General features: G+C 37.3%; 89 protein-coding genes, 1 tRNA gene and 1 pseudogene. 51 read left to right on the top strand and 40 right to left on the bottom strand.

What is annotated here, in order from left to right:
- Positions 1 to 332: 332 nt before the first annotated feature.
- The gene (thrS, locus tag FRZ67_RS05040) at positions 333 to 2,267 is read left to right on the top strand and encodes a threonine--tRNA ligase (RefSeq protein ID WP_147188495.1); all 1,935 of its coding nucleotides are present in this window, start codon (positions 333 to 335) and stop codon (positions 2,265 to 2,267) included.
- Between the two features lie 50 nt (positions 2,268 to 2,317).
- Positions 2,318 to 2,911 carry a translation initiation factor IF-3 gene (infC, locus tag FRZ67_RS05035; protein ID WP_147188494.1) on the top strand — a complete coding sequence of 198 codons (594 nt, stop codon included), beginning with the start codon at positions 2,318 to 2,320 and terminating at the stop codon, positions 2,909 to 2,911.
- Between the two features lie 149 nt (positions 2,912 to 3,060).
- Here infC and FRZ67_RS05030 read toward each other — a convergent pair whose 3' ends face one another.
- The 9 genes from FRZ67_RS05030 to FRZ67_RS04990 all read right to left on the bottom strand — a co-directional run bounded on the left by FRZ67_RS05030 (position 3,061) and on the right by FRZ67_RS04990 (position 11,192).
- On the bottom strand, positions 3,061 to 3,972 hold the full coding sequence (locus FRZ67_RS05030) for a hypothetical protein (protein ID WP_147188493.1): 912 nt from the start codon (positions 3,970 to 3,972) through the stop codon (positions 3,061 to 3,063).
- A gap of 79 nt (positions 3,973 to 4,051) precedes the next feature.
- On the bottom strand, positions 4,052 to 4,606 hold the full coding sequence (locus FRZ67_RS05025; protein WP_147188492.1) for a D-glycero-alpha-D-manno-heptose-1,7-bisphosphate 7-phosphatase: 555 nt from the start codon (positions 4,604 to 4,606) through the stop codon (positions 4,052 to 4,054).
- A 92-nt stretch (positions 4,607 to 4,698) separates the two neighbouring features.
- Positions 4,699 to 5,403: a nucleotidyltransferase family protein gene (locus FRZ67_RS05020; protein ID WP_147188491.1), complete on the bottom strand. Its 705-nt coding sequence runs from the start codon at positions 5,401 to 5,403 to the stop codon at positions 4,699 to 4,701.
- A gap of 7 nt (positions 5,404 to 5,410) precedes the next feature.
- Positions 5,411 to 5,986, bottom strand: a complete 576-nt coding sequence (locus tag FRZ67_RS05015; RefSeq protein ID WP_192903899.1) for a D-sedoheptulose-7-phosphate isomerase — start codon at positions 5,984 to 5,986, stop codon at positions 5,411 to 5,413.
- Positions 5,987 to 6,009: 23 nt separating this feature from the next.
- Positions 6,010 to 7,035: a GHMP family kinase ATP-binding protein gene (locus tag FRZ67_RS05010; RefSeq protein ID WP_147188490.1), complete on the bottom strand. Its 1,026-nt coding sequence runs from the start codon at positions 7,033 to 7,035 to the stop codon at positions 6,010 to 6,012.
- Positions 7,036 to 7,293: 258 nt separating this feature from the next.
- Positions 7,294 to 8,424: a glycosyltransferase gene (locus tag FRZ67_RS05005; RefSeq protein ID WP_147188489.1), complete on the bottom strand. Its 1,131-nt coding sequence runs from the start codon at positions 8,422 to 8,424 to the stop codon at positions 7,294 to 7,296.
- 18 nt (positions 8,425 to 8,442) lie between these two features.
- The gene (locus FRZ67_RS05000) at positions 8,443 to 9,387 is read right to left on the bottom strand and encodes a glycosyltransferase family 2 protein (protein ID WP_147188488.1); all 945 of its coding nucleotides are present in this window, start codon (positions 9,385 to 9,387) and stop codon (positions 8,443 to 8,445) included.
- A gap of 9 nt (positions 9,388 to 9,396) precedes the next feature.
- On the bottom strand, positions 9,397 to 9,921 hold the full coding sequence (locus FRZ67_RS04995) for a DUF4199 domain-containing protein (RefSeq protein WP_147188487.1): 525 nt from the start codon (positions 9,919 to 9,921) through the stop codon (positions 9,397 to 9,399).
- Between the two features lie 11 nt (positions 9,922 to 9,932).
- Complete coding sequence (locus FRZ67_RS04990; protein WP_147188486.1) at positions 9,933 to 11,192, bottom strand: dihydroorotase; 1,260 nt, start codon at positions 11,190 to 11,192, stop codon at positions 9,933 to 9,935.
- Positions 11,193 to 11,315: 123 nt separating this feature from the next.
- Here FRZ67_RS04990 and FRZ67_RS04985 point away from each other — a divergent pair.
- Positions 11,316 to 11,389 (top strand) — tRNA-Pro (locus tag FRZ67_RS04985).
- Positions 11,390 to 11,758: 369 nt separating this feature from the next.
- On the opposite strand, the gene FRZ67_RS04980 is transcribed toward FRZ67_RS04985, so the two are convergent.
- A complete protein-coding gene (locus FRZ67_RS04980) occupies positions 11,759 to 12,796 on the bottom strand; it encodes a Gfo/Idh/MocA family protein (RefSeq protein ID WP_147188485.1) in 1,038 nt (345 codons plus the stop codon).
- A 174-nt stretch (positions 12,797 to 12,970) separates the two neighbouring features.
- A complete protein-coding gene (locus tag FRZ67_RS04975) occupies positions 12,971 to 13,891 on the bottom strand; it encodes a mechanosensitive ion channel family protein (RefSeq protein WP_147188484.1) in 921 nt (306 codons plus the stop codon).
- 117 nt (positions 13,892 to 14,008) lie between these two features.
- On the opposite strand from FRZ67_RS04975, the gene FRZ67_RS04970 reads away from it, so the two are divergent.
- The 3 genes from FRZ67_RS04970 (at position 14,009) to FRZ67_RS04960 (ending at position 18,466) form a co-directional block, all read left to right on the top strand.
- On the top strand, positions 14,009 to 14,416 hold the full coding sequence (locus FRZ67_RS04970) for a cupin domain-containing protein (protein WP_147188483.1): 408 nt from the start codon (positions 14,009 to 14,011) through the stop codon (positions 14,414 to 14,416).
- 742 nt (positions 14,417 to 15,158) lie between these two features.
- Positions 15,159 to 17,450, top strand: a complete 2,292-nt coding sequence (locus FRZ67_RS04965; protein ID WP_147188482.1) for a glycosyltransferase family 4 protein — start codon at positions 15,159 to 15,161, stop codon at positions 17,448 to 17,450.
- Complete coding sequence (locus FRZ67_RS04960; protein WP_147188481.1) at positions 17,447 to 18,466, top strand: glycosyltransferase family 4 protein; 1,020 nt, start codon at positions 17,447 to 17,449, stop codon at positions 18,464 to 18,466. The genes FRZ67_RS04965 and FRZ67_RS04960 overlap by 4 nt, the downstream gene beginning before the upstream one ends.
- An 82-nt stretch (positions 18,467 to 18,548) precedes the next feature.
- On the opposite strand, the gene FRZ67_RS04955 is transcribed toward FRZ67_RS04960, so the two are convergent.
- Together FRZ67_RS04955 and FRZ67_RS04950 are read right to left on the bottom strand one after the other, a co-directional pair.
- Positions 18,549 to 20,018, bottom strand: a complete 1,470-nt coding sequence (locus FRZ67_RS04955) for a glycoside hydrolase family 130 protein (RefSeq protein WP_147188480.1) — start codon at positions 20,016 to 20,018, stop codon at positions 18,549 to 18,551.
- A 45-nt stretch (positions 20,019 to 20,063) separates the two neighbouring features.
- A complete protein-coding gene (locus FRZ67_RS04950) occupies positions 20,064 to 20,285 on the bottom strand; it encodes a hypothetical protein (RefSeq protein WP_147188479.1) in 222 nt (73 codons plus the stop codon).
- 687 nt (positions 20,286 to 20,972) lie between these two features.
- On the opposite strand from FRZ67_RS04950, the gene lnt reads away from it, so the two are divergent.
- Positions 20,973 to 22,532: an apolipoprotein N-acyltransferase gene (gene lnt, locus FRZ67_RS04945; RefSeq protein WP_147188478.1), complete on the top strand. Its 1,560-nt coding sequence runs from the start codon at positions 20,973 to 20,975 to the stop codon at positions 22,530 to 22,532.
- 47 nt (positions 22,533 to 22,579) lie between these two features.
- On the opposite strand, the gene FRZ67_RS04940 is transcribed toward lnt, so the two are convergent.
- Positions 22,580 to 24,541 carry a sialate O-acetylesterase gene (locus FRZ67_RS04940; RefSeq protein WP_147188477.1) on the bottom strand — a complete coding sequence of 654 codons (1,962 nt, stop codon included), beginning with the start codon at positions 24,539 to 24,541 and terminating at the stop codon, positions 22,580 to 22,582.
- A 310-nt stretch (positions 24,542 to 24,851) separates the two neighbouring features.
- On the opposite strand from FRZ67_RS04940, the gene FRZ67_RS04935 reads away from it, so the two are divergent.
- The 15 genes from FRZ67_RS04935 to FRZ67_RS04865 all read left to right on the top strand — a co-directional run bounded on the left by FRZ67_RS04935 (position 24,852) and on the right by FRZ67_RS04865 (position 45,077).
- The gene (locus FRZ67_RS04935; protein WP_147188476.1) at positions 24,852 to 25,592 is read left to right on the top strand and encodes a GntR family transcriptional regulator; all 741 of its coding nucleotides are present in this window, start codon (positions 24,852 to 24,854) and stop codon (positions 25,590 to 25,592) included.
- Between the two features lie 222 nt (positions 25,593 to 25,814).
- On the top strand, positions 25,815 to 28,925 hold the full coding sequence (locus tag FRZ67_RS04930; protein ID WP_147188475.1) for a SusC/RagA family TonB-linked outer membrane protein: 3,111 nt from the start codon (positions 25,815 to 25,817) through the stop codon (positions 28,923 to 28,925).
- A 20-nt stretch (positions 28,926 to 28,945) separates the two neighbouring features.
- The gene (locus tag FRZ67_RS04925) at positions 28,946 to 30,430 is read left to right on the top strand and encodes a RagB/SusD family nutrient uptake outer membrane protein (protein ID WP_147188474.1); all 1,485 of its coding nucleotides are present in this window, start codon (positions 28,946 to 28,948) and stop codon (positions 30,428 to 30,430) included.
- Positions 30,431 to 30,663: 233 nt separating this feature from the next.
- Positions 30,664 to 31,605 carry an ROK family protein gene (locus FRZ67_RS04920; protein WP_147188473.1) on the top strand — a complete coding sequence of 314 codons (942 nt, stop codon included), beginning with the start codon at positions 30,664 to 30,666 and terminating at the stop codon, positions 31,603 to 31,605.
- Between the two features lie 15 nt (positions 31,606 to 31,620).
- Positions 31,621 to 33,396, top strand: coding sequence for a class I mannose-6-phosphate isomerase (locus FRZ67_RS04915; RefSeq protein WP_147188472.1), 1,776 nt, complete (start codon positions 31,621 to 31,623; stop codon positions 33,394 to 33,396).
- Between the two features lie 5 nt (positions 33,397 to 33,401).
- Positions 33,402 to 34,793 (top strand): sugar porter family MFS transporter, encoded by a 1,392-nt coding sequence (locus FRZ67_RS04910; protein WP_147188471.1) that lies wholly within the window; start codon positions 33,402 to 33,404, stop codon positions 34,791 to 34,793.
- Positions 34,794 to 34,922: 129 nt separating this feature from the next.
- On the top strand, positions 34,923 to 35,717 hold the full coding sequence (locus tag FRZ67_RS04905) for a hypothetical protein (protein ID WP_147188470.1): 795 nt from the start codon (positions 34,923 to 34,925) through the stop codon (positions 35,715 to 35,717).
- A gap of 111 nt (positions 35,718 to 35,828) precedes the next feature.
- Positions 35,829 to 37,028 carry a DUF5005 domain-containing protein gene (locus tag FRZ67_RS04900; protein WP_147188469.1) on the top strand — a complete coding sequence of 400 codons (1,200 nt, stop codon included), beginning with the start codon at positions 35,829 to 35,831 and terminating at the stop codon, positions 37,026 to 37,028.
- Positions 37,029 to 37,160: 132 nt separating this feature from the next.
- Positions 37,161 to 38,390 carry a DUF5005 domain-containing protein gene (locus FRZ67_RS04895; RefSeq protein WP_147188468.1) on the top strand — a complete coding sequence of 410 codons (1,230 nt, stop codon included), beginning with the start codon at positions 37,161 to 37,163 and terminating at the stop codon, positions 38,388 to 38,390.
- Positions 38,391 to 39,605, top strand: a complete 1,215-nt coding sequence (locus tag FRZ67_RS04890; protein ID WP_147188467.1) for a DUF5005 domain-containing protein — start codon at positions 38,391 to 38,393, stop codon at positions 39,603 to 39,605.
- 173 nt (positions 39,606 to 39,778) lie between these two features.
- Positions 39,779 to 40,831 carry a hypothetical protein gene (locus tag FRZ67_RS04885; RefSeq protein WP_147188466.1) on the top strand — a complete coding sequence of 351 codons (1,053 nt, stop codon included), beginning with the start codon at positions 39,779 to 39,781 and terminating at the stop codon, positions 40,829 to 40,831.
- Positions 40,821 to 41,576: a glucose 1-dehydrogenase gene (locus FRZ67_RS04880; RefSeq protein ID WP_147188465.1), complete on the top strand. Its 756-nt coding sequence runs from the start codon at positions 40,821 to 40,823 to the stop codon at positions 41,574 to 41,576. Before FRZ67_RS04885 ends, FRZ67_RS04880 begins: the two co-directional genes overlap by 11 nt.
- Positions 41,577 to 41,696: 120 nt before the next feature.
- Positions 41,697 to 42,920: an enolase C-terminal domain-like protein gene (locus tag FRZ67_RS04875; protein ID WP_147188464.1), complete on the top strand. Its 1,224-nt coding sequence runs from the start codon at positions 41,697 to 41,699 to the stop codon at positions 42,918 to 42,920.
- A 121-nt stretch (positions 42,921 to 43,041) separates the two neighbouring features.
- Complete coding sequence (locus tag FRZ67_RS04870; protein WP_147188463.1) at positions 43,042 to 43,902, top strand: SMP-30/gluconolactonase/LRE family protein; 861 nt, start codon at positions 43,042 to 43,044, stop codon at positions 43,900 to 43,902.
- A gap of 41 nt (positions 43,903 to 43,943) precedes the next feature.
- Positions 43,944 to 45,077, top strand: coding sequence for a T9SS type A sorting domain-containing protein (locus FRZ67_RS04865; RefSeq protein WP_158638305.1), 1,134 nt, complete (start codon positions 43,944 to 43,946; stop codon positions 45,075 to 45,077).
- Between the two features lie 177 nt (positions 45,078 to 45,254).
- Here FRZ67_RS04865 and FRZ67_RS04860 read toward each other — a convergent pair whose 3' ends face one another.
- On the bottom strand, positions 45,255 to 46,133 hold the full coding sequence (locus tag FRZ67_RS04860) for an AraC family transcriptional regulator (RefSeq protein WP_147188461.1): 879 nt from the start codon (positions 46,131 to 46,133) through the stop codon (positions 45,255 to 45,257).
- Positions 46,134 to 46,482: 349 nt separating this feature from the next.
- On the opposite strand from FRZ67_RS04860, the gene FRZ67_RS04855 reads away from it, so the two are divergent.
- From FRZ67_RS04855 to FRZ67_RS04825, 7 genes are all read left to right on the top strand, one after another.
- Positions 46,483 to 48,072, top strand: a complete 1,590-nt coding sequence (locus tag FRZ67_RS04855; protein WP_147188460.1) for an aldehyde dehydrogenase (NADP(+)) — start codon at positions 46,483 to 46,485, stop codon at positions 48,070 to 48,072.
- Positions 48,073 to 48,250: 178 nt separating this feature from the next.
- Positions 48,251 to 49,945, top strand: coding sequence for a UxaA family hydrolase (locus FRZ67_RS04850; RefSeq protein ID WP_225975510.1), 1,695 nt, complete (start codon positions 48,251 to 48,253; stop codon positions 49,943 to 49,945).
- Between the two features lie 93 nt (positions 49,946 to 50,038).
- Complete coding sequence (locus tag FRZ67_RS04845; protein WP_147188459.1) at positions 50,039 to 50,884, top strand: fumarylacetoacetate hydrolase family protein; 846 nt, start codon at positions 50,039 to 50,041, stop codon at positions 50,882 to 50,884.
- A 170-nt stretch (positions 50,885 to 51,054) separates the two neighbouring features.
- Positions 51,055 to 52,215, top strand: a complete 1,161-nt coding sequence (locus FRZ67_RS04840) for a glycoside hydrolase family 172 protein (protein ID WP_147188458.1) — start codon at positions 51,055 to 51,057, stop codon at positions 52,213 to 52,215.
- A gap of 4 nt (positions 52,216 to 52,219) precedes the next feature.
- Positions 52,220 to 52,525 (top strand): helix-hairpin-helix domain-containing protein, encoded by a 306-nt coding sequence (locus FRZ67_RS04835; protein ID WP_147188457.1) that lies wholly within the window; start codon positions 52,220 to 52,222, stop codon positions 52,523 to 52,525.
- A gap of 42 nt (positions 52,526 to 52,567) precedes the next feature.
- On the top strand, positions 52,568 to 53,518 hold the full coding sequence (rbsK, locus tag FRZ67_RS04830) for a ribokinase (RefSeq protein WP_147188456.1): 951 nt from the start codon (positions 52,568 to 52,570) through the stop codon (positions 53,516 to 53,518).
- 190 nt (positions 53,519 to 53,708) lie between these two features.
- Positions 53,709 to 55,247: an ADP-ribosylglycohydrolase family protein gene (locus FRZ67_RS04825; protein ID WP_147188455.1), complete on the top strand. Its 1,539-nt coding sequence runs from the start codon at positions 53,709 to 53,711 to the stop codon at positions 55,245 to 55,247.
- 7 nt (positions 55,248 to 55,254) lie between these two features.
- Here the strand turns inward: FRZ67_RS04825 and FRZ67_RS04820 are convergent, their stop codons facing one another.
- Genes FRZ67_RS04820 through FRZ67_RS04810 form a run of 3 tightly spaced genes read right to left on the bottom strand, consistent with a single transcriptional unit; the run spans position 55,255 to position 58,431 of the window.
- The gene (locus FRZ67_RS04820; RefSeq protein ID WP_147188454.1) at positions 55,255 to 55,458 is read right to left on the bottom strand and encodes a hypothetical protein; all 204 of its coding nucleotides are present in this window, start codon (positions 55,456 to 55,458) and stop codon (positions 55,255 to 55,257) included.
- A gap of 5 nt (positions 55,459 to 55,463) precedes the next feature.
- Positions 55,464 to 55,790, bottom strand: coding sequence for an FKBP-type peptidyl-prolyl cis-trans isomerase (locus tag FRZ67_RS04815; protein WP_147188453.1), 327 nt, complete (start codon positions 55,788 to 55,790; stop codon positions 55,464 to 55,466).
- 7 nt (positions 55,791 to 55,797) lie between these two features.
- Positions 55,798 to 58,431 carry a GH116 family glycosyl hydrolase gene (locus FRZ67_RS04810; protein ID WP_147188452.1) on the bottom strand — a complete coding sequence of 878 codons (2,634 nt, stop codon included), beginning with the start codon at positions 58,429 to 58,431 and terminating at the stop codon, positions 55,798 to 55,800.
- Between the two features lie 342 nt (positions 58,432 to 58,773).
- Here FRZ67_RS04810 and FRZ67_RS04805 point away from each other — a divergent pair, with 342 nt between their 5' ends.
- Positions 58,774 to 59,397: a bifunctional 4-hydroxy-2-oxoglutarate aldolase/2-dehydro-3-deoxy-phosphogluconate aldolase gene (locus FRZ67_RS04805; protein ID WP_147188451.1), complete on the top strand. Its 624-nt coding sequence runs from the start codon at positions 58,774 to 58,776 to the stop codon at positions 59,395 to 59,397.
- A 61-nt stretch (positions 59,398 to 59,458) separates the two neighbouring features.
- Complete coding sequence (locus FRZ67_RS04800) at positions 59,459 to 60,505, top strand: SMP-30/gluconolactonase/LRE family protein (protein WP_147188450.1); 1,047 nt, start codon at positions 59,459 to 59,461, stop codon at positions 60,503 to 60,505.
- 127 nt (positions 60,506 to 60,632) lie between these two features.
- On the opposite strand, the gene FRZ67_RS04795 is transcribed toward FRZ67_RS04800, so the two are convergent.
- Positions 60,633 to 61,727 carry a glycoside hydrolase family 130 protein gene (locus FRZ67_RS04795; protein ID WP_147188449.1) on the bottom strand — a complete coding sequence of 365 codons (1,095 nt, stop codon included), beginning with the start codon at positions 61,725 to 61,727 and terminating at the stop codon, positions 60,633 to 60,635.
- 399 nt (positions 61,728 to 62,126) lie between these two features.
- Between FRZ67_RS04795 and FRZ67_RS04790 the strand changes: the two genes are divergently transcribed.
- From FRZ67_RS04790 to FRZ67_RS04770, 5 genes and pseudogenes are all read left to right on the top strand, one after another.
- Positions 62,127 to 63,485 carry a glycoside hydrolase family 140 protein gene (locus FRZ67_RS04790; RefSeq protein ID WP_147188448.1) on the top strand — a complete coding sequence of 453 codons (1,359 nt, stop codon included), beginning with the start codon at positions 62,127 to 62,129 and terminating at the stop codon, positions 63,483 to 63,485.
- Positions 63,486 to 63,677: 192 nt separating this feature from the next.
- A complete protein-coding gene (locus FRZ67_RS04785) occupies positions 63,678 to 65,006 on the top strand; it encodes a sigma-54-dependent transcriptional regulator (protein ID WP_147188447.1) in 1,329 nt (442 codons plus the stop codon).
- Positions 65,007 to 65,118: 112 nt separating this feature from the next.
- Positions 65,119 to 68,943, top strand: a complete 3,825-nt coding sequence (locus FRZ67_RS04780) for a PAS domain S-box protein (RefSeq protein WP_147188446.1) — start codon at positions 65,119 to 65,121, stop codon at positions 68,941 to 68,943.
- 253 nt (positions 68,944 to 69,196) lie between these two features.
- A pseudogene (locus FRZ67_RS04775) lies at positions 69,197 to 69,580 on the top strand (response regulator transcription factor); the annotation flags it as partial.
- Positions 69,581 to 69,613: 33 nt separating this feature from the next.
- Positions 69,614 to 70,813: a sugar transferase gene (locus FRZ67_RS04770; RefSeq protein ID WP_147188444.1), complete on the top strand. Its 1,200-nt coding sequence runs from the start codon at positions 69,614 to 69,616 to the stop codon at positions 70,811 to 70,813.
- Positions 70,814 to 70,911: 98 nt separating this feature from the next.
- On the opposite strand, the gene FRZ67_RS23855 is transcribed toward FRZ67_RS04770, so the two are convergent.
- The gene (locus tag FRZ67_RS23855; protein ID WP_147188443.1) at positions 70,912 to 71,565 is read right to left on the bottom strand and encodes an acyltransferase; all 654 of its coding nucleotides are present in this window, start codon (positions 71,563 to 71,565) and stop codon (positions 70,912 to 70,914) included.
- Positions 71,566 to 71,746: 181 nt separating this feature from the next.
- Here FRZ67_RS23855 and FRZ67_RS04760 point away from each other — a divergent pair, with 181 nt between their 5' ends.
- From FRZ67_RS04760 to FRZ67_RS04735, 7 genes are all read left to right on the top strand, one after another.
- Positions 71,747 to 72,424 carry a TolC family protein gene (locus FRZ67_RS04760; protein ID WP_147188442.1) on the top strand — a complete coding sequence of 226 codons (678 nt, stop codon included), beginning with the start codon at positions 71,747 to 71,749 and terminating at the stop codon, positions 72,422 to 72,424.
- Positions 72,421 to 74,583, top strand: a complete 2,163-nt coding sequence (locus FRZ67_RS04755) for an exopolysaccharide transport family protein (RefSeq protein ID WP_147188441.1) — start codon at positions 72,421 to 72,423, stop codon at positions 74,581 to 74,583. The genes FRZ67_RS04760 and FRZ67_RS04755 overlap by 4 nt, the downstream gene beginning before the upstream one ends.
- 18 nt (positions 74,584 to 74,601) lie before the next feature.
- A complete protein-coding gene (locus tag FRZ67_RS04750; protein ID WP_147188440.1) occupies positions 74,602 to 75,801 on the top strand; it encodes a glycosyltransferase in 1,200 nt (399 codons plus the stop codon).
- Positions 75,802 to 75,967: 166 nt separating this feature from the next.
- Positions 75,968 to 76,108 (top strand): hypothetical protein, encoded by a 141-nt coding sequence (locus FRZ67_RS23360; protein ID WP_158638304.1) that lies wholly within the window; start codon positions 75,968 to 75,970, stop codon positions 76,106 to 76,108.
- Positions 76,109 to 77,617 (top strand): O-antigen ligase family protein, encoded by a 1,509-nt coding sequence (locus tag FRZ67_RS04745; protein ID WP_225975509.1) that lies wholly within the window; start codon positions 76,109 to 76,111, stop codon positions 77,615 to 77,617. It abuts the gene before it with no gap.
- Positions 77,604 to 78,812, top strand: coding sequence for a glycosyltransferase (locus FRZ67_RS04740; protein WP_147188439.1), 1,209 nt, complete (start codon positions 77,604 to 77,606; stop codon positions 78,810 to 78,812). The genes FRZ67_RS04745 and FRZ67_RS04740 overlap by 14 nt, the downstream gene beginning before the upstream one ends.
- 152 nt (positions 78,813 to 78,964) lie before the next feature.
- On the top strand, positions 78,965 to 81,010 hold the full coding sequence (locus FRZ67_RS04735; RefSeq protein ID WP_147188438.1) for an LruC domain-containing protein: 2,046 nt from the start codon (positions 78,965 to 78,967) through the stop codon (positions 81,008 to 81,010).
- Positions 81,011 to 81,182: 172 nt separating this feature from the next.
- On the opposite strand, the gene FRZ67_RS04730 is transcribed toward FRZ67_RS04735, so the two are convergent.
- Positions 81,183 to 82,034 carry a beta-1,6-N-acetylglucosaminyltransferase gene (locus FRZ67_RS04730; RefSeq protein ID WP_147188437.1) on the bottom strand — a complete coding sequence of 284 codons (852 nt, stop codon included), beginning with the start codon at positions 82,032 to 82,034 and terminating at the stop codon, positions 81,183 to 81,185.
- A gap of 142 nt (positions 82,035 to 82,176) precedes the next feature.
- Here FRZ67_RS04730 and FRZ67_RS04725 point away from each other — a divergent pair, with 142 nt between their 5' ends.
- A complete protein-coding gene (locus FRZ67_RS04725; protein ID WP_147188436.1) occupies positions 82,177 to 83,313 on the top strand; it encodes an acyltransferase family protein in 1,137 nt (378 codons plus the stop codon).
- Between the two features lie 311 nt (positions 83,314 to 83,624).
- Here FRZ67_RS04725 and FRZ67_RS04720 read toward each other — a convergent pair whose 3' ends face one another.
- On the bottom strand, positions 83,625 to 84,971 hold the full coding sequence (locus FRZ67_RS04720; RefSeq protein ID WP_147188435.1) for a lipopolysaccharide biosynthesis protein: 1,347 nt from the start codon (positions 84,969 to 84,971) through the stop codon (positions 83,625 to 83,627).
- Between the two features lie 231 nt (positions 84,972 to 85,202).
- Between FRZ67_RS04720 and FRZ67_RS04715 the strand changes: the two genes are divergently transcribed.
- Complete coding sequence (locus FRZ67_RS04715) at positions 85,203 to 85,994, top strand: glycosyltransferase family 2 protein (RefSeq protein WP_147188434.1); 792 nt, start codon at positions 85,203 to 85,205, stop codon at positions 85,992 to 85,994.
- A 21-nt stretch (positions 85,995 to 86,015) separates the two neighbouring features.
- The gene (locus FRZ67_RS04710; RefSeq protein ID WP_147188433.1) at positions 86,016 to 86,786 is read left to right on the top strand and encodes a glycosyltransferase; all 771 of its coding nucleotides are present in this window, start codon (positions 86,016 to 86,018) and stop codon (positions 86,784 to 86,786) included.
- A gap of 168 nt (positions 86,787 to 86,954) precedes the next feature.
- Here the strand turns inward: FRZ67_RS04710 and FRZ67_RS04705 are convergent, their stop codons facing one another.
- From FRZ67_RS04705 to FRZ67_RS04690, 4 genes are read right to left on the bottom strand one after another with little or no spacing between them, the layout of a single operon-like run.
- Entirely contained in the window at positions 86,955 to 87,470 is a 516-nt protein-coding gene (locus tag FRZ67_RS04705) for an ATP-binding protein (RefSeq protein WP_147188432.1), read from the bottom strand.
- 3 nt (positions 87,471 to 87,473) lie between these two features.
- Positions 87,474 to 87,815, bottom strand: a complete 342-nt coding sequence (locus FRZ67_RS04700) for an STAS domain-containing protein (RefSeq protein ID WP_147188431.1) — start codon at positions 87,813 to 87,815, stop codon at positions 87,474 to 87,476.
- The gene (locus tag FRZ67_RS04695) at positions 87,812 to 88,951 is read right to left on the bottom strand and encodes a fused response regulator/phosphatase (protein ID WP_147188430.1); all 1,140 of its coding nucleotides are present in this window, start codon (positions 88,949 to 88,951) and stop codon (positions 87,812 to 87,814) included. Before FRZ67_RS04695 ends, FRZ67_RS04700 begins: the two co-directional genes overlap by 4 nt.
- A complete protein-coding gene (locus FRZ67_RS04690; protein WP_147188429.1) occupies positions 88,944 to 89,480 on the bottom strand; it encodes a hypothetical protein in 537 nt (178 codons plus the stop codon). The genes FRZ67_RS04695 and FRZ67_RS04690 overlap by 8 nt, the downstream gene beginning before the upstream one ends.
- A 243-nt stretch (positions 89,481 to 89,723) precedes the next feature.
- Between FRZ67_RS04690 and FRZ67_RS04685 the strand changes: the two genes are divergently transcribed.
- Positions 89,724 to 90,641, top strand: a complete 918-nt coding sequence (locus tag FRZ67_RS04685; protein ID WP_147188428.1) for a glycosyltransferase family 2 protein — start codon at positions 89,724 to 89,726, stop codon at positions 90,639 to 90,641.
- A gap of 18 nt (positions 90,642 to 90,659) precedes the next feature.
- Here the strand turns inward: FRZ67_RS04685 and FRZ67_RS04680 are convergent, their stop codons facing one another.
- Positions 90,660 to 91,517, bottom strand: a complete 858-nt coding sequence (locus FRZ67_RS04680) for a glycosyltransferase family 2 protein (RefSeq protein WP_147188427.1) — start codon at positions 91,515 to 91,517, stop codon at positions 90,660 to 90,662.
- Positions 91,518 to 91,850: 333 nt separating this feature from the next.
- On the opposite strand from FRZ67_RS04680, the gene FRZ67_RS04675 reads away from it, so the two are divergent.
- The 3 genes from FRZ67_RS04675 (at position 91,851) to FRZ67_RS04665 (ending at position 95,464) form a co-directional block, all read left to right on the top strand.
- Positions 91,851 to 93,017 (top strand): glycosyltransferase family 2 protein, encoded by a 1,167-nt coding sequence (locus tag FRZ67_RS04675; RefSeq protein WP_147188426.1) that lies wholly within the window; start codon positions 91,851 to 91,853, stop codon positions 93,015 to 93,017.
- Positions 93,018 to 93,472: 455 nt separating this feature from the next.
- Positions 93,473 to 95,029: a T9SS type B sorting domain-containing protein gene (locus FRZ67_RS04670; RefSeq protein ID WP_158638303.1), complete on the top strand. Its 1,557-nt coding sequence runs from the start codon at positions 93,473 to 93,475 to the stop codon at positions 95,027 to 95,029.
- 207 nt (positions 95,030 to 95,236) lie between these two features.
- Positions 95,237 to 95,464 carry a DUF4287 domain-containing protein gene (locus FRZ67_RS04665; protein ID WP_147188424.1) on the top strand — a complete coding sequence of 76 codons (228 nt, stop codon included), beginning with the start codon at positions 95,237 to 95,239 and terminating at the stop codon, positions 95,462 to 95,464.
- 81 nt (positions 95,465 to 95,545) lie between these two features.
- Here FRZ67_RS04665 and FRZ67_RS04660 read toward each other — a convergent pair whose 3' ends face one another.
- The 11 genes from FRZ67_RS04660 to FRZ67_RS04610 all read right to left on the bottom strand — a co-directional run bounded on the left by FRZ67_RS04660 (position 95,546) and on the right by FRZ67_RS04610 (position 111,983).
- Positions 95,546 to 96,550 carry a PKD domain-containing protein gene (locus tag FRZ67_RS04660; protein WP_147188423.1) on the bottom strand — a complete coding sequence of 335 codons (1,005 nt, stop codon included), beginning with the start codon at positions 96,548 to 96,550 and terminating at the stop codon, positions 95,546 to 95,548.
- A gap of 254 nt (positions 96,551 to 96,804) precedes the next feature.
- Positions 96,805 to 99,042 carry a xanthine dehydrogenase family protein molybdopterin-binding subunit gene (locus FRZ67_RS04655; RefSeq protein ID WP_147188422.1) on the bottom strand — a complete coding sequence of 746 codons (2,238 nt, stop codon included), beginning with the start codon at positions 99,040 to 99,042 and terminating at the stop codon, positions 96,805 to 96,807.
- A 130-nt stretch (positions 99,043 to 99,172) separates the two neighbouring features.
- A complete protein-coding gene (locus FRZ67_RS04650; RefSeq protein ID WP_147188421.1) occupies positions 99,173 to 99,634 on the bottom strand; it encodes a (2Fe-2S)-binding protein in 462 nt (153 codons plus the stop codon).
- A gap of 247 nt (positions 99,635 to 99,881) precedes the next feature.
- Complete coding sequence (locus FRZ67_RS04645; protein WP_147188420.1) at positions 99,882 to 101,285, bottom strand: tail fiber domain-containing protein; 1,404 nt, start codon at positions 101,283 to 101,285, stop codon at positions 99,882 to 99,884.
- A gap of 49 nt (positions 101,286 to 101,334) precedes the next feature.
- Entirely contained in the window at positions 101,335 to 102,477 is a 1,143-nt protein-coding gene (locus FRZ67_RS04640) for a tail fiber domain-containing protein (protein ID WP_147188419.1), read from the bottom strand.
- 273 nt (positions 102,478 to 102,750) lie between these two features.
- Positions 102,751 to 103,401: a response regulator gene (locus tag FRZ67_RS04635; RefSeq protein WP_147188418.1), complete on the bottom strand. Its 651-nt coding sequence runs from the start codon at positions 103,399 to 103,401 to the stop codon at positions 102,751 to 102,753.
- Between the two features lie 32 nt (positions 103,402 to 103,433).
- Entirely contained in the window at positions 103,434 to 105,410 is a 1,977-nt protein-coding gene (locus FRZ67_RS04630) for an ATP-binding protein (RefSeq protein WP_147188417.1), read from the bottom strand.
- Between the two features lie 279 nt (positions 105,411 to 105,689).
- Positions 105,690 to 107,693 carry an ATP-binding protein gene (locus FRZ67_RS23555; RefSeq protein WP_158638302.1) on the bottom strand — a complete coding sequence of 668 codons (2,004 nt, stop codon included), beginning with the start codon at positions 107,691 to 107,693 and terminating at the stop codon, positions 105,690 to 105,692.
- Between the two features lie 168 nt (positions 107,694 to 107,861).
- Positions 107,862 to 109,457: a PQQ-dependent dehydrogenase, methanol/ethanol family gene (locus tag FRZ67_RS04620; protein ID WP_147188416.1), complete on the bottom strand. Its 1,596-nt coding sequence runs from the start codon at positions 109,455 to 109,457 to the stop codon at positions 107,862 to 107,864.
- Entirely contained in the window at positions 109,454 to 110,275 is an 822-nt protein-coding gene (locus FRZ67_RS04615) for a c-type cytochrome (protein WP_147188415.1), read from the bottom strand. Before FRZ67_RS04615 ends, FRZ67_RS04620 begins: the two co-directional genes overlap by 4 nt.
- A gap of 280 nt (positions 110,276 to 110,555) precedes the next feature.
- Entirely contained in the window at positions 110,556 to 111,983 is a 1,428-nt protein-coding gene (locus FRZ67_RS04610) for a sulfatase-like hydrolase/transferase (protein WP_147188414.1), read from the bottom strand.
- A 458-nt stretch (positions 111,984 to 112,441) separates the two neighbouring features.
- Here FRZ67_RS04610 and FRZ67_RS04605 point away from each other — a divergent pair, with 458 nt between their 5' ends.
- On the top strand, positions 112,442 to 114,034 hold the full coding sequence (locus FRZ67_RS04605; RefSeq protein WP_147188413.1) for an FG-GAP repeat domain-containing protein: 1,593 nt from the start codon (positions 112,442 to 112,444) through the stop codon (positions 114,032 to 114,034).
- A gap of 66 nt (positions 114,035 to 114,100) precedes the next feature.
- Here the strand turns inward: FRZ67_RS04605 and FRZ67_RS04600 are convergent, their stop codons facing one another.
- Positions 114,101 to 114,994 carry a cupin-like domain-containing protein gene (locus tag FRZ67_RS04600; protein WP_147188412.1) on the bottom strand — a complete coding sequence of 298 codons (894 nt, stop codon included), beginning with the start codon at positions 114,992 to 114,994 and terminating at the stop codon, positions 114,101 to 114,103.
- A gap of 75 nt (positions 114,995 to 115,069) precedes the next feature.
- Entirely contained in the window at positions 115,070 to 115,312 is a 243-nt protein-coding gene (locus tag FRZ67_RS04595; RefSeq protein ID WP_147188411.1) for a hypothetical protein, read from the bottom strand.
- Positions 115,313 to 115,343: the final 31 nt, after the last annotated feature.

Below are 115,343 nucleotides of genomic sequence, written 5' to 3'. Positions count from 1 at the left end.
AGCTGATAAAAAACAGTTAAGGTTTACGAAGTTTATCGTGATGAATCCGAAATTTCTTCGAAAGGTTTTTTGTGTGACGGGCAGTAACTTGCTATTAAGCTTTGGTTGTGTCACCTCACTTGTACGTTCTGATCTTTATGCAGCAACGAACACCTGATTTTAAACACATTGCATTTCATAATCATTTGCTACTTTTGCAGCCCGGAAAATAATGGCTTCTTTCTTTCTCCGTTGCTGCTACATGATATACAGATAAAGTGATTGCGACGCAAGGGACGATGCCATAAGATACTAAAGCCGGTATTACAATAATTTCAAGGAATAAAGCAAGCATGATCAATATTACTTTACCAGATGGCGCCGTAAGACAATATGAGCCCGGCGTTTCTGCATTGGATGTAGCAAAATCTATCAGCGAAGGACTGGCCCGCAAAGTGCTGGCCGCAAATGTAAATGGCGAAGTTTGGGATGCAACAAGACCAATCACCAATGATGCTTCTTTAAAATTGCTGATGTGGGATGATACGGATGGTAAATCTACTTTCTGGCATTCCTCTGCACACCTGATGGCAGAAGCTGTGGAAACCATGTTTCCAGGCGTAAAGTTTTGGGTGGGTCCGCCGTTAGATAATGGATTCTATTATGACATGGATCTTGGCGACAGGAAACTAAGCGAAGAAGATCTTGCAGCGTTAGAGAAAAAAATGAATGAACTGGCAAAGCAAAACAATGTTTATTTAAGGAAAGAAATTTCCAAGCCGGATGCCGTTCAATATTTTACAGAGAAAGGTGATGAATACAAACTGGATCTTTTGCAGAATCTTGAAGATGGTAAAATAACTTTCTATACACAGGGTAATTTTACCGATCTCTGTCGCGGTCCTCATATTCCAAACACAGGATTTATAAAAGCGATCAAACTAACCAATATTGCCGGCGCTTACTGGAAAGGCGATGAGAAAAATAAGCAGCTTACACGTGTTTATGGTATAACATTCCCAAGTCAGAAAGAATTAGATGCTTACCTGCAAATGCTGGAAGAAGCAAAGAAGAGAGATCATCGTAAACTTGGTAAAGAGCTTGGTATTTATACAATGGATGATGACGTTGGTCCGGGTTTAATTATGTGGATGCCTAATGGAACGATCATTATTGAGGAACTTGAAAAGCTTGCAAAAGAAACAGAAGAAGATGCGGGTTATAAGCGTGTAGTTACGCCGCATATAGCTAAAGAAAGTATGTACTTAACAAGCGGGCATCTTCCATATTATGCAGACAGCATGTATCCGCCCATGGAATTGGATGGTGAGAAATATTATCTGAAATCGATGAACTGTCCGCATCACCATAAAATATTTGCAGCAGAACCAAAAAGCTACCGCGATTTGCCTTACCGTATTGCGGAATATGGTACCGTATATCGTTATGAGCAAAGCGGTGAGTTGTTTGGTCTGATGCGTGTTCGTTGCCTGCACATGAATGATGCGCATATTTACTGCACCAAAGAGCAGTTTGGAGCTGAGTTTAGGGCAGTAAATGATATGTACCTGAAATATTTCAAAATATTTGGCGTAGATAAATATGTAATGCGTTTGTCTTTGCATTCACCGGAAAAACTTGGGATTAAATATGTGAATGAACCAGAGCTTTGGAAAGAAACAGAAGAAATGGTTCGTAATGTTTTGATCTCTTCGAACATTCCATACGTAGAAGTACAGGATGAGGCAGCTTTCTATGGTCCCAAAATAGATGTTCAGATATACAGTGTTATAGGAAGAGAATTTACCCTGGCAACTAACCAGGTTGATTTTTCGCAGGGGCGCAGTTTTAAACTGGAGTACACTACACAGGATAATAAATCAGAAACACCGTTGATCATTCATCGGGCGCCATTGGGAACACATGAAAGGTTCATCGGCTTTTTGCTGGAACATTATGCAGGAAAGCTACCCGTATGGTTAGCGCCACTGCAGGTAAAAATATTGCCGATCAGTGATAAGTTCATGGATTACGCCAATGACGTAAGAAAGAGACTGAGGTCTGTGGGAATCAGGGTTGAGATAGATGACCGCAGTGAAAAAATAGGAAAGAAGATACGTGAGGCAGAACTGAGCCGCGTGCCTTATATGCTGGTACTGGGTGAAAAAGAAGTGAACGAAAACAAACTGTCTATACGCAGGCAGGGCAAAGGAGATACTGGCACACAAACAGTTGATGAGTTCATTGGAATAATAACAGCAGAGATAAAAAATCGTAGTGCTGAATAAAAGAAACATTTATATCTTTAACTAAAACATTTTTAACTAAACAACAATTAATGGCGTTACCTAACAGAGGAGGAGGTGGGGGCCGTTTCAACCCACGCTTTAACAGGCAACCGGAGCCTGAGCATCGTATCAATGAAAGAATAAGAGTACCGCAGGTACGATTGGTGGGAGATAATGTAACTGTAGGCGTTTATCCCACAGAAGAGGCAAGAAGAATCGCTCGTGACCTTGAACTTGATCTTGTAGAAATTTCGCCAAATGCAGACCCGCCGGTTTGCAAGGCGATCGATTATAAAAAATTTCTTTACGAAAAGAAACGTAAAGAGAAAGACATGAAAGCTAATGCCAAGCAAAGCGAGGTGAAAGAAATTCGTTTTACGCCAGGCACTGATGATCATGATTTTGATTTCAAAGCCAAACATGCTGAAAAATTTTTGAAAGATGGTAATAAAGTAAAGGCATACGTGCAATTTAAAGGTCGTGCCATCATGTTTAAAGAAAGAGGCGAACTGGTGCTATTGAAATTTGCTGAACGTTTGGCAGAGGTTGGTCAGCCGGAAGCATTGCCTAAACTGGAAGGCAAAAGAATGTTGCTGATGCTTACACCAAAAACAAGCAAGAAGAAAAAAGAAACTGCAGAATAAGATTAGTATAATGTTTATTCAACAGATGAAAGGATTGCGACGCAAGGGACGATGCCATGAAAAACCATCGTCGGTATCACAAGTATGGGGATAATTTCATTGATCGATAAAATAAAAAGCTAAGGAAATTTCGCCTTAGCTTTTTTGGTTTAATTAAGTGGATTGCCGTCGTCATCCCGGAAAGGCACCGGTACCGGAGCTTCGCCATCTTTTAATTTTTGTTCGGCAAATATTTTTGATACATGTACCCATTTACCATTACTCCATTTAAAGCCTTCATAGTCACCATCTGGTATAAGGTTGTATTTGCTGTTATCATTTGCTGTTTCGCTTACGAGATGGTCAAATGTTATAATATCTAATTGTTTGTCGTAATTCAATCTTGCTTTGGCATCCTTTTTAAATTCAAGACAAAACCGTGCAACTGGCTGTTCCGGCTTATTATCCTCATTTCTATAAGTAAAGAAATCGCCACCAAAAACAGGCTGCCCGTTTGCATCAAAATATAAAACCTCGATCCATTTGCGGGTGCTGGTAAAATCGTTGTCATCAAGGCCGATCAGCGTGTAATATTTTTTACCGTTGAATTCTTTCATTACAACCTGGTAATAAATAGCGCCGATCCAGTTCCTGTTTGTTCGCACAGAATCTGTTGGGATAGATGCATAATCACTTTGGTCAAACAAAGGAAATAATTTCAAGCTGCCATCAGTAGTGTGCATTTGAATTGCGCCAAATTGCCGGAAATAGCTTTCATCTTTTTGAATCTCCCACGTATATATGCGGAATAAACTATCCGGTGCATATAATTTGGAAACAGTTTTTACAGAATCAAAAGCATATTCAAAAGAACCCGGAACTTTCAACGCCTGCACAAATTTTTTAATAAAGACGCTGTCTGCATAAAAACGCGTTGAAGGGTCCTGTGCCATTACCATCTTTTTGGAATACAGGTTCAATGAATCTTCCATCGTTAGCAATAACTTTTTGTTGACAGGAGTCAACTGTGCGTTGACGGTAAAAGAACAAAAGAATAATATCAGGATAAGTATTTGTTTCATATATGTTGAAAAACTGACGACTTACTTTCTACGCTTTTGAAGATAGATTATTGTTTGCTGTCAAAACATTAGGATATAATTAATGACGCAACCGTTTTGCAACTTCATACAAACTATCCAGCCTTTCATCGATCAGTGGATGTGGGAACGGCGTTTCCGGATTGGTAGAAGGAATGAAAATTGTTTTTGCTTCTATATTACGTCCAAATTCCATGTCACTTAATTTATTTCCTACCATAATGCTCTTATGAAAATCTATTTGTGGAAAATCTTCCTTTGCCTGCAAAGCCATGCCGGGCAGGGGTTTTCGATTGATACCACCATTATGTAAGTCAGGAGCAAAATAAATTTTATCAATTCTGCCGCCAAGTTTTGCAAGTCCTTCCCGCATATAAATATGGATGTCTTCAAGGTCTTCAACAGTCATTAAACCTTTACCCACACCGCGTTGATTGGTAACAATCATGATCAATCCAAAAACATCTGAAAAAAGTTTTATCGCTTCTTCCGCGCCGGGCATAAAAATAAATTCATTTCTGTTGAAAATATAGCTACCCACCTTGTCTTCATTAATTACACCGTCGCGATCAAGAAATAATGTCCACGATTTATCTATCAAACTATAGTCTATCATTTATTGAAATATATTTTTAACCGAACTCTATTATTGCTATTATGCTTTCGTTGCGTCGCACACTTGTACTTATGACTGTGCTTCAGCAATTATTAATTATTAATTATTAATTCCTTCTGAGCCCTTTCATAATCTTCAGGAATGCCAATATCAATAAAATATTCATCCTGCACTACACCATACATTCTTCGTTTTGTATAGAAGGCTTCGAGATAATCTTTTTCAAAAGAAAATTTCAACGGAAGGTATTCGGCTAAAAATTTTTTTGTGTTCAAGACATATAAGCCGCCATTTATCAACCCTTCTTCATATTGTTGCTTTTCTTTAAAACTTGCAATGCTGTAATCTTTATTCAATTCAACAACGCCATAGCGGTCAAAATTTTTCATCGGTTTTAAACTCAATGTACAATCTGCGCCACACATAGCATGAAAGCCATACAATTTTGCTGTATCAATTTTGAAAAGTGTATCTCCGTTTGTTGCAATTACATTGTCTTCAGAAGTTTTTAGACATGCATATCTTATTGCTCCACCTGTGCCTAATGGTTCTTCTTCAATGGAATATTCAACATCAAGTGTTGGATACCGGTTCTTAATAAATGCAGTAATTACTTCATGCTTGTAACCAAGTGAAAGAATAAATTTTTCAACGCCTTGTGATTGTAAATAATCAATAACGTAAACAATGAATGGTTTTCCATTTACAGGAGCCATACATTTGGGAAGATCAGGAACAGCGCTTCTTAAACGTGTACCTAATCCGCCGGCAAGAATAATGGCTTCTTTTATTTTCATTCTCTTATTAACTGAAAAGTTTTGTTTCCACCAACTCGCAAATAATATGGCCGATCATAATATGGCTTTCCTGTATGCGTGGCGTATCTTTCGAGGGAATATTAAATAAATAATCACTTAATTCTTTCATCTTACCACCAGTCTCTCCTGTAAAACCAACTGTGATCATTTGTTTTTCCTTAGCAGCTTCAAATGCTTTTACAATATTGCCGGAATTGCCGGATGTACTTAAGCCAACCAATACATCTCCTGCATTGCCTGTTCCTTCTATTATGCGGGAATAGATCACATCATAACTATAGTCATTAGCCACTGCTGTTAAATAAGATGTATTGCAATGCAAAGCTTCAGAAGGTAATGCTGTTCTGTCTTTATAGAACCTCCCGGAAAATTCTGCAGCCAGATGTTGTGCATCTGCAGCGCTGCCACCATTGCCACAAAACAAAACTTTTTTTCCATTTTTAAATGCATCTGCAATTGCATTTACTGCATCGCAGATTGTTTGCAGCATTTTTTCATCTGCTAAAATCTTTTGCTTCGTTTCAATTGAAGCGCTGATTATTTCTTTAACTCTTTTACTCATAACATTTTCTTTTAAGTCCAAAATCACTGCGCCGTCCATGTTCTCAATCCTTCTTTTGTAAAGCGGTAAGGCTTTACTTCGCCGCCAAAAGTATTCAATGTTTCAATAACCTTATAACGTGTGTTGCCCGGGCAATAAAATATCATAAACCCACCGCCACCTGCACCACTTATTTTCCCGCCTGTTGCACCAGCTTTTTTTACAGCTTCATATAATGTTTCAATAGCGTCGTTAGAAATATTTTTTGCCATATTTCTTTTCTGCTGAAACCCGTAATCAAGAATCTCTCCAACCTCATGTAAACGGCCTTTTAACAAAGCCTCTTTCATCATACGGGCCTGGTCTTTTAACAAATGCATGGCTTCAATGGATTTCTCATTCTTCTCCAGCACATTTTTTTGCTGCTCTTTTATGATTGTTGCAGATTCACGGCTTGTTGAAGTAAAATATAAAACGAGATTGTTTTCCAGTTCATTCAAATATTCCTGTTTGATGCGTAAAGGATTCACAATTACTTTGTCATCACTATAAAACTCCATAAAGTTTACGCCACCAAATGTTGCTGCATATTGATCTTGTTTTCCACCGGCTAATTGCAGATCTTTTCTTTCAATATCATAAGCATAATGCGCAATATCATATTCTCCCAATGGCAACTTCAGCATTTCTGCAAATGCACCAATGATCGCAACAACCAATGTTGATGATGTTCCCAAACCACTGCCTGCAGGTGCGTCTACGAAAGTGCTTAAACAAAAATTTGTCATGGGCAAACCATAATCTTTTTGAATGCGGTTATATACGCCTTTCAACAGATCAAGTTTTCCATCAATTGGCAAATTGTTATTCCATTCAAAACGCTGCTCTTCTTTCCTGTCAAGCGTTTGAATAATGATACCATTTTCTTCAATTGGTTGAATGCTTGCATGTGCATAATGCGAAATCGTTGCATTCAAAATTGCACCGCCAAATTCATCGCTGTACGGACTAACATCTGTACCACCGCCAGCCAAACCAATTCGTAATGGAGCCCTGCTTCTGTAGATCATATTTTCAAGCTTTGAGCTGTCAGCTATGAGCTGCGAGCTTATATTTTTTTGTTACAAACTTTTGTTCTTCGTAGCATCGCCTGTTGTGTCACTCACTTGTACGTTCGGAAAAATTAGAAACAAGCTTTGAGCCTTGAGCTTCGTGCAAAACATAAAAGCTCAAAGCTCGCAGCTATCAGCTCATAGCTGCTTCACCAGTACAAGAGTGCGACGCAACGAAAGCATTATGCATGCACTACAGTTGGGCTTATAAAAAAATTACTTTGCTAATTCTTTGATGGTATTTACCAAAACGTTCCAGCTGTATTTCTTTTTTTCTTCGCGAAGGTGCGGCAAAAAATGGTCTTCTCCTAATTCGTACAACTTAAGAATATGTGAAGCTATATCCTGGGGATTTGGTTCACATACGAGGCCAACTTTACCTGCAGGCACGAGATCGGGCAAACCACCTACATTCGTTACCAGCATTGGCTTTTCGAAGTGGTAGGCGAGGGGCGTAACGCCGCTTTGTGTTGCATTGCAGTAAGGCTGTATTACAAAATCTGCAGCGCTTAAATAATATTTCACCTCGCTGTCAGGAATAAAATCTGTTCTTAAAATAAGTTTATCGCTAATGTTCAGTTGCTGAATAAGATCATCGTATGTTTTGCGGTCTTCATAGAATTCACCGGCAATAAGCAGTTTAATGTTTTGGGTTGTGGGTTTTGAGTTTTTTAAAACGTTCATTGCTTCGAGTAAAATGTCGAGCCCTTTATATTTTCTTATGAAGCCGAAGAAGAGAATGATATTTTCATTCGTGTTGATGCCAAGATGTTCTTTTGCTTTTTGTTTCTCAACCTGCTCTCCAAAATTATCATATAAAGGGTGCACGATTTGCTTTGCTGGTTTATTTGTAAAAGTGCGCAGATCATTCATTACTTTTTCACTCATGGTTATGAATGCATCAACAGGCTTTACTAAATATTGCGTAAACTGTTTATCACCGGGACGTTTTTCATGCGGAATAACATTGTCTGCAATTGTTACAATTTTTGTATGCTTATTCTTTTTTACACGCCGCAAAATTGTTCCGAGACATGGACCCATAAATGGTAACCAATAACGAACAACAATAATATCTGGTCGTAATTTTTTCAGTTCGTTGCCAACACTGATCCAGTTTAATGGATTGACAGAATTGATACAAACTTTTATGTTGATATCTGTTGGTGCAGGCTCAGAAGAATATTGTGTAGTGCCGGGAAAAAGAAAGTTGGGATATTGTAATGAAAAAGTATAGATGGTAACATCATCACCCTGTTGCTGAAATGCACGTGCAAGACGTTCATCGAAAGATGCAAGGCCACCACGCAAAGGATGTGCAGGACCGATGATAACTACTTTCTGCATGCAGCAAATATCTGTGAATTAGTTGATGCCGAGTTTTTCATCTATAAGATAAGTGTTGCGGTCAGCGGCATTTCTCGTTACAAGTTCTGCAACAAAACCAGCAAGAAATAATTGCATACCGATTATCATCACTGCCATGCCGATATAAAATAATGGTTTATTGGTAAGCGCAAAATTTTCATCAACAAATTTTGATATAATAAGATAAACACTGATGCCAAAGCCAATCAAAAAGCAAAGCGTTCCATACAGCCCAAAGAAATGCATAGGCCTCTTGCCAAATTTACCGGTGAAGGTGATGGTCATGAGATCAAGAAAGCCATTCACAAACCTGTTCCAGCCAAATTTTGTTACACCATACTTTCTTGGTCTGTGTTCAACTATTTTTTCCCCGATCTTTCTAAAGCCTGCATTCTTTGCAAGTACAGGAATATAGCGGTGCATCTCGCCATACACTTCCACACTTTTAATAACTTTGTTTTTATAAGCTTTCAAACCACAGTTAAGATCATGGAGTTTTAATCCTGACATCCTTCTTGCCGCAGCATTATAAAATTTAGAAGGTAAATTTTTAGTTAATGTATTATCGTAGCGTTTCTTTTTCCAACCGCTTACAAGGTCGTAGCCATCTTCGATGATCATTTTACGCAGCTCAGGAACTTCGTCAGGAGAATCTTGCATGTCGGCGTCCATTGTGATTACCACATCACCTTTTGCAGCTTTAAATCCCTCATTTAAGGCGGCAGCTTTTCCGTAGTTGCGTTGAAATTTTATGCCTTTAAAATGACAATTTCTTGCGGCAATACTTTGAATAATATCCCAGCTGTTATCTGTGCTGCCGTCATCAACAAAGATCACTTCGTAAGTAAGATTGTTTGCTGTAACCACACGTACAATCCACTCTGATAATTCAGGTAAAGATTCTTCTTCGTTGAGTAAAGGAATTACTATGGATATATCCATTCTGTAAAATTACATTTGAGGTTGTTGCGCAAAAGGATCCTGTGGATTTTTTTTAGCTGTAGCCGCACCTATAAGTGAACCTATAGCACCTACTAAAGCAAAAAAGAAAATGATACCGCCTATTGCAAATGGTACAAAAAATTTCTTGCCCATTTCTATTCCCTGGTCTACCTGGCTTTCGCTCAACTGGCCACCTTTAATCATTTCCTGCCTGGCTGCATCCATTATTTTATCCATCATTTCAGGGAAAATAAATTTAACTGCAAGCAAAGTGTATACAGCCATCAGGGCAGCAACAAAAGCAGTTGTTTTAAATCCATGCGCAAAAATATTCCCGAATGTAACATTGCCATTCATTTGTTTGGCATAAGTATTACAACTCCATATAATGCCTCCAAGCAGAATAACATATTGAATATAAGAAAGACCTTTATTCATATATTGGTTAGTGAAATAAAGCACTAAACCAAATATGATCAAAAGCAGTGAAATGATCAGACCCTTTTGTACCGGGGTAGAAACTTTTTGTTCCATGATATAAGCATTTAATTTAAGAGTAACTGATTTTTATTAAATATACCTAAAACCTCCCCATTTAACTCTCTATCAACAAAAGCAGAATTGTAAGATTTACTTTTTATCTGCTCTTTATTAAATATATTTTTTCCTTCTTTGCTGAATATAGTTAGCTCTGCAATTGACCCTTCATTAATGGTTGCCGGCGGCAGTGAAAATATATTTCTTGCATTAGTAGCAAAAAGCCCTGCAATATTACCAGTACTTAATTCAGGTATGGCAGTTTGTACAGCAGTATAAGCTGTTTGTAAACCGACCATACCATTTTTTGCATATTCAAACTCGCAGGTTTTATTATCCCAATCCTGTGGTATATGATGCGATGCAATACAATCCACTAATCCATTTTTTACAGCTTCTCTTAAATTCATCATATCAGCCCTTGAACGTAGCGGCGGATTTACTTTCAGATTCGTATCATAAGTTGTAAGATCTTCATCACAAAAGAACAAATGATAGGGTGTAACTGAACAGGTGACCTGTAAACCGGCATCTTTGGCTCTCTTTATATACTCGAGTGATTTTGCTGTTGTAACTCCTGTGAAATGAAGTTTTGAATCGGCATAGCGTGCCAACTTAATATCTCTTGCAATCATCAATTCTTCTGCCATGGCAGGAATACCGGGCAACCCAAGTTGTGTTGAAATAATTCCTTCATGCATCAGCCCAAACTGGCCTATACTTTTATCAACAGGAACCTGTATAACAACACCATTAAAAGCCTTTACATATTGCAGCGCTTTTACCATTAATCCTGCTGATTGAACAGGGTTTATACCATCACTAAAAGCGACTGCGCCACTTGAGTACATGTCGTACATTTCAGCAAGATCTTTACCCTCAATATTTTTTGTGACTGCCCCCAAAGGTTGTATATGAATTGCAGTGCCAGCACTTTTCTGAACAATGTATTCTACCTGGGATTTACTGTGTATTACGGGGGCTGTATTAGGTAAGGTGAACACTCTTGTATAACCCCCTGAAACTGCAGCGGCAGCGCCACTTTCAACAGTCTCCCGATATTCAAATCCCGGGTCACAAAAGTGAGTAAATACATCTACCCAGCCGGGAGAAACCGCAGCGTTTTTAAACTGCATTACTTTGTCTGCTTCTGTTATTTCATCTCTGATGTGAGCAATACTTCCGTCAATAATCAGAATGTCTTTTACTAAACCGTTGTAGGTTGAATTTGGATCAGCAATAGTAACCTGCTTCAGTAAAATCTTCATGAGAAGGCTGTAAAATTTGTCGCAAGATAGGCGGATTTTTGTAAAAAGCCGTTACATTTGCAGCCCATCTAAAAATGGGTCCACGGGATGATAGGTATGGTTTACATATTTTATCATGAGGTTCGGGTGGTGGCGCAGCCCGGTAGCGTATCTGCATGGGGTGCAGGGGGTCGCTGGTTCGAATCCAGTCCACCCGACTGATTAAGATCTGATTTTCTTCAAATGCCTGTAAATGTCTGATTTTACAGGCATTTTTATTCTCCTTCCTATCAAATAAAATCGGGAAACATTAAATCCTTGGTGCTTTAAAAGTCGACTCCGTGAAATTTTATCTTGAGGTCAATAAAAATTGATCCGCGATTTTTGAAAACTAAACAAGGCTTTTGCCCTGTTATGTTTTTCGGATCAAAGGGAGGTTACTTTTTGTTTCGTAAATTTCAGGCAATAGAATCATTTGCTCAAGGAGGCGCAAATGGATGGATGTTTAGTTATCAGCAAAGAAAAAAATATTAAAGCAGAATTCTCTCAACAAGAAGAAGGTCACAAACGAATATGAATTTCCGTTGTTAATTGTCTTCTGTTATTTCATTAAGAAATATCACTTTTTTTTGTTTTGCAGATTTGTAAATGGCAGCAATTACATATTGATCTTTTAATCCTTCCTCGCCAGGCGTAGCTAAACTTTTATCATTTAAAATACATTCCGCCATGTGATCCATCACCAATACAAATTGATTTTCCTGTTTAACAACCGGCAGCGGAGAATCTTTTCCATCATTTGTTTTAGATACCTCGATCTTCAGATCGCTGTACGCAAAGGCAGGATCCATCCCAAACCAGGTATTATTGGTAAAGCATCTGTATCGCTGGTAATTCAAACTATAACTGGCTGCGCATGATGCAATAATTCCGTCCTCAAATCCCATCTGAAATAAAATTGTTTCTTCCACTTCTTTAAATCTTTTATCACCTGGTGTGCTGTACATATTTGCAGCAACCCAAACAGGTTCATTGCCGGTTAAAAAACGGATGGTATTGATGCAATAAATTCCCAGATCCATAAGAGCTCCGCCACCCGCAAGCGATTGCTTAAAACGCCATTGAGATGCATCATCAATATATTCGCCGTTAAAACATTCAATCACTTTAACCCTGCCAAATACATCATTGTCTATCCATTCTTTTATAACCCTGTTATGCGGCTCATGCTGAATACGATACGCTATCATTAGTTTTCGATTTGCATTTTTACATGCATCGATCATCATTTTAGCATCTGAAATGTTTGTAGCCATAGGCTTTTCGCACAGCACGTGTTTGCCTGCCTTTGCTGATCTTATCGTAAAATCTTTGTGCATAACATTTGGCAAAACAATATATACAACATCAACAGCTGGATTTTTTCCGATCTCATCAAAATTATCATAGCTATACACGCAGGATTTCCTGAGATTATATTTTTCAGCAAGTTCATTTGCCTTGTAAGTATCATCACTTACCAATGCCACAGGTTCAGCATACCTGCATTTTTCGAATGCCGGCAGTAATTGCGTTTCTGTAAGCTCTCCTAATCCTAGAATTGCAAAACCTATTTTTTTATGCATCTCACCTGTAATTGCTGATTCAGAAAATTCTAATATTTTTTCTTGGTTCAATTTAAGAGCATTATAGTTACGGGATGTTTTATGATGCCGGCAAAAGCAACCATGTCATCTTCGTTGCGTCGCACACTTCTGCGCCTTGTCCACCATTCAACTTAAAACAACATCTATTTTTCATTAGGTACCGGGCAATTTTATTTCAGCTTTTTTCATATCGCAGATAAGCTTTTCCTGCAAGCTATTTCTTAGTTTATGAAAGTCTTTTGAACTGACCCAAACATTTAGTTCAACTCTGTAACCATCAGCCAACACTTCGGCAATGCCCAGATCTGGTTTTGGATTTGATGTTATCCCCGGAAAATTTTTGATCGTGTCATTCACCACATTCTTTATTTTATCAAAATCAATTCCGAAACCAAGCTTTAGAGATATATCAAGCCTTCTGGTGGTTTCACGACTAAGGTTAACAATTACTTCGTTTGATAATTTGCTATTTGGAACTACTACCGTTTTGTTATCATAAGTATTGATCAAAGTGTAAAAGATCTGTATTGATTTAACGATGCCCTCATATCCCTGTGCAACTATGGTATCACCGGACCGATAAGGTTTCAACAACAAAATTAAAACGCCACTGGTGAAATTCTGGAGTGTGCCGGATAAAGCTAAACCTGCTGCTACACTTATACCACCAACGATAGCAGTGAATATTGTTAATCGTAAATTCAGTATTTGCAGAACAACTAGAACGGTAAGAACCTGTAAGATGGCAGCAGTTAAACTTACAAGGAATGGCTTAAGAGAACTGCTAATATTTTTTTTAAAAAGAGCTTTATTCATGCCTCTTTTTAAAATCCTTATTGTCCATTGTGCAACAACAAAAAAGATGATTGCCGCTATCAGCCGCGGACCAAAGGCTAAAATCCAGTTATAGGCTGTACTGTAAAACTTATTTATATCAAAATGCATGTTTGGAGAATTTAATACAGTTGAAATTCTAAAAACATGCCAGCTTATGGTAACATTATATTTATAACGCTGATGAAGTTTTGAAAGCCTTACATATAAAATTTTATTGTTGCTGATAAATACCATCATTTGCTCCCTCGTTTTGTTGGCCAGGGCAAATATGTGTTTCTCCAAAAGTTCTTATGGCAGGGTAATTGCGTTAAGGCAAAAATGACGTTTTGTATTTACCAGAGAAAAAAATGAAATATGAAATATAGTGAAGCAACAAAAAATCGTCCGGAGGGTTCAAGAATACTTGATGCATCTCAATTATATGCTGACGTTAAAGAAAATATTCTGTTGCTGAAGCAGGAGATAACATGGGAAAAGAGTGACAGAAATGCAATAACGATCTTCAAAAATGATAGCGTTACCATTGTTCTTCTTGTTCTAAAAGGAGGTGCTACCTTATTTCCACAGGAAATAGATGCACTTCTAACAGCTCAGATAATTGAAGGTGCGGTAAGTTTTGAATCAACCCAGGGTGTAAAAAATCTCAGCGATGGAAACATAGTTGTGTTGCACAGCAAACAACCTTTTAATGCAACAGCTATTCAGGAATCTGTATTGTTGCTCACTGTTTTTAGTGAAAAAAATAAAATAAAGCAACAGTAGATTTTACCATGTATTATAGTTCACCTGTGTTATTAAATGTGTCAGATACATTCAAGGATAATGCTGATGTGATCATCAGAATGTGGTGAGTGATTTCCGAATAACCTGTATGAAACAGGGAAAGATATTACCTGTTGTATCGGTAGAATTATTTAATAACATAAGCTGTAGTACAACCTTTGTATTTTTTTAATGGTTTGAAGGTTAAACGCGTTGCTATACCTAAGATAAACCTGAGCTGAGCATCTCTTGCGGGATGCTTTTTATCCTTAACCACTTAGAGGTTTTTAAGTTGAAGGGCTAATATCACTCAAAATAAAACCGACCTGACTACTGGTATTGCAACCTGCAAATAAGTCAGGCAAAAGTACCTGCTTCTTCTGTTTATTTTTTTCAGGTGTACAAGTGTGCGACGCAACAGAAGATGCCATGTAAATATCAGCTGGTTTCATAAAAAACAAAGATCACCCAAAAGATACCGTCTTTTTACAACTACTACTAACTAAAAACTTCTATTCTGCGTGGAGGGTATTATAATCTATTTATGTTTGAGGAAAGTTTTCCCCTTTCTTATTATTTATTCTTTTTGTCATTTTTACTTATTTTTTTTCTTCAAATCTTAAGAAGCCTTATAGTTCTGTATTTCATTACCTACATTCTGAAGAGCGGTTTAGTAGTTTTTAAGGCTTTAGTTTATAAGCATAATTTTTGTTGCCTTTAGAGTTGCTACAAAAATTAACTTATGAAATTAACTTTAATAGGAACCTATACACCGCGTAAGTGTGGCATTGCAACGTTTACAAAAAACCTTTCAGATGCAATAGAAATAAATGATGCGGCTGATGTAAATATTATTGCAATGGATGATGAGGGTGCGGACTATGAATATAGTGAAAGAGTTATTTACAGGATAAGGCAAAGTTATCAACAGGATTACATTGATGCTGCAAATTACCTCAATGAATCTGATACTGATATCTGCATTATTCAACATGAATATGGAATATTTGGCGGGGATAATGGTTTATATATTCTAACACTCCTTCATTATATACAAATGCCGGTAATTGTAACTGTGCATACTGTTTTAAAAAAACCATCATACCTGCAAAAAATAATTATGCAGCAGATTGCAAGGTCTGTGCACAAATTGGTTGTAATGAGTAAACTTGCAGTAGATTTTTTAAAAAATATTTACGAAATCCCTGCTGATAAAATAACAATTATAGAACATGGCGTACCTGATACAGAAGGCACTTCATTGATGGTAAAAAGAGAATTGAAAGCATTTGCTGACAGAAAGATTTTATTCACTTTTGGTTTACTAAGCAAGAATAAAGGAATTGAAACGGTAATTAAAGCCTTACCATCTGTAATAGCTAATCATCCCGATGTATTGTATGTTGTACTCGGTAATACACATCCATCCGTATTAAAACATTCCGGTGAAGAATACAGGAACTATCTTATTAGCCTTGCAGAAACACTTGATGTAAGTAATCATGTTCTTTTTATAAACAGGTTTGTAACAGATGAAGAACTCTTCACCTACTTAAAGAACATTGAAATCTATATCACTCCTTATTTGAATGAAGATCAAATAACAAGTGGTACTTTGTCTTATGCAGTGGGTGCAGGCGCAGCCTGTCTATCAACACCATACTGGCATGCCAAAGAATTGCTGGACGGAGGAAGAGGAAAATTATTTCCTTTTAAAAATGCAGCAGTCTTAAGCACTATGTTAAACGATCTTTTGGATGACAACTGTAAATTAAAAGCCATTCAAAAAACTGCACTATTGTATGCAGAGTATATTAAATGGCCGCGGATAGGGTCGCGCTATCTTGAGTTGTCTGCAGATGCTATTAAGAAAAAGAACAATCGCAGGCTAAGAAATTCAAGGCCACATGAAATAAGCAATGTACCTGTGTTTAATATGGCACATATAAAAAGACTTACAGATGATACCGGCATTGTACAGCATGCAAAATATGGCATACCTAATCTAAAGGAAGGCTATTGTCTTGATGATAATTCAAGGGCTTTAATCATGATATTAATGTCATACAATCAACATCATAACAAAGAAGCTACAGAATTATTACCCATCTACCTTAGTTATATTCATTATATGCAAAGAGATGATGGGTGGTTCAGGAATTTCTTACACTTTAACAGAAGTTATCTTGATGAAATAGGTTCAGAAGATTCATTTGGCAGAACCATTTGGGCATTGTGCTATCTTATATGGGATGCACCCAATAATTCTTACCGTGAATTTGCCCATGAACTTTTCAGCAGATCATTCCCGGTTTTTAAAGATTTAAAACATGTGCGTGGAATAGCCAATACTTTAATTGGCATTTGCTATTATATGAAAAGTTACCCTTCTGATGAAGGCATGCTTGCAATACTGAATGACCTGACCAATAAACTGACGGATGCCTTTACCAAACATTCTACAGAAAACTGGTATTGGTTTGAAGATAAAATGACATACGACAATGGTATTTTGCCACTTGCACTTTTACACAGTTATGAGATAACAGGGAATACAAAAGTGAAAAAAACTGCCATACAGGCTATAGAATTTCTGAAGAAAAAAACCCTATTTAAAGATTATCTTATGCCAATTGGCAATGAGGGCTGGTGTGATAAAAAAGATCCAAAAATTGCAGTGTTTGACCAACAGGCGATTGAAGTAATGGCCATGGTATTAATGTTTGAACAGGCTTATAATGTAACAAAAGAAACTAAGTTTCTTGCAGACATGAATACATCTTTTATGTGGTTCCTGGGAAAAAATGAATTACATATTCCTTTGTACGATCCTGAAACACATGGTTGTTCGGACGGTCTTGAGTACAATAGTATTAACAGGAATCAGGGGGCAGAAAGCACGCTTGCTTATTTCATCTCATCACTGGCGGTTACGAAACTGAATGAAAAAGAAAAAATACAACAACAAAAAAATACAAACCTGCCCATGAGAATACAGGATTTTAACAACATAAACGAGCTTATAAAAATATGAAAATAGCTGTGCTTGCTCCCGTTGCCTGGCGAACGCCGCCAAGGCATTATGGTCCGTGGGAGCAGGTTGCTTATAATATAACGGAAGGCTTGGTGAAAAGAGGATTTGATGTGACACTGTTTGCTACAAAAGACTCACTTACCTCAGCAAAATATGATGGTGTAATAGAGCGTGGCTATGAAGAAGATAAAGATAGTGATGCTAAAGTGTCTGAATGTTTGCATATAAGCCATCTTATGGAAACAGCAAATGAATATGATATTATTCATAATCATTTTGATTTTTTGCCGCTTACTTATTCTAACCTTATAAGAACGCCTATTATAACAACTATTCATGGATTTTCTTCTGAAAAAATAATACCTGTTTATAAGAAGTACAATGCCACGAATTATTATATATCTATAAGTGACGCAGATAGAAATAATGAATTACATTATGTTGACACAATTTATCATGGTATTGAAGAGAGCTTATTTTCCTTTAAAGAAATTCCGGCAGATTATTTATTATATTTTGGTCGAATTCATCCGGACAAAGGAACATATGATGCTATACAAATTGCAAAGACTGTAAATAAAAAATTGATCATTGCAGGCATAGTACAAGACAATAAATATTATAAAGAGAAAATAGAGCCGCTTATTGATCATGAACAAATACAATTTATCGGTCATGCCGGACCTGAGAAAAGAAATGAACTTCTGGGTAGTGCTCTTGCGTTGCTTCATCCTATTTACTTTAAAGAGCCTTTTGGATTAAGTGTTGCTGAAGCAATGTTTTGCGGTACGCCCGTTATTGCTTACAATAAAGGTTCAATGGCTGAACTAATAGAAAATAAAATCTCGGGTTATCTTGTAAATAACATGAGCGAAGCAATTGATGCAATAAAAGATTTACCAAATATAAAAAGGAGGGAATGTGCTGATTATGCAAGAGATAAATTTAGCTACAAAAAAATGATCGATAAGTATATCAATGCATATGAATATGCATTAGCACACCCGTTAAAATAAATTGATGATCCTGCGTACTACAGTACAAGAGTGCGACGCAACGATGCTTAACAGACTTACAAAAGCCGGGTTCAATAATGTATTACCCACCTGTGCCTTCGCTGATAATTTTATCCAGCAGATCTTTTAAAGAAACGGTCATAAAACTGGAACCATAGTCAGACAAACCATACGGAACGATCAACTCACCATTGTGTATAAAACTTCCGCATGAATACAAAACATTGGGCACGTAACCTTCACGCTCATTATCATTTGGCATAAGCAAAGGCTCTTTCAGACGGCCTATTTCAATCGTTGGATCTTCAAGATCGAAAAGGCTTGCGCCAAGACAATAGCGGCGCATAGCGCCAACGCCATGTGTTATCAGTAGCCATCCTTTATCTGTCTCAATGGGGCTTCCGCAATTGCCAATTTGTGTAAACTCCCATGGATATTTTGGGGATTGTAATTGTTTAGGATATTCCCACACATTTATCTTATCTGAGAACATAATAAAGTTATTTACACCATCAATTCTCGAGATCATTACATAGTTGCCATTTATTTTCCGAGGGAACAATGCGAGATTTTTATTTTTTGCCCCACTACCGTATAATGGTGTAATATGAAAGTCGTAGAAATTATCGGTCTGTAAAAGTTTAGGCTGAATAGTTATTCCATCATAAGCCGTGTATGTTGCATAATAATGGGCATTGCCCTCATCATCAGTAAATTTTACAAAACGTGCATCTTCAACGCCTTTCTTTTCAAATTCAGAGATTGGAAAAATAACCCTATCGGAAATATCCGTGTCAAGCGAAAAATGTACATAGTGATAAGAGTCTGCAAGCCACAGTATTTTTTCCAACGCGTATTTGGTTTGGTCATCAATATCCTTTGTTTCAAGGGTAGTAATTACTTTCTTTAATTCTTTATAATCAAAACTATCAGGCAAACTTTTTTCGAGTTGATTAATTACATCGTTCTTCACCTGGCTTAACAAAGCAGTAGAGAAAATATCTTTTTTATATACCGTGTTCTTTATAATATCAGCTTCTTCTATTAAAGTACCAGCGGGCATGATAGAAATATTATTATGCGCATCCAGAAAGGCTCTCCGGAATACTATAGATGAAATATGCCCTTCCCCCACTGCACGGAAACTTATGATCACTCTTTTTTCCCCTTCCTGTAAATCTGACTGGTCAGGATCTTCTACAATAGAAGGATTAAAAAAAGCTGCTGATTCTATGGAATACTCGTGTGTAAAATAAGAGCCAATAAGCATTTTGCGGTTAGGATCCATATCGTTGAATGGAATACCCATTTCCTTAAAAAGGTAAGAAAGCCTTTCGCAATTGCGCTCAAATATTCTGCTGATGTTTCTGTGCCGCCTGGCAAACTCCCTGAATATAAAAGTTAATTCTTCTTTTACTTCCTTTTCACTTAAAGACATTACCAGCCCAATAACATCTTTAGCCCTTTCATCCCCATTAAAAAAGAATCTAGCAATAACGCGTTTTATGTCAGGATTTATCTTGATCGGTTTCCTGGTAATATTTATTCGCATATTTTAAATTAAACTGTATTTCATTTTCATTCTAAAACTATACCATTATGCTTGTTTCCCTAAAGCTTGTGGATGCTTACCACCTACAATTGTTTTATAAGGATGATTGCGTAGTTTAAAGTTCCTTTCCCCATCCAACCCAAACTGGCTGCGTTGTGAAAGCGTAACGTCCGGTGGTGCTGTATTCCAGTCGAAATTGCGAATCCTTTCTCCCATTTTACCATTGCCTGAAAAAAAGGCCGGAAAGATTTTATTAACTGCTGCCATAATTTAAAAACAAATTATGTTTACTAAGTAGTTTGGAAGAGTTGTTTCATTACTTGCTGCGTGCCACAATGTAATCACTCACCTCATTGGAAGGTACTGATTTTTATTTAGCAAATAAGTTTCCTGAATTCCAAATATTCGAAGCTCTAATATTTAAATATAGCAAACGAATTACATGCCATTTTGTAAAAAATCCACAGTTTTACCGGCACTTAAAAAAATCGGGTGAAAAACTAAAATTTGTTGATCTGTTATTAAGTGGCAGCATCGCCTGTTGCATAATGAATGAACAGTACAGGAGTGCGACGCAACTAAAAATGAATAGTAGTAATGCAGATCGGCTCAAAAATAAGATCATGATAAAATTATTTATAGACTCTTTCTATGCATAGGTTTAAATGGTAAACAAAAACTTTGTCTTGCAATATGTATAAATGTTAAAAGTATATACCTGGCAAGAACAGAAAGATAAACACGGAAAATCCTGTCATGCAATCATGCATCAGTTGGCTAAACTAAAAGTGAGAGAGTTATTATGAACCAATCAGTGTTGCATATGGCATCGCCTGTTGCGTCGCACACTTGTACTTTGATAACAACAGGCATCTTTTGTAAATCGGTAAATGCGGTAAGAAAAATTAACCAAATAAGCTTTATATATTGCAGTATCAAATATTCTCAGACCTTATGAGTAAATACTTATTTAATTATTTCATAGCTGCTATTGCCTCGGGTATACTTACTTTCTTTTCTGTCATGCACGTAAATTTTATTACTATCTGGTTGTGTTTTGTCCCACTATTTTATTTACTATCAGATTGTAATAAAAAAACTGCATTTCGGGGAGGTGCAATATTTGGTTTGGTTTTAGCATTCCCTACTTTTTACTGGATGATACCAGGCGCACAACGTTTTACCGGAAGCAGTTTAGTATATGGAATAATTGTATTTTCTTTTTCTGCTGTATTCTTTGCTATATACTTCGGTTTGATTAACTATCTTTTTTTTTTATTACATTCCAAAAAAGAAACAAAGTATAGTTTTATTAAGAACGCCTTATTAATGTCAACAATTTGGGTAACAGGCGAGGCGTTGCTGATGAATATTACCACAGGTATGCCCTGGTTTGGTTTTCATTCGGGAATTGGATTACTTGAAAATATATATAGTATTCAGCCAGCTTCTGTTTTTGGAATGCATATACTTTCTTTCATTGTGATACTGGTTAATTATTGCATTGCATCTGCAATTGCAGCAAAACGATGGTTCCATTTGAGCTTGCCTATTGCATTGATTGGTTTATATATGGGCTGGGGTTATTTATTACTAAATAATACTGACAAAGAAAAAAATGATAACAAACCAATAAGCATTGCCATCCTGAATGAGAATATAAAACCAGAAATAAAATGGGATGACAAAAATGGCAATAAACTGGTAGCTTCTTTATTAAGACTGGATAGTATTGCAGCTGCACAACATCCTGATATTATTCTTTGGTCAGAATCTGCTGTGCCGTGGACGTACAGACCAAATGATGATCTTGTAAAAGAATTACTCCGCATATCTGCTTCTTCAAAGCCTACACATTTATTGGGTATAAATACAGATTATGAAAGCAATGTGGTATACAATTCAGTATATGCTCTTGCGCCAAACGGCTCAGTTCAGGGCCGTTATGATAAGCGTTATCTTTTGTCTTTTATAGAATCTTCTTTTGCAGGTCTGTCTTTCCCGTTCCTTTCCAGCATTGGTTTTATGGTGCAACCGGGTGAATCAAATGATCCGTTGCCAACAGCATATGGAAACGCCGGCGTGATGATCTGTAATGAATCTACCTTGCCACAATCAGCATCATCGATGGTGCAGCGTGGTGCGGATTTTTTAGTAAACCTTAGTAATGACGGCTGGTTCAGCGATACCTATTTAACAGACCTTCATTTCTGGAATGTAAAATTACGTGCTGTGGAAACAAGAAGAGATATTGCATTCAACAGTAACAATGGTTATGCTGGCCTGGTAAATGCTTTAGGGAAAGTAGTGTTAAAAGAAAAAAGTGATGAACCCTTTATAAAGTTGGTTTCTATAAATAAGCATGATAATTTTTCGCTCGCTGCAGAATATCCTTTCCTGTTTGTGTATTTGTGTGTTTTGTATATCGGGATTATTTTCATCCTGAATATAGTTAACACAAAAAAAAGCTGCCGCAACATGCCGCACAGCATTACAAAAAGTACAAGTGAGTGACACAACAGGAGCTTAATACTACCACCAATGCTTGGTTACAAAAATCTTTAAGGAATATATTCAAATGTTTTTCCTTCGGTACCTAATTTAAAGTCATCTGTTCTGAAAGGCGCTACAGGTAAACCTTTTGTTGTATAAAGATCAAGTGGACCGGGATTATCTGCCCAGGCATATCTTACTGCTTTGGGCGATTGTACATCATTGCTGAAAACAACAACAGTATTGTTTTTTATATAAGCCTGCGCCCAATGAAAGATATTGTCAGCACCAGCTATAGCAAAGCCACGCAGGTATCCATATTTATCTTTTGAAATAAGTTGGGGATTATCTTTAAAAGAAATAATGACATTGCCATCTTTTATTTCCATGTGGTCATACACAGGGCTTGTGTAAGCAGTATCTACATGATAAATTTTTTTGAGTGCAGCCAATGCAAGTCGTACACCAACATCCTTTTTATTTTTTGGATGAATATCATTTGCGTCACCAATATCTATTGCAGTAGCCATGCCTGTGTTAGGTAATAATAGTGCAGATGCCTGTGCATCTCTTAACTCCGCCCAATCACTATTGGCGGGCTTTTCAGGCTCCGGCATGTAACCGGCAAGCTGCACAAAAAGAAATGGCAAACTATCCTGTTTAAATTGCGTGCGCCAGTCTTTTATAAATGCGGGGAACAATGATCTGTATTCTGCTGCACGATCTGCATTGCTTTCTCCCTGGTACCATATAACGCCTTTGATTGCAAGATTGGTAATCGGTGCAATACAACCATTATACAACAATGCAGGTGTTCCAAAAATATAGTTGTTTACAACGACAGGTTTTTTAAAAGAAGCCGAATCGATCTTTGCACCTGTTTTATATTTCCATTTGCCTGCAAGACGTGGGTCCCAAAACATATTATACATGCCACCTTTATTGCCTGCATCAAAAACTCTAACAACAAGCACATTATTTTTTGGTTGAAGAAATGAATCAGGAACATCATAATTACGCCAGTTGTAATTACCAAAAGTTTCCCCCACTTTATGACCATTCACCCATGCAATATCATAATCGTCAACCTGCCCCAGGCTAATGCGAAAAGTTTTTTCCTTATAATTTTCAGGCAGATCAAAAGTTCTGCGCATCCAAACAGAACCATCGAAATCTTTAAGTTCGTTATTGCTCCAATAGCCCGGTACATCTATGTCCTGCCATGTTGTTATGTCTGTAGAAGGTTTGTACCATTCTTCTGTAAGACCGGGATCATTGGTGAGGTAAATAGCCTTTTCCCATGTAGGTTTCATTTCGGCAAATGACGCATTGAGTTGTTTAAAACTTTTTTTCGGTGCGAGGTATAAGTTGTAATAATCACTGAATTGCGGAAACTGTTTCAACGCATCATTGCTCATCCATGTTTCAACAGAAGTGGCGCCAAGATTATCACTTATCAATCCAATTGGAACATGCAGATTTTCCTGTAAATGCCTGCCAAAATAAAATGCAACGGCAGAAAAATTTTGAATAGAAGTAATGTCACAGGTTTTCCATTCGCCACTGCTCAATGTATCCTGCTGCACATAATCTGTTGCAAGCCCGGCAGTAAATAATCTTATATTGTTATTATTGTCTCTTGCTGCGTCTGTTTCTTTATCCTTAACCTCGCTCACATGAAATTGCATATTACTTTGTCCGCCACAGATCCATATATCACCATACAAAATATTATTCAGTTCAATTGTATTTTTTCCTTTGATTATTATGGTGTAAGGTCCGCCGGCATTATGTTGCGGCAGTGTTATCATCCACTTACCATCTTTTGATGTTTTAGTTTTATAGCTCTTGCCTTCCGTTTCAATTGTTACTGCTTCATTCTTGTCGGCACAGCCCCAGACTCTGCATGGCATACCTCTTTGCAAAACCATATTGCTCTGAAAAATGTTGGGCAATTTTATTGTTGCATGAACAGTACACAAAAAAATATTACATCCAATCAAAAGAAACAGGCAAGTCTTTTTTTTCATAAAACTATTTTTAGGAAAGACATTTTTTGGAACCAACTGTATTACTGCTATGATGCTTTTGTTGTGTCACTCACTGGTACGGCAGTAATACTATTCAACAATATATAGCTTCAAAATTTTTATCACCTTGCAATACATTACTTAAAACTGACTTATTAATTCATTGTCGAAATTCTGCTACAAAAATTATTTACAAAGGAATCAGATCAGCACAAGGCAATTATATTTTATAATTATAAAAAAAATTTGTTCGGAATGTGAAAATAAATCAATTTTACTATGTCTGAACATTTAAACAAATAAAATTTCAATGGCCAAGGAATCTTTTGTAATAGATCACAGCAGTGTATTACCACTTCACTACCAGGTAGAAGATCTTTTGCGAAAGCTGATAGAACAACCGGAATACCAAAACGGAAAACTGTTACCTAACGAAGTAGACATTGCAAAGAAGCTCGGCATATCACGAAATACAGTACGACAGGCAACCAACAAATTGGTATATGAAAAGTTATTGATCAGGAAAAAAGGTGTAGGAACCAAAGTTGCTAATAAGAATATTACTACCAAGCTAAACAAATGGACAAGCTTTACCCATGAAATGGATGAGAAGGGTGTAAAGTTCAGAAACTACAGTTTAAAGATAAGCTGGGAAGTAGCGGATAGTGAACTCAGTAAAGTGTTTAACATAGATAAGAAAACAAAAATTCTGAAGCTGGAAAGAGTGCGTGGCATAGCTTCTGAACCGATTGTTTATTTTATTTCTTATTTCCACCCACGTATTGGATTAACGGGAGATGAAGATTTTTCGAAGCCATTATACGAGATGCTGGAAAATGAACATCATACATCTGCAGCCATTTCAAGGGAAGGCATAAGTGCTATACTTGCCGATGATGAATTATCTGAAGTGTTGAAGGTTGCGGTTGGAGATCCAATATTATTTCGCAAAAGAGTTGTGTTCGATCCGGGTGACAGACCCATAGAATATAATGTAGGCTATTATCGTGCAGACAGGTTTACTTATACTATAGATATAGAAAGAGGTTAGGGATCTTTGTTTCAATAATTAAAATTTGCACATTAATATGTATGAACATTCTTACTTTTTGATTAGTTTGCTGATGCTTGCATCATGCGCAATAATGTTCTATGTGTTGCAGTGTGCGACGCAACGAAAGCCTAATAGCAGTAATAAAGCCGGGCTCAAAAAATAACGAAAAAGCGATTCTGTAAAGTCAGCATATAACTCATTTACTCAACGATTCCTGCAATGAAAAAATTACCATTAACGAGATTGCTTGTATTGCTTTTGCTATCTGCATTTATTTGTCCGGGAAAGCTCGCGGCACAAACTTCTAAAAAGATTACCGGTAAAGTAACCACAGAAACAGGGGAAGTATTAGCTGGTGTTACCGTACAGGTGAAAGGCACATCAACGATTGTTACAACAAATGATAGTGGTTCTTATAGCATTAATGTGTCGGGCAATGAAACTACTCTTGTATTTTCTTATGTTGGTTATGCAAAACAGGAAGTGAATGTAAAAAATAAAACATCTTTTGATGTAGTATTGATAGAAGAGAAGAATGAATTGTCGCAGGTAGTAGTGATCGGTTATGGCACGGTAAAGAAAAGCGATCTTACCGGTTCAGTTGTTTCTGTAAAAGCGGATGAACTAAAAGCTGTGCCTGCAACGAGTTTTGACCAGGCGCTGCAGGGAAGAGCAGCAGGTGTACAGGTTACGCAATTATCTGGAAAACCAGGCGCTGAAACATCTATAAGAATACGAGGTACCACCTCTATTAATGCTGGCAATGAACCATTGTATGTAATAGATGGAATGCTCATAAGCAGTGATGGTAACGATATGAATACAGGCGTTACACTTGGTCCACGTATTGGGCCATTAGCCGCCATCAATCCTAATGATATTGAATCAATAGAAATTTTAAAAGATGCATCGGCAACCGCCATCTATGGATCAAGAGGTGCAAATGGAGTGGTGATCATTACAACTAAAAGAGGAAGAGCGGGTAAAGGTTCCGTAACGCTGGACAGTTATTATGGTCAACAGGAAATAGCTAATAAAATTCATGTATTGGATGCACACCAGTTTGGTGATTTTGTGAACGAAGCAAAGTTGAATGCAAACCAAACGCCTATCTATGTAAACCCTAAGAACCTTACTACAACTGACTGGCAGGATGCAGTGCTTAGAACAGCGCCTATGGCAAACTACCAGTTAACGTTTTCGGGAGGTGATGATAAAACCAAATACTCTATAACAGGTTCTTACTTTGCACAGGATGGTATTATTAAGAATTCAGATTTTAAACGTTATTCCTTCCGTTCCAATCTTGACAGGGATGTAAGTAAAAGACTTACTGTTGGTACAAGTGTTACCTATGCAAGAGTTACATCGAATGGTGTATTGACCAATGCTGGAACAATTGTTCCGGGTGTTGTAACAGATGCCATGTTGTTTAACCCTATACTACCAATTTATGATTCAACAGTTGTAGGTGGCTATACATATGAAAATGACCGGGGCAAATTATTAGGTAATCCTGTTGCAGAAGTTGATAAATACAATTCCTATACGGTATCATCAAGATTCCTTGGAAATATATATGCCAGGTATAAGTTAATGGAAGGGCTTGAGTTTAAAACCAGTTTTGGTTTGGATGCTTTCTCCAATAAAGAAAATTCATATGCGCCGTATTATTTGAAAAGAGCCCAGGCGAGTAAAGGAGAAGCATCACTCGGAACTGTGCAAGGTTTAACATGGCTTAATGAAAACACATTGAATTATTCAAAGCAGTTTAAGAATGAGCATTCCATAAATGCAGTTGCTGGGTTTACGGTACAGCAATTCCAAAATGAAAGCTTATTTGTTTATGCTTTTGATTTTCCTGACGACAGAACAGGTTACCATGATATATCTGCAGCGCTTAACCCACAAAAACCTTTCAATGGTGAATCTAAATGGAGTCTTGTTTCTTTCTTTGGCAGGGTAAACTATACAATCAAGGATAAATACCTATTTACAGTAACAGGTCGCTCTGATGGGTCTTCAAAATTTGCTGAAGGAAACAAATATGGTTTCTTCCCTTCCGGCGCGTTTGCATGGCGCATATCCAAAGAAAATTTCATGAAAGATGTTCATGCTATTTCTGATTTAAAATTTCGTGCAAGCTATGGTGTAGTGGGTAATCAGGCTATACCACCATACCAATCACTTGCATTAGTCGGTCCATACGGTGAAGGTGTATTCAACAGTTCACAAGGCAGTGAAGTATATACGGGCCGCGAACCATTAAGCTATGTAAATAAAGATCTGAAATGGGAAAGCACAAAGCAATTAGACATTGGTGTTGATATTAGTTTGTTTAGTAACCGTATTACATTTACCGGTGATTATTACAATAAGAAAACTTTTGATCTCTTGCTTTCTACGCCGATTCCATCAACTTCCGGTTTTACTTCAACTTTATTGAATGTTGGTAATATCGTAAACAAAGGTTTTGACCTTGATTTAAAAACCATCAATACAACAGGAGCTTTAAAATGGAGCACTTCGCTAAATGTTTCTATCAATAAAAATGAGATGACAAATCTCAATACCAGCACAGATATTCTGCTTCCCGGTGGAATTATTTTAAGACAGGGATTACCGATAGGTACATTTTATGGTTATGAATTTGATGGCATCTTTCAATCAGATGCTGAAGCTGCAAGCAGCCCGGTGTTAATAGGACAAGAGCCCACTTCTCCAAATCCTGCATCTGTTGCAAAAGCCGGTGATAGAAAATATAAAGACATTAATGGAGATGGTGTAATTAATGCAGATGACAGAACATTACTTGGTAATGCACAACCAAAATTTACATGGGGTTTCAACAATACTTTCTCTTTTAAAAATATTGACCTCAGCTTTTTCTTCCAGGGATCAGAGGGCAATAAAATGGCTAACTTAAATAATCTTGATCTCTTAAATTTTACTGGTCAGAATAATGTGTTGGCAGAAGCCGCATTGAACAGGTGGACGCCTGAAAATCCAAATAATAAATATCCAAGAGCCTTATCAAATGGAAGCCTTGATGTGGGTATATTCTCTTCCAACATTGTTGAAGATGCATCATATATAAGATTGAAGAATGTTACACTTGCTTATCGTATGCCTGCAAATATTTTAAAGAAGACAGGTATACAAAGTCTTCGCATCTATGCGGGTGCTACCAATTTATGGACGTTAACTGATTACACCGGCTACGATCCGGAGGCGAACACTTATGGACAAAGCACGACATTGATTGGCATTGACTATGGTGGTTATCCGCAAACAAAAACTTATACAATCGGTATCAACGTAGGATTTTAGTATTCAACAAATAAGCCATTATGAAATCAACATATAATTTTATAAAACCTGCAGCATTCGTTTTATTGTTAACGATGATTACTCCTTCCTGTAAAAAATTCCTTACTGAAGATCCAAAAAATGTAGTCGCTGTTACTAACTTCTATCAAACAGAGCAGGATGCAGTTTTTGCAGTAAATGCAATTTATGCGTGGCTCAATTCAATCAGCTCGGGTTCTTATGCGGGTGTATATCTTAATTCATTTTGGGTAACTGCGGGTCTCGCATCTGATGAGATGAATAACCAGGAAATATTTTCTCCTTACTACGATCAGACTGCAACATTTACTTACAGTTCTCAAAATAATGCATTGCAGGAAATCTGGTACACACATTATAAAACAATAACATTAGCAAATATTGCCATCGAAAGAATTCCATTGATACAAATGGATGCTACACTCAGAACGCGTTTGGTGAATGAAGCGAAGTTTTTACGTGGCATGTTATACTTTGATATGGTGCGCATGTTTGGCAGCATTCCATTAGTATTGAAAGAATCAGAACCATTAACACCATCAATCTCAAGTGTTGATGATATATATGCACAAATAATCAGTGATCTATCTGATGCCGAATCATTACCATTGAATTATCCTCCGGGTGATGGTCGTGGTCGTGCAACAAGCGGTGCAGCAAAAGCTTTGCTGGCAAAGGTTTATCTTACAAGAGGTGATTATACAAACTGCGCTGCAAAATGCAAAGAGGTAATCAATTCCGGCGAATATGCTTTGTGGGATGACTTTGCTGATGTATTTAAACTCTCTAGTCGCGGTGGTAAAGAGGCAATTTTTTCGGTGGGCTTTGGTGATGCCGGCGGTGCAATTATTTTCTGGGAAGTTGGTCAGTTTAATGTGCGTTTATTGCCTACTGCATTGAGTGCCGAAGGTGTAGAGAATGCACAAGGCTGGCAGGTGCCCACGCAAGATCTATACGATAGTTATGATGCAAATGACAGAAGACGCGCTGTAACTTTTGTAACAGAAGTTCATAACCCCGATGGGTCTATTACAAGTATCAAACCTTACATACAAAAATATTGGGATCGTATTGCAGAGCCTAAAGCAAATGGTACTGCAAATGATTATCCTGTGATCCGTTATGCAGATGTGCTGCTCATGCTTGCTGAAGCAAGTAATGAATTAGGTAATACTGCAGACGCATACACATACATAAACATGGTGCGCAAACGTGCACGTTTCGATGGCACTGTTTACCGTGATGCATTGCCTGATTACACTAATTTATCGCAGGAGGAATTTCGTGCAGCAGTGCTGAAAGAAAGACGTTGGGAGTTTGTTGCAGAAGGTCAGCGATGGTTCGATCTTGCACGTACGCATACGCTTGAAACGCTTGTACCCATTGCAAAGCCGGGCGTTACGCCGCAGACAAAACATTATTTGTTTCCATTGCCGCAACGTGAAATTGATCTGAATCCAAATCTCGTTCAGAACACAGGTTATTAGTGAAGAAAGAATTTTTATGTACCAAACGATAGTACATATATCATCGTTCCTTGCGTCGCACACTTGTACTGTAGCATATAAGTCAAAAGTGAAAATGAAAAATTCAAAAAAAGGACTAACACATTTTCACTTTTTACTTTTTGAATTTTGACTTTGCTCATTAATGTTTCGAACGTACAAGTGAGTGACACAACAGGTGATGCCAAAAGATATAAAGCTGAATAAAAAATAAAATGAATAAACCTGCACTGGCAATAGATCTCGGGGGAACCAAAATAAAAATTGGTCTGGTGCAGGCACATGTAGTTGTAGGGACAACATCAATAGATGCATTATCTGCAAATGGATTAAGAGAAAGATTGCCACATGTAAAAAATGCAATTATTAAATTATTAGCAGAACATAAAATTTCATTGAATGATCTGGCAGGATTAGGAATGGCGGTTCCGGGAATAGTTGACAGTAAACAAAAAAGAATTCTTTCGATAGATAAAAAATTTGGAGATGCACCGGAAATAGATTTCGAAAGCTGGTGTAAAGAAGCATTGGGTTTAAAACTTTCCATGGAAAATGATGCACGTGCTGCATTGATAGGCGAATGGAAATTTGGTAAAGCAAAAGATTATGAAAATGTAGTGTTGATGACATTGGGTACTGGTGTTGGAAGTTCAGCAGTTATAGAAGGGAAGTTATTAAGAGGTAAGCATTTTACCGCTGGAATATTAGGTGGACATTTTATTATTAACTACAAAGGATCGCAATGCAACTGTGGCAATAAGGGATGTGTAGAAACAGAAGCTTCAACATGGTGCATCGCCGCCAAAGTAAAAAACGCTGAAGGATTTGCAAACAGCAAGCTGGCAAAAGAGTCAACAATAGATTTCGAATCTATTTTCAGGTGTGCAGAACAGGGAGATGCATTAGCAAATAAAATAAAAGAAGAAAGCCTTCATGTATGGTCTGCGTGCGCAATAAATCTTATTCATGCATACGATCCTGAAATATTATTGTTGACGGGTGGTATCATGGCAAGCAGTGATTATATTATTCCATACATACAGCAACAAACAGACGCACATGCATGGACGCCATGGGGAAAAGTAAAAATTGAAGCAGCATCTTTTCCTGCAACAGCAGCACTTTTAGGCGCGGGTTATTTAGTAACGAATGAATAAAAATTGAGCAGATTGATGAAATCGAATTATGATAAATTTCCGGAAGTAAGTATAAAAGGTCATACCTGTTATTCAGGATGGGATGCGGTTATTGATGAAATTAATAAGGCGGTAAAGATTTCTGGCAAAGAAAAAATTATTGTTGCTGTTGAATGCTATCATGGCGTTTTTGTAAAGGAGATCATCAAACATTTAAAAGAAGAAATGAATTCTGCATTATTAATTAATGCTGCATCCGCAATGAAAGATGAAACGATTATTGCAGAAATCGTTCAGCCATTTGTAACGGATGATCCTGTGTTTGGTTATGTCACTCCACTTGAATTGGAAAGTTATTTTGATGGACAAAAGATTTCTGACTTACAGCAACAAATTGCTGCTGTGGATAAAGGAATTGTAATAGTAATTGGCATAGGTGCCACGTTGGTTTGTAAGGAAGCTGCATTGATTGTATATGCAGATATGCCACGCTGGGAAATTCAATTGCGCTTCCGAAGAGATGCTGTTGGCAATATTGGTCGTAATAATAAAACAGATTCATTCGCTTATAAATACAAGCATGCTTATTTCGTTGACTGGCGGGTGTGTGACAGGCATAAGAAAAAAATATTTGATAAGATCGATTATATACTTGATACAACGATTGAAGAAAATCCAAAACTAATTACTGCCGTTGCATTAAAAGAAGCATTAGAATATGTTGTTACGAGGCCATTTCGTGTTGTTCCATTTTTTGATCCTGGTCCATGGGGTGGTCAATGGTTAAAAGAAGTTTGCGATCTCGACAGAAGCGAACAAAATTTTGCATGGGGTTTTGATTGTGTGCCCGAAGAAAACAGTTTAATGATGCGCTTTCAAAATGAAGTAATAGAAATACCATCCATTAATGTTGTCTTCTTTCAACCCGAAGCATTGCTTGGAAAACCCGTCTACAAAAGCTTTGGTGATGAATTTCCTATAAGGTTTGATTTCCTTGATACAATGGAAGGTGGTAATCTTAGTTTACAGGTTCATCCTTTAAAAAAATATATCAAAGAAAAATTCGGTATGCCTTACACGCAGGATGAAAGCTATTATTTTTTGGATGCCAAAAATGAAGCATTTGTTTATCTCGGTTTAAAAGAAAAGATTGATCCTGCTGCGATGGTTGCAGAACTTGAATCTGCACAAAGTAACGGTCACAATTTTGATGCAGAAAAATTTGTACAAAAATGGCAGGTAAAAAAACATGACCATGTTTCAATACCCGCTGGTACTGTTCACTGCTCCGGCGCCAACACCGTTGTACTTGAAATAAGCGCCACGCCTTACATTTTTACTTTCAAGTTGTGGGATTGGGGAAGAATGGGATTAGATGGCAAACCACGCCCCATTTCCCTCGAACACGGTAAAAATGTTATTCAGTGGAACCGTACAAAAGAATGGACGGAAAAAAATATTCTCAATCTTGTTAAAGAAATTCAAGAAGGAGATGGCTGGTGTGAAGAGCGAACTGGTCTTGATGAAGACTCTTTTATTGAAACAAGAAGACATTGGTTCACCAAAACAGTAACACATAACACGAACGGTGTGGTGAATGTGTTGAATTTAATCGAAGGTAGTGAAGCAATCGTTGAAAGCCCAACCAATGCATTCGAGCCTTTTATCATTCACTATGCAGAAACATTTATTGTTCCTGCTGCGGTAGATGAATACACCGTTACGCCACACGGAGAAAGTGCAGGTAAACAATGTGCAACTATGAAAGCATCAGTACGAACAGAAAAACTGGTTGACATAAGCATAAACTAAAACGTATGCAACAAAAAAGAAACAATTGGTATATCTATAAAGCAACACTTGTCGCAGCAGTAGGTGGATTATTATTCGGTTATGACACTGCTGTTATTGCAGGTGCTATTGGTTTTATGAAACAATACTATTCTTTATCGGATGCAATGACAGGTTGGGTTGCTTCTTGTGCATTGCTGGGTTGTATTGCAGGCGCTATGTATGCTGGTAAACTGAGTGATAATATTGGTCGCAAAAAAGTATTGATGCTTGCTGCATTGTTGTTTGCCATATCCTCAATAGGAACTGCAATGCCACCAAACCTTACATTCTTCGTTGTATTTCGGTTGATTGGTGGAATGGGCATTGGCATTGCATCGATGTTGTCACCAATGTATATTTCAGAAATGGCGCCTGCTGATATACGTGGCAAACTCATCTCTGTATTTCAGTTAGGTGTCGTGTCAGGTATCCTGCTGATCTATTTTGTAAATGCAGGCATTGCCGGCATGTATGACGAAGCATGGAATATCAGCACAGGATGGCGTTACATGTTCGGTTCCGGCCTTATTCCTTCTGTAATATTTATATTGTTATTGCTTACCGTTCCTGAAAGTCCGCGTTGGCTTGCCAAGAAGAAACGTAATGAAGAAGCTTTATATATTCTTACAAAAATAAATGGCACAACAAAAGCACAACAGGAGCTAAACGAGATCAACAATACATTAGCTGATGAAACATCATTACCAATTTCAGAAATGTTGAAACCAGGTTTACGACGTGCATTGCTTATTGGTATTGTACTTGCCATTTTTTCACAGGTTACAGGTATTAATGCTGTTATGTATTATGCCCCGGAAATTTTTAAATCAACAGGTGATGGCTCAGGCTCTGCATTAATGCAAACAGTATTGGTTGGTATCATCAATGTTGCATTCACTTTAGTGGCAATAAAATATGTAGATAAACTTGGCAGAAAGGCTTTATTGCTTATCGGTATTGCAGGTATGACGATCTGCCTGCTTGCTGTTGGTGCCGCATTTTATTTTAATGCACAGCAAGGTTATCTGGTACTCATTGGAATACTTTGTTACATCGCATGTTTTGCTATCTCGCTCGGACCATTAACATTCGTAGTTATTGCAGAAATTTTTCCTACAAAAGCAAGAGGTACAGCTATGTCGGTTGCTGTATTTTCTTTGTGGGTTGCTGTGTTCCTTGTGTCACAATCATTTCCGATTTTGATGGGCTCTATTGGTAATGCATTCACATTCTGGATATATATGTTCATGGCGATTTGTGCGTTCCTCTTTGTATGGAAAATGGTTCCCGAAACAAAAGAAAAGACATTGGAAGAAATTGAAAATTATTGGAAAGCCCGCGATGCTTCCGTTACACTTAAAACAAATAATGTTTAAATAAAAATATTATGAGCCAATCATTATTACTGCTATTAAGCTTTCGTTGCGTCGCACTCTTGTGCAGCAACAATACTATTCGGCAATAAGATAAACTCTAAAATTATATTCAATATTAATTCTAACGAAATGAAACGATCTTTTGTAATCTTAACTGCGCTTGCTATTTCTACTTCAGTTATCTTTTTTGCATGCAAAAAAGATAAGGTAGAAACGGATCTGCCTAAGCTTATACTTGCACCGGACAAAGTAAGCGGTAAATCAGGATTTCCAGTTTCAACAGTTTTATCCGGAACAGTGCAGAATGGCGTAAAGAATTTCTATATATCCAAAACAGTAAATCTGAAAATTGACAGTTCATGGGGTACAAATGGAGTATTAACTATTACAGATGTTTCGGGTCAAACAAATTTTGATTATACATTCAACTACACCTTACAGGATGATGAAGTAGATAAACTTGTTGGTTTCAATTATCGCATTGAAGATGAAAAAGGGAAAGCTGCAGAAAAAGATCTTACTGTAAATACCATTGCATCAGGCGCACAGATCATAGCATCGCATCCCTGGAAAATAACTTCTAAATTTTGGGAAACAGATGATCCGCCTTCTGAAAACCTGCAGGATTGCGAAAAAGACAATTTCTTTACCTATAAACGTGATAGCACTATCCTGCTTAATTATGGAACTGCTGGTTGTTTATTCGATGGATTTAATATTTATGATAAATGGAGTTTGACAGAAGATGAAAAGACTTTTACGCAGACTTATCATTCTGTATTCGATCCATCAAAAGTTACAACTGAAGTATATAATGTTATCTCACTCACAAAAGACAAATGGGTAATGCAGATAACATACGACTTATCTGTGTTTGGACTTTCAGACAAAGAGTTGTTCACGTTTACATTGGAACCTTACTAATATTTTCAAAGCTGCGTGCTGAATATTGAATATATATAAACAGCACAAGGGTGCGACGCAACAAAAGCGTAATATAAATTCCATAGTTGGGCACATAAAATTATTCTCTACATGAAAAGAAATTATTCCTGGATATTATTTGCTTTTTTGACATCTTCTTATTCGTGCAAAACTACAGCGCAAACAGTTAAGAATACAGATATCAATAATTTAAAATTCACTGTTGAAGAAGCACCCGAGTGGACAAAGCTATTGAATCGTCAACATGGTTGGTTTGGTGCAGATGGCATTTTTGTATTGCCATCAAATGGCGTAGATAAAGCTGACAGCAGCGTTGAAAACACAATCCTGTTCAGCGATACAATGCTTGGTGATATTGTGAACGACAGACCAAAGACTGGTTTTATAATGGTGCATAATTCAGTTGCGCTATTAAAAGGTTATGAACCCAAAGAAGACAATATTCAATTCAAATGGAAGGAAACAAAGCCGCGTAACGAAGGTTCTTTTTTTGCGCCCAACACACCAAATGCAAAGCACGATGATTACTATTGGCTTGGTGATGGTTTTGTAAATCATGAGCTTGGTGATAAAACTTATATCTTTTGTTATCGCATAAGAGACACCGCAGATAATGCTTTTTTATTTCAACAGGTTGGCAATGCAATGATCATTTTACCAAAAGGAAGCAAGCCGCCATACACAGATCAAAAACAAGTTGATGCGCCAATTTATGCAGTTGATAACACAGCAAAATATCCCAACAATTATATTTCTTTTGGCTCTGCTGTTTTTCCAAACACGAAGAGTGCAGGTGCGCCAAATCCCGATGGATATGTGTATGTATATGGTGTTGGCGGCGACATAAAAAAGGTGATGGTTGCAAGAGTAAAGCCCGCAGACTTTGAAGATTTTTCTAAATGGCGTTACTACGACGGAACCATATGGCAAACAGATATTTTAAAATCAGCAACTATTGCAGACCGTGCATCGAATGAGTTAAGTGTTACGCCGTTACCTGATGGCCGTTATGCAATGGTGTTCCAGACAGATGGCATAGGAACCGCTGTGGGATTGCGTTTGAGCACTACGCCTTATGGTCCGTTTGGTCCTATTATAAAAATCTGGGAATGCACCGAACAAAAAGAAGGGAAGAATTTTATTGTGTACAATGCAAAGGCGCATCCAAGTTTATCAAAGCCAGGAGAGTTGTTGATCAGTTATAATGTTGGGTCATTCGATTTCTGGAACGATGTAAAAGAACATTCAAATTTTTATCGCCCAAGATTTATAAGAGTAAAGTTGCAATAGCATTTTTATGAGCCATGCATTGGTATTTCATGGCATCGCCTGTTGCGTCGCACTCTTGTACTGGAGATCATTACGCAACATAAAATAAGTCAGACGCTTCTAAAGCGTCAAACCGGCAAAGTATAAACAGTAATGAATAAAAAGTTATCAATAGAAAAGAATTTTATTAATGCTTTAGTGACTTTAGCAACGATAACATTTTGTGCATGCAACAATCAGGCAACAAAGGAAAATCCTATTACTGATAATCTCGACTCATTACATTTCACTGTTGAAACAGCGCCGGAATGGGATGCCTTATTCAAACGTCAGCACGGATGGTTCGGTGGGGATGGTATTTTTTCAATTCCATTAAACGGAAAGGAAAATGTTTATGCAGATGACAGCAGTAAAACATTAATTCTTTTTAGCGACACAGTAATAGGCGATATTATTAATGATTCTTTGCAAAATAATTTTTCATTCGTCCGTAATTCAGTTGCAATACTAAAAGGAAAAGATCCTGTGGATAGCAACATTCATTTTTATTGGGCAGAAGAAAGGCAAAGACCTGCCACCATGTTTGTTCCCAAAATTGCGGGTGTAATGCCGACGGATGCATATTGGAATGGCGATGGTTTTGTAAATACAGCAACAGACAGCAGTATCAATTTTTTTGCATTCCTGATCAGGCAAACAAAGTACGGGCTTGGTTTTGCAGAAGCAGCTAACGCTATGATTAAAATTGACAAAACCAGTAAGCCTCCATATAGTAATTACAAACAAACACAAACACCATTTTTTTTAAAGCCTTCTGTTGACACAGCATATGATTATGGTTCTTATGGGTCGGGCATTTTAGTGAATACAAAAGCTGCAGGCGTTCCAGATCCTGATGGGTATGTTTATGTATATGGTATGCAGGGACAGAAAAAAAATGTATTGGTTGCAAGAGTGCTGCCAGTAGAATTTGATCAGTTTGATAAATGGAAATTTTATGATGGAAAAGAATGGAATGCTGATATAGATAAATCTGCTGCAATTACAGACAGTGCATCGAATGAATTAAGTGTTTCACCTTTACCTGATGGAAGGTATGCAATGATATTCCAGGTAAATGGTATTAGCCCGTATGTTGGGCTGCGTCTTGGAAAAACACCTTACGGTCCTTTTGGAAAAGTTATCAAAATCTGGAATTGTGATGATGTATTAAAGACATCTAAAAACTTTATTACATACAATGCAAAAGCGCATCCATCACTTTCAAAACCTGGAGAATTATTAATCAGCTACAATGTAAACTCAACAGATTTTTTCAACGATATAAGAATTTATCCAAATCTCTATCGTCCGAGATTTATAAGACTAAAACTATTGCCATAGATGAAAAGATTATTACTCATACAATGCATTCTCTTTTCAACTTGCATGCTTGCATGTAATAATAATGAAGCATCAAAAACAAGTGCTGCTGTTGATTCAAAAGATGAATACGCTAATTCAAGAATTACGACCAAAGCCGCACCTGAATGGGCAGAGATGCTGCGGCATGATACAGGCTGGATAGGTGCAGATGGCATTTACTGCACCGCATTAACCGGTATTGATAAACCAGGGCAAATGAATGATCAATCAGAAACCATGTTCTGGTTCAGCGATTGCATTCTTGGCAACATAGATACAAAAGCTGATACACTCAAAGGTGATTGGCAAATGATGAACAATTCTGTTGCCTATTTTCATGGTGCAAATCCAGACCCTAATAAAATAAATTATTACTGGCGCAGAGACAGTGTGGGTAAGCCTTTGTCAATGTTTGAACCGCATACACCAAAGGCTCCTGAGAAAAGTTATTACTGGCTCGGTGATGGATTCATGGATCATGCAAAGGATAGCACGATTTATATTTTTGCTTATCTCATTCACAATGTTCCGGGTGGTATTTACCCTTTTGAGGATCTTGGCGTTTCATTGATTGCTTTACCAAAAGGAAGCCGCCCTCCCTACAAAGATCAAAAACAATTTGATACGCCTTTATTTTTTACTGATGCAAAAGGTAAAACGGTGTTCGGCATCTGTGTGCTCCCAAACACAGTGGGAGCAGGCGCTCCAGAGCCTGATGGTTTTATTTACGTATATGGTGTGCGTGGTATGAATAAAGAATTGGTTGTTGCAAGAGTAAAAGATTCAGCATTTGAAAATTTTAACGAGTGGCGTTTTTGGGATGGACTTTCATGGAACACAGACATGCATACATGTGCAGCGCTTACAGATAATATCTCGAATGAAATGAGTGTAAGTTTTATGGCTGATGGCCGCGTTATTGCAGCGTATCAATTAAAGACTGCAAACACAACTGTTGCAATCGCTGCAGGTGCCACGCCGTGGGGGCCGTTTCAGCCTGCCAAGAAAGTTTGGGAAACGCCTGAAGCATACGATGATCTTGATTTTTACACGTACAATGCAAAGGCGCATCCCAATTTATCAAAGCCCGGCGAGTTGCTTATCAGTTACAATGTAAACTCGTTCGATTTCTTAGATGATATTGTAAAACATCCATATCACTTACGACCGAGGTTTATTTCAGTAAAGTATTAACAGAATTATTATGAACCAAACTGCATTGCTACTATCATCGCTTGTTGCGTCGCACTCTTGTACTTAAGTAATGATTTCGACAATTTGCTGCAATATGTTCAGGTGTACAAGTGAGTGACACAAGGAACGCTGATAGTAGTATTATAGCTAAGTAAAAAAATAGTAAGCATACCATGCTCATCACGGATACCAAAATACAACTACAAAATAAAACTTCTGTTTTAGAAGCTGATTTGCATGGTGGTGCAATAACAGATTTTCATTTAAAAGAAAATCCTGTAAACCCTTTATCCTTCAGGTTTTCAAAAGATCGAATGCCTGCCAACAATAAAGCTGGTGCAGCGTACCAGGGACATTTTATTTGCGCCGGAAGATGGGGTGAGCCATCAACAGGAGAAATAAATACAGGTATTCCAAATCATGGTGAGCCTGCAAATATTGAGTGGCAGTTGAATGAAAATGATGAAACAGGGCTAGCGATGGAAACAACTGCGCATCTTGAAGGATTGCATGTTCAAAGAAAAATGCAAATGAATGAGCATGTTGCACTTTGTCATGTTACGGAAACAATCACCAATATAAATCCTCTGGGAAGATTATACCAAATTGTACAACATCCAACAATTGCTGTACCCTTTTTAGATGGAACGACAGTGATTAATTGCAATGCAACAACCGGGTTCAATTATTTATATGGAGATCAACCGTCAAAGCATATTGTCAATTGGCCGGTAGCAACTGATGACAACAAGAATGCATTTGATTTGCGTAACCCACAAAAGAATTATAATTCGGTATTTTCATTTATAGTTGACCCAAAAGATAATTACGGGTGGTTAACTGCTTACTCACCAGCACATCAATTAGTGCTTGGTTATGTATGGCAAAGAAAAGATTATTCCTGGATTAATCTCTGGCAGCATTTTGAAAATGGAATAATCAAATATCGCGGACTTGAATTTGGTACAACTGGTCTGCATCAGCCTTTTCAAAAGATCATTGAAAACAATAACCTCGAAGTATTTAATGAGCCAACTGTTGCATACATAGATGCAGGTGAGCAGGTAACAAAAGAGTATGCTTGTTTTCTTTTCCCGGGTGGGAATAATTTTAGAGGTATCGAACAAATTGAAATAAACGATGGAGTAATCACCGCAGTTGAAAAAGATTCTGGCAAGCACATAGATATTGGGAACGTAAATTTTACAAACCATCATGAAAAATAAAACTGTCATCATAACAGGTGCATCAAAAGGGATTGGTCTTGCATGTGCTACTTTATTTTATGAGCAAGGAGCAAATGTTGCGTTACTGGATATTTCACCTGATAAAAGTGGCATTAATGATGAAAGATGGTTTTATACTGCGTGTGATGTTTCAAAGAATAACGAAGTACAACATGCCATTCAAAACACTCATCAAAAATTCGGAAGAATAGATTTTTTAATTAATAATGCAGGCATTCAGCGTTACGGAAACGTTACAGACACAGCAGAAGATGAGTGGGATCTTGTAATGAACGTAAATCTGAAAAGTCAATACCTCTGTGCAAAACATGCAATACCTTTTATGCAGCAACAGGGTAGTGGAGTAGTAATTAATGTGAGCAGTGTACAGGCATTTGTAAGTCAGCAAAATGTTGCTGCATACACTACTGCAAAAACTGCTTTGCTTGGTTTGACAAGAAGCATTGCGGTTGATTATGCACCAAACATAAGATGTGTAGCTGTTTGCCCCGGAACCATTGATACACCTATGTTGAGAGATTCAATTGCATTATCTCCCGATCCTGCAGCAGTAATGCAGGAGTGTATAGATATGCATCCCGTACATCGCATTGGCAAGCCGGAAGAAGTTGCTGAACTGATTTATTTTTTATGCAGTGATAAAGCAAGCTTTATAACAGGGCAAGCTTTTAGAATAGACGGAGGTTTAGGAATTACAATCGCTGGAAGTAAAAAAGATAGTTGAGGCTAATATGATTTTTGTTGCCATGAAAAGATACAGATGAAAGGATTGCGACGCAACGAAGATGCCATGAAAAGATTAGCTTGTATTCAAAAAAATAAAAACTCCCTTTAGGGTTGGGGTATGAAAATAACAAACATAAAAGCTACAACAGTCGCCATGCCTTTGGAAGCGCCGATTCGACATTCCAACGGTTGTCATTGGGGACGTTTTGTGCGTACGATCATAGAAGTCGAAACTGATGAAGGTATTACGGGCCTTGGTGAAATGGGCGGTGGGGGCGAATCTGCAGAGAATGCATTTAGTGCATTGAATAAATATTTGATTGGTCACGATCCTATGCAACTGGAACAGTTATACTGGAAAATTTGTAACCCAACTGCTTCTTTATACAACAACAGAACGCAGTTGCATGCGGCTATAGAGTTTGCATGTATTGACATCATCGGAAAAAAATTAGGCATTCGTGCATGCGATCTTTTGGGTGGTGCATTGCGTGAAGAAATACCTTTTGCATCTTATATTTTCTTCCGCTATAAAAATGAGATAACAGGTATCGGCGGTGAAGAAACTGCTGAAGAAATTGTAACACATGCAAAAGACCTTGTAAATAAATATGGTTTCACTTCTCATAAATTAAAGGCCGGTGTTTTTCATCCTGATCATGAGATTGAAGTGTTTAAAGCTTTGTCTGCTGCTTTTCCGGAACATAAAGTGCGCATAGATCCCAATGCAGCATGGAGTGTGGAAGAATCTATAAGCATAGGCAAAGTAATTGAGCATTTACCAAACGATTATTTTGAAGACCCTACATGGGGCATGGAAGGAATGAGGCGTGTAAGAGAGATGATTCGCATACCTACTTCAACCAATACAGTTGTTGTAAATTTTGAACAGCTTGCTGCATGCATCCGCACCAATGCTATCGATGTTATTTTACTCGACACAACATTTTGGGGCGGTTTGCGCCAGGCATGGAAAGCGAGTATCGTTTGCGAGAAATTTCAAATTGGTGTTGCCGTGCATAGCTCCGGCGAGCTTGGCATACAACTCGCTACCATGCTGCATCTTGGCGCTGCTATTCCCAATCTTTCTTTTGCTGCGGATGCGCATTACCACCACATAACAGATGATATTATTAAAGGTGGAAAGATGCAATATGTAAATGGAAAGATCAAAGTGCCACAAGGCAATGGACTTGGTGTTGAGCTTGATCATGATAAACTAAAACAATACGGCGGGTATTATAAAGAAGTTGGCGGTTATCAGTATGATCGTGATCCTGAAAGACCGGAATGGTTTAGTGTGTTACCGGAAAGGAACTGGGCGAAATTGAAGCGTAAGTAATGAAATCTTTTGAACCAGGCTAATTGCCGCTATTAAGCTTTCGTTGCGTCGCACTCTTGTACTTTTAGTAACACGGATCAGCTTGGTGCAACTTTAAATTATTAAACAGGAAAGAAAAAATATGATGCCTATAACCATTGATCAAATATCAATTTTTGCAGATGGCCTTGATCATCCTGAATGTGTAGCGGTGCATCCTGATGGTTCTGTTTGGGCCGGAGGAGAAGCAGGGCAGGTCTATAAAATAACTGAGAATGGAAAAACAATAACAGAAGTAGCAAATACCGGCGGCTTTGTTTTAGGTATTGCATTTTCTGCGGATTGTACATGGCTTGCTATATGCGATCTCAAAAATAAGTGTGTCTGGAAGCTTGATCTTACATCATACAAACTAGAAATGTTTGCAACAAGTGCTGGTGGTGTAAACATGAATATTCCCAATTATGCGGTGTTTGACAAAACAGGTAAATTATATGTGTCAGATAGTGGCGCATTCAGGCAGGTGAATGGAAAGATTTTCTGCTTTGATGAAAATGGTAATGGGAGTATCTGGCATAAAGGCCCGTTCAATTTTGCAAATGGCATGGCACTTTCAAAAGATGAAAAGTATTTGTATGTGGTTTGTACCTGGTTGCCTGGTGTAGAAAGAATAAAGATCAATAATGATGGAACAGCAGGAGAAAGAGAAGTCTTTGTTGTTATTCCTGAAACATGCCCCGATGGAATTGCATTTGACGATGAAGAGAATCTTTATATTTCCTGCTATGCACCCAACAGGATTTATAAAGTAAGTAAGCAAAAGGAAATAAGCATATTGACAGATGATTGGGAAGCACATACACTTTCTAATCCTACCAATATTGCATTTGGAGGAAAAGATTTCAAACAATTACATACCGCCAATCTCGGAAGATGGCATTTAAGCAGGATAGAGATGGATACAAAAGGTTTACCATTAGCATGTCACAAATCAAAACAATAATCATTAACTTTCAAATCAATTCACAACTAAAAACGTACGTCATGAAAAAAACATTACTTATCGTGGTTCTGCTGGTTAGCACGCACCAGCTTTTCGCCTTTTCAACGCAGGGAAAATGGCGGTGGAGGAAAGATGATGGTACAGAAAAAACTGCCACATGGATAGCTGCAGAAAATACTGCCATCACCATCAACAATACAAACGATCTTTTACGTTTAAGGATTAGTTTATATAATGATCCTGCTAACCCGGGTGGCTTTCTTGATGGTGCCCAGCTTCAAGATTCAAGCGACTTGCCAGGAGCAAAATGGGATACAGTTAGAACAACAGCTCGTAATAATCCATTTATGTTTGCAGGTACGAGTCCAAATTTAACCGATCTTGAAAAAACCACGAACCAAATGACAGGCGAAGGTTCAGGACTCACATTTACTCGTGGGCGGGTTCTCGTTTCGACAGAATTTTTTCCCTCATTTACGATAAACGAGGGTGAGCAGACAGAATATGAATTTTGCATAAAAGCGACATCCAATATTCAGGCAGGTACTACTTATTATTTCAGGGTCGCCGCCGCCGAATATCCAGCAGGCCTGGTATTCCCAACTTTATCTACAGCCGAGGTTTTACCGATACATCTTAACAACTTTAAAGTTGAGGCTGATAACAATCATGTGAAGGTCACATGGACCACCACTTCTGAAATTAATAACGATCACTTTGAAGTGGAACGTAGCACAGATGCTATAAACTGGAAAACTGTTGCCACCATTAAAGGGAGTGGCACAAGCAGCATAGCCCATAGCTACAGTGCATTGGATGTAAGCCCTGTTAAAGGAAATAATTATTACCGCATCAAACAATACGATCTTAATGGTAAGTCATTTATTTCTGACGTTAGATCCATTAAGATGTTTGTTGATAATTCATTGCTTACTGTTTATCCCAATCCGGCAAAAGCAGTTATCAACTTTATACTTCGGGATTATACAGGAAATAATATAGTAGCTACTTTAACGAATAATAGCGGCAGAATCATTCACCAGGAAAATATTAAGGCAGTACAGGCAAATGTAAAATACGCGCTGAATATGAAACAGCAGCCTGCACCTGGCATATATATATTGCAATTGAAAGGTGAAGGTTTATCTGAAAGCATAAGAGTAGTAGTGCAATAATTCTTTATTTAGAATATAAGGATAACCCGCTTATGCGGGTTTTCTTTTTGTATTCTTTTACATTTTAAAGATGATGAGAAAGATATTTATTTTAAAATAAACATGCATTACAGCTGCCTGTTATTGACAGAAGAAAAGTTGTTACCAGTAACTACTTTTATTGTAAATATAATGTGGTTATTTTCGTTTATCCTGCAAATATGTCTTACTGTATTGCAGAGGCGACATCCCTACGATATGTTTAAAATGCCTGTTGAAATTGGAGAGGTTATTAAAGCCACAGTCATAACATATTTTTGCAACGCTAAGTTTATTCTCTATTAATAGTTTGCATGCATAACCAATTCGTACTTCTAATAAAAACTGCCAGTAAGTTTTTAATGTTCTTGTTTTAAAATACCTGCAAAATGAATTGGGACTTATGTTTACGGCAGCCGCAATAGTTTTTATACTTACCTGTTGCTGAAAGTTATTAAATGTGTAATTGTATATTTCGTTAATGCGGTCAGTGTTAGAATGGTCATAAGATTTTGAAAAACCATTACTGGAAAGGGTAGTTAGTTCTTTGGAAGCAGCAATAATATATAACATATCCAGCAACAGTATCACACGCTTTGCATTTTTGGCTTTAAGCATAGATTCCATCATTGGAATAAGTATTTTTTTTGTCTTGCCCGTTATTTCGAGGCCACGTTTTGCATCCTGTAATATTTTTTTAACGGCAGACAATTCAGGCATTTCGAGAAAATCTTTCCCCCAGCAATCTTCTTTAAAATGTATGGCCACTGCTTCCACCTGTACATTTGGATCTTCTTTGAAATATAAGGCATCACTTCTCCAGTAATGTGGAAGTTCGGCACCGAGCAATACAAGATCATTATCTTCAAATTGTTCCACACTGTCGCCTACAAGCCTTATGCCTGTTCCTTTACGTATTAATGTAAGCTCTGCTTCCGGGTGATAATGCCAGTGATTATACAAGTATGGAAATATATCTTCTCTCACACTGAAAGAATAATTATAACCCGTGTCGACTTTTCTGAGGATTGGTTTCATATGTAACGTAATTCATACAATTATGGCAGCATTAGAGATATCTTAAAAAATAAACTTACGAAATTGAAATGTATTGCTTCTTTTATTACAGTATAAAAAGCGAATAAATTTTTTGAAACAGTTTTTATAACTTTTTGCGTATAACCCTTATCCTGCCGCAATTTGCTGTAACAGCACAAGAGTGCGACGCAAGAAAAGGTGCAAAAAGACCCGCTGACTGGCCAATAAAATCTTCTTGCTTTCATGATTTAGCAATAGCTTTATACACTGCCAATAAACTACCATTATTGGCGAACAATATGGCTTTTTTACAAAGCCTTAATTTTTTTCTTTGTAAATAGAAATATCAATGATGCTAACGGGGAAAAATTTAATTGGTTATAAGTTGTTTGGAATGAATAACGAGACATTTTCGGTTGCTATAAATTTTAAGAATGAAACAGGTGCTTATGCTTTTCACGAAGCTGCCACAGCTGAGATAGATCAGGCTGCAATGCTTGCAGCGAATGCATTTGAGCAATATCGTAAATTGAGTGGTACTGAAAAAGCTTTCTTTCTTGAAACGCTTGCAGATGCAATTGCTGCTGCAAAAGACGAGCTTATACCCGTGGCTATGCAGGAAACAAAACTGCCACAACCGCGTCTTGAAGGTGAAGTACAACGCACCATTAATCAAATAAAATTATTTGCTTCATTATTACGGGAAGGGTCATGGGTAAAAGCTGTTATTGATACCGCGCAGCCAGACCGCAAGCCTTTGCCAAAACCAGATATCCGGCAGATGCAAATTCCGTTAGGCCCTGTTGCTGTCTTTGGTGCCAGTAATTTCCCTTTTGCTTTTTCTGTTGCCGGTGGCGATACTATATCTGCATTAGCAGCAGGCTGCCCTGTAATTTATAAAGCACATCCTGCACATCCTGCCACTTCAGAATTAGTTGCACAACTGGTGATTGATGCACTAAAAAAATGCAATATGCCCGAGGGCTTGTTTGCTTTATTGCAGGGCAAATCAAATGCATGCAGTATAACGCTGGTGCAGCATCCACTTGTAAAAGCAGTTGCATTTACCGGTTCTTTCACTGGCGGAAAAGCTTTGTTTGATGCGGCTTGTAAAAGACAAGAGCCAATTCCTGTTTATGCAGAAATGGGCAGTGTTAATCCTGTTTTTATTTTGCCAAACATCATGTCAAAAGATGCAAATGGCATTGCAGAAAAACTTGCTGCTTCCAATCTTTTAAGTGTTGGACAGTTTTGTACAAACCCTGGCCTTATCTTCTCAGTTAAATCAACAGATACGGAAAATTTTCTTTCAACATTTGCTTCAGCAATAAAGCAATCCAATGCAGGTTGCATGCTTAGTGAAAACATCTATCATAATTATAGTGCCAATATAAAATCGCTTTTGGTTACAGAAAAACTTAAATTAAAGTCTTATGGCAAGGAAGCCAATACTGATAAGACTGTTACTGCTCATATGTTTCAGACTGATGCAAAAGCTTTTCTTGCTAATAAAGATCTGTGGCACGAGGTATTTGGGCCTGCCTCTATTCATGTAGTTGCTGAAAATATAGAAGAGCTTTATTCAATCGCAAATGAATTGCAGGGTCAGCTCACAGCAAGTGTTTGGGCCGATGAAGATGATATGTATGCTGCAAATGAACTTGCACAAATACTTGCATTAAAGGCCGGCCGCATTATGTTGAATAATGTTCCTACAGGTGTGGAAGTAACGCATGCAATGGTGCATGGAGGTCCTTACCCTGCAACCACTGATGCGCGTTCCACTTCTGTTGGCACTGCTGCCATTTATCGTTTTACAAGACCCGTATGTTATCAAAATTTCACACAGCAAATGTTGCCTGATGCTTTAAAGAATAAAAATACTTTAAGCATACAGCGTTTTGTAGATGGAAAAATTGATCAGCGGGATATTGATTGATTTTGTGTACCAAACTTTAGTATAAGCATTAGGCATCGTTGCGTCGCACACTTGTACTCCGGAAGAGGAGTCAGCGATCAGCAGTCAGGCTTCAGCTAAATGTATTTGACTTGCTGAATGCTGATACCTGATTTGCTGATAACTTTCCCAAACGTACAAGTGAGTAACACAAGAGACGATGCCAAAAGATCCTGGCGCTTGCTCAATAATGGAAAAAATGCAATCAAAAACGCTTAAAGTTCATCCTGACGATAATATTGCTGTTGCATTAACAACACTTGCAAAAGACGCTGTTATATCAAATGGCCTGGGAGAAATTATTTTGCAGGAAACAATTCCTGCCAAACATAAGTTTGCATTGAACGATCTGCAACAGGGTGATGATGTAATTATGTATGGCGTATTGGTTGGAAAAGCTATAAAGGCAATAAGCAAAGGTGGATTAATAACAACTGCTAACATAAAACACGCGGCAAATACATACACTTTAAAAGAACGAAATACCCAATGGAACAAGCCTGATATTTTGAAATGGCAACAGCGAACATTTATGGGGTATCACCGTGCGGATGGTTCTGTTGGTACGGCCAATCATTGGCTAATTATCCCAATGGTCTTCTGTGAAAATAAAAATGTAGATGCGTTGCAGGAAGCTTTATTAAAAGCATTGGGCTATAAGAAAAGCAGATCGCGTTATGAACTGATAACAGAATCACTCGTTGCTCAATACAGGTTAGGAAGAACTGCAGATGAAATATTAAATAATGTTATTGCTATAGAAGAAAATACAGACACACATAAAAAAATATTTCCAGATATTGATGGTATAAAGATACTTAATCATACACTTGGTTGTGCAGGAACAAAAGATGATACAACTGCTTTGTGTGGTTTGCTTGCAGGATACATTACACATCCAAATGTAGCAGGGGCAACAGTTTTGAGTCTGGGGTGCCAGAATGCACAGTTAGCTATTCTTGAAGAAGAAATATATAAAAGGGATAAGCAATTTTCAAAGCCATTATTTTTACTGGAGCAACAAAAGATTGGCAACGAGACAAAAATGCTGGAGCAGGCAACGCGACAAACATTTGCAGGGTTAATGCAGGCAAATGAATGCAAAAGGGAACCTGCTTCTTTAAATAAACTTTGTATAGGTTTAGAATGCGGAGGATCGGACGGGTTCTCAGGGATAACAGCTAACCCCGCAGTAGGTCATGTTGCAGATATAATAGTAGCACTTGGCGGTGCAGTAGTATTATCGGAGTTTCCTGAGTTATGCGGTGTGGAACAAAATCTAAGCGATCGCTGTGTTGATGATGCTACTGCTGAAAAATTTATGCATTTGATGCGTACTTACAATGAAAGAGCCAAAGCTGTTGGTTCCGGGTTTGATTCTAATCCTTCTGCTGGTAATATCCGTGATGGGTTAATAACAGATGCCATGAAAAGTGCAGGCGCTGCAAAGAAAGGCGGTTCTTCACCTGTTACAGATGTATTGGATTACCCCGGAAAAATTACAAAACCGGGTTTGAATTTATTATGTACACCGGGCAGTGATATTGAATCAACCACGGCTGAAGTTGCAGCAGGTGCTAATCTTGTTTTGTTTACAACAGGTTTAGGAACACCAACCGGAAATCCTGTAACGCCGGTTATTAAAATAAGCACCAACACTACGCTCTATAATAAAATGAATGATATTATTGATATTAACACAGGAACTATTGTAGATGGAAAAGAGACCGTAGAACAGGCAGGTGAACGTATATTTGAATATATCATTAAAGTAGCGAGCGGAGAAGTGCAGGCAAAAGCAAATGCCACGAATCACGATGATTTTATTCCATGGAAGAGAGGAATTTCTTTGTAAAAATATTTGTGTCATATGAATGTTTGAAAACGATTATTTTCCTGATCTTTAGACATTTACCCGGGTAAATCTTGACGATCTAAAAAAATAAAAATGCACCTCTACAAAACTTCCAACGGTAATATTTTAAAAGTAAACGGCAGGTATTATTTCATTAATCAGCCATGGGATTTTATTATTAATCGTGATAACCTGATAGAATATTTATTCAACTTATCTGATGAAGGAAATATTATTACAGAAGCACAGGCAGACCATATTATCAGTAGTTATTTATTGCCACCAATTGGTCAACAGGAAGTATGGGCCGCAGGGGTTACTTACTTAAAAAGCCGAGATGCCAGAATGGAAGAGTCTGAAGATTCAGGAGCAGCAGATTGTTATCAACGCGTGTATGAAGCAACCAGGCCAGAGTTGTTTTTTAAATCTTTGCCACATCGTGTTGCTGGGCATAACCAGAAAGTGAATATCCGAAAAGATTCTACATGGGATGTTCCTGAACCGGAACTTACACTTTTCATCAATAAATATGGGAACATACAGGCATACACAATCGGCAACGATATGAGCTCACGAAGTATTGAAGGGGAAAATCCTTTATACCTGCCGCAGGCAAAAATGTATGAACGTAGCGCTGCTATTGGTCCATGCTTATATATAACAGAAGATCCAATCTCATTGAGCACAGCAATATCAATGAATATTTACCGTGGTGAACAAAAGATGTTTGATGATTCAACTACACTGAGCCGTATGAAAAGAACATTACCCGAATTAGCATCATGGTTATTTAAGGCAATGGATTTTGAACATGGTGCTTTTCTTATGACCGGTACATGCGTTGTTCCAGATAATAATTTTACACTGAAAAAAAATGATATTGTAAACATAACGATTGAAGGAATTGGAACGCTTACAAATACAATATGGGTGAAGTGAAATTTTCGTCAGGTGTGAGCAGTGAATCGTAAATGGATGTTCCTAACTTTCACCTTTTATTTTTCATTTGTTGCTCCATTGTCTTCAGTACAAGAGTGCGACGCAAGAGACGATGCTACACGCACTATAGCTTAGTTCATAAAATAATTCTTACATCTAAATATATCATCATGCAAAAATTTCTAACGATTGGAATTGCTTTTTTTATTCTTACTCAAATTCATGCGCAACAAAAATTCAACGGTATTAATGCTAATCTCAGCAACATTTTTCAATTGTCTGATGCGAAGACAAGAAGTATTAGTCCTGAAAATTTTAATGGTGAAAAAGGTAAAGGCGGAATGGCTACAACCGGCACTGGAAGCGGACCTTCGAGAGATCTGGGTCAGGGTTGGAAGGTTAGCCCGAGCGTGGTAATAAAATCAAAAACAACTTACACTGTTGCAGAAATTGATGGCTCTGGTTCTATTCAACATATTTGGATGACGCCAACAGGCAACTGGCGTTTTTCAATCCTTCGTTTTTATTGGGATGATGAAACAACGCCTTCGGTTGAAGTGCCGGTCGGTGATTTTTTTGGAATGGGCTGGGGCAAATATGCACCGTTAAACTCATTGGCTGTTACGGTAAATCCCGGAAGTGCATTTAATTGCTACTGGCCAATGCCATTTAGAAAAAAATGTAGGATAACGATGGAGAATATTGCAGATGAAGATATGGTTTTGTATTACCAGGTTGATTACATCTTAACAGACGTATCGGCAGATGCTGCTTATTTTCATGCGCAATTTCGCAGAACAAATCCATTGCCTTACAAAACAGATTACACACTTGTTGATGGAATAAAAGGCAAAGGACAATATGTTGGAACCTATATGGCGTGGGGCGTTCACAACAATGGCTGGTGGGGCGAAGGTGAAATAAAATTCTTTATGGATGGCGACACGCAGTATCCAACAATATGTGGCACTGGCACTGAAGATTATTTCTGTGGGTCTTATGATTTTGATACACGCAAGAAAAATGCTGCCGGTGTTGATGAAGTTAATTACACAGAATTTTCAACTGCGTACACGGGCTTGCACCAGGTTATTCGCGGCGATGGACATTACCAAATGGCGCAACGTTTTGGTTTGTATCGCTGGCATATAACAGACCCTATTCGTTTCGAAAAAGATCTTCGCGTAACCATACAGGCACTGGGTTGGAGAGATGGAGGTCGTTATCTTCCGTTGAAAGATGATATTTCTTCAACAGTGTTCTGGTATCAGACAGAACCGCACAATGCTTTTCCAAAACTGCCAACAAAAGATGAGTTAGAAGTGAATTAAAATTATGAGCCAATCTGAATTGCATGTGGCATCGCCTGTTGCGTCGCACACTTATACTGTAACAATGCTTTTCAGCAAATTCAAAATTGTTTGTATGCCCACAAAGAAATTAAACGATGAAATATTCCAGGGTCTCGGTAATCCTGCAAAAAGAGCATTAGCAAATGCAGGTATTGATTCAGTGAAAAAACTTTCATCCTTTAGTGAGAAAGAAATTTTGAAACTGCATGGTGTAGGACCATCATCAATACCTGTTCTGAAAAAGTTATTGGAAGAAAAGAGTTTATCTTTTAAAGCACAGCATAAATAATAAATAAGAATTATCTTTCTGTAATAAATTACAAGTCTTGTCATGAAGAAACCTTCTATTATAATTGTTGGTAGCTCCAATACAGATATGGTTATTAAATCACCTTACTTAGCAAAACCTGGAGAAACAATTCTTGGTGGCACATTCTTTATGAATGCTGGTGGCAAAGGCGCTAACCAGGCTGTTGCTGCTGCAAGACTTGGCGGTAATATTTCACTCATAGCAAAGGTGGGGAATGATATTTTTGGCAAACAGGCAATTGAATTATTTAAAAAAGAAGGCATTGATACAACCCATGTTTTTACAGATAAAAAACATCCATCAGGTGTGGCATTGATAAACGTTGATGATAATGGTGAGAACTGTATTGTAGTTGCATCAGGTGCTAATGCTGCATTAATAAAAGAAGATATTGAAAGTGCAAAAGATAAAATTGCAAATGCATCTATTGTATTAATGCAATTGGAAACTCCGGTCTCAACTATTGAACATGTTGCATCATTTGCAAAAGTAAATGGAGTAAAGGTTGTATTGAATCCTGCGCCTGCAGCAGAATTAAGCGATGAGTTATTACAAAACATAAATATCATTACTCCCAATCAACATGAAGCAGGAATGCTTACAAATACTGTAGTTGATGATGTAGATGCTGCAAAGCATGCAGCCAGAATTTTAAACGGAAAAGGAGTAGAAACAGTCATTATTACATTAGGTGCAAATGGTGCATTGCTATACGAAAAAGATTTCTTTACTGAAATTGCGGCACCTGTTGTAAAAGCCGTAGATACTACTGCAGCAGGAGATATATTCAATGGCGCACTGGTAGTGGCATTGTCGGAAGGAAAAACTATGAAACATGCTGTAGAATATGCATGTAATGCTGCAGCAATATCTGTAACAAGATTGGGAGCACAGGCATCAGCGCCATATAGAAATGAAGTAGCAGATGCCCCAGCTCTAAAGGAAGAAGAAAGTATTGATGATGAAATCTGATTTTTACTGAGAAAAGAAATGACAGTTGAATGTGTAAATTCAAATGCTAATAAATGATATGATGTTTGCCCTCCTTCTTCTCAAGGAGAAGGAACGAGGATGAGGTGTTGAATAGAGAACAGAAAGTACAAGTGAGTGACACAACGAAGTTTAATAATAGCACAAAAGCTGGATACATAAAGAATATATCATGAAGAAGATTATTGTTGCAATAATTGTTTTGATGTATGCAATGCAAATACATGCGCAAACAATTGGTATTTCCAAAGATGTTTTGAAAGATAAGATCATGGGCGGATGGGCCGGACAAACGATTGGCGTTACGTTTGGCGGACCTTATGAGTTTCGTTTCCAGGGAACTTTTATTGGAGATTATCAGCGATTGATGTGGCATGATGGTTTGCTGAAAGATAATATGATCAACAATGCGGGTTTGTATGATGACCTGTACATGGACCTGACTTTTGTTGATGTGTTTGAAAAATATGGGCTCGATGCGCCGGTGGATTCTTTCGCGAATGCCTTTGCCCATGCGGGTTACACGTTGTGGCATGCAAACCAGGCAGGACGTTATAATATTTTGCATGGTATAAAAGCGCCGCAAAGTGGTGATTGGAAAAACAATCCGCATGCCGATTGCATCGACTATCAAATTGAATCTGATTTTGCAGGGTTGATGAGTCCGGGAATGCCGAACACGGCATCGTCGATAAGTGATAAGATTGGTCACATTATGAATTACGGTGATGGCTGGTATGGTGGAATATATATTGGAGCGATGTACACGCTGGCATTTACATCGGGTGATATTAATTATATCGTAAATGAGGCATTGAAAACAGTTCCGGCACAAAGCGATTTTTATAAATGTATAACTGATGTAATTGCATGGCATAAAAAATATCCAACAGACTGGAAACAAACATGGCTTGAAGTACAGAAGAAGTATGCTAATGATATTGGTTGCCCGGAAGGTGTTTTTGCACCATTTAATATTGATGCGAAAGTAAATGCAGCGTATGTAGTGATTGGTTTGCTGTATGGTGGAAGTGATTATACGAAAACATTAGAGATCACCACAAGATGCGGACAGGACGCGGATTGTAATCCATCAACAGCCGGCGGAATTTTAGGAACTGTACTTGGGTACAATAAAATTCCAGCATTTTGGAAACAAGGTTTGAAAGATGCAGAAGGAATAGATTTTAAATATACCACCATGAGTTTAAATGATGTTTATGAGATCGGTTTCAAACATGCTCTGCAAAACATCGAAAGAAATGGCGGCAAGATTGATGGGAATATTGTAACAATAAAATCGCAGCAACCTGTTGCGGTAAGATTTGAAAAAAGTTTTGATAGTATTTACCCTGTCGAAAAAATAAATACAAAATGGAGCGAGACAAAAGATGCGGTAAGTTTTGATTTTGAAGGAACAGGTTTTGTATTAAGAGGAGAAACCGCAGAATGGGCAAGCACAACGGATTTTGTTTTTCATACGCAATTGTATGTAGATGGGAAATTGGTTGAATCGCCTGAATTGCCTGCCAGCTATACAACACGGCGTTATGAGCTTTGCTGGAAATATGATCTGCCAAAAGGGGAACATCATGTGGAATTGAAGATATTAAACCCATCAAAGGATTATAATTTTAGAGTAGGCGAAGCGATTGTTTATTCTGATAAACCAGTGAATGGGCTGCTTGCAAATGAACAAGCTGCCAAGTGATGATTTGTTAAAGATATTTTTTGATGAAAAGAATAATATAGTTGGCACTGAGTGTTGTAATGCTTTCCCAGCTTAGATCGCCGGGATTTAATGTATAGCCATCCGTAACTACAATGTTCGTTAGTGTGCAAATTAAAGTGTTGAGTATATAACTAATTTTTGAAGAGTGCGACGCAAGAAAAGCCTCATGATGCGTTGCAGTTTGGCTCATAATATTTAGCAACAACAATCTGTTCCACAATCATCCGTTGTTATTTTTTTTGCAGGGAAACCACTGGCAATTTCTTTTGCAGACGCTGGCCTTACATCGTCTATAATTACATCAAAATGAAAAATGCCATTAAGCAATTTATCGGCAATAGAAAAAGTTTTTGCCTCGCCTTTTGAAAGACCTGTCATTGCATCTTCCAAAGCAGGCATTAGATTACCGCTTCCATGTAAATAATTATATGGAGCCGTGTTTGTATTGTCTTCCATTATTTCACCCGCGTCATTTTTCATTACATAGCGCAATGAGACAATCGTATTGTTTGCGACTAGCATTTGAGTTTTAAATTTTAGTGAACGAACTTACTTTGCCAGAGACATTGATCTTTTCAATATTGATATTACCATAAGCTATTTTAACAAAAGGCTTTCCACTCTTGAGTGAAACCGTTCCAAAACCAGTTTCCGTAGAAAGAAAAGAAGTGAAGTCTCCAATCTTTGAATCAATATATAACGTTTTGTCAACAGCATCATAGCGCACTCCTGTAAGCGCCTGCAGATAACCATAGCTTGATAATGCACGTGCATACCAGTGACCACATTCATATTCATTGAAAGGATTTCTTATGCGGCCATCGTAACGATTACGTGAGGCACGAACAATATCAATCCCTTCTTTTACATTGCCCATCAGCATTAAGTGAGACGCGACCTGGTGTTCAATGCCTGTCCATACTTCATCACTGTAAACGAATGGCAGAGAGAGTTTGCCGCCTTTGGGCCATGTACATAAAAGTAAACCACCTTCATCGCCTAATGCATACGCAGGACGTTGTGGGTTAGCGTGCTCGCTTAAATTTTCTTTTAAATTGTATTTGTGTACTGCTTTTAAATGACTTTTTATTTTCGTGTTATCGACAGGATCATTTAATCCACACATGCGTGCAATCCATGCGCCCAATACACCGTCAGATAAACATCCTTTTCCATACTGGTATTTTGGCCCTTCTTTTTGTAAAAGTTCTTTTGCTTCCTGCGAATACTCACCGCCAAAAGATTGTGCTGTGGTTGGATCTTTTGCATTCAATCCTTTAAACTGTATATCCTGTATAAAATATTCGCCATCATATAAGCCGGTCTCCATCATTTTCCTTCCACGCTCAGCAAGTGTTTTATACAGTGTTACATCTTTGTTCAGATGTGAACCCATTGCAATGATGGCTTCTAATGAACCGAGGTAAAAACTACAGTGCATTCCATCTGCACCCCAAAATTCAATGTCGTAAGTATTATGATGCGGCTCTTCTATAACGCCCTTTTGTCGCGGATCCCAGGTATTGATACAGTAATCCATACTTTTCTGTACCATGGGAAATATTTTTTTCAGCCATTCATTGTCACCACTGATACGCCATTCACGGTAAACCTTCATGATGCCACCTAACTGGCCATCTGCAGCAGCATGGAAATCATGCGTGGCAGGTTTTATAGGCAACACTGATCTGAAATTCTGGTGACCTTTTTCATCCTGGCTTTCGCAGAATTCGGTATCGCGTAAACTTCTTTCCAATGCGGGAAACAAATGCGATATAGCCTGCGCATAATTCCACACATGCGTGCAGGAGCCATGACAGCAACCCCATGAATCGCCACAGCCTTCCCAGTTCCACAGCCTTCCATCATATTGCCGCATCACTGTTGGAGATTTAAGAATAGTAAGATTTGCAGCAACTGCTTCTATTACTTCAGGTGGAAGAGTGCTTTTATAAAATGCATCTTTAAATAATGTTGATTTATTTTTTAGTTCATCATAGTTGTCATTCCAGTAAGCGCAAACTTCTTCTATATTTTTAAAACGATTACTGTACCATGGTTTGTAAAATTTTCCATCAAAGTCTTTATCATATTTATCCAGACCAATATCAGAAGGCGAATTACAACAACCCGATGCAGGGTCGCAATTTTCTTTACGTATGCCCATATTACCAAAAGTTAATTCAGAGTCTGGTGTGTACCACGCAAACATAAGCCTGATGGTCTTTTCAGCGCCTGGTAATAAAGTAAACGGAACATATAAGGATGCGCCGGGTGCATCTTTATCAACAGGCGCATTGTTTTTTATTGCTGCATTTTTTACGGCATTCCATGCCATGGTGATTGGGTCCCACCAGCCGCCACGAAACCAACAATGATCAACTATTGTATTGCGGTCATTTGTAAACACCGCAAAATCTGTTCGCAGTGGTTTTTCTTTTATGCCTTCTTCTGTAAGAATAAATCCATTTTGTATTGGTCTTACTTTGTTATTACCATTTTCAACCTGTACAAAATTTTTGGTGTTGAAAGAAAATATGGTATCAAGTTTTTGTGTGCCTGTATTTCTGAAACTGTATTCCATTGCGCCAACCGGCATACCTGAATTATCTTCCTCACCCGGAATAAAAGGACTCCATCCTGTAACCTGTACTTTTAAAGGAATATCGTTGTCTGTTAAATCAAGCATTGCAAACGGAAACCTTGCAAGAAATGATGCATGGTGAAAACGCGGTAAACCCGTAGTAGCACCGGTTGCGCCATTGCCAGCATCTTTTTGTCCAAACTTTTTCCAGTCGGGCACAGGGCCTTCAAGAATTTTTGCACCATTCTTTAACCCTTTTACACATATAGCAGCAAACATTCCCGGCTCATTAAAAACATCCGGTTGATTTTTGACAGACATATGCGAAACAGCGCCTGTTCCTTCCATACAAAACATACCTGCACCCAAACCACCAATAGGAAACGCTACACGATTTAGATTACTTCCTGTATATGCACTGTTATAGGCTCTTATGCCGGTATTATTTTCTGCTGGTTGTTGCCCATCAGTTTCTTCCTGAGTTGCTGTATTAACAGAAACTGCAGGGAGTATAGCAGCACTTACACCACCGATACTTATATTTTTTATAAAAGACCTGCGGCCTGATTTAGTACTCATATGCAAGCAATTTTATTTGATCAAACAATTTAAAACATTCTCTCTTTAATAAGTACAGGTATGCAGTAAGAATTTTTTATGAACCCAACTGCATCAATGCTATGATACTTCTGTTGCGTCGCACTCTTGTACTGAAGAAAGAAATGCACCAAGACAAAGAGGCAATTGGCAAAGAATAATCTATTTATTGTTCACTATTCGTTGCTCACTGTCCACTGATGTTTTGAACGTACAAGTGAGTGACACAACAGCAGATGCCATAAAATACCACTGCCTGAAACATAATAATTCTATTTCGCATTTATGAAATAAATACCTTAGCCTAAAACGAAAAAAAATAGCGTGTCAGACTTACAACACATCCTTGACCACCAGATCGTAGCCATTCTGCGTGGCATGCCACCAAAAGAAATTATTCCAATAGCCAAAGCATTATATAATGGAGGCATCCGTATTCTCGAAATAACTTTGAATTCACAGGATGCTCTCCCGGTTATTGAACAATTGAGTCATGCTTTTAAAGACAGGATGTTGATCGGTGCAGGAACAGTACTAAACACAACAGATGCGAACAATGCAATAGATGCAGGCGCAAAATTTCTTATATCTCCATCGCTTGATGTTGCTGTTATTAAAACTGCTAAGGATGCAGGCCTGGTAAGCATTCCCGGCGCATTTACTCCTACGGAAATATTGAGTGCGCACAATAATGGAGCAGACATTGTAAAAATATTTCCCTGTTTGGATGCTGCGTATATTAAAAATATTCTGGCGCCGTTGAATCATATACGGGTAATGCCAACAGGTGGTATTGATGCATCAAATATTAAAACATTTGCTGCAACAGGTGCTGTAGCTTTCGGTATTGGCAGTGCATTGGTAAATAGTAAAGTTGCAATAAATGAAACGTACCTGGCAGAACTTTCAGCAAAGGCCAGAAGGCTAATTGAAGCGTTAAAAGAATAAGTAGTAAAAAGCGAGTTTTTATTTAGACAATATCAATGGTCTTATTTTAAAACATGTCATCATGAAAAATATATTATTTATTGTATTGCTGTTTTTTGTTTTATGCTGCAGTTGCGGCACCAACGAAAGCAGGACAAATGAAGTAACACAAACTGTAAAAGACAGCGCTGTTGGCAAAGTAGATATCTACGATAATACTGTACTTGCCGCAATAGACAGCAATGCAAATATTGAAGTTATTGCAAAAGGTTTCACCTGGTCAGAAGGGCCGGTGTGGGTTGCTGATAAAAAAATGTTACTGTTTACTGATGTGCCGGAGAATAAAATTTATCAATGGAAAGAAGGTGATTCTGCTAAGTTGTACTTAACGCCGTCAGGTTATACAGGCTCTATAAAACGTATTGGCGGTGAAGATGGGGCTAACGGGCTTACCCTTGATAAAGATGGCCGTTTATTGCTTTGTCAATCAGGTAACAGGCAGGTGGTAAGATTAAATACGCCACTTGATGCGCCAAAGCCTGATTTTACTGTGCTTTCGGCAAATTATAAAGGAAAAAAATTTAATAGCCCGAATGATTTAGTAATGGATAATAAAGGCAATATTTATTTTACTGATCCTATCTACGGATTACCGCAAAAAGAAAATGATTCAACAAGAGAATTAAGTTTTGAAGGTGTATACAAAATAAGTGCAGATGGTAAAACAACATTGCTCATTGATTCGATACATAATCCTAATGGTATCGCATTGTCGTTGGATGAAAAAACTTTATATATTGCCAGCAGTGCTGCTATACATCCAAAATGGTTTGCTTACACGCTGGATGAAAAAGGAAATATAAAAGGTGGTAATGTATTATTAGACGCCACTGAAATGTTGGAAAAGGCTGCTGTAAAGCAAGGAGCGGATGGATTTAAGATAGATAAGTATGGAAATATATTTAGTGCCGGACCTGATGGTATAAATATTATTTCACCGCAGGGAAAATTATTGGGATTAATAAAAGTATATAAGCGCCGTGTTTCTAATTGCGCTTTTAATGAAACGAAAGATGTGTTGTTTATAACTGCAGATGACCTGGTACTAAAAGTAAAAATGCATTCTTAGTATAAGAACATACTTGTATATTAAGAGTAATCTTGCATATTAACTGCAGCAGCCGGTTGGTATACAGGCGAAGTGCCTGCGACGGAACGATGACGCTATGAAATGCTGTAGCCGGTATCAATAAAAGTTATTCAGTTATGGCCACACCTACAAATGAATCTGCAGTGCCATAATATAAAAACCATTTGTTTTTAAAGAACACCAGCGCTTCTGAAAAAGTAGTACCAGCCTGGTATTGACCCGTCATTTCATGTGGCAAAGTTGGTTTAATAAAACATGTATCCGAACGCTCAATCACTTTTTTTGGATCATTTGTATCAAACACAACCTGGCCAACAGAATAGGTTCCTTTGGGCAAGTTTGGATCTGCATTATCATCGGTTGCGTTCTTGCCGTTATAAAATAATACAATGCCTTTTGCAGTAATAATTGCAGGGGGGCCGCATTCCGTAAGATCGCTGTCAAACATTTTTGACCGTGTTCTTACCACTGCAAGCAATTCGCCATTATCATCCAGTAAAGGATTCCAGTCGTATAAATTTTCAGACCAGGCAAGGTTAATGATGTGTTCACCCCAATACATCCAATATTTGCCATCGATCTTTGCAGCAACAGCTTTGCCATTTATCATTTTTGTAATTATAGAGCCTGACTTGCTTGCATCATTTGCAAATTTTCCGTTGTATGCTTTTAAAAATGCAGGACCTTTTTTCTCCCAGTGAAATAGATCTTTTGAAAATGCAATACTCAATCGCGGTACTTTATAATTCCACGATGTATAAGCCACAACATACATACCACCTTCTGTTTGCACAAGCCGTGGATCTTCGCATCCACCGGGATAGTCATATTCTTTAAACGAATCATTTGCAGGATATAAAACAGGTTCGGGGAATTTTTTAAAATGAATGCCATCTTTACTTTCTGCAAGACCCAATCTCGATGTTCTTCCGCCCAAAGCCGCAGCAGGATTATCTTCGCAACGATACAATAAAAATACTTTACCATCTTTTACAATGGCTGCCGGGTTAAACACATCTGCTTTTTGCCACCTAACCATTTCTTTTTTTATAGGATCTGTAAATGTAAAAGAAGAGTCTGCTTTTACAATCGGATTTTCTTTTGGTTTATAAAAACCAGTTACATTTATTGATGAGGAAGATTGTGCAAAACAATTTACAGATAAAAAAAAGTAAGCTGCTGCAATCGTTATTTTATACATGATCTGTTGTTTTATTTTATTAACCGGGCATTACATTGCTATTCAACTTTCGTTGCGTCGCACACTTGTACTGAAGAAACAATAGTGAGCAAGTAATTTTTGTTGTCAATCATTAAAACCCTGATCTTAGATGCATCAAAAGATCATTGTGGAAAGATATATAATTTCACTTTATAGCAGGCAACACATTTAAATTTGTTACTGGTAAAATTATTTTGCAATACAGTACATCATAGTTACTGATGAGAAAATAGTAATTATGCTACAATGGTTTTATATGATTCTGATTTTTTATTCTGTTACTTATGTTTTATCAAGTACAAGTGTGCGACGCAACAACCGATCCCCAAAGAACAGAAGCCCGCTATCCAATTAATAATTTTGAAAATAATGATACATATGAAAAGATTGCTTTGCCTGATTTGCTTTACGGTAATAACTACTTATATACATGCGCAATTACGTGTAAGTGATAACAAGCATTACCTGGTAAAAAAAGATGGAACCCCTTTCTTTTGGTTAGGGGATACTGCATGGGAATTGTTTCATCGCCTTAACAGGGAAGATGCAACAGCATACTTGCAAAACCGTGCTGATAAAGGATTTACGGTGATACAGGCTGTTGCACTTGCCGAATTAGATGGATTGAATACACCCAACGCTTATAGCGATAAACCTTTAATTGACAATGATCCCACAAAGCCTAATGAAGCTTATTTCAAACATGTTGATTTTATTATCAAAGAAGCCAATAAAAGGGGATTGATCGTTGCGCTATTGCCCACCTGGGCAGATAAATGGTTTAAAGACAGGTGGGGAACAGGCCCGGAAATATTTACACCAGACAATGCAAAAATTTACGGTGCATGGATTGCAAAAAGATATACTAACGCTGATATTGTTTGGGTGCTTGGCGGTGATCGTATTCCGCAAAATGAAACACACAAAGCTATTATAAGAGCAATGGCAGAGGGAATAAAAAGTGCTGATAAAAATCATTTGCTTACTTATCACCCAAGTGGGGGTTCCGGTTCTTATGATTTTTTTGCAGATGATGCATGGATAGATCTTCATATGTCTCAGACAGGTCATAAGGTTGGCAATCCTGATTATAAAGCCAATATAAAAGCGTATACGTTGAAAAATATAAAACCACATGTAAATGCAGAACCAAACTATGAAGATCATCCCAACGACTGGAATCCCGGGGAGAAAGGATGGATGGATGATTTTGATACAAGGGAGGCCGCTTACTGGAACATGTTGTCAGGTGCGGCGGGTCATACTTATGGAGATCACAATATCTGGCAAATGTACACAGAGCAAAGAGTACCTATAAATAATGCAAGAACCAACTGGCACATCGCTATGGATTACAGAGGCGCTTATCAGGTAGGTTATATGCGTAAAATGTTTGAAAAACGTGACTGGCAAAAAATGGTAATGGATCAGTCAGCAATCGTTGGAGATAACCCGGAAGGGCTTGAGTATAAAATTGCGGCTGTATCATCAGACAAAGATTTTATGATGGTATATATTCCATATGGAAGAAAAACAGTGGTAAATACTTTAAAGTTAAGTGCATCAAAATTGCGGGGCTGGTGGTTTAACCCGAGAGACGGGTATACAATTTCATTGGGAGTATTTGATAATACCGGTAACAAAGAATTTACGCCTACATCTGTTGGCCGAGGAAGCGATTGGGTTTTGATTTTGGATGATGCTTTAAAAAATTATCCTGACCCCAATGCATATTAGTATATATATGCAGTTAGCTGAAACACGTTATGAAAGTACAAGAGTGCGACGCAACGAAAGCATGATGCTTTTATTGTAGCCTGGTTAAAAATAACCCTAAATTTATTTCTACTTTATTTTATAATTTTTATTTAATAGACTAACCTTCTATGGTATTATAATTTTTTCCAAATTTTGTACAAAATCCAATAGATGGAAAACTGCAGTATCTTCATAATAGAAGATAGTGGTTATTATACTCAAATGCTGGGGCATTCTTTGCCTCCGGGTTCATTTTTTATAATTAGTACGTTTTCCAACACAGAAAATCTTGCCGGTCAATTATCAAATAAGCCTGATATTTTTATTCTTGACTATTCATTATCTGTTTTAAACGCTGAAGAGCACTACATGAAGTTTTATGACGTATATGCCGAAGTGCCTGCAATCATTATTTGTAATAAAGAAAATGTATCAGCTTTAATAACATTGCCAAGGCATATACTCACATCGCATCTGATAAGCAATGATAGGTTGCAGTTTTTTTTGCTGAATGCTGTAAGAGAAATAAATGAATACCAGCGATTGCTGGAAGAAAGATCCTGCAGTTTGAATGTTGCCAACATGTTCAGGGGAAGCAGTGCTGCTGCCAGGAAAATTGTAACACTTACAGAAAAGGCTGCCCGTACAAATATTAATATATCTATAACCGGTGAAAGCGGTACCGGTAAAGAGTTTATAGCAAAGATTATTCACGGTAATTCAGACAGAAGAAACAGACCTTTTATTACGATTAATATGGCGGCTCTTACACCGGAATTATCAGCGCAGGAATTATTTGGTTATGAAAAAAGCACGTTTAACGGTAATATAGCAATAAAGCAGGGGAAATTAGAAGAAGCAAATGGCGGAACTATTTGCATTAAAGCTATCGCATCTATGGATATGCCACTTCAAAATAAATTACTACATGCATTACAGCAAAAGGAAATAACAAGAACAGGAGGGCATAATAAAATTAAACTGGATGTGCGACTTATAGTTACCAATCGTGTAAGCCTTGCATCCGAAATGGAGAGAGGTACTTTAAACGAAGATCTTTACTTATATATAATGGGCTTGCCCATTGAATTGCCTCTTCTTAGAGAGCGGGAACATGATATTCTATTATTGTCAGTATATTTTTTGGAAAAATTTTGTGAAGCGAATGCGATGGAGTCTATAAAATTTTCCGGCGATGCAAAAAATAAATTACTCAGTTATCATTACCCGGGGAATATCAATGAATTAAAAACTGTCGTAGAACGTGCAGCAGTTATGTGCAATGGCAGCGAAGTGATAAGCGATGATATTTTATTTAATGCACGAAAAGGAAGTTTGTCTTTCCAGGGAGAAGAAAGATCTTTAAGAGAATACAATATCCAGATCATTCGTCATTACCTGAAAATATATAATAACAATGTGCAACAGGTAGCTGATAAGTTAGATATTGGCAAATCCACTATTTATAAAATGATGCAGAATAAAGAAATATTGGTTTGATTTTTTGTGTTACCGGCTATAATGCAGGTGGCATCTGCGTTGCGTCGCACTCTTGTACTTTTTATAAAATATGCAGCAAGCAATAGGATAAATATTTTATTACAAATGTATCATGACAACCATGTATAAAAGTGAAAATGAAATGAGCACTGCGGTTTTGCAACTTGATACGGAGCAGATTGACAGGCTGTTTCCTGACTATTTGCTTATTGATAGCGCTATGTCCATCATTCAATGCAGCAGATCTGTTGCCGAACTTTGCAAAGATCTCAGCAATGTATTCCTGTTCGATGCTTTCTCAATTACCATTAATGAAACTGCCATAAATGATTTTGATAAGCTTGTAACTTATGTGACCAGTCCACTAATAATCTCAAATGAATTTATTTCCCTGAAAGGACATTTTGAGTATATAAATAAACCCGGAGAATTGTTATTCGTTGGGTCAATTTTACAACATGACGTAGTTGATTTTTCTCTCAATGGAAACAGGTCAGCACTTATAAACAATATTGATAAGATAGCTGATAATATTTGGGAGCATGATTTTAGAACGGGTATTACTAAATTTTCTAAAAAGCAGTCTGAACTTTTAGGTGCAGAAGCAACAGCAGATAATGTAAAACTCTGGTGGAACAGTATACATCCGGATGATAAGTTCCAACTTGAAGAAAATGATCAAAAATATAAAAGTGCGGTTCTTGATAAGCATGCACTTGAATACAGGCTTTTGTGCAAAGACGGATCTTTAAAATGGGTATTAGACAAAGGAGTGGTAGTAGAAAAGGAAAATAATGGTAAACCATTAAAGATAATCGGAACCCACACAGACATTACTTCTATAAAGCAGGCAGAGAGCGCACTACGTGAAAGTGAGCTAAGATTTCGTTCCTTATCGGAAAACCTTAATGATGGAATTATCGTAGAAGATGAGGATCGCCGTATTGTTCTCACAAATCAGAAGTTCTGTGATATGTTCGATATCATTTTTCAGCCAAAAGCGTTAAGCGACTCTTCTTGCAAAGATGCTATGCGTCATTGTAGCAAATTGATCAAAAGTCCTGTAAACTTCGAAGAACTTAGCGAAGGGTTTATAAGCAGTCAAAAGAAAATATCTTCGATTATTCTGGAACTTAATAATGGTAAGATATATGAAATGGATTGTGCCCCTGTTCTCATTGATGGGCAGTATAAAGGCCATTTATGGAAATATGCGGATGTGACTGACCGCATTTACGCAGATAATAAATTAGAAGCGCAAAAGAAATTTTACGAAGATGTATTAAATGGAATACCTGCCGATATTGCTGTGCTGAATGAACGCCGGGAATATTTATACGTAAACCCTTATGCTGTTAAAGATGAAGCATTGCGCAAATGGCTTATTGGTAAGAATGATGAAGCTTTCTGTAATTACAGAAACAAGCCCTTACAAATAGCAGAGAAAAGGAAGCAGTTATTTGAGGAGGTGATTGCATCGGGAAAGCAATTGGAATGGGAAGAAAAGAATCTTACAAAAGATGGGCAGCCACTTCACTACCTGCGAAAACTATTTCCTGTTATTAATAGTGATGGTAATGTGAAGTTCATGATCGGGTATGGTATCGATATCACGGAGCGTAAAAAATTTGAAGATGAATTAAGTCTTAGTGAAAAACGTTATCGTGATCTTTTTAATTATAGCCAGGCACTTATTTGTACACATGACATGAGTGGGAAGATATTAACTATAAATCCGGCTACCTGCAAGCTTTTGGGCTATGATCAGGACGAAATGATTGGCAAAAAGATTTATGATTTTATACCTGCAGATGACCGTGCCTTATTTAAAGAAAAATATCTTGATGCATTTGCGCATAATGATAACGTTAAAGGAGTTTTTTGTGTAGTAAGCAAAGCTGCTAAAAAGAACTACCTTCTATACCAGAATTATAAAGTGGAAGAACCAGGCAAGGAGCCCTATATCATTGGCTTTTCCCAGGATATTACAGAAAGGAAAAAGATAGAAGAAGTAATACGCAGTGGTGAAGAAAAATACCGCAGTATCATTGAGAATATGAACCTTGGTATGGTAGAACTTGATAATGAATCAAAGATCATGTTCGCTAACGAGAATCTCTGTCGCATGAGTGGTTATGAAATGAATGAACTGCTCGGAAAAAAATTATACAATGTTTTTTCAGCAGGTGAAAGCCGGCATTTTATAAAGCAGAAAATGTATCTCAAGAAAGAAGGTGTTTCTGAAGTATATGAATTTGTCACAACTAATAAGATTGGGGAAACACGTTGGTGGCTGGTAAGTGGCTCACCTTTGCATAGCCATACAGGTGAGGCTAAAGGATCGTTGTTAATATGCCTTGACATTACCCGGCAAAAAATATTGGAACAGGAGCTTCGCCAGGCAAAGCAACATGCAGAACGATCTGCCAGCGCAAAGGAATTGTTCCTTGCAAATATGAGCCATGAGATCAGGACACCAATGAATGCAATCCTTGGCATGGGTAAGCAACTGGAGAGAACAGTAATGGATGGTCAGCAGCAATTTTATCTAAATGCTATTAACGGTGCAGCTTCAAATCTGTTGGTTATTATCAACGATATTCTTGATTTTTCAAAAATTGAGGCAGGCAAAATGACATTGGATAATGTTGGCTTCGAGCTCGAAACCGTTGCTAACAAAGCATTGCAGGTGGTTATTCATAAAGCCGAAGAAAAAGGATTGGCATTGTCTTCTAATATTGATCCCAATATTGCACCTGTGCTGATTGGTGACCCTTATCGCATTAACCAGGTGCTTATTAACCTGCTTGGTAATTCAGTTAAATTCACGGAAAAAGGAAGCGTAAGCATTCATTGCAAAGTGGCAGAAGATAATGAACACAGCCAGTTAATACATTTAGAAGTAGTTGATTCTGGTATCGGCATGAGTGATGAATTCCAAAAGTCACTCTTTGATAAATTTTTACAGGAAGATGATAAGAACGGGAAAAAATATAGCGGAACAGGTCTTGGCATGAGTATCGTAAAAGAGCTTGTTGAATTAATGAATGGCACTATTAAAGTAGATAGTAAAAAAAATATAGGTACTGTTATCGGCATTAATATTCCTTTTGCAAAAGGAAATAAAAATGACCTTCCAAAAAAAGAAGAGAAAAAAGCCAGTTCAAATATTCTTTTCAATAAACGTATACTGCTTGTAGAAGACAATGAGATGAACCGTATGCTTGCCACAATTGTGCTCAATCAATACAGCGCAATAGTTGATGAGGCAATAAACGGCGAAGAAGCCATTGCCGCTATGCGCACTAATGACTACGACATCATATTGATGGATATGCGCATGCCAGTAATGGATGGGCTTGAAGCAACACAGATCATCAGGAAGGAATTGTCACCATCCATCCCCATTATAGCGCTTACTGCAAATGCGGTCATGGGGGAAAAACAAAAATGTCTTGAAGTCGGTATGAATGATTTTCTCATAAAGCCTTTCGAAGAAGAAGAATTGGTGCAGATACTTGCCAAATGGCTTGGTATCAAAAATGTTTTCAGTAATAAAGATGAAAACAGAAAACACGAAAGCAATCCAGTACTTTTTAGCATTGAAAATTTAAAAAATATCAGTCGTGGCAATAAAGAATTTATTACCAAAATGCTGAACATATTTGTAAAAGAGATCGGTCTTGCATTGCAGGAAATAAGGGCTGGGGAGCAGAACAATAATATAGAAAAGATCCGGTCCACAGCGCATCGTATCAAACCATCATTAAGCAATATGGCGGTAGATTCTATAAGAGATGAAATTTTGCAACTCGAAGTGTTTGACCTTTCAGGTAAAGAACTTGTTCAATTCCCTGAGATTATTAATAAAGTAGAACATGTGTTAACTACTATAATCGAACAGGTAAATAATTTAATAGCAAGCGGAGAATATTAGCATACAATAGTGGCTAAAACATTACGTTATTATTACGGAAGAATGGAGGCTTATATAATTAATGTTTTAAAGAAATTCATTCTGATAATTGTTAAAGAGGTTTTGGTAGTCGGCTGCATTACAACTATTAGGCTTTCGTTGCGTCGCACACTTGTACGGCCGTACTTATATCGGCACATGAAATAATAGTTTAGCACAGCTAGTCATATAAAATATTTGAGTATAATTTAAAATCCTTAATAAATCCAATATCATGCATGTAATACCAGGAAACCTGCCTGCGGTAGTTGTTATTGAAGATGATCTTTATATGCAGGGAATCCTTTCACAATGTTTAAGCGAAAATTTTTCTCCGGTACTTTTTGATAACGGTATGGATGCGTTTGCATACCTGCAGGAAGGCAATATCCCCGACATTATCATATCAGACCTTAATACACCATTACTAAACGGCATTCAATTCCTGGAGCAGGTAAGAAGCAGCGGATTTTTCGGTTCAATTCCAGTAATTATTTTATCAGGTGTAGAAAATACGGATACAAAGATCAAATGCCTTGAAGCAGGCGCAGATGATTTTATTGTAAAACCCTTCAATCCAAGAGAACTTGCAGCAAGATTGAAGATGATTTTAAAAAGGGCCGGTAAGCTTACTGTAAATTAATTTGTGAAAATGGAAAGCAACGAAATGCTTCAGCAGAAAATGGCGGTAATAGCATTGGTAGCAGCAGACGAAGCGCTTCTCAATGCAGTAAAAGAAATTAGTATAGATAAATATACCATTATGCATTTTGATAATGGTATTGATCTTAGTACAAAATGGAATAAACTCAAACTTAATATTGTTGCCATCATTTCAAGATCCGAAATAATCGGTACTTCAGGTATTTCTATGCTGCAGGCTTTGCAAAGCAAAAAGTTACCCGATGTGCCCTTTTTTATTCTTACGGATAATATTAATGAAAACCTGAAAAGCATTGCATTAAAGGCTGGTGTGGCAGATGTCTTTTTTAAAAAAACTTCAGCACAATCAGTAGCATTAAGGGTTCATTTTTTAATTAGTAACTGGACTATTCTTAAAAAAGCATCCGGGGCAAATGTAAAGACTGCATTCAAATTGCCCCTTATAAAAAGAATATTTGATATTGTATTTTCTGCATTTGCCTTATTGATTCTTTCGCCATTTCTTCTTTTAATAATTATTGCTGTAAAATTTGAATCAAAAGGCCCTGTATTTTATTATTCTTTACGTGTAGGTACAGGATATCGCATTTTTAAATTTTTCAAGTTCAGGTCTATGTACGTTAACGCAGATCAGCGTTTAAAAGACCTGAAACATCTTAACCAGTATGTTACAGCTAAAGAGGAAGCAGTAGCAGAAGTTGTATCTGTATTGTGTGATGATTGTACACGTATGGGAATAAAATGCCAGATGTCTTTATATGCAGACAATCATTCCTGGTGCGAAAAGCAATATTCAATATCAAAGAAAGCAGCTGCTGGTTCTGCATTTATAAAAATAAAAGATGATCCGCGCATTACTAAGGTTGGAAAATTCTTGCGTAACACAAGTATTGATGAATTACCGCAATTGGTAAATGTTTTAATAGGAGATATGAGTATTGTAGGTAACAGGCCTTTGCCGTTATATGAAGCAGAAAAATTAACTACAGATAAATACGCTCAGCGTTTTATTGCGCCTGCAGGCATCACCGGTTTGTGGCAGGTAGAAAAACGCGGAAAAGGAGGAGATATGTCTGAAGAGGAAAGGTTAATGCTGGATAATACTTATGCAGAGAGTCATAGTTTCCTAAATGATTTCCGTCTTATTTTCAGAACTATACCGGCATTATTTCAGAAAGAAAATGTTTAAAGATTTGTAACTGCACTTTGTTGAGATGTATACAAATGTACAAGAGTGCGACGCAACAAATGCTTAATGCATGTATTGTAGCCCGGTTCATAAAAATCTTAGATAATTTGTCCCTGTGAAAATTTATTTTTTTCCTGCACAACTTTTATCCACTCACCAATTTCATGATCGTATGTTTTGATAACTTTTGCAGGGTTGCCAACAGCTACTGAATAAGGAGGAATATCTTTTGTAACAACAGAACCGGCAGCTATCACACTATGTTTGCCAATGGTTACACCTGCTGTTACCACTGCGTTTGCACCGATCCAGCAATCATCTTCAATGGTAATCTGGGCAGTAGTAACAGGTTGGGCATGGATGGGTTTCGTTACATCTTTATACTCATGATTGAGGCCACTCATTACTATGTTTTGGGCAAGTATAACATTGTTGCCGATAACTGCCGGGCCAATAACAACATTTCCCATACCAATTAACGTGTTATATCCAATAATTACATGGCCTACGCCGTTATTAACAGTAGAAAAATTTTCGATCGTTGAATGATGCCCCAGTTCGAATTTGTTGAAAGGAAGGAGATCCATACGCGTATAGCTTCTTACTTTAGAACCTTTACCATAAGTATGGAACCAGCGATTTAAAAAAAGTTTTACCCATAAACGCGGTTTTGCTTCACCTTTTGGAATGATAAGACGGTGAACGATTTTTTTAAGTTTTGGATCACTCTTTATTTTTTCTGCAAAGGACATTGGCTAATAAAAATATTATTTCTGAATTTTTGTTTTATAAACGTATATATAGAAATTAAGTTATAGCACAGCACAATTAAATTCTTTTATAAGGTTGAGATCGGTGTCTGTGTTTTAATTTTGTAGTTATCATTATCAATAGTTTACGAGGCTTTTGATAAGTAAAAATCGGATCACTCCAATGTCAAAGAAAACCGGGTTCATTATCCCATTTGCTATGCTGTTGCTGCATTTCTCCTCCGCGGCGCAGGAATCCATGTTACAGGATGTTTCTTACACTTATCTGCAGCAATTGATAGATACAGCAAAGAAATATTACCCGAAGATGAAAGTGTATGACAAGCGTATAGAAAACGCCGCTACTGATGTAAAAAAAGCAAAGCTTGGCTGGTTTGATGTAGCAAATTTTTCTTTATTATATAGCCCCAATAATTCTACCACACTTGTAAATCCCTCCTTTTTAAATGGATACCAGGTTGGCTTATTTGTAAATGTAGGTTCTGTGTTACAGAAACCTTCTGTTATAAAACACGCCAAAGGTGATCTTGAAATAACTAAAGCAGAGAAAGAAGAATACGAAGTAAATATACAGGCATTGGTAACGCAGCGTTATTTTTTATACGTGCAGGCAAAGAGCCTGTTGCGCGTTAAAACGCAGGCTGTACTTGATATAGAGGGTACCATGGAACAAATGAAATACAAATTTGAAAAGGGGGAAGAAACATTAGAAAGTTATAATAAGTATATGGTTTCTTATGATGACCGTGTGCAGGCTAAGATAGAATCAGAAGCATCCTTGTTGATAGCAAAATCTAATCTTGAAGAATTAGTTGGTCTAAAATTGGAACAAATAAAATGATCGATTTCGCAGCATTTATAAAGCTTTTATTTAAAAGAAAATTTATACTCATCGGCATTCCTTTGACTGCCGTGATCATAACTTATTTCCTGGTGCGTAACATGCCTGATGTGTATGTTTCAAAAGCAAGAATTGCAACAGGTATTGTTGATAATTCTGCCAACTTGCTTGATAAAAACACTAAGCAGGAATCTGAAATAAACCTGGAGTTCAATAATCTTATACAGCAGATGCAACTGAAAAGGATGATTGACCAGGTCTCTTACCGGTTAATAATGCATGATCTTACGGATAATGAACCTTTCAGAAGTGAAAGCAAGCTCCTAAAACAATTAAATGGGGATGCAAAAAAACATGCTATCGCTGTTTATACTGAAAAATATAAAACCAAGACTGAACTTTCTTTGTATAACCCTGATCAGAACGGCTTGAATGAGGTGATCAAATCTATGAGTTATGATGAGTTGTCATTAAAAACAAAGCTAAGTTTATACAGGGTTAGTAACAGTGATTACATTGATATACAATTTGAATCTGAAAACCCCAAACTATCTGCCTTTATAGTTAATACACTTACAAAAGAATTTATTGAGTACAATGATTCGCTTTTGCAGAACGGGCAGGACAATACGGTTAATTTTCTTGAGAAGTTATTGAAAGAAAAGTATGCAGCTATGAATAATAAAATAGCTGAACTAAAAGCTTATAAGATTCAAAACCATGTTTTGAATCTTAATGAAATGGCTAAAAGCCTGTATGGGCAAATAGCTGACTTCGAGACCAGAAAGCAAACTGCGGAAAAAGAAATTGTTTCTTATGGTGCTGCGTTGGAAAATATTGATAATAAGTTTAAACCGGAGGACAGAAAATATCTTGAATCAACACTTACCAATATAAACAGTGAAATTATTGCCGATAAAGATCAATTACGTAAGCTAAATGAAAGCTATGTCAGCAGCAACTTTGACCCTGCTATAAAGTCAAGCATTGATTCTGTAAGAGCGCACATGACCTCAAAAATTAATCAATCGTCTGACAAGTATATTTTCAACCCGCTTTCTGCAAAGCAGGATCTTGTTACAGAAAAGCTTTCTATGGAAGTATCGCGTGACCTGGCAAAGAACAGTGTTGCTTCATTAGATAACGAACTGGTCAGACTTAACCAGAAATTTGACAAACTGGTTCCGCATGAAGCTGTGATACAGGCATACGAAAATGATATTGATGTAGCCAGCAGGGAATACCTGGAAATATTACAGAAATATAATCAAACAAGTCTTGAAACAAATTTTTCTGTAAGACTGAAGCAAATAGAAGCCGGGATGCCTGGCTCTGCCCAGCCTTCAAAAAAAATGTTGTTGGTTATTCTTTCAGGCATTATAAGCTTTGTGTTCTGCGTTGTTGCAATGTTTGTTCTTTTTTATCTCGATGATGCTATCAGAGAGCCTAAAGATCTTGCAAACAAAACAAAAAAACCGGTACTTGGTTACCTGAATTTATTGAGTGGCTCCATGCTTGATCTTAAACAGGTTTGGCAAACACAATCTGCAGATGAAAACCTGGTAAGATTCAAAGACCTTTTGCGCTCTGTAAGATTTGAATTGCAAAAGGAGATGGGCACTGAAAAGATACTTGCAATAACAAGTATGAAAGAAGGAGAAGGTAAAACCTTTTTCTCTATCAGCCTTGCTTATGCATGTGCCATGGCTAATAAAAAAGTATTACTTATTGATGGCAACTTTAATAATAATGCCATTAGCCAGACTGTAAAGCCGGATCATTTCCTGGAAGATATTTTCAACCCTGCACATACCAGCGACACTCAATTTGCGAGCCAGGGTACAATAAATGTAGTTGCAAACAGGGGCAATGATATCTCATTACTGGAAGTTGCAGATGAGGTGAACATAAAACAAAAATTAATGCAAATTAAACAACAGTTCGACCTGGTAATTATTGAAACTTCCTCGCTTAATACTCTCAATAAAGCCAAAGAGTGGATGATGTTTGCAGATAAGACGATCGCAATTTTTGCGGCCGGACAGAATATTGATGAAACAAAACAACAACATATCAATTACCTGTCGGGGCTTAATAATAAGTTCATAGGATGGATATTGAATAAGGTTTCAACCGGGAAGGGCAGGAGAAAAAAATAACTTGTAAAATAATTTACGATGTACGTAAACATTTTTTATTATTTGTGGATACTGTTGCAGGTGATCATTGGTTACAATCTTATACTCCCTGTATTGCTTTTTTGTTTTTATAAGATAAAAGGTGGTAAAACAAGATCGTTACTTAAGCATCCTGTTTCAGCGGAAGATGGCGATTATGGAATTATCGTTACTGCTTATGAGCACACGCAAACATTGCCTGCTGTAGTAGATTCTTTGCTGCGATTGAATTACAGCCGGTATCTTATTTATATTGTTGCAGATAAGTGTGACGTTAGTCAACTGCATTTTACAGATAAACGTGTTATTGTATTAAGACCAAAAGAAACATTGGGCAGTAATACAAGATCTCATTTTTATGCGATTGAACGATTTGAAAGAAATCATGACAGGCTTACCATTATTGACAGTGATAACCTGGTAGACCCAGAGTATCTCAATGAATTGAATGAATATTTTAATCTTGGTTATGTAGCCGTGCAAGGTGTAAGAAAAGCAAAAAATCTTGATACAGTTTATGCATGTTTAGATGCAGCACGTGATATGTATTATCACTTTTATGATGGTGAGGTTTTGTTTGGCGCTGGCTCTTCTGCAACACTTTCGGGTTCCGGCATGGCATTTACTGTACAAATTTATAAAAATTGCCTGGCACATCTTGACATTACAGGCGCAGGCTTTGATAAAGTGTTGCAATACCAGTTACTCAACAGCAATAACAGAATTTCATTTGCAAAAGATGCTGTAGTGTATGACGAGAAGACATCAAAGTCTGACCAACTGGTAAAGCAAAGAGCCCGTTGGATAAATACATGGTTCAGGTATTTTACATTTGGTTTTAAGCTAACTGGTAAAGGCATTCGTAATCTTAACTGGAACCAACTGCTGTTTGGATTTATTTTATTAAGGCCACCACTGTTTATTTTCATTATTCTTTCTGCCATTTTTATAGTACTGAATATTTTCATACAACCTGTGGTTGCATTAATATGGTTCATTGCTTTTATAATATTTATCGCAGGTTTTGTTATAGGTATTGCGCAATCAAAACCAGATAAACGTGTGTATAGATCGCTTGTAAGAATCCCTTTATTTATGTTCTACCAGGTATTGTCGTTGTTGAAAGTGAGAAGGGCAAATGCTTTCTCTGTAGCAACACAACATTATCATGAGCATACGATAGAGGAGTTAAGATCTTAACAAGAATATTTTTTGAGCCATCCATTTGTATTGCATGGCATCAACTGTTGCGTCGCACTCTTGTACTGATGAATACGTGGCAGCTGAATAAGGTTTTAAATGTACAAGTGAGTGACACAACGAAGCTCAATAGTAGTAATCAAGTTTAGTAAATAAAAAAATCGTTATGCGCTTTGAACCAATAGAAATATCTGCGGAAGAAAAAGAACAACAGCAAAAAAATATATCTGTTGTTACAGAAAAGATTGCTATTGCATTATCGGCGCTTTCGGTATTTATATTCTTCTTTAAATTATTATTCTTCTAAGTGAGCGAAATTTTTCAAATATCACTTGAACCTGAAAAGAAACATAAACAGGGATATGTAAAGAACATATTGCAATCAATTGTATCTGAAAGATTGAACACGCCATTAGGTTATTTTATTTTAGTCAGCGCTGCTATTTTTTTTGCCGTTGTAACTGCATTATATGGTATAACACCTGCATTCTTATTAATCGTTTTATTTATTGGATTGCCTGTATTATATGCCATACTTGCATTTCCGGAGTTTGGCGTAGTAGTATTGTTGTTGATGGCATATTTGCTTTTTGCCATTATGAAATTTGGTATCGATTTTCCCGTTGGCACATTAATGGATGCTTTGCAATGGATACTTGTACTTGGATTTTTTTTCAGACAAAAAACAGAAAAGAACTGGAAAATATTTAAGGGGCCTGTAAGTGTTATGATACTTATATGGCTGCTGTATAATTTTATTGAAGTGGCTAATCCTTCTGCAGAATCAAGACTGGCATGGGTTTACACGGTTCGTACAGTAGGTGTTGTTATGCTCATGTATTTTATTTTCATGTTTCATATTCGTACAGTAATATTCATCAGGTTTATTCTTAAGATGTGGATATTGCTTACACTTTTTGCAGCATTGTATGGATTGAAGCAGGAATACATCGGGTTCTCTGCAGGTGAAGAAGCCTACCTGCATTCAGATCCAAACATCATGTCTTTATTATTTATAGATGAGCATTGGAGAAAGTTTTCCATCTTTTCAGATCCTGTTGCCTTCTCTTATAATATGGCCGTAAGCAGTTTACTGTGTATGGCTCTTATGACAGGTGCTATAAAAGCATGGAAAAAAATTTTACTGGGTGTTTTTATATTTATTTTTCTGTGGTCAATGCTATCATCAGGTACACGTGGCGCATATGTGCTGGTACCCGCTACGCTTATTTTATTTGCTGTTTTAAAATACAATAAACAAATATTACTCTTCTCTGTTGGTGCCGGTGTTTTCATTACAGTTATGATCTTTATTCCAACATCTAATCCAACGCTTTATCGTTTTCAATCTGCATTTAAACCATCCGATGATGCTTCTTTCAATGTGCGTAAGGCAAATCAAAAAATGATACAGCCATATATCTTGTCACATCCTTTAGGTGGTGGGCTTGGCGCTACAGGTGCATGGGGGCAACGCTTTGCACCGAATTCATTCCTCGCACATTTCCCCCCGGACAGCGGTTATGTGCGTGTAGCTGTAGAAATGGGCTGGGTCGGGTTATTATTGTTTTGCATTTTAATGTTTATTATATTAAAAACGGGCATAAAGAATTATTATCGCATACGCGATCCTGAATTAAAAGCCTATTGCCTTGCAATGGTATTGATCGTTTTTGCGTTTAATCTTGGTAATTATCCACAGGAAGCATTAGTGCAGTTCCCTTCCAACATATATTTTTACTTGGTGGTGGCACTTATAAATATAACCTACAGGTTAGATATTGAAAAAAACGGACCGGTGTATGGAGGAATATAATCTTATATCAAACAGGGACATTGTTGTTGTTGGGCTACAGCCGTGGGATGTAGAGATCGGCAGTAATTGTAAGAACATAGCTTTGGAGTTTAGCAAACATAACCGTGTGTTGTATGTTAATTCTCCGCTTGACAGAATTACATTCATGCGTCATAAAAGTGATCCCAGGGTAAAGAAAAGGATAAATGTTTTAAAAAGAAAAGAAGAGGCGATTGTAAAAATAGGGGGGAATCTTTGGAATTATTATCCCGATAAAATGATCGAATCGATCAACTGGATAAAGAACCAAGGGATCTTTAATAACCTTAACAGGTATAATAACAAAATTTTCGCTGCCTCTATTAAAAAAGCGGTAAAGCAGCTTGGCTTTAGTAATATTCTGCTCTTTAATGATAATGATATTTTCAGAAGCTTTTACCTGAAAGATTATTTACAACCAGATAAAAGTATTTATTATTCCCGTGATTTTTTATTGGCCGTTGATTACTGGAGAACACATGGTCTTAAACTGGAACCCGAGATCATTGCAAAGAGTGACTGTTGTGTTGCTAATTCAACTTACCTCACGAACTATTGTAAACAATATAACAGCAATTCTTTTTATGTGGGGCAGGGTTGTGAGCTGGATATATTTCTGGAACATAAAAGTCATCGTAAGCCCGCTGATATTGAGCTCTTCAAATCTCCTGTAATTGGCTATGTTGGCGCATTGCAGAGTATCAGGATTGATCTGGATATACTCAAACATATTGCACAGCACAGGCCTTCATGGAATATAGTATTGGTAGGCCCGGAAGATGAACAATTTAAAAAAGGTGAATTGCATAGTATAAAAAACATACATTTTTTAGGAGCAAAACAACCTGCAGACTTGCCTGCATATATTAACGCATTTGATGTTTGCCTAAATCCGCAACTGGTTAATGCAGTAACTATTGGTAACTACCCTAGAAAGATTGATGAATACCTGGCAATGGGTAAACCTGTTGTGGCTACAAGAACGGAAGCTATGTCTATTTTTGAAGCACATACTTATCTGGGCAATTCGAAAGAAGAATATATAACGCTTATTGAAAAAGCGCTTGCAGAAAATTCAGCAACACTTGTGAGCGAAAGAAAATTGTTTGCAACGGAGCATTCATGGGAGAACAGCGTTAAAGATATTTATGCAGCAGTTAATAAAGTTAGTCGTTAAAATTATTTTGAGCCTGGCGTAAGTTCATTAATTAAACAGTTGTTGCGTCGCACACTTCAACTGCAGATTTAGTAATGGTCGTTTAAAGAGCTGTTTATTTTTGTTTATAGTTATATTTAATTAAACCTGTTTTAAATTTAAAATCCAATCTGATGAAGAAGTATATTGCAACAATCTTAATGATTGCAGTGATCATAACATCTTGTAAAAAAAGTACAGAATCCATAAACAACCCCGAAGTAAAGGATCCTATTGCTCCTGACGGTTTCAATTTTTCTACTTCAAAAGAGGTCTCGTTAGAGGTTAAATTGCTAACGAATGATAATGCACCTTTGAAAAACGTGTTAGTAAACTTTTATACACTTAGTAATGCAAAAAGAGGTAATGCAGTATTTACTGCACTGAGCGACGCAAGTGGAGTAATTAAGGCTACAGTTAGTTTGCCATCTTATATAGATACATTGTTGATCGATCCTGCTTATATAGGGTTATTGCGTAACGCCAAAGCACCTATTTCCGGGAATAGTGTTCAATGCATAATTGGGGGTACTGATGGTTATAGTGGTGATGTTGTACCAAATGAGAATGCTGCAGGAGATATGCTAATGATAAGCCCTACAGCTATAAGTGTGGATAATGGAGTTACCGGAACAAAATATACGTACATGGGATCTTATGACTATTATGGCAGGCCGGCATATCTTACTACATCCGACAATATTTCAGCAGACTTCTTAAGCATAATAAATACTTCATTACCTGAATCAAAGCCTGTTCCAGCTTATCATCCGGATTATCTTACCTCAGATGCTTATAACAATATTGATATCACAAAGACAACGGATGTCTATGTTACACTTGTTCATGAAGGTGCTGGTAATCTAAATTCCCTTGGCTATTACACTTATTCCACAGGAAGTGCGCCTAAAAAAGCTAACAATATAGAGTCTGTAAAATTAGTTATGCCCAATGCCTCTTTATATGGTTCAGGCGGTACGATGCGCTCAGGAGATAAAATAAAACTTGGAACATTCAATGCAGGCACATCTATCGGTTTTGTTTTATTTCAGAATGGATGGGCAGACTTTGTTTCAGGCGTAAATACAGATGTTACAAAGTTTTATACGAATGATGCGCTAAATAATGAAAGTTCAGCATACCAGAGACATGCTGTATTACTATATGATGCACAGGATAAAGTATTCCTGCAAAGTTTTGAAGATCTGCAAAGAGATAATGGCTCCGGTGATGAAGATTTTAATGATGTTATTTATTATATCACTCCATCGGTTTCAGATGCTATTAATACCAGCAATGTTAAGCCAATAGAAATACCAAATGATAAAGACGGAGATGGTGTTACCGATACATACGACGATTTTCCAACAGACCCGGCCCGGGCATATGTAAAATATTTTCCTTCTGAAACTACATGGGGTACACTTGCATTCGAAGACCTGTGGCCTTCAACGGGGGATTATGATATGAATGACCTTGTTGTTAGTTATCGTTATAAATTCATCAATGACGCAAAAAACCAAACAATCGAAATGCTTGGAGATTATGCATTACGTGCAACCGGAGCTTCATTTGTTAATGGTTTTGGTGTAGAGTTGCCATTTGCATATAGTAAAATAAATTCTGTAACAGGTCAAAAATTGATTGCGAATTATATTAAGACAAATTCAAATGGAACGGAGGCTGGTCAAACAAAAGCAGTGATCATTCCATTTGATGATACACGTGCTTTGATTCCCCAGGGTGGTTTTGCAAATGTTACTAAGGGTACTACTTTTTTTACCAGTGATACTGCACATATTTATGTTCAATTTGCCTCAGGGCTTTCTGCTGCCGATCTTGGAGCTGCACCATTTAATCCTTTTGTTATAAGCAATCAGAGAAGGGGATATGAAATTCATTTGCCTGGGAATGCTGGTACGGATAAAGCTGACCCGAAACTTTATGGTACAGGGGATGACAATACAAGTATTTCCTCAGGTAAGTATTATCTCAGTGCTGATAACTGGCCCTGGGCCATAAGTATTCTTGAAACTTTCGATTATCCTTCAGAAGCCAATAATATTTCGAAAGCTTACTTGCATTTCCTGCAATGGGCAAAGTCAGGAGGAACAGACAAAACTAATTGGTATATAAATAGTAATGGTAATCGAAATGATAATCTTATTTATAGCAGGTAAGCTGTTAATTTAAGCTGGTAAAAATACCCTTTCAAAAGAAAGGGTATTTTTATTTAAAAGATCATTGTAGAAAATGATTGCATCTGCTCAATGAATAATAAGGTGTACAAGTGTGCGACGCAACGATGTTAAATAGAGATTCATGGCTTGGTACAAATAAAGAAATATCAAACTATACAATGCTCATAGTTAGTTCATCCAATGCAGTAAGAATTTTTTCATCATTATCTGCATTGAATTTTCGAGCAAAGAGTTTTCCTGATCCTTGCAATGTCTCAAGATCATTTATAGTAAATGTTTTAGGACTTGCTTTGCCTTCGCTCCAGTCAATATAGCGAAGATTATTATTTACCATGGCAGCGTTAAAAGGAGAGCTATATAAAATAGTTTGAAAGATCATTTCATCAGGCGCCCATGTAAGCCTGAAAAACTGCGATACATCAGGATTTTTTTTGAGGTAAGAAATTATATATTTTGCTGATTCAAGTGTAATAGTAAACCATTGTGAACGGCCTACCGGGATTAATTTTTGCGGCATCTTTCTCGAAGGAAATATTGTGTTAATGAGCCGTTCGAGCTTATGTTTGCCCGGAATATTATAATCAGTAAGATGATATTTTTTTATACGTGGAATAGCTTCTTTCCATTCCTGTTCTATAGAATAATATTCCATGAACAGTTTGCCTTTTCGTTCTCTAAGGAACTGGTGAATTTCTACTGCTGCTTTTAATGGATAATCCTGACCGCTCAGTAAATTTATGTAATCGTAATTTTTGTTGCTGGCAATAATGTTGCTTAGTCCATTTAATGTTGCCTGAACAATACTGTAAGAGCCCCATGTAATTTTTACACGCTTATCAATTATAAAAACATTTTGTAATTGGCTGATTTTCTTAAAGGCTTCCAGGCTGGTCTTTGCATCTATATGTATAAAGCAATCAGCATCTTTATGTGAAAGCCTGGTTATAAGTCGGGTTAACTGATCTGGCTGGTTGTGTGCCAGTATGAGATGTGCGATTTTCATACAGGATATTGTAAAAGCAAAATTGAAGATTTTATTATACAGACATCATTAAAAATTACTTACCCTACACTTATAATGTTTTAAATACGTTTTATGTATCGTGGTTTAAACAATGTATTAAAAATCTTAAAATCCATTTGCAATGAAAGACCGTTTTGAAGTGCTGGATATTTTTCGTGGAATATTTTCTGCTATGGTCGTATTCTTTCATATGAGTTTCTTTTCTGCAACACCGCTACTAAATAATAGCTTTATTTATAATTCAGACCTGTTTGTTGATTTCTTTTTTGTGCTAAGTGGTTTTGTTATTGCTTATTCATACAGGCAAATGAATAGTTACAGGCAAGTAAAAATTTTTCTTAAAAAAAGAATAAGCAGGTTATACCCGCTGCATTTGATTATGCTGCTGGTATTTGTAGTAATAGAATTATCCAAACATTTATTTGAAGGTCGTATACAGATCAATAACCTTAATAACGAAAATAATAGCTGGCACACATTCGTATCATCACTGCTGCTTATGAATTCTGTAAAACAACCGGGTGTTACTGATGTAAGCTGGAATATACCAAGCTGGTCTATCAGTGCTGAAATGATCAGTTATCTTATGTTTGGCAGTTTATTATTTGGGTTATACAAACTGCAAAATCTTAAAAACAGGAACTATTTTTTTGCATTTATAGCTGTTACCAGTATTGCAATCATGTTTATCATTAACGGTAATTATAAAATTAATTACAGCTTTAATTATGGATTTTTGCGCGGTTTAGCAGGTTTTTTCACCGGTGTACTTTGCTTGAATCTTTTTAATTTCTTGAGAAACAACCTCAATGCATTGCCCGACCTGTTTTTTCATATCTCAGAATTGTTATTGATTGTAAGCATAGGCATTTATATTTATCGGGGCGATACTTTTAAAAATATAGGTTTTATTTACGAGATCGCTTTCTTCTCATCCGTATTGATCTTTGCTTTTGAACGTGGCTTTATTTCAGGGCTGCTGAAACGTTCAGGGTTTCTTAAAAAGATGGGCAAGTACTCCTATTCCATTTATATGACACATGCTTTTATCCTGAGTATTTTCAATATAATATTTATTCGCCTGTTACATTTCCCTCCATCGGCATATGCTTATCTTTTTATTGTTAATTACTTTATTATTTACAAGGTTTCCCAATGGACCTATACAAATATTGAAATGCGTTTCTCATGGAAAAATAAACTGGCCAGGAGAAAAGCCACAACCGCAAATTATTCTGATAAAGTGCTTACTGCATAATTCTCTTATCAGGGTGTAAATATTTTATTTGTAACCAGGCTTTAGTACTGCTGTTGAACATCGTTGCGTCGCACTCTTGTACTGAAGAAATGTTGCAGCAGTTCACGTGTTTAAGCGTTCACAAGTAAATAGCTTGTAAACTTTGTGAACGTATAGACCTGTTCTATCCTGTTCCGAACGTACAAGTGAGTGACACAACCAACGATGCTATGGAATGCTGCAGTCTGTAACATAAAATATGCAACATTCATAAACCTGTAATAAAATAACAGCGGTCAAAATTATAGTTATGTAACATGCAAGCGAAGTGATCAGCTAAATGCTTTTCTTTTTTTGGGTAATACTTGTTTGACTAAATGAAGAACTTCTTGATAGCCTGTAGAAAAAATAGAAAAGAATTGAAATGGCTGATATTGTTGTAAAGCCCAATTGCCGATCAATACACCAATAAGAATGGGCACAACCGTTGCGAGGGCAACACCATAAATATTTCCGAAGAACCAAATGCCCGCAAAATCTGCAAGTATATTACCCGTAAGCATTATAAGTACTTTGTAAAAATTTATTTTGGGTTTATGTATCACATCAATGGTTAGTGCAAAGAACCTGTCGGCAGGATACAACAAAGCAAACGTCATAAATATACGCAACACATTAGCCGCTTCTGTTCCTGCGTATTGTCCACCACCAATTACCGCCACTGCAATATTGGCAAATAAAACAGCACCGATAAAAGCAGGTATTAATGCAACTGTAAGCATACCTGCATATTTTTTTAGTACGGCAATTACTTCTTTACTGTCGTTGCTGTTATATGCCGCAGACAAAACAGGCATACCTGTGGCTGCAAAACTTCTTAAAGGAATTTCTACAATTTCCATTAAACGCTGGCCAATATTATAAACAGCCAATGCCGGTGCACCCAACATAAAATTAATAATGAATGTATCTGAACTTCTGAAAAGGTTGGAGCTAAGCGTAGTACCTACACTGTATTTACCAAAATGAAAAATTTCTTTGATGCAGGATGTGCTTCTTTTTATAAATGTGTTGATGCGTGACCAGCCTGTAATGATGGCTACTGCACTTGTAAGCAACGAGGATCCAAGATAAGCGTAAGCAATTGATTGAAGACTTACCCGGTGCATAAACATAAGAATGATCACCAGTATAATGAAGGAGCCCTGGCTTATAAAACGAATATATAGTAACCTGTCAAAGCGTTGCTGTCCCTGTAATACGCATGTTGCAACAAAAGAAGGTAATGTAAAAATATAAGTAATACCAAACCATTTAAAAAACATAGCTAAACCGGGGTCGCCTATCTTTTGTAAGAAGAAATAAGCAGGAAGATTTATTGCTACAAGAATGCCCGTGATACAAAGAGCAATATACCAGGTTGAGCCTGCCACTTCTGCACTGCGTTTTTTGGAGGAACCAGCATAAAATTTTATAAAGGCTGTTGTGAGAAAACCTGAACGAAACGTGTCTACGAGTAAAACCGTTGACTGAAAGAAGACCCAAACACCAATGTCTGAAAGTGATAGGACCCGATACAATAACGCTATGGTGATCATGCCGAGGATGGACATGATGCCGTTGCCGGCCAGTGAAAGAAAATGTTTATTCTGTAATTTTTCCCGGATATTAGATAACATATTATAACAGGTCTGTATACAAAAATCTTACGCACAATTATCTTCAAATATCGAAGATGTACCTGTATAAAAACTGATTATCGAAGCACATCTGTACAGCAACGCAGAACTTTAATGGCTATTTAATAATTATGTGTAGTAAATAAAATCATTTGTGCCTGCAAAACAAGAACTTCATAGTTTCAGCGTTATTTGTAACAATATCTTACGTAAAAACCAAAATGCCTGAACATGGAACTTCCGGTTTGTGAATTTCACAAAGTGAGTTTACTCATTACTCACTACAACCGAAGCCGTTCACTGGAACGTTTGCTTCAGTCTTTCGAAAATATTCAATGCAGTTTTGGAGAAATTATTGTTTCTGACGATGGCAGCAAACCTGAGCACCTTGCTTATATTGAAAAACTGCAGAATCAGTTCAATTTTACTCTTGTAACTACACCGGTTAACAAAGGGCTTGGCAATAACATCAATAAGGGCCAGGATGCAGTGACATTACCTTATACGTTGTATGTACAGGAAGATTTTGAGCCCTCAACTGAATTTCCGCAATGTTTTAAAAATTCACTGGATATAATACAGGAAAGGCCTGATCTTGATATCATTCGTTTCTATGCATATTTTGATTATCCGTATGCGAGGTCTTATAGAAATGGTTTTACGGAAATGGTTTTTCATTCTTCGCCTTTGTACTTTAATCATCTTAAGTTCTACGTGTACAGTGATCATCCCCATTTGAGGCGCAGTAATTTTTTACAAAAATTTGGACGTTATCCTGAAGGGGTTAAAGGTGATGAAACAGAATACCGCATGGCAGTTTCATTTATCAAAAAGAAAGGGAGAGGGCTGCTTTATAAAGATTATACACAAATATTTTATCAAAAAAATTCTTCGGCAGAACCCAGTACGATGAACAGGAGTGAATGGCGTAGCAGCAACAATGCATTTATCTTATTTGTACGAGCTATTTATTTAAAATTCAAGTTACTTAAATGGACATTCGACCTTGCCTTTATGAAATAATTTTTACTCAAAAGATCCGTGATGAAAGAAAAGAATCATTTTAAGGACGTAACATTATTGGTAACTCATTATAACAGGAGCCGTTCACTTGAGCGTCTTTTACAATCGTTTAAAAATATCGAGTGTTCTTTCGGCGACATTGTTGTGTCTGATGATGGTAGTAAACCTGAACACCTCAATTATATTTCGCAGTTGCATAATAATTTTGAATTTCGTTCAATAACAACACCGGTAAATAAAGGGCTTGGTAATAACATCAATAAAGGCCAGGATGCAATTCGAACTGCATATACACTTTATGTACAGGAAGATTTTGAACCTGCTGCAGATTTTGCTATACACTTTCAACATGCACTTGATATTGCGGATGAAAGGAAGGATATAGACCTGGTGCGGTTTTACGCGTATTTTAAATTCCCTTATTTAAAGCCTTTCAGGGATGGATTTTCTGAAATGAAATTCAAATGGTGGCTGCCGGGGTATAAAAAATTTTATTATTACAGCGATCACCCGCATTTAAGGCGCAGTAATTTTTTTGAAAAATTTGGCCGTTACCCGGAGGGTGTAAAAGGTGATGTAACAGAATACAGAATGATGATGTCTTTTCTTAAAAATAAAGGCAAGGCCATGTTCTACGAAGATTACAAAAGTTTATTCTTCCAGAAAAACTCTGCAGAAGAACCGAGCACTATGAAGAGAAATTTATGGAGAGAGAGCAATAATATTTTTATACATCTTATGCGTGAAGCATATCGTCACTTCAAATTCAATTACGATCTTTTACTGAGATAATTTTATTTACCCGGCTTTTGAATATGCATGTAACATCGTTGCGTCGCACACTTATACATTCCGTACATTTTTGAGCATTGTATTAAATTGTTGACGGTTTTTCAGAACCCTGAAGTGAGTGACACAACCAATGTTGATAGTAGCAATACAGGTTGCTAAAAATTATTCCTAATAGTTTATAACTGCTTTAAAAATATTAGCCTGCTCTTTTTCATCGCGAAAGAAGGTAAACTCATTGCTGCTTCTTGTTACGATAAGTAACCCAAAATGTTCGCAGAAAGATTCAATATCGATTGTTTCAACAGTAATTAATTCCTCGGAAAAATAAAGCACACCATCTTTTCTTTTTTCTGCAAAGAGCGGATTGCTGCTGCAACCATAAATATTGATCCTTTGGCCGTTTACCTGCTTGCTTAATAAATAAAAGGGCGGTGGATTGCCTTTATCTGTTTTTGTAATGCTGACAGTTGATGCATCAATCGTAACAGTGAGTTCTGTTTTTTCAGCCAGGGCATGTTTATAAGCATTCGTGCTTAATTCTGTAAGTATCCATTTTATGCTGAACAAAGTTGTTTCGGGAAAATTATTGAGCAATATGAAATCATTCATAATTTTCTCAATAAAACATGGTAACTGATCAGCATTTGAAGGAAGGCTGAATTGCTTGCTTTCTATTGTTTTCATTGTTTAATGTGCTAATGCTTCACTGGTTGTGCTGTAGATCTTAAATACTTTATCAATTCTTGTAAGTTGCAACAGTGCATAAATATCTTTCCTGAGATTAACGATGCATAAATCAGCCTGTTTAGACATAGCATATTTTAAAGAAGAAACCAATGCGCCAAGAAAAGAGCTGTCTATATAAGTTACATTTTCGAAGTTGATAATAATATATTTATTCTCTTTTTCTATCAGTGAAGTAATAGCTGCCTTAAAAGCATCACTGTTCTTTAAACTGGCTTCGTGTTCTGTAATCGTTGCAATAACAAAACCGTTTTCTTTTGTTGTTTCTATGATCATGGTATTCATATCTTTTTTATAAAAATTAAACTGGCGTCATCTGCCTGGTTATGGTCTGTAATACCTGAAAGTATTTTGCTATTTATTTTTTCAAAACTAAATGTGTTACTTTTTGTGTTGCTTATCTTTTTTGCAAAAAGCTCATAATCGCTTTTCTTTCCTTGTTCCCCCGCCAAATCTATCAGCCCGTCTGTAAAAACAAATAATTGGTCACCGCTTTCCATATTAATCACCTGTTCATCGTATTCTGTATCTTTCGTAAAACCAAGCAGAAGCCCTGTCGACTGCACTTTCAGCGCATCTTTATTTTGTTTATTAAAATAAAGTAACGGAAGATCACCTGCGCCGGAGTAATGCAATTTGTTTGCATCTGCATCCAGCATTAATAAAGACAAGCTGGAGAAAATATCGGTCAATACTTCATCCATGCAGATCAGTTCGTTGATATTCTTAAGGATCTTTGCAGGATTGAATTCACCATTCAATACAGAAAATCTTATTACAGACCGTATATAACTTAAATAACCAAATGTAAAGAACCATGCTTTCCATTTTTTACCCATTACGTCTCCCAGCACGATGAATGTATGTGTATCATCTGCTTTTATAAAATCAATAAAATCTCCACCAGGATAATTCTGGAATGGCTGGTGCCAGAAATTTATTTCGTAGCCATCTATAACCGGCGCTTCTTTTGGAATAGATTTTATATTAATGGCCTCCGCAGCTTTCTTTAATTCCTGCACAGAAAGTTCCTGTTGGTTGCGCACTACCTGCAACACTGAATTTACTTTGGAAACAAGCATTGGAAATGGCGTATCCTTTGAAATAAAATCGATCGCATGCATGCGCAGACCTTTAAGCATAAGCGCCTGATCTGTGTGAGAAGTAAGAAAAATAAAAGGAATGTTTTTTAATACCGGGTGATTGATGAGATGCTCCCTGAAATCAAAGCCATTTTGTTCAGGCATTTCATAATCAGATAAAATGATGTCTGGCAATACCTGTCCCAGTATTTTCATGGCAGCATTAACATCAGCAGCAAGCAGACATTTATAGCCTTCGTTTTCCAATGCCTTCTGCAACACCATCGAAGAGAAGATATTGTCCTCAACAATTAATATGGTTCTTTTTGCATCACTCATCACTTGTCCTGCGCTTCATACTTGTTATTAATAAAAATACCCCACCGAATATGATCAGCAGCGAAATAAGATCCATTAATGTAACACCATCATCCCGGTTGAAATAATAAATGGTAAACATTTCAAACTCAGGCGGGGCAGGTAATACGATCATTGTAAAACCGATCGTTATCATCAGCAGCGCGATAATAATGAGAATGATCTTTTTTATCCAGTTCGTATTTTTTCTTTTTTTGATAATGGTACTATCCACAGGATTTTCTGCCAGGAGATTAATCAACTGGTCAAGCCTGTCATCTGCGGAAAGAAATGTTTTATCATCCAGCGACTGGTAAATATCTATATTCCGATTGAGCCTGCTTTTATCGAAGGTGTCATCAACTCTTTGCTTGTAATATTTTATTTTTTCACTATCCAGTTCTGTTTGCGCTAACAATAATTCAAGTTCATGCAACTTTTGTTCTATGGCAGCATCGCTCTCATCAATCTGTTTAAAATTATCCGTTTCTATTTTTATCTTATCAGTCAAATTATTTGTTCTTCTTTTTTTATGAGCCAAACTGTATTTCTCATGGCATCTTTGGTTGCGTCGCACACTTGTGCGTTCTCAATAAAGGTCAACAATTAATGGCCTTGTCTTGTTGCATTGGTTGTTGCAGTACAAGAGTGCGACGCAACCAAAGTCTTATGGCAGTAATAAAGCCTGGTTCATAATACCAATTAAACTAATTACGTTTATTGTATAATATTTACTGCATGATAATTTACAACAATGAAGAAGGTCTCTGTAATAACGGTTAATTTCAATCATAATTATGTTACGGAGGCTTTATTACACTCAATAGCAGAGAAAAATACTTATACTTCTCTTGAAATTATTGTGGTGGATAATGGAAGTAAGGAAAACCCTGTACCTGCATGGGTTTTGAAGTATCCGCACGTGCAATTCATCCGCTCTGATAAAAACCTTGGTTTTGCTGGTGGCAATAATCTTGGCATACAAAAAGCGAGCGGAGATTATTTTTTCCTTGTAAATAACGATACTGAATTTACAGAAGGCCTTGTAGAACAACTTGTAGCAACATTAGAACAGCATCCGGAGTGTGGTATTGTTTCCCCAAAGATCAGGTACTTTGATGAACCAGAGATGCTGCAATACGCAGGCTATACAGAAATGAATTACTATACCTGCAGAAATAAATGTATCGGGCAATTTGAAAAAGATAATGGCCAGTATGATAATTTGAGTGGCGTTACAGGTTTTGCGCACGGTGCTGCCATGATGATAAAAAAAGAGGCGACAGAAAAAGGTGGTTTAATGGCTGAACATTTCTTTTTATATTATGAAGAAATGGATTGGTGCGAACATATTAAACGTGCCGGCTATACTATAAGACTGAATATGCAGGCACTTATATATCATAAAGAATCCGTGTCTGTTGGCAAAGCATCTGCGATGAAAGAATATTTTATGAACCGCAACCGCATATTATTTATACGCAGAAATGCGCATTCATTCAAAAAAATAATTTTCTATTGTTATTTTGTGCTATTTGTTACGCCGCGGAATATTATTAAGTATATAAAGGAAAAGCAATACAATTTTATTTCAATCTTACTTAAAGCTATTACCTGGAACATAATGCATGACAAAGCCAGCGGGGAAATTGGTTACCCAATAGCCAAATGATTATAAAAATATATGTTACTACTTTTTAAAGAGATGTTTTTTTATACGGATCATCAAAGCTTTTTTTAAGCCGCCATCTATTTCAATGCGCCTGTCGCTTGTCCACACCCTGGCATCGTAAGCGTTTACTGCAATAATTTTACCACCGGCCTCCTGCAATCGTAATGCCATTGTACCATCTTCAGCAGCATGACCTCCGGGGTCTCCGCCAGGTGTGCCACGAAATATTCTTTGAATGGCAATATTGTAGCCATCCACCTCAATTCCTTTCTGGCGAACAAAACCACTGTTATATCCAAGCACATTTAGAAATGGTTGTGTGCGTTCTTTCTTTTTTATAATATAACTGCTAAGCATTTCGTAAAGACCATATTGCCAGCGCGGTGTATTTACGCCGGGAAGAAATGAATAGCTGCCATGAACACAGTATGCTTTTTCTTCGCTTAACATGCCGTTGATCATACTGGTGATCCATCCCGGCGGATAAAGTGTATCACTATCACCGGTAAGGATATATTTTCCTTTTGCATGGTGTAAGCCCGCTGTTCTTGCATGACCAACACCTTGTTTTGTTTCTAATAAGGTTTTTATGCCCAGTTCTCTAAGTAATGCTGCCGTGCCATCCGTGGAGTTGTTGTCTACAACTAATAGTTCAACCGGTAATTGTGTGCTGGTATTGGCAAGGGAAATAAGTGTATGCAAAATACCTTCTTCCTCATTCCATGCAGGAATAACAACACTTACGATTGGTTTGTCGGTATTAAAGCGTTTCAGCTTTTCTTTTAGTTCAGTAATAAAAGCAGGGGAATTGTCAGAAAGTCGAAGCGGTTTTTCCAGAATTTCCTTAACCCATGCAGGTAAAGTAAGATTGATCATTGGATTATTGGCACTTTAAACATTAATCACATGTCGCTGATGTAATATAACGTAAGAGCAGTTCTATTATTACCTCTTTACATTTTTAAATGCTATTCTTTTTAATAGAAAATAATTAAGTAAATCATAATAATGCAGAAATCTTCTGTTTGTGGGATCATTTTTTACAAGGAATGTGAAATCTTTTTTATAAAAAAACGTTCTACAGCCAGTACCAATATCCTGTTCTAAACAGCTACGCTTTTTATTACCGGAAATGGGTTCAATTCAAAATATTTACTGCAGATCAATTTTACTTGTAATGTACATGCAGAGTCTATTTAAACTTATTGTATGATCATTTTTTTCTGGGTTTCTCTTCTTATCGTTTTTTACACCTTTATTGGTTATGGAATTGTACTGTTTCTTCTTGTGGCAACACGAAGAATGGTCAAAGGGAAAAGAAATGATTTATATGACCTGCAGCTGTTGCCGGATTGCACCCTGATCATCGCTGCTTATAATGAAGCCGATATTCTTGATGATAAAATAACCAACACACTCTCTCTAAAATATCCTGAACAAAAACTTTCTATTCTTTTTGTTACGGATGGTTCTTCTGATCATTCTCCTGAGATAGTTAAAAAATATCCATCTGTCCAGTTAATGCATTCTCCGGAACGCAAAGGAAAGATACATGCAATGCACCGTGCCATGCAACAGGTTAAAACAGGCATTTGCATTTTTACAGACGCCAATACTTTTTTAAATGAAGATGCATTGATCAATATTGCACGTCATTACCAGGATGCAACAGTTGGTGCAGTAGCAGGGGAGAAGCGTGTGAATATAGATGCTATGGCCGATGCTACTGCAGGCGAAGGTTTTTACTGGAAGTATGAATCTGTATTAAAGAAGTGGGATGCAGAATTGTATTCTGTTGTAGGTGCAGCAGGTGAGCTCTTCAGCATAAGAACCGATCTGTATATTCCTGTTCCGCCGGATACTGTGCTTGATGATTTTATGATCTCTTTACGAATTGCAGAAAAAGGTTACCGCATCGTTTATGAGCCCAATGCGTATGCTTTGGAAACATCCTCTGCAAATATTGCAGAAGAGTTGAAAAGAAAAATAAGAATAGCGGCAGGTGGCATACAATCTGTTTTAAGATTGAAGAGTCTGCTCAATCCTTTTCGTAATTTCATTTTGTCTTTTCAATATATCAGTCACCGTGTCTTAAGGTGGACGATAACCCCGTTCTTACTTGTACTCGCATTTGTACTAAATTTTTTTATTGTCTTTGAAACAAAAGCAATTTTTTATGAACTAATGCTAGCCGGTCAATTTGCTTTTTATTTGGTCGCTTTTACCGGCTGGATATTTGAGCAAAAAAATATTCGTGTAAAAGCTTTGTTTGTTCCCTATTACTTCTGCATGATGAATTATGCAGTATTGGCGGGCATTTGGCGTTACATGTTCTCCGAACAAAAAGTTGCATGGGATAAAGCAAAACGAAAATAACATAGTAAATCACATATCTTATAATATCAAAGACTGTATAAACTGCAGTCTTTTTTTATTGAGCCTGCCTTTTGATCAATAATTCAGCATCGTTGCGTCGCACTCTTGTACTTTCAGTAATTTAATAAGCCATAACTGCAATAAACTTCAGGTATGAAACAGGAATGTTGAGATAAGAAATTGAACGAAATTTTATTTCAAACGTTTATAAACTGACGCCAAAAGATATATTGATAAAGTGATTGCTCACTTATTTGTTATTTTATTTTTGCGTTTGCGAATCTCCTTCGTCGATTTGCGAACCCAAGGGACGATGCCATGATGATCTGCAGTTGGTATTTAAATAAAAGATAGTTTTACAGAACGCTTATTAATGACAAGACACTATAACGGTAGTGTGATTTTTCTCGCTTATGTTAAGACCGTACAAACTTATATACTTATGTGCCCTGATTGTGTGTTTGCTGTTATCTTATAATAGTAATGCCCAGGAAATTTGTAACAATGGTATAGATGATGACGGTGATAAACTTACAGACCTGCAGGATCCGGATTGTCAATGCCACTTTACTGTAACAGGTAATTTATTGCAGAATGCTTCTTTTGAATTATATGATCATTGCCCGGTAAATTATTTATACACCACGGATAATAATATTGCAGATTATTGGAGATTTGGTTCTTACACCAATATCAATGAAGCCTACTTCTTTCATAATTTTCAATGTCAGTATGATTCTCAGCAGATCATGCTGTATATGCCACCGGCAAGGCCCTTACCCGATGGGAATGGATTTATTTCCATTTACAAAGGGGCCTATATTAATCCCGCAAAGCCGGAAAATGAAATGGTTAAGGGATATGTAGGCCAATGTTTGGAAGCGCCACTTACAGTTGGCGAAAGTTATACGTTAAGTTTTTATGCAGGAAGATTTCGTTCGTGGGATAATTATACCGGTGTTATATATCCTTTTACCGTAGCTGTTTTTGGGAATGCAGATTGCAATGCTGTTCCTTTTGGTAAGCCGTTTGTTTCAGGTAATGGTTGCCCGTCTAATTATCCCGGATGGATCTTACTGGGTAATACAACAATGTACAGTAACGGACAATGGGTGCAGGGGAAAGTTAATCTTACAATTCCTTCTGCAATAAATGTAATAGAGATAGGTTCTGATTGCTCTGTACTTAAACCCATTATTGATCTTACAGACAGCACTACATTTTTGGATTACCACCAGTATTATCTTGATGACCTGCATTTGTTGCCCACAAAGGATTTTCCGTTTGAATATATTCATGTAAAAGCAGGCAGCTCGTGCACCGATCATCCCATACTTATAGCGCCTGTTTATGAAAACGCTTCTTACCAATGGTATAAAGATAGCATTGCTATAAAAGGCGCAACAGATAGTATTTATAATGTTATAATTGATACGGGGAAGAGTTATTATAATGTCACCATCAATACCAGTTATAAGTGTATTATTTCTGAACCTTTCCTTATAACCGCAAGTAAACTAAGCGAAATAAAAATACCCGCTGATACTATATTCTGCACTGAAAATAATTCAATAATACTTTCACCTGCATTTGATGGCATAACGTATAACATTAATGGCTTAATAAGTTCTGTTGTTAATATTACAAAAGAAGGCAGTTATACTATTGTTGCCAGTGATGCAACAGGTTGTCAAAAAACTTTTAATGCCAATGTTAGAAAAACAAATTGTTCCGGTTGTGAAGCGCATATGCCAACAGCTTTTACGCCAAACGGAGATGGAATGAATGATCTGTTCAGGCCAAGGTTTAATTGCAATGTATCTGCGTTTGAGTTTATGATCTTCAATAAATGGGGGCAAAAAATATTTGAAACAAAAGATGTGAACAAAGGCTGGGATGGTACTTATAAGGGAAATAAATTATCACCTGATGCGTATGTTTATTTTATGCAGTATAGCATTATATCAGGCGTAAGAAAAGCAACTAAAGGCTCTGTTGTACTTATTAGATGATCTTGCGTGAATATTTATGTTGCAGGCATTCGTACTACTATTATACTTTAGTTGTGTCACTCACTTGTACGTTCTGTTCTTTATCCTGCATTTTTGTTTTATCATTTAATTCTAATAATACCCGATCTTAAAAAATGCTTTTTTGCATATAAATTATTATTACATATACTATCTTACTGCTATTTTTAAATCAATAAAATTAATCTTATGTCATTCCAGGCTTATCTCGATAACATACAGAAAAAAACAGGAAAAACTCCTGCCGATTTCAAAAAGCTGGCGGAGAAAAAAGGATTTCTAAAAAAGGGAAAACTTGTCGAAAGCGTTAAAGCCGGGGAAATTGTACAATGGCTAAAAGATGATTTTGAATTAGGTCATGGTCATGCAATGGCTTTGTTTGCACTATTTAAAGGCATGAAGAAAGAGGGCGACTAATATTAATTAATTTATTATTCCTGCATAAAATAAAAATGCCTGTTATAAAAGTAACAGGCATTTTTATTTTTGTTTATAAGCTTAATACCAGTGAACGTTAGATGCTCCATTGGTATTAAAATCTTCCTGCATTAATAATTTATTAGAGTTACTGCTATATAGTTTTACCCAGTCTATACTTCCTGATCCTTTGAACGAAATATTTATGTGTTTCAGTTGTCCTATGGTATGGCCACTGTAAGAAGTTGTCTGTGTTATTACGCCATCTCTTTTAGTAGTAAGTACACCGTTATTTGCTTCAAGTGTAACGGTTGTCCAATTTTCAAAAACATATAACAGGTCAGAGGTAGTGTAAAAGCCAGCACCCATAAGTCCGAACTTTGTAAACTCAGGCCTGTAACCAATATATTGTGCTACAGCAGTATCAGCGCTACCCTGAAGCCACAGTCCTGCATCATAGTCTGTAATGGCATGTACACCAGTTGAAGGATTTTTTAAACTTACTTCAAGCCTTACAGAATCTGCATCAATAACCCTGCACGAAGGAATTTCTAATTGCATAGAGCAGAAAAAATAGCTCCATGGGCTGTTTGTTAACTGCGCTATGCCATCTTTTATAAAAGTATCATCTGTAACAATTACAGGTGTTTCATTTTCTGTTGCGTAGGTGCCAATCCATCTGCCGGTTTCTGTACAAACAGGTGCCAGCACAATGATTGACACTGTATCTACGCCAGTAGCGCCATCATCATCAGTAACCATTAACTGGAACAGGTATGTACCAGGCTCAAAATATTTTACATCTGTTGATGTTGAACCAGGGTTCGTTATAATTGCATGATTTGGCCCGGAAACCTGGCTCCATAAATAAGCAGTTATCGTTCCATCTGCATCTGTTCCGGTACCGGATAGTGTAAAAGTTTCTTCACCAACTGGTATTTCTGCAGCTGTGCCTGCATCTGCAACAGGTACTTTGTTTGCAGGAGTATCGGTATCATCTTTTTTACAGCTTTGAACCAGTGTAAACAGCAGGAGAATTACTATAAGGATCGGAAGCCTGCTAAAAGGGTTACAGGTTTTTTTCATTGTTTGGGTTTTACGCAAAAAAAATACAAAAACCGCAAAGAATGAATTAAATACTTCTTAATTGAAGCTATCTTTTTATGTCCTGAAAAATGATATTGCAGAAAATGAAAATATTTGTGTTACCAACATCAAAAATGTTATGATACTTTGGTTGTGTCACTCACTTGTACTTTCTGTTCATTGATGAACAGAAAGTACAAGAGTGCGACGCAAGAAAAGCTGAATAGAAATTCAAAAAGCCCGGTTCAAAAAAATTACACCCACTCAAAGCCATCTTTCTTTATGGGCAACCTGTATGGCCTGGAACCCGCTGCTGCCAATGCATTGCAAAGAGCGGGTGCAACGGTAGGCAAACCTACTTCACCAATACCACCGGGTGTTTCATTGCTTTGAATATAGTGCACTTCTATATCAGGCATTTCGTTGAAACGTAAAGGATTATAATTGAAAAAACTATCCTGCTCCACACGACTATTCTTTACAGTTATCTCACCTTTCAAAGCCTGCGATAACGCAAATGCAAGACCACCTTCTATCTGGTTTTTCATACCATCAGGATTTACTACGATGCCGCAATCAACAGCTGCAATTACTTTTATGATCCTGAATTTTTTTGGTCCAACCATTTCAATTTCTATTGCATGCGCCGCGTATGACGGGCAAAAAGCAAAAGCATGTGTTGCAAGACCAATATAATGATTGGCTTGCCTGGGACTACTGTAACCAATTTTTTCAGCAGCAAGTTCTAATACAGCAGCAACACGTTTCGGATCCTGGTTAAGACCCTGGTCTGTCCTCTTTGGCATTGTAGAAAGCAGGTCCAGCCTGAATTGTAACGGATCTTTTTTCATCTTCAAAGCTACTTCATCAATAAAAGACTCGATAGGAAAAACATTCATGCATATTTCCACTGCACGCACCCATCCGCGATTTAAATTAAAATCAACATGCGAATAAGCTGTATGCACATTCGGTACATCGTACCAAAAATCAGATGATGCACCACCAAGAATTTCAGCAGGGTTTTTTGTTTCAGGGCCTTCGAGCATTACATTAACTGAAGTGCTCAATACATGATGTTGCCATGTAAGCATTTTGCCATCATTGCTCCAGGATGCTTTCATGCGGTGATAGTTTGCCGGCCGATAAGCATCGTTACGAATGTCATCAACCCTGTCCCAGATCACTTTGACAGGTGCTTCATGCTGCTTTGCAATCTTAACAGCTTCAAGTATGTAATCGTAAAACAATCTTCTTCCAAAACCACCGCCTATGTAAGCTAGATTTATTTTTATATTCTTAGCATCTATGCCCAGTTCTTTTGCAATCTCCGGCACTGGAAATTCCGGCCACTGACTGCCGCCCCACACTTCACACGAATCTTTTTTTACTGAAGCAACCATATTCACCGGTTCCATTGTACCGTGTGCGAGAAATGGCGCAGCGTATGCTGATTCAAGCATATTGCCAACGGGGTTATTTGCTTTTGCTGCATCTCCTTTTGTATAAATTTCATTAGCAGGTTTTTGTTTACTCCTGCTTTCAAATTTTGCAAACAGTTCATCTGTTGATTCATGATTTTTATTGCCTTCATCCCAAACAACTTTCAAAACATTTCTTGCTTTCATTGCGCTCCATACATTGGATGCAATTACAGCAACACCCGCATGTAAATTCATTGGTGCAGACGTTCCTTCAAACTGAATAGTTTTAACAAAACCGTTAACCTGTTTACATGCACTATCATCAACCGATTTTACTCTACCTCCAAGTACAGGGCAACGTTCCACTACTGCATACACCATGCCCGGCACTTTTACATCAATGCCATACTTAGCATTGCCGGTAAGAATTGTTTTTAAATTTTTCTTTGGTAATGCTTTGCCGACTAATGTAAAATCTTTGGGGTCTTTTAGTTTTACATCTTTTGGTACCGGCAATTTTATGGCGTCACAAACCAGTTCTCCATAACTCAAAGAGGCATTATTATTTTTGTTTGTTACTGCGCCATTTGCTGTGCTGCACTGGCTTTCAGGGATTTTCCATTTATCGGCTGCTGCCTTTACCAGCATTGCTTTTGCCGCTGCGCCAACACGGCGCATTTCATTCCAGTCAGTAATTACACTCTGACTGCCGCCGGTTGTAAAATATCCACCAAATGCAGGTTTATCTGCACGTTCAATTTTTGCATCAAAACTCATTATTTCAGTTTTCACTTTATTCCAGTCCGCATCAAGTTCTTCCGCAACGATCATTGGCAAAGATGTATTTACACCTTGTCCCATTTCTTGTCTTGCAAAGCAAATGGTAATGTCACCCGTTGATTCTATTTTCAGATAAGCTGATGGTTGTAATGGATCACATGCTGCGGCAGCTGCAGAATTACTGTTGCTGTTACAACCCGCTTCTGGCAATAAAAATGCAAGCATTAAACCTCCGCCTGCAGCAGAACCAATCTTTATAAAATTGCGGCGATTGATATTTGTTTTCATATAAAATGTATGTCGTCAAAAACTGTTATAAATATTTTTTGTAACGGGCTGAAGTAACGCTAATAAGCATCGTTGCGTCGCACTCTTGTGCGTTTTGTTTTTTATTCAGCGATGATTGTATAAAGTTGTGTCATGAATTATCTATCACTTCTTTGATAGCCTGTTTTATCCTGTGATATGTGCCACATCTGCAAAGGTTTCCGGCCATCATGCTGCCGATTTGTTCATCTGTTGGCTTTGGATATTGGTTCAACAAACCAGCCACATTCATCATTTGTCCGGCCTGGCAATAACCACATTGCGGTACGCCAATTTTTTCCCATGCTTTTTGGATAGGATGCGAAGCGCCATCCTCACTCAGTCCTTCAATGGTTGTAATTTTTGCATTGCCAACATTTTGTACTTGTTCCTGGCAACTGCGTATAGCTTTACCATCTTTTAGTACAGTACATGCACCGCAACTTGCCACACCGCAACCGTACTTTGTTCCGGTTAAGTCAAGCACATCACGAAGTACCCATAGCAGCGGCATATCTGCATCTGCATCGGCTGTAAGCGTTTTACCATTAATGTTTAAAGAATAAGAGGGCATAGAAAAAAATTGAAAATGAACAGATCAATTTGTGAAAACTTTTTTTGCTGATCGCTTTTAAAGATATAAAAGTTGCGAGATATAAAAATTGTTTTTATTAGCCTGTTGAAAGATTTCTAATGGTCGCTTGTTGCATTACGACCTTGCACTACAAATAAAAGCTCTGCATGTGCGGAGCTTTATTGGCAGTTAACTGATAGCAATCAGCTATTGGCTTTTATTGCTGATTGTTTTTGTTATTCATTGATTATTTAGTTAACAGCATCTGTTTTGTATCAACCAGCTTTCCCTCTACATAAAAAGAATATTGATATGCGCCGGATGCAAGTGTTGAGGCATCCAGTTTCAAACTGCCATTGCCTTTTCCGTAAACATTTACTTCTTTCAGTGATTTACCACTTTTGTCTGTTACAATAATTTTTGCTGATGAATATGTTTGCGGCAATGTGTAACTAATAGTTGTTGTATGATTAAAAGGATTTGGAATATTTTGTTGCACTGACGCAGACGATAGTTGACTAATAATAGTTGACTGATTTGAAACGATCATTGCTTTTAACGCATCAATTTGTTTTTGCAAATCCGCATTTTGTTTTTTCAATTCTTCAATCTCATCATTTTGATTTCTTACTTCTGATTTTTGATTTTCATAAAGTTCCTGCACAGCTTTTATAATTAATGGCGTTACTCTTCCATAATCAACCATCCATGGGTTTTTCTCTGCGGGTTCATTTGTTTCTCTTGGTTTACTTACTGCCTGCGGAAATATATCATAAAGTTCCTGTGCCATAAAACCTGTTTGCACTTTTTTACTCGCATCTGATTTAAAGGTATAATCGTAAATATTTATTTTCATTAAATCTGATAAACCCTTTTGCGTTCCTCCGATAATATTTTTTAAACGCTTGTCGGAAATTGTGGTATAGCCAACTGCGGTCGCAGTATTTTGTGTTATTGCCCCGATTTGAAGTCCATCAGGTCTAAAAAAAGCAATAAAATAGGCTCCAGCCAATCCATTGGTACCTGTCTTAATATACAAGCCATCAGATCCATTTGTTCCACCAGTATTTTGTATAAAAGCAACTGAAGTTAACGCAGCAGGCGCAGCCGTTACAGAGAATTTATTAGCAGGTGAACTTGTACCAATGCCCACATTGCCGTTTTGAAGTATTGTCATTGCAGTAGTATAGGGTATTACATTGCCTGCAGTACCAATGGGTGCGGTATTAAAATCGAATCCGCCACTTCTAAAACTTAGCATGGATGAGTAATCAGCATTTATACGATAACGGTAATTTGCGGTTGTGTCGGTAAACGTAAGCCCATAACCCACGCTGCTATAACTGGCTCCGCTTGTTCCCGCACTTACCGGAAATCTGCTTCCAAAATAGCTGTCGAATCCAGTTATGGCTCCCGCCACATCCAGCTTGGATTTGGGGTTTGTTGTTCCTATGCCTACATTACCCGAAGAAGTTAAGGTCATACGCACTGCATTACTGGTGCGTAAATTTAATGCCGCAGTATCTTTTGTGCCTATAAAGTTTGCACTGCTGTTAGTGCCTGTATTGCCTTTGATATGCCAATCCGTTTGTGCATATAAAATATTTGCCTGAATAAATAAAAAGGCGGTGAGAGAGTAAAACTTTTTCATAAAGTAAATTTTTTAATGGTGACGAAATAATTTTAAGGAATTTGTTTTACTAATTGGATGCGGTTTGTTTGGGATCAATTATGTTTTGTCTGTTCTGTGAAATCAGCATGGCTTTTAATTCATCAATTTCCTTTTGCTGTGCCTCATATTTTTTTTCTAAATCATTATTTTGCCTTTTTAATTTTTCATTTTGACCTGACAACTCTTGCACAGCTTTAATAATTAATGGCGTCAGACGTCCATAATCAACCATCCACGGATTTTTCTCTGCCGGTTCATTATTGTCTCTTGGTTTGCTTACTGCCTGCGGAAAAATATCATAAAGCTCCTGCGCCATAAAACCGGTTTGTACTTCTTTCTGCGGATCCGATTTAAATGTGTAATCATAGATTATTATTTTCATTAAATCTGCTAACCCTTTTTGTGATGCCCCGATAATATCTTTTAGGCGTTTGTCCGATGAGGTTGAATAAAGCACTCCGTTAAAAGGGCTATGCACTATTTGTCCGATTTGGGCTCCGTCAGGTTTTTTAAAGGCGACAAAATAATTACCGGCGGCGGTACTGGAGCCTGCCTTAATAAACACGCCATCAGAGAGGTTGGTCAGTCCCGTATTTTCAATCAGTGCAACCGGAGTATCGTGCGTAGTTGAAGCAGCCACATGTAATTTGTCAGCGGGCTGAAGTGTTCCGATACCCACATTGCCGTTTTGAAGTATTGCCATTGCAATAGTATAAGGAATAGGAGCCCCCGCCGTACCAAAAGGAGCCGTATTAAAATCAAATCCTCCTGATCTGAAACTGATCATCGATGAGAAATCATTTAAACGATAACGATAATTTGCAGTGGTGTCAGTAAATGTAAGCCCATAACCCACACTGCTGTAACTGGCGCCGCTTGTTCCCGCACTTACCGGGAATCTGTATCCAAAATAGCTGTCCAATCCTGTTATGGTTCCTGCAACGTCAAGTTTAGAAGCTGGTGTTTTAGTGCCGATGCCCACATTGCCTGAAGAAGTTATGCTTAAACGCACAGCGTTATTGGTGCGAATATTAAATGCAGTTTTATCTGTGGTGCCAATAAAATTTGTACCACTCTTAGTGCCTGCATTTCCGGCAATATGCCAGTCTGTTTGGGCATACATAGCTGCAGGTATAATGCAGCATGCGATAAACGAGAGACTCTTTTTCATAAATCGGTTTTAACGAAGATTAGTATGAATTCTTATTTAGTTAAGTGACCTACACCAGGCTGAGTCGCAAACCTAACCCTGAAGAGTGCGACGCAACAGGCGATTCATAGTAGCAACGGCGTTGGGTTCATAAAAAATGCACATCGTTTTCAGGGTAAAAATTTTTAGATGATGATGGGCATTTTTTTCCTGCAGATACAAAGAAACACTGCCTATCAAATGAAGTCAATTACCAATTTTGGTAGTAAATGAAATGAGACCGGATAAAAAGAATTATAAAACGGAGAAGAGTTTTTTGTTGATGGCTTTTGCTACGGCTTCTGTCATGGATGTTACATGCAGTTTTTCGTAAATTTTTTTCATGTGTGCACGCACCGTATCATATGTAATGTCGAGTTTGGATGCAATCATTTTATAAGAAAGTCCTTCAACCAGTAATGAAAGCACTTCACTTTCACGGGCAGTGAGATTATAATCTTCTTTTGTTTCATTATGCTGCAACTGTTGAAAACGGTTTAGTACTTTTTTAGCAATAGCCGGTGTCATAGGCGCACCGCCGCTGTACACTTCTGAAATAGCATTCAATAAATTTTTTGGCTGCGCATTTTTTAAAATGTAACCACTTGCGCCTGCTTGTAAAGCAGCAAACACTTTTTCACTATCATCAAAAACAGTAAGCATTAAAATTTGAACAGAGGGGAAATTATTGTGTATGAGGCGGACACCTTCAATGCCATTCATACCAGGCATATCAATATCCATCAAAACCACGTGAGGATGTGTTTCTTTTATATTGTCTAACACATCAAGACAATGGGCATAGGAATCTATCAATGTAAACTCCTTTGCGTCCTGTAAAAGCATGGCAACCGAATCACGAAATGAAGCATTGTCATCAAATATTACTACTTTAATACTATTCATAAAAAAGTTATTGGCTATTAGTGTGCGTACAATTATATTTCCAGGCTTAGTTGAATTTTTGTTCCATCTTCCGGAGATGATACTATTTTTAGTACTGCATTCATTTGTTCTGCCCGTTTCTGCATATTCTTTAATCCATTGCCGCCTAATGTGCCATCGTTTTGTGTAGTACTTTTAAATCCTTTCCCATCATCTGCGATCACCATATCAAAAACATCTTTGTGTTTTGAGAAACGGATCATTACCTTTTTACATGCTGCATGTTTTACAATATTGTGCAGCGTTTCTTTAAAAATGAGATAGATGTTTTTTATTTCTTCTGCAGAGAATTGTATGTGCTTTACATCTTCGTCTGTAATAATATTGTAGTGAATATTTCCCGGTGTAAGAAGCATGGCAGCAAAAGCATCTACCCGGTTTTGCAATTGTCCAAAGCCCTCATTGTTTGGATTGATACTCCATACTATATCACTCATTTTTTCAATCAGCTCACGGCTTGCATTGCCAATTTTTACAATCGCTTCATTTGCATTTTCATTTTTTTCTGAACGATTCTTTGCCACTTCGCTGTAAATAGAAATGCTGCCCAATGTGCTTCCAATGTCATCATGCAGTTCACGGCTTATGCGCAGTCTTTCATTAAGCATTTCTTTTTCGCTTTGCAGTTTTTTCCGGCGGCGATAACGGTAAAAACTAAAGCTGCTTAATCCAACAAAAGCAGTAGCGCCTGCAATAGAAACGTTGCGGATAAGTTTTTGATTTTTTAGTTCTGCGGCAGTCATCGCTTCTCTTTTTTCGATCACTGCTTTCACAGAATCCTGCTTTTTATCAAACTCATACTGCATTTTTTCATACTGAAATTTTTTATCGGTGGCATCATTGTTTACACTATCGCGATAAGCAATATAGAGTTTATAATCTTCGAATGCTTTTTGAAAATTTCCTTCAGCGCTGTCTATGCCTGCAAGATTTTTATAAGCATCCCTCAGCATAGGATATTCTTTGAAACCAAGTGACAATTGCAATCCTGTTTGCAGGTATTTGCGGGCTAACTGGTATTGTTTGCTCTGTGTATAAATTTCTGCCACGGGTATTGAGGTGTGTGCAATCCACCATTGATTGGTTGGTTGTTTAATATTGGTAAACACTTTTTGTATGACGAAATAATTTTTTAAAGCTTCAGCGAATTGTTCATCCGCAGTTTTTTTATTTCCTGCTGCGAGCGAAACTTCTCCAAGCTGTTCATAAGCATTACCGATACCTAAATATGCCATAAATATATTTACATTGGTAGCGCTATCGCCGGTTTCTCTAATCATCGCCAATGCCTGCTGGTGCATCTTCAGTGCTTCATCATAATTTGCCTGATTAAAATAAATGTCGCCCAAATCTGTATATGACAAAGCCAAACCGCTTTTAGAATCTATTTCTTTATACACTTCAATTTCCCGGTTACAATATTTAATCGCTTCAGTAAAATTTTCTCTATCAGCATAGGTCATCGCTATAGCGCTCAATATCTGTGCAGCCTTTTTTTTCAGTCCCAATGTTTCATAAATATTTAAAGCCTTATAGAGGCTTTTTAAACTTTCGGGAATGTTATAGAAGCTATAAGTGTCTCCAAGAAAAGCATAACAATCTGCAAGTTTTTCTTTATAACCTGTTTCCTCAAAAATTTTTATGGCAGTTAAAAGTTTTTCTGCGGCGCCGGCATAGTCAGCTTTCCAATAATAAAGCATCATGCCACTAAGCTTGGTTGCCTGTGCAATTCCGTTTTTGAAATGTAGATTTTCTGCAAGCGCAAATGATTGCTGCAGGTATGCCTGGGCTTTTACATAATCACTGCTGTCGCCAAAAGTAAGCCGGTTACTAAGTTCATTCAGCGTGTTTACTTTATCGGTATCCTCTTTTTGTTTTTCTAAAACTTTAATGAGGGAGTCAACAGCCGTATTTTGTGCATGCACAAAACCGGCAAACATGATAAAAGCAAAAGTGAAAATATTTTTCATGGTAACAAGATTTCATGTTTTCAAAACTTTAGATCATCGGCAGAACATTCATATAGTTAGTTGTTCTGCTTTTTTACAAGAGCAAAAGAACTGTATTTGAAAGGTAAAATCAATTACCAAATTTGGTAATGAAATTAATAAGCTGTTTGATTTATTCAGATACCAGCAAAAGTTTTTATGGCATCACCTGTTGTGTCACTCACTTGTACGCCTTGTTCTTTGCTCAACAGCGATGAGAAAGTACAAGTGTGCGACGCAAGAAAAATTTAATAGTTATTATTAAGCTGGCAACACAATAATAAATTCCGTTTCCTCAGCTTCTTTCGTTGTTACTTTTATTTCACCGCCATGTGCTTTGACGATATCATAACTCAAACTCAATCCTAATCCTGTTCCTTGTCCTGTTGGTTTTGTTGTAAAGAATGGCTGAAAGATCTTATCAGCTATTTTTTGTGCAATACCACTTCCATTATCAATAACACTTATTTCAATTTTGTTATTGATCTTTTTAGTATTGACTGAAACTGTTGGTTCGTAATTTTCTGGTTGTTGTTTTTTCTTTTCATTTACTGCATAAAAAGCATTGTTGTATAAATTCAGCAGCACTCTTCCAATATCCTGCGGAATAATATTTATAGCGCCAATACTTTCATCAAAATCAGTTTTCAATGTTGCATTGAAATCTTTTTCTTTTGCACGCAAGCCGTGATAAGCCAATCGTAAATATTCATCACACAAGGCATTGATATCGGTAAGTTCTTTTACGCCTGATGTTTGACGTGAATGTTGCAACATGCCTTTTACAATCGCATCTGCTCGCTTGCCATGATGATTTATCTTTTCAAGGTTCTGTTTGATATCACCAGCTATAAATTTTGCTTCTTCAATATCACCTTTATCTAATTCTTCATTCATTTCATCAACTAATTCATTGCTTACTTCACTAAAATTATTCACGAAGTTTAACGGGTTTTGTATCTCATGTGCAATGCCGGCTGTAAGCTCGCCAAGTGAGGCCATTTTTTCTGAGTGTATAAGTTGAGATTGGGTTGATCTCAGATCAGCCAATGTATTCTCCAAAACCGTATTTGCCTTTTGTTTTTGCCGGTTATTCCTGTAAAAAATAAAAGCAAGCAACAATAGAACAGCTATACCGGCAACCAAAAAATATATCCTGATGTTGTTTTGATACGCAATCTTCTCTTTTTCTACCTCCTGTAAGCGAAGCTGCTCATTTAAAGTAACCGCCTGGAAGGCTGTAAGGTTTTTGATACGTTCCTTATACAGGCTGTCTTTGGTTAATAAAGTAAGCTCCTGGTATTTTAATAAACTGTCTGCCTGGTTTCTCATTTTATAAGCCAGGTAAACATTTTCGTAAGCAGTTCCTAAATTCACCTTGTACCATCTTACGGTACCTAATTGTTTAATGGTTTGCAGGCTTTGCATGGAATAAAAAAGCGCTGAGTCTTTTTCCCCGTTTGCCAAAAAATATTTCGCAATAAAAAAATAGTTGTTGGTCAACCCGCTCATGTTATTTTCTTCTTTAGATATTGCTATGCCCTTATGATAATATTCCAGGGCTAGTGCTAAATTATTTTTTTCAAAATAAATATTTCCAAGGCTGTAGTAAACCTGCCCGAGGTATTTTTTATACTCCGATTTTAATGTCATTTGTTCGGCTTCCGTTTCATATATTAATGCGGAATCTAGTTTGTTAACTGTAGTATAGCTTCGTCCGAGGTTCATAGAAGCAAGCATTTGCCTTACCGGATAACCAATCTCTATTGCTATCCTTCTTGCCTCCTGGTAATGAAATATCTCCTGCCCGGTATTTTGGGTTTCACGCATTAATATGGCAAACATGTGGTGTGTGTATGCAAGTAATAAGAGCCTGTTACTTCCGTTAAAAGGCCGCGAAAACAATATCCAGCTTGCCTGCCTTTCTTTTTTGGGGTCTTCAACAATTTTAAAAACGTCAAGCACATATTGAAGTGCCTCTGCGTATTTGCCCAACCCTATTAGTTGATAAGCGGTGTTATCCATGTAATACGCCTCGGCCAGTATTTCGTCGTTCCTGCGGGCAAGTGTTAAACATTGCTGTGCATAATAGAGGGCAGAATCCTTGTTTGATTCTTCGTAATAATCATACAGGTATTTGCCTGTGTTATACTGCGCAGAGTCGCTGGTTGCAGTTAAATAAGCGCTGCGTAAGCTATCAGGCAAATGCTGAGCATTCACAAATACGGGTAATAAAATCAATGCTATTCTAATTATCCATTTCATATTTATAATTAAACGATCTGCAGTTCTTTGGGCATCTTCGTTGTGTCACTCACTTGTACGCCTTGTTCAATATTGATCCAAACGTATAAGAGTGCGACGCAAGTAAAGCTTAATAGTATTACTACAGTCTGGCTCAAAAAAATCATTGATATAATTGTAAAAGAAATTTTACTGCATTAAACCAAAAACCATAAGACTGCTGCCTGCTGCAATAGCAATGCGCTGCTGACCATTTACACTAAACGACATAGGATTTGAAACTATCTGACCGCCGGTTTGGAACTGCCATTTTGATTTTCCTGTTACGGCATCCAAAGCATAAAAATTGCCTTCCACACTTCCGCCAAAAACCAAACCACCGGCAGTAGATAATAATCCAGACCATGGTGGTGATTGTAACCTGAACTCCCATTTAATAGCGCCTGTTGCAGGATCCAAAGCCTTTACAGCGCCATATGCATTATCGCCGGGTAAGAGTTGTTCTCCACCGCCCATGAAATACTGACCGGGTTTATATTCTGCTTCCTGCTTAAAATATAAAGAGCCCATCTCTCTTACAGAAACATAAAACATTCCCGAAGTTTTACTATACGAAGGGCTGAACCAATTGGTGGCGCCCTGCAAACTTGGATAAACAAGATTTCCTTTTTCAGTAGGCTCTTTGCCGGGAATGATAATCGGTTTTCCTTTTGCATCAAGACCCTTTGCCCATGTTTGTTTTGCATAAGCTTTGCCTGCTAAGAATTCTCCGGTCTTGCGGTCGAGCAAATAATAGAAGCCGTTGCGATTGGCTGTGGCTAAGGCTTTGCGAACCACGCCATTTATTTTTACATCTATTAATACAGGAATTTGATTTGCATCCCAATCATGTGTATCATGTGGCGTGAATTGAAAATGCCAAACCAACTTTCCTGTTGTGGGATTAATGGCAAGTACAGAACAAGTGTATAGATTATCACCATTTCTCTTATCACCATTCCAGTCGGGACCGGGATTACCAATGCCCCAATAAAGCAGGTTCAGTTCTTTGTCGTAAGAACCGGGTACCCATGTAGGAGCACCACCTGTTTTCCAGCTATCGCCCTGCCATGTATCATTACCTGTTTCTCCAGTGCCGGGAATAGTATATAAACGCCATTCTCTTTTACCTGTCTTTGCATTGTATGCATCTAAGAAACCACGAATGCCTGCTTCACCACCACTAATGCCAATGATGATCTTACCATCAATCGCAACAGGTGCGCAGGTTATAGCATAACCAAGTTTATTATCGCCAACAACTACATTCCATTTTAGTGCACCTGATTTTGCATCGAGACAAATAAGATGTGCATCTAATGTTCCGACGTAAACATTGTTATCAAGTATTGCAACACCCCTGTTAACAGGACCAAAGCCAAGAAACTTTACGTCTTTAGGCATGTCCGGAGTATATGTCCATATCTTTCTTCCTGTGGCAACATCAAGAGCAGTAACAGTGCTTGGCGGTTCAGAAATATACATCACCTTATCAACAACAATTGGTGTTGTTTCAAATGGTCCCTGTGGATTTCGTAATTGATAGATCCATACCGGTGCAAGTTTTTGGACATTGCTTGTAGTTATCTGTTGCAATGGTGAAAACCTTGTAGCAGCATAGTTGCCTGAATATGTAAACCAGTTGCCCGGCTCATTTTCTGCATTAGCTATTCGTTGATAACTAACCTGTGCAGAAAGTTGAAAGGAGAAGAATAAACTTATAATGATTGATACAATTGTTTTCATTGATTTCCTGATTTATAAAGAAAGGCAACAAGGTTTTCAATTTCTTTATCGCTTAGTTTGTCTTTGAACGATGGCATTAAGGATTGCCCGTATTGTTTTTCCACAGACTGTACTTCGTCTTTATTAAATGAATAATAATTATTGGCAGCATCTTTTAACTGGATAGTGTAAGTATCTTCATTGATGCGAAGTCCTGTAATTTTTTTGCCATCATTCGTAATAATTTTTATTGGCAGGTAGAGTGAGAAACCATAACCGTTATCAATGTCTGTACTCTCCGGTAATGCCGCGGCAGGATCAATAAGAGCTTGTTTCAGATAAGCAGCATTGCGGCTTGCGCCTATTTGAGAAAGTTCAGGACCAATACTATTTCCCTCACCATTCATGATATGACAACTTGCACAACCAGCGCTTGCATACACTTTGCTGCCCGCAACAGAATCGCCTTTTGGTGTTTCTCTTCCCTGGTTCTTTAGAAAGTTTATGTAAGCATACAACCGATGACAATCTGAATCTGTTATTGCCCAGTTTGATGGCATACCGGTTCCTACAATTCCAAATTCTACCACGCTTATAAAAGAGGCAAGATCAGGAGCGTGTTTAAGTTTCGATCGTTTAAGAGATGGACCTGTTAACCCCGATGCATCCATACCATGACAGCGAACGCATGCTGCATCAAAAAGTTTTTTACCTGCGGCAACAGAGTCTGGTAAATTAACCGCGATAGATGTTATTTCATTTTGCTGATCGTTGTTGTTGCATGCTGTAAATGCAACAAGTGTTATGGAATATAACAGAAGTTGACGGATTTGATGCATCAGTTAATGTCTTGGCTAATAAGTTAATGCTGGTAGAACGAAGGCAACACAATATACGAAGTGATTTCAGTAGCTAAATATTTTTTCTTTACCGTTAATACAGAAGCTATCAGGGCTTATAATAAATGCTCAATAAATAATTCAGCAGTACAAGAGTGCGACGCAAGTAAAGCCATATAGCAGCAATGCAGTTTGGTTCATAAAAAACTGAAAACATCTTATACTTCTTTATAAGATGTTCAGTTTACTTATTATTTACACATACAGCCATGATGATGAATTAATAGCCTGCAATGCTATAACCCTTTTTTAGTATTGCATTAAACGAGCTTTTTATTTTACGTTCCGCATTTGTAAGGTCATCATCATCGATAGGATTTTTCTCATTCACATCAAGGCGTATATTATAAAACTGGCCGCCATGTGCTGAATCGTATAGTTTATAGTTGTAATCAAAAATAAATGAAGTGGTATTGTTAGGTGCATCGAAATCTGTGGGCCAAAAAGTGTAGTAATAACTTTTCTGTTTTGTAGCAACGATATTTCCCTGTAGGTTATCATTAAATGTTTTGCCATCCAGTTTACCCCAGGTTGTTGGAACAGGTATTTTAGCAATGCCTGCAAAACTGGTAAGAAAATCGGTCATGTCTATGATAGAGGTATCCATTATGCCACTTACAACATTGCCCGGTCCATACACAGCAAGCGGTACATTGATGGATGTTCTTTTGGTATCAAGCTTTCCACCTCTTACGGTGTCTCCTTTATATACGGATTTAATACCCGGCACCGTGCCGTTATCACTTGTAAACATCACCACAGTCTTACTGGTTAAACCTGTTTCACTTATTTTATCCATCAGTTTACCGATCATTTTATCCATATATTTTACCATGCCGGGGAAATATTTTACATCTTCTCTTGATCGCTCATCTCCGGAAGCATCCCAATTGGCAAAATCAGGATCATCTGGTGTAGGGCTCCATGGATGTTGCACCAGGTTGCAGGAATAAATAAGAAAAAATGGTTTGCTTTTATTACTGTCAATAAAATTGTTGATGTATGTATTATAGAGGTCTTCGGAATATTTTCCTTCCACTACACTATCCGGAAGATATGCGCCATTTTGGTAAAGCAAGGGATTTTTATAACGCCTGTACCATTGATCATAACCGGTAGTTTTAGGATTATAAGGCATAAAAACAAGGTACTTGTCAAAGCCATGATTTTTAATGGAAGTATCGCCACCATCTAAATGCCATTTGCCAACGTAGCCGGTAGAATAGCCTGCATCCCGCAACATATTTCCAATGGTCTTATCTTCGGGATTCAGGTGTCTTGCTTCAGTAAAATTCCTGCAACTATATTTACCAGTCATCAGTTCTATCCTGGCAGGCGGGCCATCTGGCATAGCAAAACAGTTGGGAAAATAAACGCCATTAAATGCCATGAAATCAAGATTGGGTGTTTCATAAGATTCGCCGCCATTAAAGGTTGGTATATCATAACCTACATCATCTCCAATGATGAGAATGATATTTGGCTTGCCTGTTGCTAAAAGATCAATTGAAAGTGCAGATGAGCTTTCAATAGAATGAATATCTTTTTTGCAGGCGTTAAACACCATACTTATGAGAGAAATCAATAAAGCTAAATAAATTTTTATGCTTTTAAATCTCCATTGAAAGGTATGAGTTGTGTGTTTCATGGTTGTGTTATTTAGTTTATTAATAATCAAGGTTGAGTTGCATAAAATATATTGGTTTTTAAAATCGGTTAAATTTTTTGTGGAGTCAATATACTTTAAAGTGGATTCGCAATTACCCGGGCATAAAACTATGCCACAGGCTTAGCTTGTCATATGACAGAAGCCGTATTATAAAATGACTTCTATCATTTATTGGTAAATGTTAACCAGCGGATTGTAAATTTAGGATATTATGTTACCGGCTTTGGGTTCATTATAATACTTTGGTTGTGTCACTCCCTTGTACGTTCTGAATATCTGGCAACAAATGCAAAGCTCTTTTTTCTATACCGTATAAAATGTAATTTTTTCATACTTGGGTTAATTAGCCCTCTCGTCGCAACATTTTCCAGTATCATCTCATTTATTATAAATGCCTTTTGTTCAGCAATAGTTTTATCCCGGTTTAAAACTAACCGATGAGAAAAACTGCAGATAACGGCAATTTTGAAATTTTTGCGATTGCTTTCATTCTTTTAATAACCATAGTAATAATATTTGAGCGGTGCAATTCGCAAACAATAACTGAAAAGAAAGTAGCAGAGAAATACTGTAGCTCCTGCCATTTATTTCCCGAACCTTCATTGCTTGATAAAACAACCTGGGAAAAAAATATACTCCCTGCGATGGCCCCACATTTGGGGATAAGATATTTTTTAGACAGCCCTTATGAAATTAATGATGAAATAAAAAGGAATGCAGTCAATAATGCCCCACAAGGGCAGTTGATCAATATTAGCGCCTGGAAAAAGATTATAGACTACTATAAGGAAAATGCACCAGCAACAAACCTTCCACAAAACAGGCAACCCATTCAAAAATTTACGGACCAGTTCAAAATAGCAGAACCATTACCAGATGAGGGCAATCCTTCAGTTAGTTATATAAAGATTGATGAGGGAAACCAATGGATATATACCGGAACCGCAGCTGATTCATCATTAAACATCTACAATGCAAAACTGCAGCTTCTTACAAAACAAAATGTGCATGGTATAATCGTAGATATGCAGTTCAATACTCTATTGGATAAGAGTGGCGAACGTAGCGGTATTTTCACCAATATTGGTATTATGAATCCAAACGATCTTAAAGCAGGAACAGCAGATTCATTTTACATTAATAAAGATGGCGCACAATTTTATCAGCAACAGGTGCTCAGCCATCTGCCAAGGCCGGTTGCAATAACAAAAGCTGATCTAGATAAAGATGGAATGCAGGATTATCTCGTAAACGGTTTTGGAAATACAACGGGGGCTTTATATTGGATGAAAAATGAAGGCAATAAACAATATCAGCAAAATACAATGCGGCCATTTCCCGGCGCCATTAAAACATATATAGACGATTACAACAATGATGGATTGCCAGATATTATGGCGCTTATGACACAGGCACAGGAAGGCATTTATTTGTTTACGAATAAAGGCAATGGAAGTTTTGATACAAAGACTATTCTTCAGTTTCCCGCAGTATATGGTTCAAGTTATTTTGAGCTGGATGATTTTAATAACGATGGCTATAAAGATATTTTATACACCTGCGGTGATAATGCTGATTATTCATCCCGTGCGCTGAAGCATTATCACGGAGTTTACATTTTTATAAATGATGGCAAGAACAATTTTACTGAAAAATATTTTTTTCCAATTCATGGTTGTTACAAAGCCATAGCAAGAGATTTTGATAACGATAGCGATCTTGACATCGCAGCAATTTCTTTTTTCCCCGATTCAAAAAATCAACCACAGGAATCATTTGTTTATTTGGAAAACAAAGGTCTTTCTTATTTCAGTAAAAGTTTTCAATTCGAACCATATAGTATTAAAGCATTTAATGAGGGCCACTGGCTTACCATGGACGCAGGAGATATTGATGGCGATGGAGATGAAGATATTGCATTAGGCAGTTTCAACCCACCCCCAAAAGAATTAGAAAGAGCACCAAAAGATTCAACAAAACCTTCTTTCTTATTGTTGGTGAATAAAACAAAATCCAAAGCTTCTCAGTAAAAAGCTTTTTATATTTTGTAATAATCTTTCTTTGAATTACTATTCAGTTGTTGACTAAGAAAGAAGTTACCTGTTATTGATAAAGTGCATTTCATCTGAGGCTGCTTTATTAATTTTTTTCTCCTTCCAGTTATACCATTTCCCGGGAAATGTTTTTTTCATTAACGTATCTATATTACGCATGCCTACTACATTCCAGCCTGCGTTAATCTTACCGCCGATTGTTTTATTCCATGCACGTAAACTCATAGCAAATCCACTTTCAAGGTATTCCATATGATGCCAGAAACCACTTGGCATAAATAAAGTATCACCATGTTCCAGTACAACATCGTATCCATTTACAAATTCAAGTGCAGGAAATTTTTTGGTATCAACCTTGCTTTTCTCAGGATCATAATAATTACTAAAATCAGCGAGACTCAAAACCTCAAATGGTTTCCTGTAAAGTTTATTTCTTTCTTCATAAGGAAATAAAAGCACTCTTTTTTTCCCGATAAATTGGGTATGAAAAATATTGGGCAGATCGATATCAAAATGCATATGCGTTATAGAACCTTGTCCACCTGCAAATAATGCCGGCATCGTTTTTAAAAACCCTTTCATATAATCATCCGGCCATGTAAAATCTTTTTTTAACTGCGGGGCATGCGAAAAAACATTGAAGAAAAAAATGCGCCATTCGGCCGGCCCTTTCCTTATCATATCTATGTATGCTCCAAAAGTTGTATAGCCATCCGCCTTATTGATAGGGGTATATGCGTCGCTTTTTATATTATTATAAATAGGAATTTTTTTATCACCCGCTACTTCAGTTAAATAATCCCATGTCCATTTGGTGTAAGCAGGCCATGGCTTTGCCAGGTTACGTAATATTACCGGCTTGTTTAAGTTGTAATACTTGTTCTTAAATGCCTGGGGGGTAATATCATACTCCAGATCTATTGAATCAAGTTGCATGTATTAAGGTTTCTGTAAAATTACATCTTTCAGGGGGTGCATTGCGATTCAGATAAGATTAGAACAGATACTTCTTCAATTAATATCCACAGCTTCTATTATCTCCCCAAGTTCAGTAGCAAGCAATGTTTCTTTAGTATTCATTTCATACCAGCCCCACGATTCATTAACCAGACCTTCTGCTATAGTAATGGGCTCTTTAAAATGGATGATAAAATAAATATTACCTCCGTTAATTACGGGAGACACCTTAATCTGGGTGTTTTGGTAAGTAATAAAAAAATCTTCTTCTTCCGGCATAAGCTCTAAGATAAGCATAACTCCTGGCCTTTATCATAATTAATATATA

The organism is Panacibacter ginsenosidivorans (assembly GCF_007971225.1).
GTDB classification, from domain to species: Bacteria; Bacteroidota; Bacteroidia; order Chitinophagales; family Chitinophagaceae; genus Panacibacter; species Panacibacter ginsenosidivorans.
The sequence above is the reverse complement of the archived record's forward strand: the minus strand, read 5'-3'. Positions and strand labels throughout refer to the sequence as shown.

Coding starts and splice junctions, on each gene's coding strand:
- FRZ67_RS05000 (WP_147188488.1), bottom strand. CDS start 9,387: ATGGATATATCCATAGTAATTCCTTTACTCAACGAAGAAGAATCTTTA.
- FRZ67_RS04990 (WP_147188486.1), bottom strand. CDS start 11,192: ATGAAGATTTTACTGAAGCAGGTTACTATTGCTGATCCAAATTCAACC.
- FRZ67_RS04630 (WP_147188417.1), bottom strand. CDS start 105,410: ATGAAAAATATTTTCACTTTTGCTTTTATCATGTTTGCCGGTTTTGTG.
- FRZ67_RS04715 (WP_147188434.1), top strand. CDS start 85,203: ATGGAACTTCCGGTTTGTGAATTTCACAAAGTGAGTTTACTCATTACT.
- FRZ67_RS04885 (WP_147188466.1), top strand. CDS start 39,779: ATGCTCATCACGGATACCAAAATACAACTACAAAATAAAACTTCTGTT.
- FRZ67_RS04700 (WP_147188431.1), bottom strand. CDS start 87,815: ATGAATACCATGATCATAGAAACAACAAAAGAAAACGGTTTTGTTATT.
- FRZ67_RS04780 (WP_147188446.1), top strand. CDS start 65,119: ATGACAACCATGTATAAAAGTGAAAATGAAATGAGCACTGCGGTTTTG.
- FRZ67_RS04660 (WP_147188423.1), bottom strand. CDS start 96,550: ATGAAAAAAACCTGTAACCCTTTTAGCAGGCTTCCGATCCTTATAGTA.
- FRZ67_RS04965 (WP_147188482.1), top strand. CDS start 15,159: ATGAAATTAACTTTAATAGGAACCTATACACCGCGTAAGTGTGGCATT.
- FRZ67_RS04980 (WP_147188485.1), bottom strand. CDS start 12,796: ATGCATAAAAAAATAGGTTTTGCAATTCTAGGATTAGGAGAGCTTACA.
- FRZ67_RS04960 (WP_147188481.1), top strand. CDS start 17,447: ATGAAAATAGCTGTGCTTGCTCCCGTTGCCTGGCGAACGCCGCCAAGG.
- FRZ67_RS04840 (WP_147188458.1), top strand. CDS start 51,055: ATGCAAAAATTTCTAACGATTGGAATTGCTTTTTTTATTCTTACTCAA.
- FRZ67_RS04940 (WP_147188477.1), bottom strand. CDS start 24,541: ATGAAAAAAAAGACTTGCCTGTTTCTTTTGATTGGATGTAATATTTTT.
- rbsK (WP_147188456.1), top strand. CDS start 52,568: ATGAAGAAACCTTCTATTATAATTGTTGGTAGCTCCAATACAGATATG.
- FRZ67_RS04790 (WP_147188448.1), top strand. CDS start 62,127: ATGAAAAGATTGCTTTGCCTGATTTGCTTTACGGTAATAACTACTTAT.
- FRZ67_RS04595 (WP_147188411.1), bottom strand. CDS start 115,312: ATGCTTATCTTAGAGCTTATGCCGGAAGAAGAAGATTTTTTTATTACT.
- FRZ67_RS04725 (WP_147188436.1), top strand. CDS start 82,177: ATGAAAGACCGTTTTGAAGTGCTGGATATTTTTCGTGGAATATTTTCT.
- FRZ67_RS05030 (WP_147188493.1), bottom strand. CDS start 3,972: ATGAAACAAATACTTATCCTGATATTATTCTTTTGTTCTTTTACCGTC.
- FRZ67_RS05010 (WP_147188490.1), bottom strand. CDS start 7,035: ATGATCTACAGAAGCAGGGCTCCATTACGAATTGGTTTGGCTGGCGGT.
- FRZ67_RS04740 (WP_147188439.1), top strand. CDS start 77,604: ATGGAGGAATATAATCTTATATCAAACAGGGACATTGTTGTTGTTGGG.
- FRZ67_RS04820 (WP_147188454.1), bottom strand. CDS start 55,458: ATGAGCCAAACTGCAACGCATCATGAGGCTTTTCTTGCGTCGCACTCT.
- FRZ67_RS04910 (WP_147188471.1), top strand. CDS start 33,402: ATGCAACAAAAAAGAAACAATTGGTATATCTATAAAGCAACACTTGTC.
- FRZ67_RS04770 (WP_147188444.1), top strand. CDS start 69,614: ATGGAAAGCAACGAAATGCTTCAGCAGAAAATGGCGGTAATAGCATTG.
- FRZ67_RS04920 (WP_147188473.1), top strand. CDS start 30,664: ATGAATAAACCTGCACTGGCAATAGATCTCGGGGGAACCAAAATAAAA.
- FRZ67_RS05025 (WP_147188492.1), bottom strand. CDS start 4,606: ATGATAGACTATAGTTTGATAGATAAATCGTGGACATTATTTCTTGAT.
- FRZ67_RS23555 (WP_158638302.1), bottom strand. CDS start 107,693: ATGAAATGGATAATTAGAATAGCATTGATTTTATTACCCGTATTTGTG.
- FRZ67_RS04905 (WP_147188470.1), top strand. CDS start 34,923: ATGAAACGATCTTTTGTAATCTTAACTGCGCTTGCTATTTCTACTTCA.
- FRZ67_RS04750 (WP_147188440.1), top strand. CDS start 74,602: ATGTACGTAAACATTTTTTATTATTTGTGGATACTGTTGCAGGTGATC.
- FRZ67_RS04860 (WP_147188461.1), bottom strand. CDS start 46,133: ATGAAACCAATCCTCAGAAAAGTCGACACGGGTTATAATTATTCTTTC.
- FRZ67_RS04925 (WP_147188474.1), top strand. CDS start 28,946: ATGAAATCAACATATAATTTTATAAAACCTGCAGCATTCGTTTTATTG.
- FRZ67_RS04880 (WP_147188465.1), top strand. CDS start 40,821: ATGAAAAATAAAACTGTCATCATAACAGGTGCATCAAAAGGGATTGGT.
- FRZ67_RS04815 (WP_147188453.1), bottom strand. CDS start 55,790: ATGCTAGTCGCAAACAATACGATTGTCTCATTGCGCTATGTAATGAAA.
- FRZ67_RS04835 (WP_147188457.1), top strand. CDS start 52,220: ATGAGCCAATCTGAATTGCATGTGGCATCGCCTGTTGCGTCGCACACT.
- FRZ67_RS04730 (WP_147188437.1), bottom strand. CDS start 82,034: ATGAAAATCGCACATCTCATACTGGCACACAACCAGCCAGATCAGTTA.
- FRZ67_RS04955 (WP_147188480.1), bottom strand. CDS start 20,018: ATGCGAATAAATATTACCAGGAAACCGATCAAGATAAATCCTGACATA.
- FRZ67_RS04620 (WP_147188416.1), bottom strand. CDS start 109,457: ATGAAAACAATTGTATCAATCATTATAAGTTTATTCTTCTCCTTTCAA.
- FRZ67_RS04850 (WP_225975510.1), top strand. CDS start 48,251: ATGCCAAAAGATCCTGGCGCTTGCTCAATAATGGAAAAAATGCAATCA.
- FRZ67_RS04890 (WP_147188467.1), top strand. CDS start 38,391: ATGAAAAGATTATTACTCATACAATGCATTCTCTTTTCAACTTGCATG.
- FRZ67_RS04950 (WP_147188479.1), bottom strand. CDS start 20,285: ATGGCAGCAGTTAATAAAATCTTTCCGGCCTTTTTTTCAGGCAATGGT.
- FRZ67_RS04900 (WP_147188469.1), top strand. CDS start 35,829: ATGAAAAGAAATTATTCCTGGATATTATTTGCTTTTTTGACATCTTCT.
- FRZ67_RS04875 (WP_147188464.1), top strand. CDS start 41,697: ATGAAAATAACAAACATAAAAGCTACAACAGTCGCCATGCCTTTGGAA.
- FRZ67_RS23360 (WP_158638304.1), top strand. CDS start 75,968: ATGCGCTTTGAACCAATAGAAATATCTGCGGAAGAAAAAGAACAACAG.
- FRZ67_RS04705 (WP_147188432.1), bottom strand. CDS start 87,470: ATGAAAACAATAGAAAGCAAGCAATTCAGCCTTCCTTCAAATGCTGAT.
- FRZ67_RS04695 (WP_147188430.1), bottom strand. CDS start 88,951: ATGAGTGATGCAAAAAGAACCATATTAATTGTTGAGGACAATATCTTC.
- lnt (WP_147188478.1), top strand. CDS start 20,973: ATGAGTAAATACTTATTTAATTATTTCATAGCTGCTATTGCCTCGGGT.
- FRZ67_RS04675 (WP_147188426.1), top strand. CDS start 91,851: ATGATCATTTTTTTCTGGGTTTCTCTTCTTATCGTTTTTTACACCTTT.
- FRZ67_RS05015 (WP_192903899.1), bottom strand. CDS start 5,986: ATGAGTAAAAGAGTTAAAGAAATAATCAGCGCTTCAATTGAAACGAAG.
- FRZ67_RS04915 (WP_147188472.1), top strand. CDS start 31,621: ATGAAATCGAATTATGATAAATTTCCGGAAGTAAGTATAAAAGGTCAT.
- FRZ67_RS04970 (WP_147188483.1), top strand. CDS start 14,009: ATGAAATATAGTGAAGCAACAAAAAATCGTCCGGAGGGTTCAAGAATA.
- FRZ67_RS04710 (WP_147188433.1), top strand. CDS start 86,016: ATGAAAGAAAAGAATCATTTTAAGGACGTAACATTATTGGTAACTCAT.
- FRZ67_RS04605 (WP_147188413.1), top strand. CDS start 112,442: ATGAGAAAAACTGCAGATAACGGCAATTTTGAAATTTTTGCGATTGCT.
- FRZ67_RS04645 (WP_147188420.1), bottom strand. CDS start 101,285: ATGAAAAAGTTTTACTCTCTCACCGCCTTTTTATTTATTCAGGCAAAT.
- FRZ67_RS04855 (WP_147188460.1), top strand. CDS start 46,483: ATGATGCTAACGGGGAAAAATTTAATTGGTTATAAGTTGTTTGGAATG.
- FRZ67_RS04680 (WP_147188427.1), bottom strand. CDS start 91,517: ATGATCAATCTTACTTTACCTGCATGGGTTAAGGAAATTCTGGAAAAA.
- FRZ67_RS04865 (WP_158638305.1), top strand. CDS start 43,944: ATGAAAAAAACATTACTTATCGTGGTTCTGCTGGTTAGCACGCACCAG.
- FRZ67_RS04755 (WP_147188441.1), top strand. CDS start 72,421: ATGATCGATTTCGCAGCATTTATAAAGCTTTTATTTAAAAGAAAATTT.
- FRZ67_RS04650 (WP_147188421.1), bottom strand. CDS start 99,634: ATGCCCTCTTATTCTTTAAACATTAATGGTAAAACGCTTACAGCCGAT.
- FRZ67_RS04615 (WP_147188415.1), bottom strand. CDS start 110,275: ATGCATCAAATCCGTCAACTTCTGTTATATTCCATAACACTTGTTGCA.
- FRZ67_RS04655 (WP_147188422.1), bottom strand. CDS start 99,042: ATGAAAACAAATATCAATCGCCGCAATTTTATAAAGATTGGTTCTGCT.
- FRZ67_RS04735 (WP_147188438.1), top strand. CDS start 78,965: ATGAAGAAGTATATTGCAACAATCTTAATGATTGCAGTGATCATAACA.
- FRZ67_RS04810 (WP_147188452.1), bottom strand. CDS start 58,431: ATGAGTACTAAATCAGGCCGCAGGTCTTTTATAAAAAATATAAGTATC.
- FRZ67_RS04665 (WP_147188424.1), top strand. CDS start 95,237: ATGTCATTCCAGGCTTATCTCGATAACATACAGAAAAAAACAGGAAAA.
- FRZ67_RS04935 (WP_147188476.1), top strand. CDS start 24,852: ATGGCCAAGGAATCTTTTGTAATAGATCACAGCAGTGTATTACCACTT.
- FRZ67_RS04785 (WP_147188447.1), top strand. CDS start 63,678: ATGGAAAACTGCAGTATCTTCATAATAGAAGATAGTGGTTATTATACT.
- FRZ67_RS05005 (WP_147188489.1), bottom strand. CDS start 8,424: ATGCAGAAAGTAGTTATCATCGGTCCTGCACATCCTTTGCGTGGTGGC.
- FRZ67_RS04600 (WP_147188412.1), bottom strand. CDS start 114,994: ATGCAACTTGATTCAATAGATCTGGAGTATGATATTACCCCCCAGGCA.
- FRZ67_RS04975 (WP_147188484.1), bottom strand. CDS start 13,891: ATGATGGTATTTATCAGCAACAATAAAATTTTATATGTAAGGCTTTCA.
- FRZ67_RS05020 (WP_147188491.1), bottom strand. CDS start 5,403: ATGAAAATAAAAGAAGCCATTATTCTTGCCGGCGGATTAGGTACACGT.
- FRZ67_RS04845 (WP_147188459.1), top strand. CDS start 50,039: ATGCACCTCTACAAAACTTCCAACGGTAATATTTTAAAAGTAAACGGC.
- FRZ67_RS04635 (WP_147188418.1), bottom strand. CDS start 103,401: ATGAATAGTATTAAAGTAGTAATATTTGATGACAATGCTTCATTTCGT.
- FRZ67_RS04795 (WP_147188449.1), bottom strand. CDS start 61,727: ATGTATAAAATAACGATTGCAGCAGCTTACTTTTTTTTATCTGTAAAT.
- FRZ67_RS04760 (WP_147188442.1), top strand. CDS start 71,747: ATGTCAAAGAAAACCGGGTTCATTATCCCATTTGCTATGCTGTTGCTG.
- FRZ67_RS04720 (WP_147188435.1), bottom strand. CDS start 84,971: ATGTTATCTAATATCCGGGAAAAATTACAGAATAAACATTTTCTTTCA.
- FRZ67_RS04825 (WP_147188455.1), top strand. CDS start 53,709: ATGAAGAAGATTATTGTTGCAATAATTGTTTTGATGTATGCAATGCAA.
- FRZ67_RS04930 (WP_147188475.1), top strand. CDS start 25,815: ATGAAAAAATTACCATTAACGAGATTGCTTGTATTGCTTTTGCTATCT.
- FRZ67_RS23855 (WP_147188443.1), bottom strand. CDS start 71,565: ATGTCCTTTGCAGAAAAAATAAAGAGTGATCCAAAACTTAAAAAAATC.
- FRZ67_RS04995 (WP_147188487.1), bottom strand. CDS start 9,921: ATGGAACAAAAAGTTTCTACCCCGGTACAAAAGGGTCTGATCATTTCA.
- FRZ67_RS04870 (WP_147188463.1), top strand. CDS start 43,042: ATGATGCCTATAACCATTGATCAAATATCAATTTTTGCAGATGGCCTT.
- thrS (WP_147188495.1), top strand. CDS start 333: ATGATCAATATTACTTTACCAGATGGCGCCGTAAGACAATATGAGCCC.
- FRZ67_RS04610 (WP_147188414.1), bottom strand. CDS start 111,983: ATGAAACACACAACTCATACCTTTCAATGGAGATTTAAAAGCATAAAA.
- FRZ67_RS04640 (WP_147188419.1), bottom strand. CDS start 102,477: ATGAAAAAGAGTCTCTCGTTTATCGCATGCTGCATTATACCTGCAGCT.
- FRZ67_RS04895 (WP_147188468.1), top strand. CDS start 37,161: ATGAATAAAAAGTTATCAATAGAAAAGAATTTTATTAATGCTTTAGTG.
- FRZ67_RS04800 (WP_147188450.1), top strand. CDS start 59,459: ATGAAAAATATATTATTTATTGTATTGCTGTTTTTTGTTTTATGCTGC.
- infC (WP_147188494.1), top strand. CDS start 2,318: ATGGCGTTACCTAACAGAGGAGGAGGTGGGGGCCGTTTCAACCCACGC.
- FRZ67_RS04685 (WP_147188428.1), top strand. CDS start 89,724: ATGAAGAAGGTCTCTGTAATAACGGTTAATTTCAATCATAATTATGTT.